General features: G+C 60.2%; 107 protein-coding genes (2 of these 107 running past the window's edge). 70 read left to right on the top strand and 37 right to left on the bottom strand.

Features of this window, described 5'->3' with window-relative positions; translation table 11 throughout:
• The 4 genes from EQV90_RS02330 to EQV90_RS02315 form a co-directional block, all read left to right on the top strand.
• Positions 1-70 carry the end of a LysR family transcriptional regulator gene (locus EQV90_RS02330; RefSeq protein ID WP_003439335.1) on the top strand. 851 nt of this gene lie to the left of the window's left edge, so 70 of the gene's 921 nt are visible here — the last part of the coding sequence; the start codon falls outside the window, past its left edge; it ends in the stop codon at positions 68-70.
• 47 nt (positions 71-117) lie between these two features.
• On the top strand, positions 118-768 hold the full coding sequence (locus EQV90_RS02325; RefSeq protein WP_161719738.1) for a TetR/AcrR family transcriptional regulator: 651 nt from the start codon (positions 118-120) through the stop codon (positions 766-768).
• Between the two features lie 13 nt (positions 769-781).
• Complete coding sequence (locus tag EQV90_RS02320; protein WP_203008912.1) at positions 782-1,384, top strand: YigZ family protein; 603 nt, start codon at positions 782-784, stop codon at positions 1,382-1,384.
• A 481-nt stretch (positions 1,385-1,865) separates the two neighbouring features.
• A complete protein-coding gene (locus EQV90_RS02315; protein ID WP_240877703.1) occupies positions 1,866-2,552 on the top strand; it encodes an SDR family oxidoreductase in 687 nt (228 codons plus the stop codon).
• 43 nt (positions 2,553-2,595) lie between these two features.
• On the opposite strand, the gene EQV90_RS02310 is transcribed toward EQV90_RS02315, so the two are convergent.
• The gene (locus EQV90_RS02310) at positions 2,596-3,681 is read right to left on the bottom strand and encodes a calcium:proton antiporter (protein WP_003439324.1); all 1,086 of its coding nucleotides are present in this window, start codon (positions 3,679-3,681) and stop codon (positions 2,596-2,598) included.
• Between the two features lie 221 nt (positions 3,682-3,902).
• Here EQV90_RS02310 and EQV90_RS02305 point away from each other — a divergent pair, with 221 nt between their 5' ends.
• Positions 3,903-4,856, top strand: a complete 954-nt coding sequence (locus EQV90_RS02305; protein WP_003439321.1) for an adenosine deaminase — start codon at positions 3,903-3,905, stop codon at positions 4,854-4,856.
• Between the two features lie 34 nt (positions 4,857-4,890).
• Here the strand turns inward: EQV90_RS02305 and EQV90_RS02300 are convergent, their stop codons facing one another.
• Complete coding sequence (locus EQV90_RS02300) at positions 4,891-5,808, bottom strand: LysR family transcriptional regulator (protein WP_003439319.1); 918 nt, start codon at positions 5,806-5,808, stop codon at positions 4,891-4,893.
• Positions 5,809-5,931: 123 nt separating this feature from the next.
• Between EQV90_RS02300 and EQV90_RS02295 the strand changes: the two genes are divergently transcribed.
• The gene (locus EQV90_RS02295; protein ID WP_003439317.1) at positions 5,932-6,945 is read left to right on the top strand and encodes a zinc-binding alcohol dehydrogenase family protein; all 1,014 of its coding nucleotides are present in this window, start codon (positions 5,932-5,934) and stop codon (positions 6,943-6,945) included.
• Positions 6,946-7,068: 123 nt separating this feature from the next.
• Positions 7,069-7,239 (top strand): hypothetical protein, encoded by a 171-nt coding sequence (locus tag EQV90_RS02290; RefSeq protein ID WP_003439315.1) that lies wholly within the window; start codon positions 7,069-7,071, stop codon positions 7,237-7,239.
• A gap of 1 nt (position 7,240) precedes the next feature.
• Here the strand turns inward: EQV90_RS02290 and EQV90_RS02285 are convergent, their stop codons facing one another.
• The gene (locus tag EQV90_RS02285) at positions 7,241-8,437 is read right to left on the bottom strand and encodes a multidrug effflux MFS transporter (protein WP_003439313.1); all 1,197 of its coding nucleotides are present in this window, start codon (positions 8,435-8,437) and stop codon (positions 7,241-7,243) included.
• Positions 8,438-8,582: 145 nt separating this feature from the next.
• On the bottom strand, positions 8,583-8,783 hold the full coding sequence (locus tag EQV90_RS02280) for a heavy-metal-associated domain-containing protein (RefSeq protein ID WP_003439311.1): 201 nt from the start codon (positions 8,781-8,783) through the stop codon (positions 8,583-8,585).
• Positions 8,784-8,928: 145 nt separating this feature from the next.
• On the opposite strand from EQV90_RS02280, the gene EQV90_RS02275 reads away from it, so the two are divergent.
• Positions 8,929-9,309, top strand: coding sequence for a hypothetical protein (locus tag EQV90_RS02275; RefSeq protein WP_003439309.1), 381 nt, complete (start codon positions 8,929-8,931; stop codon positions 9,307-9,309).
• Positions 9,310-9,352: 43 nt separating this feature from the next.
• Positions 9,353-9,757 carry a Cu(I)-responsive transcriptional regulator gene (gene cueR, locus EQV90_RS02270; protein ID WP_003439306.1) on the top strand — a complete coding sequence of 135 codons (405 nt, stop codon included), beginning with the start codon at positions 9,353-9,355 and terminating at the stop codon, positions 9,755-9,757.
• 55 nt (positions 9,758-9,812) lie between these two features.
• Here the strand turns inward: cueR and EQV90_RS02265 are convergent, their stop codons facing one another.
• The 3 genes from EQV90_RS02265 to EQV90_RS02255 are packed head-to-tail and all read right to left on the bottom strand — an operon-like array spanning position 9,813 to position 12,571.
• Positions 9,813-10,616 (bottom strand): sulfite exporter TauE/SafE family protein, encoded by an 804-nt coding sequence (locus EQV90_RS02265; RefSeq protein ID WP_003439305.1) that lies wholly within the window; start codon positions 10,614-10,616, stop codon positions 9,813-9,815.
• Positions 10,617-10,624: 8 nt separating this feature from the next.
• A complete protein-coding gene (locus EQV90_RS02260; protein ID WP_127195761.1) occupies positions 10,625-12,190 on the bottom strand; it encodes a bifunctional protein tyrosine phosphatase family protein/NAD(P)/FAD-dependent oxidoreductase in 1,566 nt (521 codons plus the stop codon).
• Between the two features lie 51 nt (positions 12,191-12,241).
• Complete coding sequence (locus tag EQV90_RS02255; RefSeq protein WP_003439303.1) at positions 12,242-12,571, bottom strand: metalloregulator ArsR/SmtB family transcription factor; 330 nt, start codon at positions 12,569-12,571, stop codon at positions 12,242-12,244.
• Positions 12,572-12,663: 92 nt separating this feature from the next.
• Between EQV90_RS02255 and EQV90_RS02250 the strand changes: the two genes are divergently transcribed.
• Positions 12,664-13,527, top strand: coding sequence for an MBL fold metallo-hydrolase (locus EQV90_RS02250; RefSeq protein WP_003439302.1), 864 nt, complete (start codon positions 12,664-12,666; stop codon positions 13,525-13,527).
• An 86-nt stretch (positions 13,528-13,613) separates the two neighbouring features.
• Here the strand turns inward: EQV90_RS02250 and EQV90_RS02245 are convergent, their stop codons facing one another.
• Complete coding sequence (locus EQV90_RS02245) at positions 13,614-14,507, bottom strand: PA4780 family RIO1-like protein kinase (protein ID WP_003439301.1); 894 nt, start codon at positions 14,505-14,507, stop codon at positions 13,614-13,616.
• Between the two features lie 270 nt (positions 14,508-14,777).
• Positions 14,778-15,569 carry a helix-turn-helix transcriptional regulator gene (locus EQV90_RS02240; RefSeq protein WP_003439300.1) on the bottom strand — a complete coding sequence of 264 codons (792 nt, stop codon included), beginning with the start codon at positions 15,567-15,569 and terminating at the stop codon, positions 14,778-14,780.
• 82 nt (positions 15,570-15,651) lie between these two features.
• Here EQV90_RS02240 and EQV90_RS02235 point away from each other — a divergent pair, with 82 nt between their 5' ends.
• Positions 15,652-16,680, top strand: a complete 1,029-nt coding sequence (locus EQV90_RS02235) for a bile acid:sodium symporter family protein (RefSeq protein WP_240877702.1) — start codon at positions 15,652-15,654, stop codon at positions 16,678-16,680.
• A 48-nt stretch (positions 16,681-16,728) separates the two neighbouring features.
• Here the strand turns inward: EQV90_RS02235 and EQV90_RS02230 are convergent, their stop codons facing one another.
• Positions 16,729-18,003 carry an acetyl-CoA C-acetyltransferase gene (locus EQV90_RS02230; RefSeq protein WP_003439295.1) on the bottom strand — a complete coding sequence of 425 codons (1,275 nt, stop codon included), beginning with the start codon at positions 18,001-18,003 and terminating at the stop codon, positions 16,729-16,731.
• Between the two features lie 122 nt (positions 18,004-18,125).
• Here EQV90_RS02230 and EQV90_RS02225 point away from each other — a divergent pair, with 122 nt between their 5' ends.
• From EQV90_RS02225 to EQV90_RS02195, 7 genes are all read left to right on the top strand, one after another.
• Complete coding sequence (locus EQV90_RS02225) at positions 18,126-19,478, top strand: 3-oxoacyl-ACP reductase (RefSeq protein ID WP_003439294.1); 1,353 nt, start codon at positions 18,126-18,128, stop codon at positions 19,476-19,478.
• A 3-nt stretch (positions 19,479-19,481) separates the two neighbouring features.
• Complete coding sequence (locus EQV90_RS02220; RefSeq protein WP_240877701.1) at positions 19,482-20,336, top strand: MaoC/PaaZ C-terminal domain-containing protein; 855 nt, start codon at positions 19,482-19,484, stop codon at positions 20,334-20,336.
• 96 nt (positions 20,337-20,432) lie between these two features.
• Positions 20,433-20,738: a MazG-like family protein gene (locus EQV90_RS02215; RefSeq protein WP_003439290.1), complete on the top strand. Its 306-nt coding sequence runs from the start codon at positions 20,433-20,435 to the stop codon at positions 20,736-20,738.
• Complete coding sequence (locus EQV90_RS02210) at positions 20,735-21,484, top strand: methyltransferase domain-containing protein (protein ID WP_003439288.1); 750 nt, start codon at positions 20,735-20,737, stop codon at positions 21,482-21,484. The genes EQV90_RS02215 and EQV90_RS02210 overlap by 4 nt, the downstream gene beginning before the upstream one ends.
• Positions 21,485-21,506: 22 nt before the next feature.
• Positions 21,507-22,121: a DUF4136 domain-containing protein gene (locus EQV90_RS02205; RefSeq protein WP_240877700.1), complete on the top strand. Its 615-nt coding sequence runs from the start codon at positions 21,507-21,509 to the stop codon at positions 22,119-22,121.
• A 28-nt stretch (positions 22,122-22,149) separates the two neighbouring features.
• Positions 22,150-22,734 (top strand): DUF4136 domain-containing protein, encoded by a 585-nt coding sequence (locus tag EQV90_RS02200; protein ID WP_003439285.1) that lies wholly within the window; start codon positions 22,150-22,152, stop codon positions 22,732-22,734.
• A gap of 241 nt (positions 22,735-22,975) precedes the next feature.
• On the top strand, positions 22,976-24,958 hold the full coding sequence (locus EQV90_RS02195; protein WP_240877699.1) for a pilus assembly protein TadG-related protein: 1,983 nt from the start codon (positions 22,976-22,978) through the stop codon (positions 24,956-24,958).
• Positions 24,959-25,053: 95 nt separating this feature from the next.
• Here EQV90_RS02195 and EQV90_RS02190 read toward each other — a convergent pair whose 3' ends face one another.
• Together EQV90_RS02190 and EQV90_RS02185 are read right to left on the bottom strand one after the other, a co-directional pair.
• Positions 25,054-27,810 (bottom strand): ATP-binding protein, encoded by a 2,757-nt coding sequence (locus tag EQV90_RS02190; protein ID WP_240877698.1) that lies wholly within the window; start codon positions 27,808-27,810, stop codon positions 25,054-25,056.
• Complete coding sequence (locus tag EQV90_RS02185) at positions 27,807-28,250, bottom strand: TadE/TadG family type IV pilus assembly protein (RefSeq protein ID WP_010656221.1); 444 nt, start codon at positions 28,248-28,250, stop codon at positions 27,807-27,809. The genes EQV90_RS02190 and EQV90_RS02185 overlap by 4 nt, the downstream gene beginning before the upstream one ends.
• A 70-nt stretch (positions 28,251-28,320) precedes the next feature.
• Between EQV90_RS02185 and EQV90_RS02180 the strand changes: the two genes are divergently transcribed.
• Together EQV90_RS02180 and EQV90_RS02175 are read left to right on the top strand one after the other, a co-directional pair.
• Positions 28,321-28,803: a prepilin peptidase gene (locus EQV90_RS02180; protein WP_127195758.1), complete on the top strand. Its 483-nt coding sequence runs from the start codon at positions 28,321-28,323 to the stop codon at positions 28,801-28,803.
• Positions 28,804-28,911: 108 nt separating this feature from the next.
• The gene (locus EQV90_RS02175) at positions 28,912-29,700 is read left to right on the top strand and encodes a response regulator transcription factor (protein ID WP_240877708.1); all 789 of its coding nucleotides are present in this window, start codon (positions 28,912-28,914) and stop codon (positions 29,698-29,700) included.
• A gap of 64 nt (positions 29,701-29,764) precedes the next feature.
• On the opposite strand, the gene EQV90_RS02170 is transcribed toward EQV90_RS02175, so the two are convergent.
• From EQV90_RS02170 to cpaB, 8 genes are read right to left on the bottom strand one after another with little or no spacing between them, the layout of a single operon-like run.
• On the bottom strand, positions 29,765-30,031 hold the full coding sequence (locus tag EQV90_RS02170) for a DUF3613 domain-containing protein (protein ID WP_003439272.1): 267 nt from the start codon (positions 30,029-30,031) through the stop codon (positions 29,765-29,767).
• A 17-nt stretch (positions 30,032-30,048) separates the two neighbouring features.
• A complete protein-coding gene (locus EQV90_RS02165) occupies positions 30,049-30,741 on the bottom strand; it encodes a tetratricopeptide repeat protein (protein ID WP_127195757.1) in 693 nt (230 codons plus the stop codon).
• A 14-nt stretch (positions 30,742-30,755) separates the two neighbouring features.
• On the bottom strand, positions 30,756-31,640 hold the full coding sequence (locus tag EQV90_RS02160; protein ID WP_003439262.1) for a type II secretion system F family protein: 885 nt from the start codon (positions 31,638-31,640) through the stop codon (positions 30,756-30,758).
• Between the two features lies 1 nt (position 31,641).
• Positions 31,642-32,526, bottom strand: a complete 885-nt coding sequence (locus EQV90_RS02155; RefSeq protein ID WP_010656223.1) for a type II secretion system F family protein — start codon at positions 32,524-32,526, stop codon at positions 31,642-31,644.
• Between the two features lie 9 nt (positions 32,527-32,535).
• Entirely contained in the window at positions 32,536-33,810 is a 1,275-nt protein-coding gene (locus EQV90_RS02150) for a CpaF family protein (protein WP_003439258.1), read from the bottom strand.
• Positions 33,807-35,006, bottom strand: coding sequence for a pilus assembly protein CpaE (locus tag EQV90_RS02145; RefSeq protein ID WP_003439255.1), 1,200 nt, complete (start codon positions 35,004-35,006; stop codon positions 33,807-33,809). Before EQV90_RS02145 ends, EQV90_RS02150 begins: the two co-directional genes overlap by 4 nt.
• A complete protein-coding gene (locus EQV90_RS02140; RefSeq protein ID WP_240877697.1) occupies positions 35,003-36,229 on the bottom strand; it encodes a type II and III secretion system protein family protein in 1,227 nt (408 codons plus the stop codon). Before EQV90_RS02140 ends, EQV90_RS02145 begins: the two co-directional genes overlap by 4 nt.
• A gap of 27 nt (positions 36,230-36,256) precedes the next feature.
• Positions 36,257-37,192 carry a Flp pilus assembly protein CpaB gene (gene cpaB / locus EQV90_RS02135; protein ID WP_010656224.1) on the bottom strand — a complete coding sequence of 312 codons (936 nt, stop codon included), beginning with the start codon at positions 37,190-37,192 and terminating at the stop codon, positions 36,257-36,259.
• 334 nt (positions 37,193-37,526) lie between these two features.
• On the opposite strand from cpaB, the gene EQV90_RS02130 reads away from it, so the two are divergent.
• Both EQV90_RS02130 and EQV90_RS02125 read left to right on the top strand, forming a co-directional pair.
• Positions 37,527-37,751, top strand: a complete 225-nt coding sequence (locus EQV90_RS02130; protein ID WP_240877696.1) for a Flp family type IVb pilin — start codon at positions 37,527-37,529, stop codon at positions 37,749-37,751.
• A 5-nt stretch (positions 37,752-37,756) separates the two neighbouring features.
• The gene (locus EQV90_RS02125; RefSeq protein WP_240877695.1) at positions 37,757-38,146 is read left to right on the top strand and encodes a response regulator; all 390 of its coding nucleotides are present in this window, start codon (positions 37,757-37,759) and stop codon (positions 38,144-38,146) included.
• A 497-nt stretch (positions 38,147-38,643) separates the two neighbouring features.
• Here EQV90_RS02125 and pbpC read toward each other — a convergent pair whose 3' ends face one another.
• Positions 38,644-40,986, bottom strand: coding sequence for a peptidoglycan glycosyltransferase PbpC (gene pbpC / locus EQV90_RS02120; protein ID WP_240877694.1), 2,343 nt, complete (start codon positions 40,984-40,986; stop codon positions 38,644-38,646).
• An 86-nt stretch (positions 40,987-41,072) separates the two neighbouring features.
• On the opposite strand from pbpC, the gene EQV90_RS02115 reads away from it, so the two are divergent.
• Entirely contained in the window at positions 41,073-41,366 is a 294-nt protein-coding gene (locus EQV90_RS02115; protein WP_003439243.1) for a hypothetical protein, read from the top strand.
• Between the two features lie 118 nt (positions 41,367-41,484).
• Here the strand turns inward: EQV90_RS02115 and EQV90_RS02110 are convergent, their stop codons facing one another.
• Positions 41,485-46,368: an alpha-2-macroglobulin gene (locus tag EQV90_RS02110; protein ID WP_240877693.1), complete on the bottom strand. Its 4,884-nt coding sequence runs from the start codon at positions 46,366-46,368 to the stop codon at positions 41,485-41,487.
• A gap of 287 nt (positions 46,369-46,655) precedes the next feature.
• Between EQV90_RS02110 and EQV90_RS02105 the strand changes: the two genes are divergently transcribed.
• Entirely contained in the window at positions 46,656-48,002 is a 1,347-nt protein-coding gene (locus tag EQV90_RS02105; RefSeq protein WP_003439240.1) for an MATE family efflux transporter, read from the top strand.
• Between the two features lie 6 nt (positions 48,003-48,008).
• On the opposite strand, the gene EQV90_RS02100 is transcribed toward EQV90_RS02105, so the two are convergent.
• From EQV90_RS02100 to EQV90_RS02080, 5 genes are all read right to left on the bottom strand, one after another.
• Entirely contained in the window at positions 48,009-48,875 is an 867-nt protein-coding gene (locus EQV90_RS02100; RefSeq protein WP_003439238.1) for an alpha/beta hydrolase, read from the bottom strand.
• 89 nt (positions 48,876-48,964) lie between these two features.
• Positions 48,965-50,881 carry an arginine decarboxylase gene (gene speA, locus EQV90_RS02095; RefSeq protein WP_003439236.1) on the bottom strand — a complete coding sequence of 639 codons (1,917 nt, stop codon included), beginning with the start codon at positions 50,879-50,881 and terminating at the stop codon, positions 48,965-48,967.
• A 195-nt stretch (positions 50,882-51,076) separates the two neighbouring features.
• Entirely contained in the window at positions 51,077-51,448 is a 372-nt protein-coding gene (locus tag EQV90_RS02090) for a translation initiation factor Sui1 (RefSeq protein WP_003439233.1), read from the bottom strand.
• Between the two features lie 258 nt (positions 51,449-51,706).
• On the bottom strand, positions 51,707-52,246 hold the full coding sequence (locus tag EQV90_RS02085; RefSeq protein ID WP_240877692.1) for an NUDIX hydrolase: 540 nt from the start codon (positions 52,244-52,246) through the stop codon (positions 51,707-51,709).
• A gap of 3 nt (positions 52,247-52,249) precedes the next feature.
• Positions 52,250-53,320: a DUF2333 family protein gene (locus EQV90_RS02080; protein ID WP_003439227.1), complete on the bottom strand. Its 1,071-nt coding sequence runs from the start codon at positions 53,318-53,320 to the stop codon at positions 52,250-52,252.
• Between the two features lie 367 nt (positions 53,321-53,687).
• Here EQV90_RS02080 and EQV90_RS02075 point away from each other — a divergent pair, with 367 nt between their 5' ends.
• From EQV90_RS02075 to EQV90_RS02015, 13 genes are all read left to right on the top strand, one after another.
• Positions 53,688-55,649: a methyl-accepting chemotaxis protein gene (locus EQV90_RS02075; protein ID WP_240877691.1), complete on the top strand. Its 1,962-nt coding sequence runs from the start codon at positions 53,688-53,690 to the stop codon at positions 55,647-55,649.
• Positions 55,650-55,722: 73 nt separating this feature from the next.
• On the top strand, positions 55,723-57,501 hold the full coding sequence (locus tag EQV90_RS02070) for a protein-disulfide reductase DsbD (RefSeq protein WP_240877690.1): 1,779 nt from the start codon (positions 55,723-55,725) through the stop codon (positions 57,499-57,501).
• A gap of 130 nt (positions 57,502-57,631) precedes the next feature.
• A complete protein-coding gene (gene aroQ / locus EQV90_RS02065) occupies positions 57,632-58,087 on the top strand; it encodes a type II 3-dehydroquinate dehydratase (protein WP_003439222.1) in 456 nt (151 codons plus the stop codon).
• Between the two features lie 25 nt (positions 58,088-58,112).
• Entirely contained in the window at positions 58,113-58,571 is a 459-nt protein-coding gene (gene accB / locus EQV90_RS02060; RefSeq protein ID WP_003439221.1) for an acetyl-CoA carboxylase biotin carboxyl carrier protein, read from the top strand.
• 17 nt (positions 58,572-58,588) lie between these two features.
• Complete coding sequence (gene accC, locus EQV90_RS02055) at positions 58,589-59,947, top strand: acetyl-CoA carboxylase biotin carboxylase subunit (protein WP_003439219.1); 1,359 nt, start codon at positions 58,589-58,591, stop codon at positions 59,945-59,947.
• 251 nt (positions 59,948-60,198) lie between these two features.
• Positions 60,199-61,077, top strand: coding sequence for a 50S ribosomal protein L11 methyltransferase (prmA, locus tag EQV90_RS02050; protein ID WP_003439217.1), 879 nt, complete (start codon positions 60,199-60,201; stop codon positions 61,075-61,077).
• 92 nt (positions 61,078-61,169) lie between these two features.
• Positions 61,170-62,414, top strand: a complete 1,245-nt coding sequence (locus EQV90_RS02045; protein WP_003439214.1) for a DUF3426 domain-containing protein — start codon at positions 61,170-61,172, stop codon at positions 62,412-62,414.
• A gap of 210 nt (positions 62,415-62,624) precedes the next feature.
• Complete coding sequence (gene dusB / locus EQV90_RS02040) at positions 62,625-63,638, top strand: tRNA dihydrouridine synthase DusB (protein WP_003439212.1); 1,014 nt, start codon at positions 62,625-62,627, stop codon at positions 63,636-63,638.
• A complete protein-coding gene (gene fis, locus EQV90_RS02035) occupies positions 63,635-63,955 on the top strand; it encodes a DNA-binding transcriptional regulator Fis (protein ID WP_003439210.1) in 321 nt (106 codons plus the stop codon). Before dusB ends, fis begins: the two co-directional genes overlap by 4 nt.
• An 81-nt stretch (positions 63,956-64,036) precedes the next feature.
• Entirely contained in the window at positions 64,037-65,644 is a 1,608-nt protein-coding gene (gene purH, locus EQV90_RS02030; RefSeq protein ID WP_003439208.1) for a bifunctional phosphoribosylaminoimidazolecarboxamide formyltransferase/IMP cyclohydrolase, read from the top strand.
• Positions 65,645-65,753: 109 nt separating this feature from the next.
• Positions 65,754-67,052 carry a phosphoribosylamine--glycine ligase gene (gene purD / locus EQV90_RS02025; RefSeq protein ID WP_240877689.1) on the top strand — a complete coding sequence of 433 codons (1,299 nt, stop codon included), beginning with the start codon at positions 65,754-65,756 and terminating at the stop codon, positions 67,050-67,052.
• Between the two features lie 98 nt (positions 67,053-67,150).
• Positions 67,151-69,928: a hybrid sensor histidine kinase/response regulator gene (locus EQV90_RS02020; protein ID WP_010656233.1), complete on the top strand. Its 2,778-nt coding sequence runs from the start codon at positions 67,151-67,153 to the stop codon at positions 69,926-69,928.
• A 74-nt stretch (positions 69,929-70,002) separates the two neighbouring features.
• On the top strand, positions 70,003-70,599 hold the full coding sequence (locus tag EQV90_RS02015; RefSeq protein ID WP_003439201.1) for a MarC family protein: 597 nt from the start codon (positions 70,003-70,005) through the stop codon (positions 70,597-70,599).
• A 59-nt stretch (positions 70,600-70,658) separates the two neighbouring features.
• On the opposite strand, the gene cobJ is transcribed toward EQV90_RS02015, so the two are convergent.
• The 4 genes from cobJ to cobG are packed head-to-tail and all read right to left on the bottom strand — an operon-like array spanning position 70,659 to position 74,977.
• Positions 70,659-72,326: a precorrin-3B C(17)-methyltransferase gene (gene cobJ / locus EQV90_RS02010; RefSeq protein ID WP_240877688.1), complete on the bottom strand. Its 1,668-nt coding sequence runs from the start codon at positions 72,324-72,326 to the stop codon at positions 70,659-70,661.
• A complete protein-coding gene (locus EQV90_RS02005) occupies positions 72,323-73,057 on the bottom strand; it encodes a precorrin-2 C(20)-methyltransferase (RefSeq protein ID WP_177412922.1) in 735 nt (244 codons plus the stop codon). The genes cobJ and EQV90_RS02005 overlap by 4 nt, the downstream gene beginning before the upstream one ends.
• Complete coding sequence (locus tag EQV90_RS02000) at positions 73,054-73,680, bottom strand: precorrin-8X methylmutase (RefSeq protein ID WP_003439197.1); 627 nt, start codon at positions 73,678-73,680, stop codon at positions 73,054-73,056. Before EQV90_RS02000 ends, EQV90_RS02005 begins: the two co-directional genes overlap by 4 nt.
• On the bottom strand, positions 73,673-74,977 hold the full coding sequence (gene cobG / locus EQV90_RS01995) for a precorrin-3B synthase (protein ID WP_276617481.1): 1,305 nt from the start codon (positions 74,975-74,977) through the stop codon (positions 73,673-73,675). The genes EQV90_RS02000 and cobG overlap by 8 nt, the downstream gene beginning before the upstream one ends.
• A gap of 280 nt (positions 74,978-75,257) precedes the next feature.
• On the opposite strand from cobG, the gene cbiE reads away from it, so the two are divergent.
• The 24 genes from cbiE (at position 75,258) to EQV90_RS01875 (ending at position 100,159) form a co-directional block, all read left to right on the top strand.
• Positions 75,258-76,469: a precorrin-6y C5,15-methyltransferase (decarboxylating) subunit CbiE gene (gene cbiE, locus EQV90_RS01990; protein WP_240877686.1), complete on the top strand. Its 1,212-nt coding sequence runs from the start codon at positions 75,258-75,260 to the stop codon at positions 76,467-76,469.
• Complete coding sequence (locus EQV90_RS01985; protein WP_240877685.1) at positions 76,462-77,559, top strand: cobalt-precorrin-5B (C(1))-methyltransferase; 1,098 nt, start codon at positions 76,462-76,464, stop codon at positions 77,557-77,559. The genes cbiE and EQV90_RS01985 overlap by 8 nt, the downstream gene beginning before the upstream one ends.
• Entirely contained in the window at positions 77,556-78,284 is a 729-nt protein-coding gene (locus tag EQV90_RS01980) for a cobalt-precorrin-6A reductase (protein WP_240877684.1), read from the top strand. Before EQV90_RS01985 ends, EQV90_RS01980 begins: the two co-directional genes overlap by 4 nt.
• 293 nt (positions 78,285-78,577) lie before the next feature.
• Entirely contained in the window at positions 78,578-78,976 is a 399-nt protein-coding gene (locus EQV90_RS01975) for a DUF2946 domain-containing protein (protein WP_003439179.1), read from the top strand.
• A gap of 47 nt (positions 78,977-79,023) precedes the next feature.
• On the top strand, positions 79,024-79,518 hold the full coding sequence (locus EQV90_RS01970; protein WP_003439177.1) for a copper chaperone PCu(A)C: 495 nt from the start codon (positions 79,024-79,026) through the stop codon (positions 79,516-79,518).
• Between the two features lie 42 nt (positions 79,519-79,560).
• On the top strand, positions 79,561-79,932 hold the full coding sequence (locus EQV90_RS01965; RefSeq protein WP_240877683.1) for a DUF2946 domain-containing protein: 372 nt from the start codon (positions 79,561-79,563) through the stop codon (positions 79,930-79,932).
• Between the two features lie 98 nt (positions 79,933-80,030).
• Positions 80,031-82,109, top strand: a complete 2,079-nt coding sequence (locus EQV90_RS01960; RefSeq protein ID WP_240877682.1) for a TonB-dependent copper receptor — start codon at positions 80,031-80,033, stop codon at positions 82,107-82,109.
• Between the two features lie 82 nt (positions 82,110-82,191).
• On the top strand, positions 82,192-83,568 hold the full coding sequence (locus EQV90_RS01955) for a PepSY domain-containing protein (protein WP_010656238.1): 1,377 nt from the start codon (positions 82,192-82,194) through the stop codon (positions 83,566-83,568).
• Between the two features lie 165 nt (positions 83,569-83,733).
• Positions 83,734-85,851, top strand: coding sequence for a TonB-dependent receptor (locus EQV90_RS01950; protein WP_240877681.1), 2,118 nt, complete (start codon positions 83,734-83,736; stop codon positions 85,849-85,851).
• Positions 85,852-85,945: 94 nt separating this feature from the next.
• Positions 85,946-86,734, top strand: a complete 789-nt coding sequence (locus EQV90_RS01945; RefSeq protein ID WP_003439163.1) for an ABC transporter ATP-binding protein — start codon at positions 85,946-85,948, stop codon at positions 86,732-86,734.
• On the top strand, positions 86,731-87,681 hold the full coding sequence (locus EQV90_RS01940) for an ABC transporter substrate-binding protein (RefSeq protein WP_010656240.1): 951 nt from the start codon (positions 86,731-86,733) through the stop codon (positions 87,679-87,681). The genes EQV90_RS01945 and EQV90_RS01940 overlap by 4 nt, the downstream gene beginning before the upstream one ends.
• Positions 87,678-88,688: an iron ABC transporter permease gene (locus tag EQV90_RS01935; RefSeq protein WP_003439158.1), complete on the top strand. Its 1,011-nt coding sequence runs from the start codon at positions 87,678-87,680 to the stop codon at positions 88,686-88,688. The genes EQV90_RS01940 and EQV90_RS01935 overlap by 4 nt, the downstream gene beginning before the upstream one ends.
• Before the next feature lie 200 nt (positions 88,689-88,888).
• Complete coding sequence (gene urtA, locus EQV90_RS01930) at positions 88,889-90,154, top strand: urea ABC transporter substrate-binding protein (RefSeq protein ID WP_003439155.1); 1,266 nt, start codon at positions 88,889-88,891, stop codon at positions 90,152-90,154.
• A 75-nt stretch (positions 90,155-90,229) separates the two neighbouring features.
• Positions 90,230-91,732 carry an urea ABC transporter permease subunit UrtB gene (urtB, locus tag EQV90_RS01925; RefSeq protein WP_240877680.1) on the top strand — a complete coding sequence of 501 codons (1,503 nt, stop codon included), beginning with the start codon at positions 90,230-90,232 and terminating at the stop codon, positions 91,730-91,732.
• Entirely contained in the window at positions 91,732-92,811 is a 1,080-nt protein-coding gene (urtC, locus tag EQV90_RS01920; protein ID WP_240877679.1) for an urea ABC transporter permease subunit UrtC, read from the top strand. The genes urtB and urtC overlap by 1 nt, the downstream gene beginning before the upstream one ends.
• Positions 92,808-93,668: an urea ABC transporter ATP-binding protein UrtD gene (gene urtD, locus EQV90_RS01915; protein WP_010656242.1), complete on the top strand. Its 861-nt coding sequence runs from the start codon at positions 92,808-92,810 to the stop codon at positions 93,666-93,668. Before urtC ends, urtD begins: the two co-directional genes overlap by 4 nt.
• Before the next feature lie 55 nt (positions 93,669-93,723).
• Entirely contained in the window at positions 93,724-94,422 is a 699-nt protein-coding gene (gene urtE, locus EQV90_RS01910) for an urea ABC transporter ATP-binding subunit UrtE (protein WP_010656243.1), read from the top strand.
• A 32-nt stretch (positions 94,423-94,454) separates the two neighbouring features.
• On the top strand, positions 94,455-95,294 hold the full coding sequence (locus EQV90_RS01905) for an urease accessory protein UreD (protein WP_003439139.1): 840 nt from the start codon (positions 94,455-94,457) through the stop codon (positions 95,292-95,294).
• Between the two features lie 98 nt (positions 95,295-95,392).
• The gene (ureA, locus tag EQV90_RS01900; RefSeq protein WP_003439136.1) at positions 95,393-95,695 is read left to right on the top strand and encodes an urease subunit gamma; all 303 of its coding nucleotides are present in this window, start codon (positions 95,393-95,395) and stop codon (positions 95,693-95,695) included.
• Between the two features lie 9 nt (positions 95,696-95,704).
• The gene (locus EQV90_RS01895) at positions 95,705-96,238 is read left to right on the top strand and encodes a GNAT family N-acetyltransferase (protein ID WP_003439134.1); all 534 of its coding nucleotides are present in this window, start codon (positions 95,705-95,707) and stop codon (positions 96,236-96,238) included.
• Positions 96,235-96,768 carry a GNAT family N-acetyltransferase gene (locus tag EQV90_RS01890; protein ID WP_003439132.1) on the top strand — a complete coding sequence of 178 codons (534 nt, stop codon included), beginning with the start codon at positions 96,235-96,237 and terminating at the stop codon, positions 96,766-96,768. The genes EQV90_RS01895 and EQV90_RS01890 overlap by 4 nt, the downstream gene beginning before the upstream one ends.
• Positions 96,765-97,073 (top strand): urease subunit beta, encoded by a 309-nt coding sequence (locus tag EQV90_RS01885; RefSeq protein WP_003439131.1) that lies wholly within the window; start codon positions 96,765-96,767, stop codon positions 97,071-97,073. Before EQV90_RS01890 ends, EQV90_RS01885 begins: the two co-directional genes overlap by 4 nt.
• 128 nt (positions 97,074-97,201) lie before the next feature.
• Complete coding sequence (gene ureC / locus EQV90_RS01880; RefSeq protein ID WP_003439130.1) at positions 97,202-98,902, top strand: urease subunit alpha; 1,701 nt, start codon at positions 97,202-97,204, stop codon at positions 98,900-98,902.
• Between the two features lie 123 nt (positions 98,903-99,025).
• A complete protein-coding gene (locus EQV90_RS01875; RefSeq protein WP_003439128.1) occupies positions 99,026-100,159 on the top strand; it encodes a HAMP domain-containing sensor histidine kinase in 1,134 nt (377 codons plus the stop codon).
• Between the two features lie 121 nt (positions 100,160-100,280).
• On the opposite strand, the gene EQV90_RS01870 is transcribed toward EQV90_RS01875, so the two are convergent.
• Positions 100,281-100,589 (bottom strand): chaperone modulator CbpM, encoded by a 309-nt coding sequence (locus tag EQV90_RS01870; protein WP_240877678.1) that lies wholly within the window; start codon positions 100,587-100,589, stop codon positions 100,281-100,283.
• A gap of 2 nt (positions 100,590-100,591) precedes the next feature.
• The gene (gene cbpA, locus EQV90_RS01865) at positions 100,592-101,503 is read right to left on the bottom strand and encodes a curved DNA-binding protein (protein ID WP_003439123.1); all 912 of its coding nucleotides are present in this window, start codon (positions 101,501-101,503) and stop codon (positions 100,592-100,594) included.
• A 281-nt stretch (positions 101,504-101,784) separates the two neighbouring features.
• Between cbpA and EQV90_RS01860 the strand changes: the two genes are divergently transcribed.
• Complete coding sequence (locus tag EQV90_RS01860) at positions 101,785-103,050, top strand: Hsp70 family protein (RefSeq protein WP_003439118.1); 1,266 nt, start codon at positions 101,785-101,787, stop codon at positions 103,048-103,050.
• A 52-nt stretch (positions 103,051-103,102) separates the two neighbouring features.
• Here EQV90_RS01860 and EQV90_RS01855 read toward each other — a convergent pair whose 3' ends face one another.
• The 3 genes from EQV90_RS01855 to EQV90_RS01845 form a co-directional block, all read right to left on the bottom strand.
• On the bottom strand, positions 103,103-104,113 hold the full coding sequence (locus EQV90_RS01855) for an AI-2E family transporter (RefSeq protein ID WP_003439115.1): 1,011 nt from the start codon (positions 104,111-104,113) through the stop codon (positions 103,103-103,105).
• A gap of 160 nt (positions 104,114-104,273) precedes the next feature.
• Positions 104,274-104,564, bottom strand: a complete 291-nt coding sequence (locus EQV90_RS01850) for a PsiF family protein (protein WP_240877677.1) — start codon at positions 104,562-104,564, stop codon at positions 104,274-104,276.
• A gap of 64 nt (positions 104,565-104,628) precedes the next feature.
• Positions 104,629-105,417, bottom strand: coding sequence for a helix-turn-helix transcriptional regulator (locus EQV90_RS01845; protein ID WP_003439109.1), 789 nt, complete (start codon positions 105,415-105,417; stop codon positions 104,629-104,631).
• Positions 105,418-105,514: 97 nt separating this feature from the next.
• On the opposite strand from EQV90_RS01845, the gene EQV90_RS01840 reads away from it, so the two are divergent.
• Both EQV90_RS01840 and EQV90_RS01835 read left to right on the top strand, forming a co-directional pair.
• Complete coding sequence (locus EQV90_RS01840; RefSeq protein WP_003439107.1) at positions 105,515-106,402, top strand: DMT family transporter; 888 nt, start codon at positions 105,515-105,517, stop codon at positions 106,400-106,402.
• Between the two features lie 86 nt (positions 106,403-106,488).
• On the top strand, positions 106,489-107,019 hold the full coding sequence (locus EQV90_RS01835; RefSeq protein ID WP_003439105.1) for a ferritin-like domain-containing protein: 531 nt from the start codon (positions 106,489-106,491) through the stop codon (positions 107,017-107,019).
• A 147-nt stretch (positions 107,020-107,166) separates the two neighbouring features.
• Here EQV90_RS01835 and EQV90_RS01830 read toward each other — a convergent pair whose 3' ends face one another.
• Entirely contained in the window at positions 107,167-109,233 is a 2,067-nt protein-coding gene (locus tag EQV90_RS01830; RefSeq protein ID WP_240877676.1) for an AsmA family protein, read from the bottom strand.
• Between the two features lie 275 nt (positions 109,234-109,508).
• Between EQV90_RS01830 and EQV90_RS01825 the strand changes: the two genes are divergently transcribed.
• From EQV90_RS01825 to EQV90_RS01800, 6 genes are all read left to right on the top strand, one after another.
• Complete coding sequence (locus tag EQV90_RS01825) at positions 109,509-109,919, top strand: hypothetical protein (protein WP_240877675.1); 411 nt, start codon at positions 109,509-109,511, stop codon at positions 109,917-109,919.
• Positions 109,920-110,085: 166 nt separating this feature from the next.
• Positions 110,086-110,718, top strand: a complete 633-nt coding sequence (locus EQV90_RS01820) for a TetR family transcriptional regulator (protein ID WP_240877674.1) — start codon at positions 110,086-110,088, stop codon at positions 110,716-110,718.
• A gap of 160 nt (positions 110,719-110,878) precedes the next feature.
• Complete coding sequence (gene ureE / locus EQV90_RS01815) at positions 110,879-111,379, top strand: urease accessory protein UreE (protein ID WP_003439091.1); 501 nt, start codon at positions 110,879-110,881, stop codon at positions 111,377-111,379.
• Positions 111,376-112,050: an urease accessory protein UreF gene (locus tag EQV90_RS01810; RefSeq protein WP_003439089.1), complete on the top strand. Its 675-nt coding sequence runs from the start codon at positions 111,376-111,378 to the stop codon at positions 112,048-112,050. The genes ureE and EQV90_RS01810 overlap by 4 nt, the downstream gene beginning before the upstream one ends.
• 9 nt (positions 112,051-112,059) lie before the next feature.
• Positions 112,060-112,671: an urease accessory protein UreG gene (gene ureG, locus EQV90_RS01805; RefSeq protein WP_003439087.1), complete on the top strand. Its 612-nt coding sequence runs from the start codon at positions 112,060-112,062 to the stop codon at positions 112,669-112,671.
• Positions 112,672-112,777: 106 nt separating this feature from the next.
• Positions 112,778-113,477, top strand: the 5' portion of a protein-coding gene (locus EQV90_RS01800; protein WP_240877673.1) for an AGE family epimerase/isomerase. Its footprint extends 431 nt past the window's final position; the window shows 700 of its 1,131 coding nt (coding positions 1-700); the start codon lies at positions 112,778-112,780; its stop codon lies beyond the right edge, outside the window.

Here is a 113,477-nt window from a genome sequence, read left to right as displayed (position 1 = left end):
CACACGTAAAGGTCGACGTCCGCATCTGGTGCTGGAAAGTTTCCTTGAGAGCCTGGAAGCGACGCGCTAACGTGAAACTGCAGCGAAAGCTCCCACAAAGATTGCTCTGGAAAACCTATGACCTTTGAAATCCCCGCCCACGATGGCAAGCCGGCTGGCCGTATTCGTCAAAAGAACGAAGAGGTCATTCTCAAGGCCGCAGAGGATGAATTTGCCCGTCATGGGTTCAAAGGCACCAGCATGAACACCATCGCGCTCAAGGCCGGCCTGCCAAAAGCCAACCTGCACTACTACTTCACCAACAAGCTGGGGCTCTATATTGCGGTATTGAGCAATATCATCGAATTGTGGGACCGCACCTTCAATACCCTGACCGCCGAAGACGATCCGGCCCAGGCACTCAGCCGTTACATCCGCGCCAAGATGGAGTTCTCACGCCAACAGCCACAGGCCTCCCGCGTATTTGCAATGGAAATCATCAGCGGTGGCGCCTGTCTGACCGAATACTTCACCCAGGACTACCGCATTTGGTTCCAGGGCCGGGCGGCCGTGTTTCAAGCCTGGATAGATGCCGGAAAAATGGACCCGGTCGACCCGGTACACCTGATTTTCCTGTTATGGGGCAGCACCCAGCATTACGCCGACTTCGCGACCCAAATCTGCCGCGTATCGGGGCGCTCGCGTTTGACCAGGCAAGACATGCAAGACGCCAGCGACAACCTGATCCGTATCATCCTCAAAGGCTGCGGCCTGACGCCTACCGTCTAAGTCTGGAACCGACATGCCTTCGACCCTCCTGGGTCTTTGCGAATATCGCGAAGAAATCCGAAAAAGCCGCTTTATCACCCTCGCCGCGCCGATCACCAATGCTCAACAGGCACAGGACTTTATCGAGCAACATAGCGACCTGAATGCCTCGCACAATTGCTGGGCCTGGAAACACGGTGATCAATATCGCAGCAGTGACGACGGCGAACCCGGCGGCACCGCTGGCCGGCCGATACTGTCAGCTATCGAGGCCCAGGACTGCGATCAGGTCGTGGTACTGGTCATTCGCTGGTATGGCGGCATCCAGCTGGGAACCGGCGGGCTGGCACGGGCTTACGGCGGCGGCGCCAACAAATGCCTGCAGGGCGCAGAAAAGCTGAGGTTGATTAGCCGTGTTGCGCTGGACTGCTCGTGCAACTTCAGCGAACTGGCACTGATTAAACTGCGGGTGGCCGAATCAGGAGGTTTGCTGATCAATGAAACCTTCACCGCCAATGGCGTTGACCTGCAACTGGCACTGGCCGAAGAACAGATCGCCCCTCTACAGCAACAACTGGCCAGTATCAGTCGCGGCAGGATTTTGCTGCACCGGCGCGAGCTCGGCACAGAGGAGTAAATACGCCATATCCTTCCCCCGGACTTGCCCACAGTCACTGTGCACCCAACTGTGGATAACCTGAGTACACAAGGCTGCAGCCCTTGTGTCACGGGCATTGCACAGGTTTGTACGTTTTTTGACCTGCTTTCTTCAAAACAAAGAAAATCTATTTAAAAACAGTCATTTAGACAAGGTTATCGCGGTTAGAACAAAGCAGCCCGGTGCTTATACCCCTCAACCGAAGTTGCACACAGTTACTGTGGAACAACCTGTGGATAACCCGTGCAAATACCCCGCGAATTCAATCTGCGTAACGCCTGCTTATCTTTGTACGTTTTTTAACCAAATCGATATTTAAACAACCATAGCCTGACGCGCCCTGAAACTCTCTCCTACCTGAACAAAGGAACAGGCCCACACCTCAAAGCTGGGCACTCGCACAGCGATGGAGTAAAAACCTTTACGGTGAATTCCCTTTAGCTCTAGAAGGACGCTACTCATGACAGCAAAACATGCACTGATTATCGGAGCTTCACGTGGATTGGGACTGGGCCTGGTCAAAGAGTTACTCAAGGACGGCTGGCAAGTCACCGCGACTGTCCGCGATCCCAATAAAGCCGACGCCTTGAAATCACTGGGCCAAGTGAGCATTGAGCAACTGGACATCGACAACCACCAGGCCATCAAGGCATTGAGCAACAGGTTGAACAACCAGGTCTTCGACCTGCTGTTCATCAATGCCGGCATCAAAGGCCCGGATGATCAATGGTCGGGCAACGCAACCCTGGCTGAGGTTGGCCAATTGTTTTATACCAACAGCGTGGCGCCAATTAATCTGGCGAAAGCGTTTGTCAGTAAAGTCCGAAAAGACAGCGGCGTGCTGGCCTTCATGAGTTCGGTGCTGGGCAGCATCACTGTGCCGGACGCGCCTGAAATGGCGCTCTATAAAGCCAGCAAGGCTGCACTCAACTCCATGACCACGACCTTTGTGCATCAGGAACTGGGGGAAAACAATCCCACCGTGCTCTCCATGCATCCGGGCTGGGTAAAAACCGACATGGGCGGCGAAGGTGCCGAGATCGATGTCGAAACCAGCACCCGGGGCCTCGTTGAACAAGTCAAAGCCTACGCAGGTAAAGGCGGCCATCACTTTATCGACTACAAAGGCCAGACAATTCCCTGGTAAGCAACCGCTGAGCCCGCTCCCGACGGACCGGGCTCAGCTGTGGTTAAAGCCCCAGCAACGACAGCATGATAAAAGTCGCAAACAGCACGAAATGGGTCATGCCCTCGATGGCATTGGTTTCACCGTCATTGAGGTTGATGGCACAGACCACCAGGGTAATCAGCACCATCACTGTCTGCACCGGGGTCATGGCCATCTGAAACGGCTGCCCGGTATACAGTGCCATTGCCTCCATCACCGGCACCGTCAGAATCACAGTGGACAATGAAGCGCCCAACGCCACGTTAACCACCGACTGCATGCGATTGGCCAATGCGGCACGCAGGGCCGTGAGGATTTCCGGCGCGGCCGAAATTGCGGCCACCACAATGGCCGTGATCACCGGCGGTGCGCCCGTGCCCTCAAGACCAAGGTCCAGGGTTTTGGACATCACCTCTGCCAGCGCACCAATCACGATAACCCCCAGTGCCAGCACGGTTACCGACAGTTTGAGGTTCGCCGGCTCTTCTTTGTGCTCACCCTTGCGGCGTTTCTTGTCCGGGTAGCTGTAACTGAAGAAGTAACTGTGCGGCCCGACCTGCATCCGCAAAAACAGGGTGTAGAGCAATACCATCGCGCCGATGGTGAAGGCCGAGTAAATTTTCCAGTCAGCCTCGGGGATAAACTCCGGCACCACCATGGACACCCCCATGGCAGTAAGAATCATCACCGTGTAGGTGCGGGCCGAATCATCGTTGTAGGACTGCTCGCCATGTTTGATCCCGCCCATCAGTGCCGCCAGGCCGAGAATGCCATTGATGTCGAGCATGACCGCAGAGTAAATCGTGTCCCGTACCAGGGTCGGTGATGCTTCGTTGCTCATCATGATGGCCAGGATCACCACCTCGACCAAAACGGCGGACAAGGTAAGGATCATCGTGCCATAGGGATCGCCGACTTTTTCTGCCAGTACCTCGGCGTGATGGGCCACGCGCATCGAGGCACACACAATCGCAGCCACAAGCACAACCCCTGCTGCCAGGGCGGTAATCTGGCCGTTGCTCAGTAGCCAATGCTCCAGCGGGTAAGCCAGCGCCACCATCACGATCGCCAGCAGCAGCAGTTTTTCGTCTTTCAATAGAGTCAGCATTGCGGGCCTTTTGCCAGTAAACAAACACAGGTTGATGGGTTACAGACTTCCACAACTTGCTAACGTTTCGTTACATGTTAGTTCACAGGCCCGCCCGTCCAGGTCTCTGTCACACCTGGCAACCGTACGCTGCGACAAATAGCTTGGTCGGGTTTTACCAAATGTGTAGCAGCACGCCTGTAGAATGCTGGGATCTGCACCTGATTTAATGAGAATTTTTTATGTACGACTGGCTCAACGCCCTGCCAAAAGCTGAACTGCACATGCATCTTGAGGGATCCCTGGAACCCGAACTGCTGTTCGCTCTGGCTGAGCGCAACAAGATTGCCCTGCCCTGGAACGACGTTGAAACCTTGCGCAAAGCGTATGCCTTCAACAACCTGCAAGAGTTCCTCGACCTGTATTACAAGGGTGCAGACGTATTGCGTACGTCCCAGGATTTCTACGACCTGACCTGGGCCTACCTGCTGCGTTGCAAGGCGCAGAATGTGATTCACACTGAACCCTTCTTCGACCCGCAAACCCACACTGACCGCGGGATTCCCTTCGAAGTGGTGCTTAACGGCATCGCCAGCGCACTCAAGGACGGCGAGCAGCAACTGGGTATCACCAGCGGTCTGATCCTGAGTTTTCTGCGTCACTTGAGTGAAGAAGAAGCGGAAAAAACCCTCGATCAGGCACTGCCATTTCGCGAAGCATTTGTCGCCGTTGGCCTCGACAGCTCAGAAATGGGCCACCCGCCGAGCAAGTTCCAGCGCGTCTTCGATCGCGCCCGTCACGAAGGCTTTCTCACCGTCGCCCACGCCGGCGAAGAGGGCCCGCCGGAGTACATCTGGGAGGCGCTCGATCTGCTCAAAATCCAGCGCATCGACCACGGTGTACGGGCGATTGAAGACGAGCGTCTGATGCAACGCATTATCGACGAGCAAATCCCGCTGACCGTGTGCCCGCTCTCGAATACCAAACTCTGCGTGTTTGATCACATGTCGCAGCACAACATTCTCGACATGCTCGAGCGCGGCGTGAAGGTGACCGTCAATTCGGATGACCCGGCCTATTTCGGTGGTTACATGACCGAAAACTTCCACGCCCTGTACACCGACCTGGGCATGACCCAGGATCAGGCCAAGCGTCTGGCGCAAAACAGCCTGGATGCACGCTTGATCAAGCCGTAAACCTGTTGTGGGAGCTGGCTGCCGGCTCCCACAGTCAGCCTTGACGGCCTCGGTCGCGGGCCAACCCCGCGCACCGCTCAACCAGCATGTCGTGTAATAACCTCACCGGCTTGCTCAGTTGCGCACGATGGCCGCACAGCAGGTTCAACGGCGCCCGCTCACAGGTCAGCTCGGGCAACAGCACCTTGAGCCGGCCCGAAGTCACATCCCCCGCTACATCCAGCCAGGATTTGTAGGCAATCCCGGCCCCGGCCAACGCCCACAAACGCACCACATCGGCATCGTCACTGAACCGGTCGCCACTGACCGTCAGCCCAAGCTCACGCTTGCCATCATTGAATTGCCAATAGTCGTGGACTCGCGTGCCGAGCATGTACAGCAGGCAATTGTGTTGCAACAGCTGTTCGAGCTGACGCGGCTCGCCCTTGCGCACCAGGTAGTCAGGGGACGCACACAGCACCCGGCGATTGTCTGCCGCCACCGGCAAGGCCACCAGGCTGGAGTCTTCAGGCTCACCGTAGCGCAAGGCGATATCTACCGGCTGACGGAACAGGTCGGCAATTCGGTCCCCCAGCAACAAACGCACCGTGAGCTTCGGGTGCTCACGCTGAAACTGATCCAGCCAGGGCAGCAGTAAATTACGCCCGAAGTCCGAGGGGGCCGACAGCTGCAGCACCCCACTGACCTGATCTTGCCCACGAGCCAGCAAGCGCCGTCCTTCATCCAGACTGCTTAATGCCGTACGCGCATATTCGAGAAAACCTTCACCTTCTGCAGTCAACCGCAAACTCCGGGTGGAGCGGGCCAGCAGCCGGGTATTCAGCTGCGCCTCGATGCGCTTGAGCGCCGCACTGGCCACCGCCGGCGACATGTCCATTACCCGTGCTGCCGCCGACAAACTGCCCAGGTCTGCGGCGCGAACAAACAGTTGCAGGTCATCGAAACGCAGCATTGAAAACACACCCGGGAATTATCAATAAAATATTGAAAGAGACTGCTGTTTTAGCCGGTTTTATCATTCCACGAAATAGCTAATCATGGTTCTACTTTCTTAATCTCCTTCAGGACTTGTCCCATGAAAGCTATCGCCTATTACCAGTCGCTACCGATTCAAGACCCCCAAGCCCTGCAAGACATCGAACTGCCAGAGCCGATTGCCGGCCCCCGCGACCTGCTGGTTGAAGTAAAAGCCATTTCCGTGAACCCGGTGGACACCAAAGTCCGGCAGAACGTACAACCGCAAGACGGCGAAGCCAAAGTGCTGGGATGGGACGTCGCCGGTGTGGTCAAGGCGGTTGGCAGTGAGGCGAGCCTGTTCAAGGTTGGCGACAAGGTGTTCTATGCAGGCTCCATTGCCCGCGCCGGCGCCAACAGCGAACGTCATGTGGTGGATGAGCGGATCGTCGGTCACATGCCCAAGAGCCTCGGTTTCGCCGAAGCCGCGGCGCTGCCACTGACCGCAATCACCGCCTGGGAACTGTTGTTTGAACGGCTTGGCATTAATGAGGGCAAGGTCGACCAGCAACAGAGCCTGTTGATTGTCGGCGCGGCCGGAGGCGTCGGCTCGATCCTGACTCAACTGGCCAGCCAGCTCACGGCACTCAAGGTAATTGGCAGCGCATCGCGCCCCGAGACCCAAGCCTGGGTACGGGAGTTGGGCGCGGACCTCATTGTCGATCATCGTCAGCCCCTGAGCGAAGCGCTCAAACACCAGGGCATCAACAGCGTTACCCACGTCGCCAGCCTGACCCAGACCGATCAGCACCTGGATCAACTGGTCGAAGCACTGGCTCCCCAGGGCAAACTGGCCCTGATCGACGACCCCAAGGCCCTCGACATTACCAAGCTCAAGCGCAAGAGCCTGTCGCTGCACTGGGAGTTCATGTACACCCGTTCGCTGTTCGAAACGCCGGACATGATCGAGCAACATCATCTGCTCAACCGGGTGGCCGAACTGATCGATGCCGGCACTTTGCGCACCACCGTCGGCGAGCACTTCGGCACCATCAACGCGGCCAACCTGCGCCGCGCCCATACGTTGCTGGAAAGCGGCAAGTCCAAAGGCAAGATTGTGCTCGAAGGGTTCTGATCTGGCATGACGCGAGGCTGAAAGCGCCAGTTTCAACCGTCAGTCAGAGACTTGATCCCTGACATATTTCACCGGGGATTCAGTAATACACTGGCCTCCTTTGCGAACCAAGGGAGGCCAGTAATGAAAATCCTGATAAAAGCGTTAGCAAGATCCCGTGACTGCCAATGGCAGGTTCAACTCGACCAGCAAGCCGTCAATTTTCGCAGCGAGGCCGAGGCTCGCGCCTTTGTCGACAAGCTGCAGTCCCGCCTGCAAGCCCCGCATGTACTGCCCGCACCTTTGGCGGGCTGATTCAGACCGGCTCTTGAGCGGCGATCCGGGCGCTATAGACACGCCGGGTCGCCATCCCGATAGCCACCGCCAGTACCCCGCACAAGGTGATCACCATCGCCATTGGCAGCGCCGTGCCGTCGTGCAACACGCCGACCAATGAAGCTGCGGCTGCGGCCACACTGAACTGCAAACAGCCGAGCATGGCCGAAGCACTGCCGGCCCGCGCGCCTTGCCCGCTCATGGCGCAGGCAGAAGCGTTGGGGATGATGCAGCCCAGGCTGGCAATACAGATAAACAACGGGATCAGCAACGGCCACAGCTGTTCTGTGTGCAAGGCACTAATGCCCAGCAACACCAGACCGGCCGCCAGATAAACCCACACCGTACGCGCCAGCAAAAAGGCCGGCCCGCGTCTGGCCAGCAACCGGGCATTGACCTGCGCCACCAAAATAAAGCCCGCGGCATTGCTGCCAAACAGCCAGCCGTAATGCTCTGCCGGTACGCCGTAGAGTTTGATAAATACGAAAGGTGAACCCGCAATGTAGGCAAACATCCCGGCCATCGCGATCCCGCCGGTGAGTGCATGCCCCAGGAATTCACGGTCCTTGAGCAGGCGGCCATATTGACGCAAGGCCCCCGACAAAGGCTGGCGCGGCACATTGGCGGGCAGGCTTTCCGGCAGACCCAGCGCCACGGCCACGGCCGCCAGAGCACTGAACACCGTCAACACGATAAAGATCGACTGCCAGCCATGCAGATTGACCAGCAGACCACCGAGCATCGGCGCCAGAATCGGTGCCAGCCCCATGACCAGCATCAGTTGCGAAAACACCTTGGCCGAACCTACCGCGTCGCATTTATCACTGACAATCGCCCGCGATAGCACCATGCCCGCGCAACCGCCCAGCGCCTGAACGAATCGGGCACCAATCAACCATTCCAGGGTGGGGGCAAATGCACAGGCCAGGGAGGCCGCAGTGAACAGGCCGACACCCACCAGCAGCGGAATGCGTCGACCAAAACGGTCTGCGATCGGCCCATAGGCCAGCTGGCCGATGGACAAGCCCAGGAAGTAAACCGCCAGCGTTAGCTGGATATGTTGTTCATCTGTTGCAAAAGCCTGTGCCATCGCCGGGAAGCCCGGCAGATAGAAGTCGATTGCCAAAGGACCGAAGGCGCTCAGGGCGCCTAAAATCAGGATTGTTCTAAAGTTCATCAGGTATCCAAATCGAGCTGCGGTTGGCGCAGCCCGATAGTCTAGCTGTGGTTACAGAACTTGAACATAACGATAGCCAGCTAGCTAATAAAGCAGACTGACCCAAGCGCTGCAGGCGCCACTGCGCGCCAGCAGAGGGCCTGCATTAATGGGCGGTACGCGCCTCGAATCCGGCATTGGTAATGGCGTCGATGATTTCCAGTGACGGCAGCACGCTCTCGACTTTTACGGTCTTGGTCTCCAGATCGACCTCAACTTTCGAATTCGGATCGATCCGCTGAATGGCGTTGGTTACCCCACGCACACAGCCACCACAGGTCATTCCGTCTACTTTGAATGTTTGCAAGATAATTGCTCCTTGGTTTGAGAGGCCTGCAGCTTTCACCTTCCCACCATGGCAAGGTCAAGCCCCGTGTTGCTATCGCGCGCTGGCAATCTGTCCCCCGCTCGGCCAAGCTGCAGCCATGGGATTTAACACAGGATACTTAGCCATGCGCTGGTCCGCTTTGAGCCTAGTCAGCCTTTTGGGTCTTGTCAGTGTGCCGCTATGGGCACATGCCGATCAGGACTACGGGGTTTTGATCATCTCCCGTGAGCGCCTTGAAGTACCGACCAGCTGCGAAGTCGGGGTGTATATAGATGACCAGTTGGCAGGGCGTTTGTTTCAGGAACAAACCCTGGCGTTCAATCTGCCGCCAGCCACTGTGGGTATCCGCCTCAAGCTTTTACCGGGCCAGGCGCCGGGCTGCTTGCCGGGCATGCTGGTACCGCCGGCCCAGCAATTCTCTTTAAAAGCCGGGGATGTGCGCAAATACCGCATAGCCCTGGGCAAGGACGGCATGTACCTCAAGCCCGCCAGGCTGGAATACTGATTGCGGTGCACACCCGGGAATCTTGAGTAATGAGGCGAGCGTCATGAATATCGGCCAGGCCGCAAGGCACAGTGGCTTGAGTGCCAAGATGATTCGTTATTACGAGTCCATCGGGCTGCTCAAACCCGCGAACCGCAGCGATAGCGGATACCGTCTTTACAGCGACGATGACCTGCACACACTGGCGTTTATCAAACGCTCCCGTGATCTGGGCTTTTCACTGGATGAGGTCGGCAAACTGCTGGCCCTCTGGCAAGACCGCCAGCGCGCCAGCGGCGATGTTAAAGCCCTGGCCCGTCAGCACATTGATGAGTTGAATCAAAAAATCCGCGAGCTGACCAGCCTGCGCGACACCTTGCATGAGCTGGTCGAAAGCTGCCAGGGTGACCACCGCCCAGACTGCCCGATCCTCAAGGATCTGGAGTCGGGCGCCTGTTGTACTCACTGAAAACACGCCGCTGTTGCTCCCGTCGCCTGTAATCCGGGCACCGAGATAGTACGGCTCAAAAAACCGTCATCAGCACTTTGCCGATCATCATGACGCTGACCAGCGCGCAGAGCACTGCAAACCCTTGCTGCATCAGGCGCTCGGAGACCTTCGGCGCAATCATCCGTCCGGCGATCATCCCGCCAAGGGTCGCACCGATAAACAGCGCCGCATCCCCCGAAAGACTGAAGCCCTGATACAACAGATGCCCCACAGTGCCCAGCGACACCAGCGCCACGACCATCAGCGACGTAGCAACAATGCCGTGCATAGGTACATCACTGAATTTCCGGAAGGCCGGGACAATCAAAAAACCGCCGCCCACCCCCAGCAATCCGGTGAGCCAGCCCGACACCGCACCAATGGCGGCCAGGGTGGTGGAGCACTTTACATCCCACTCCAGTCGCCCGGTGGAAGGGTTCACCCGACAGTTCTTGTGAGGCGCAGCCTCAGCCACGTGGGCGCAATCCGTTCTGGCCTGCATGAACATGCGCCCACTGACGAATACCATTACACAACCAAACATCGCCATCAGCGCGGTGCCCGGCAACAGCTTGGCCAGGTGCAGCCCGAACGGGGACGCCAGCCAGCCGGCACTTGCCATCAGCCCGGCCGCCTTGTAACGCACCAGCCCCTTGCGCAGACCGTCCAGCGCGCCCACTGCCGCCGCAATACCCACGGCCAGCAGCGCCACCGGAGTCGCCTCGAGCAGAGACCAGCCCAGGCCCAGCGTCAGCGCCGGGATGGCCAGAATCCCCCCACCTGCTCCTGTCAGCCCGAGCAACAAGCCCACCAGCACACCCAACACGATGATCAACATAATCTGGCTCAGTCCGCCTTGCAGTCAGTGAACCACTCGCGTCCCTTGAGCATGCCATTCCAGTAGAACCAGGGGAGCAAGGTTGCCTTCAGCAACCAGGCCGACTTGCGGGCCACGGTCGGGTCCAGCGGGAACGTCGGCAGCAGTTTGCCGCCATAACCGAACTCGGCCAGAATCACTTTGCCTTTTTCCACCGTCAGCGGGCAGGAACCGTAGCCATCGTAGCGCTTGGACAAGACGGCCCCATTGCGCAAGGCGATCAGATTGTCAGCCACTACCACCACCTGTTTGCGGGCTGCTGCGGCAGTCTTGGCATTGGATGTGCCGCACACATCGCCCAGGGCGAATATGTCTGGATAACGCGGATGCTGCAGGGTCGCCGGGTCGGTCTCAAACCAGCCGGCTTTATCCGCCAGCTCACTGCGCCGGATAACATCGGGGGCCTGTTGCGGCGGCACCACATGCAGCATGTCGAACTTCTTCTCGACCCGTGTCACGTTGCCGTCTGCGCCCGTCACATCAAACCAGGCGGTCCTGTTCGGGCCATCGACCTTGACCAGATTGGACTGAAAGGCCAATTGGGCGTTGTAGGCTTCAACGTATTTCATCAGCGCCGGGACAAACGCCGGGACGCCGAACAGCGCTGCTCCCGCCAGATTGAATTGCACCTCGATCGAATCCAGCACCCCCTGTTTACGCCAATGATCACAGGACAGGTACATGGCTTTTTGCGGAGCACCGGCACACTTGATCGGCATGCCCGGCTGGGTAAACAGCGCTTTGCCGCCACGCAGGGTGCGCACCAGTTCCCAGGTGTAAGGCGCCAGATCGTGGCGATAATTGGAGGTGACCGCGTTTTTGCCCAAAGTCTCTTCCAGGCCCTCGATGTTCTCCCAGGCCAACTGCAACCCGGGGCACACGATCAATTGCTGATAGCCAAGCTCGGAGCCATCACTGAGCAACACCACCTTGCGTTGCGGGGCAAAAGCGCTCAGTGACGCTTTAATCCATACAACCTGTTTGGGCATCACTGTCGCGGTGGGGCGAACCGTGTCCTTGACCTCGTAGGCGCCACCGCCGACCAGTGTCCACGCTGGCTGATAATAGTGTTCGGTATTGGGCTCGATCACCGCGATGCGCAGGGACGAGTCGCGCTTCAACAGGCTTGCCGACACCGAGATGCCCGCCGAGCCACCGCCGACCACAACCACGTCGTACTGCTTGATTTCCGGGGTACCCAGAGTGGCCGCTTGATAGAGCTTCGAAGAGCGGTTACCGGTGCGACAGTAGGCCAGAACAGGGGTTGCCAGTTCGCCAAGCAGATGCTGCAACTGCTGCGCTTGCTCCGGTGTTGCGCCAGTGGTCTGTACCGGCAGGTAAACAAAGCTCAGGCCCAGGGCTTCGGCGGCTTGCTGCATCGAAGTGTGCCCGGGTTGTTCTGGCCCGCCTTCATGATCCGGCCGGTTGCAGATCACACTGCGAAACCCCAGCGCGGCTAAAGTATGGAGATCAGACTGCTCGATCTGACCCGTCACAGAAAATGACTCGTCGATTCGCTTGATGCTTTGCTCCATTGAGCACTCCAGGCACAACAAAAATGAATGGAATAGGCAGGTGAGTAACCGTCACTTTTTAAGCGCTTGCCCACAGTACAAGCCTGACAGGGTTTGCATCACCGAGACCACTTCGAAGCTGGCGAGCGAGTAGAAAATATACTTCCCCATGCGACGGGTATTGACCATGCCTTCATCACGCAACACCCCGAGTTGCTGCGACAGCGTTGGCTGCCTGATGCCCGTCAGCGCCTCAAGCTCGCCGACATTGCGTTCGCCCTGGGTCAGTTGGCAAAGCAGCAGCAGCCGGTCTTCGTTGGCCAGGGCTTTGAGTAGCGTGCAGGCTTTGGACGCAGAGTCGCGCAGAAGTCCGATTTCTTCGCTGGTTAGCTGAGCAGACATGGAAAGCTCCGGGACGTGATGATCGACAGTCTACGACCCGATAATATATGTTTCAATATATTGAGTATTTACTGATCCATGGGAGGACCTTCATGCACACCGAAATTCAAGGTTTCTTCGACGCCGTAACGTCGACCGTGAGCTACGTGGTCTATGAGGCTGACGGTGGCGAGTGCGCAATCATTGACCCGGTACTCGACTACGATGCCGCTGCCGGGCGTATCAGCACGACAGGCGCCGACACGATCGCCGCCTTCGTCCAGGCCCATGACCTGAAGGTGCAGTGGTTGCTGGAGACTCACGCCCATGCCGATCATCTGTCTGCCAGCGCCTACCTCAAGCGTACCCTGGGAGGCCGGATCGGCATCGGCGCGCCGATCACCCAGGTCCAGAGTGTGTTCCGTGACATCTACAACCTTGAGCCGGCATTCAAACTGGACGGTTCGCAGTTCGACCATTTGTTCCAGCCCGATGAGGAATTCCGCATTGGCCGCCTGCACGTACGGGCACTGCACGTGCCGGGCCACACCCCCGCCGACATGGCCTATCAGGTAGAACACAGCAACCTGTTTGTGGGCGACACCCTGTTCATGCCCGATGTCGGCACCGCCCGCTGCGACTTCCCCGGGGGCGATGCGCAACAGTTGTATCAATCGATCAGGCGGTTGCTGGCCCTGGCGCCAGAGACCCGACTATTCATGTGCCATGACTACCCGCCGGCAGGACGCGAAGCCACATGGTCAACCACCGTCGGCGAACAGCGCGCCAGCAATATCCATGTCAACGACAGCGTTGATCTGGCGGGTTTCGTCGACATGCGCACCGCACGCGACGCGACGCTCGGGGTTCCGGCACTCTTGATTCCGGCCATTCAGATCAACATTCGGGCCGGTAACCTGCCGCCCGCCGATGACAGCGGTTTGTGCAGTCTGAAGATTCCCCTGAACCGGTTTTAAACCAGCCCGCCCCCTCATCCGCTCCGGCAGGGTTTGGGCCGCGCCCATAAAAAATCCGGCCTGGGCCGGATTTTTTATTCATCGAATTACTGCATCCAGGGTGGAGGCGGCTCTTCGGCTTTGCTCGGTGGCGCATCGTCCGCAGCACGTACGGCCTGACGGAACGCTTCGTCCAGACGCGCAGCTTCAATCTCGCGCATCACACCGCCAACATCGGCCAGCTCGTCCGGCTCGTCAAACTCACCGGTCAGCACGCTGCCCGGGTGCAACGTAGCCGCTTCGTAAAGCGCCCACATTTCCTTGGCGTACTTGGTGGTCTTGAGCTCCGGGGCAAAACGTCCGAAGTAGGAAGCCATGTTGCCCACGTCACGCTCCAGCATGCTGAACGCGTGGTTGTTGCCCGCAGCATCGACCGCTTGCGGCAGGTCGATGATTACCGGCCCGGTAGGCGTCAGCAATACGTTGAATTCGGACAAGTCACCGTGGACCAGACCGGTGCACAACATCAGCACTATCTGTTGAATCAGAAACCCGTGGAACTCGCGGGCCTGATCCGGCTCCAGCACCACGTCATTCAGACGCGGCGCAGCATCACCGTACTCATCGGCCACCAGCTCCATCAACAGCACGCCTTCCAGGAAGTCGTACGGCTTGGGAACCCGGACTCCGGCACCCGCCAAACGGAACAGTGCTGCCACTTCGGCATTCTGCCAGGCATCTTCGGTTTCTTTACGACCGAACTTCGAGCCCTTGGCCATCGCTCGGGCCTGACGGCTGTTGCGAACCTTGCGACCCTCCTGATATTCGGCGGCCTGGCGAAAACTACGTTTGTTAGCCTCCTTATAAACCTTGGCGCATCGCAGCTCATTGCCGCAGCGGACTACGTACACAGCTGCTTCTTTGCCACTCATGAGTGGGCGCAGCACCTCGTCGATCAGACCGTCTTCGATCAGGGGTTCTAAGCGTTTTGGAGTCTTCATCAGCTTTTATTGTGGGTCCTTTATTACCAAACACGCGAATGTCACTCGTTATACGGCAATCCACTCACCACGGGGAGAGGGGGGCCGTGTTAAGAGTCGCTTGTGTGCACTCCATGTGCCAACAAATCCGGAAAGTCGCTTCCTGCGCCAGCCGTCCCGAATGATAGACGAGCGCAAACTTTAGAGCATCGTCTAATCCAACCAGCGGTCATGCCGCCCCCGCCGGGAGCGCTTTTGCCCTTTGCAGGAGCATCCCGCATAACGGGCGAATCAATGCCTGAACAACTCCCCCGGGGTAAAACCGAACATTTTTTTGAATGCAGCAATAAAGGCCGACGTCGAGTCATAGCCACAGGACAACGCGGCGCCCGTCACACTGCCACCCTCCTCCAGCACCCTGAGCGAGGACAGCAAACGCATGCGCTGACGCCAACGGCGAAAACTCATCCCGGTTTCACGGGCAAACAAACGCATCAGGGTTTTCTGCGAAGTTCCCAGGCGCTCAGCCCACAGGCTCAGGCTGACCTCGGCATCCGGGCATGCGATCAGCTCATTGCACAGGCCCAGCAACCGCACATGCCGGGGCAATGGCAGCGAGAAGCCGACCTGATTCAAGGCCGCCAGTTGATCAAGCAACACCTGCACCAGGCGCTGCTCGGGGCTGCCGCCTTCGGGGTACTCCACCGGCAATTCGCAGAAGTGCTTGATCAACTCCCGCGCCAGCGGCGTTACCTCCAGGACCCGGCAATGCTCGGGCGCCCACAGGCAATCCTGCCGGCGTATATACAGACTGCGCATTTCAGCCCGGGTCGAGGTCACTACCTCATGCTCCAGCCCTGCCGGTATCCAGATCCCCCACTGCGGCGGGGCAAAGAAACTGCCTTCATCCGTGTGCACCCCCAGCACGCCACTGATCGCGTACGAAAACTGCACCCAGTCATGCCGGTGACGCGGCGTCCACGAACCTGCCCCCAGACTTTCGGCACGGGCATACAGCGGCCGCGGCAAAACATCGAGCACCGGAATGGCACGCTGGGCGCTAGCTTGTCCGTTTGGCGGCATTGGTTGGCCTTATATCGCAAGACGTCAGATAAATCCGACGTTAGGCTAAGTCATCATTTCTTACAATATCGCGGTGCCCGGAATGCCTGTGCTCAAACATCTCAAACGAATGTTCACCGACTGGTTTCTGTGCGGGATGCTGCTAGCGACATTTCTGGCCTATGTATTCCCCCATTTCGGCAGCACCGGCGGCGCCATGCATGCCGAGTGGGTGATCAATATCGGCGTGTTCCTGGTGTTTTTCCTGCACGGGGTCAATCTGTCCAGTGAACAGATCAGCCACGGCCTGAAAAACATTCGCCTGCACTTCATGGTGCAAGGCTTCACCTTTATTGCCTTTCCGCTGATCTGGGTGGTGGCCAACAAACTGTTGGGCGCCCATATCCCGCCCTTGCTGATGCTGGGGTTCTTCTACCTGTGCGCGTTGCCCTCGACCATTTCATCCTCCGTGGCACTCACCGGGAGCGCGGGCGGCAACGTGCCGGCAGCGATTCTCAATGCCAGCCTGTCCAGCGTTCTGGGGATATTCCTGACCCCGTTACTGGTCAGCTTTGTGGTCGGCAGCGGCGCCGGCGGGATCGATCTGGGCTCAACCTTGCTCGATCTGTGCGCCATGCTGTTATTGCCACTGGTATTGGGCCAACTACTGCGCCCGCTGATTGGACGCTTCTTCGCCCGCCACAAGCGCTATACCAACATCGCCGACAAAGTGGTGATTCTGCTGCTGGTGTACGCCGCGTTCTGCAACTCGATGGTCTCCGGCATGTGGCAACAACAGGGTACTTCGGTGATATTCAGCGCCCTGGCCGGCAGTGCGCTATTGCTCGCGGTTATCCTGTGGCTGACCACCCGCACCGCCCGCGCCCTGAAATTCAGCACTGCAGATGAAATTGCCGCCGTGTTCTGCGCCAGCAAAAAATCCCTGGCCGCCGGCGCCCCCATGGCAGCGCTGATCTTTGGAGCCAACCCGGGGCTGGGCCTGATTCTGCTGCCGATCATGATCTACCACCCGCTGCAACTGATCGTCTGCTCGGTGATGGCTGAAAGCTACGCCACCCGTAACCGAGAACAAGCCGCCGCTCAAAACCAGACCATCGCGCCCGCCCGCTAACCTGCACAATGTTCCGGGAGCTGGCTTGCCAGCTCCACTGGGTTCGGCTCAGCGCTCAATAATTGCCGTCACCCCCTGGCCGCCTGCGGCGCAAATCGAGATCAGGCCCCGGCCTTTGCCGGCGGTGGCGAGCAGCTTGGACATGTTGGTGAGGATCCGTCCGCCCGTCGCGGCAAACGGATGCCCCGCTGCCAGTGAACTGCCCTTGACGTTGAGCTTGCTGCGATCAATAGAACCCAGCGGGGCATCAAGGCCAAGCCGGGTTTTGCAATAGTCTGCGTCTTCCCAGGCCTTCAGGGTACAGAGCACCTGTGCCGCAAAGGCCTCATGAATTTCGTAGTAGTCAAAGTCCTGCAATGTCAGACCATTGCGCGCCAGCAGTCGTGGGACGGCATACACCGGGGCCATCAGCAAACCCTCCGCGCCATGCACAAAATCCACCGCTGCCGTTTCGCCGTCGCGAAAATACGCCAGAATCGGCAGACCACGTGCCCTGGCCCACTCTTCACTGGCCAATAACACCACAGAAGCGCCGTCGGTCAGCGGTGTCGAGTTGCCGGCCGTCAGCGTGCCCTTGGCGCTTCGCTCGAATACCGGTTTAAGGGCCGCCAGCTTCTCCAGGGTCAGGTCCGGACGCAGATTGTTATCGCGGCTCAAGCCCAGAAACGGCGTAATCAAATCGTCTTCCCAGCCCGCGTGATAGGCCGCCGTCAATGCCTGGTGACTGTGCAGGGCCAGCTCATCCTGCTCGATGCGGGGGATGTTCCAGGTTTGCGCCATCAGCTCGCAGTGCTGGCCCATCGACAGCCCGGTACGCGGTTCACCGTTACGCGGAAACTCGGGCTTCAAAAAGTGCGGCCGTAATTGCAGCAAGGTTTTGAACTTGTCCACAGGTGCCTTGGTGCGATTGAACTGCAGCAGCCATTTACGCAGCCCGTCATTCAGGCCGATCGGAGCGTCAGATGTGGTGTCGACGCCACCGGCAATCGCGCATTCGATCTGCCCCAAGGCAATTTTATTGGCCACCAGCAATGCAGCTTCAAGGCCCGTGCCGCAGGCCTGCTGCACGTCATAGGCCGGGGTTTGCGGCGACAGCCGGGAGCCCAGCACGCACTCGCGGGTCAGGCTGAAGTCTCGGGAATCCTTGAGCACCGCCCCGGCCACCACCTCCCCCATCCGTAGCCCGTGCAAGCTGTACCGCTCGATCAGACCTTCCAGAGCGGCGGTCAGCATGTCCTGATTACTGGCATTCGCATAAGGCCCATTGGAACGGGCAAACGGGATTCGGTTACCGCCAATAATGGCTACACGACGCAGACTCATACGATTCACCCTATTCTCTTACGGTCAATGTTCGTAACAAGCGTAGGTCTTATCGCTGATAACGAACGACCCACCCGTGTTTGTGGTCAACCCTTTGAACCCAATCTGTCGGAGAGTGTTCCATGTCAGACCGTTATATCGACTTCGTCAACTCATCCCTCGGCCAGCGTCTGGTCGGCGCGTTGGGGCTGCCGTCACCGGTGCGACTGGAACGCTGGCAGGCTGGACGGCTACGCCCCATCGAGGGGCCGCTCTTGATTGGCGGCGGTAGCCTGGCCGCAGAGGTCAACAGCTTTGCCGCCAAACTGACCGACGCTGTATTCAGTTACGGGCCTGACCCCCTGGTCGCCACACCCTGGATTCCAGGTACCGGCCCCAAACTCAAGGCGGTGGTGTTCGACGCCAGCGAGCTCTTGCACACCGACCAACTCAAACAGTTGCGCGAGTTCTTTCAGCCCTTGCTGCGCAGCCTTGAGCACAGTGCCCATCTGCTTATTTTGGGCCGGGCGCCTGAAACATTGAGCGATCCATTCGCTGCCAGTGCCCAGCGCGCCCTTGAAGGCTTCAGTCGCTCACTGGCCAAGGAGTTGCGCAACGGCGGCACCTTGCAGCTGCTGTATGTCGGCCAGGGTGCCGAAGACCAGCTTGAAGGCGCCCTGCGGTTCTTCCTGTCACCCAAAAGTGCTTATGTCAGCGGTCAGGTCATACGCCTTGGCACCTGCGCCACCCGGGTTCAGGACTGGACCCGGCCGCTGGCAGGACGCAAGGCACTGGTCACCGGCGCCGCCCGTGGCATTGGCGCGTCCATTGCCGAAACCCTGGCCAGGGACGGCGCCGAAGTGATCCTGCTGGATGTACCACCGGCCAAGACTGACCTCGACGCCTTGGCTGCACGCCTGGACGGACGCAGTATCACTCTGGATATATGTGCCGCTGACGCCGCCGCCCAACTTATCCAGCAGTTGCCGGACGGCATCGACATCGTGGTGCATAACGCCGGCATCACCCGTGACAAAACCCTGGCCAACATGACCCCCGAATTCTGGGACGCAGTGCTCGCGGTCAACCTCAACGCACCGCAAGTGCTGACCAAAGCCCTGCTCGACAGCGGCACCCTGCGCGATAACGGCCGGGTCATTTTGCTCGCCTCCATCAGCGGCATTGCCGGCAATCGCGGCCAGACCAACTACGCCGCCAGCAAAGCCGGGCTGATTGGCCTGGCGCAGGCCTGGGCGCCGCTGCTGAGTGAGCGCGGCATCAGCATCAATGCCGTGGCGCCGGGGTTTATCGAAACCCAAATGACCGCCCACATTCCGTTTGCCCTGCGCGAAGCAGGCCGGCGCATGAGCTCGCTGGGCCAGGGTGGCCTGCCCCAGGACGTTGCCGAAGCCGTAGCCTGGCTCAGCCAGCCGGGTTCGGGGGCCGTCAGCGGGCAAGCGCTGCGGGTATGCGGTCAAAGTATTCTGGGGGCATAAACCATGAGCGTGAATTGGCTGGATCTCGGTAACCCGCCGCATTTACCCGCGCTGTACGCCCATGCGGCGGCCAAACGTAAAATCACCGGCAACACCCTGCCAGAACAGGGTTTGCGCTGCTGGGTAGAGGTCCAGGCCAAACCGCTGGCCGCGTTCCGTGACATCTGCGCACTGGCGCCAGGGCCGCTGCTGCCGCCGACCTACCCCCATGTTCTGGCGTTCGGTCTGCAAATGCAGTTGCTGACCGACAAGAGCTTTCCCTTCCCCCTGCTGGGCTTGATTCACCTGACCAATCGCATTCGCGTGTTGCGCCCGATGGGCGGGGTAACGCAATTGCGCATCGGGGTATTTGTCCACAACCTGCAAAAACACGCCAAGGGCGCCACCTTCGATGTGGTCACCCAGGTTGACGACTTGATCGGGCCATTGTGGGAGGCCGACAGCACCTTGCTGTGCAAAGGCGTCGAGCTGCCGGGCGACGTAGCTCAACCCGGTGCACAGCAGCCGGTGGCGATGAACGAACTGACCCGCTGGTTCGCCCCGGCCAATATCGGCCGCCGCTATGCCAGGGTCTCGGGCGACTACAACCCCATTCACCTGAGTGCCGCCAGCGCCAGACTGTTCGGCCTTCCCAGCGCCATCGCCCATGGTTTGTGGCTCGAGGCCCGGGCCCTGGCGGCCCTCGACTCGCACCTGCCCAAGGCCAACGTCGAGATCAGCGTGGCCTTCAAAAAACCGGTACGTCTGCCCAGTGAAGTGATCCTGCTCAGTTGCGCGGCGGGCTCCAGCGGCGACTTCCAGCTCAACGGCCACGGCGATCTGCTGCACATGTCCGGCAACTGGCGGCCGATCAGCTAGCGCCCACAGGGTATAGCCACCGGCTAGTAGCGCCTTTCACTTGCGCCAACTTCTGTTCGGCCGCAAGCTTTGCGCCTTCTGGAGAGCACACCCTCGATGAACCTCGACGAACTGACCAAACGCCTGCACCGCATCCGCGATAACAATCACTGGAAACAGTTCCACAGCCCGAAAAACCTGGCCATGGCGGCCAGTGTTGAAATGGCCGAGCTGGTGGAGATTTTTCAGTGGCTGAGTGAAGACCAATCGCGCCAGCTCCCCGCCGACCAACTGGCCCACGCCGGGCAGGAGGTGGGGGACATCGTGCTGTACTTGCTGTTGCTGTGCAGCGAACTCGGACTGGACATGAACGAAGTGGTGCGCAACAAACTGGCCGACAGCGAAAGGCGTTTCAGCAAATGAGTGACCGTCACTTCGATCAACTGGCGACCCGCTTCGCCGAAAAAATCTACGGTGGCGCCAAGGGTGCCATTCGTCTGGCCGTACTTCAGGCCGATCTTACAGAGTCACTGCCCGCCCGCCCCCTGCGCGTGCTGGATATCGGCGCCGGGCTGGGCCATATGTCGCTATGGCTGGCCCAGCAGGGGCACGACGTAACCCTGGCCGAGCCGGCAGCGCCCATGCTCGAAGGTGCGCGCCAGCGCTTTGCCGACGCGGGCCAGAACGGCACGTTCATTCAGGCGCCGTGGCAAGAGCTGCTGGGCCAGCTGACCGAGCCTTACGACCTGGTGTTGTGTCATGCGGTGCTGGAATGGCTGGCCGAACCCCACGCCATTCTGCCCGTACTGCACCAGCTCACGGCCAGGGACGGCTGGCTGTCGCTGGCGTTCTACAACCGCGACGCGCTGATCTATCGCAACCTGCTCAAAGGCCACTTCCGCAAAATGCGCAAGAACGATATGGCCGGCGAAAAACAAAGCCTCACCCCGCAACAACCCCTGGACCCACGGGAACTGGCCACTGCGCTCGAAGGCTTGTGGCAGGTCGAAACCCAAAGCGGTGTGCGGGTATTTCACGACTACATGCCCGTGGAGTTCCAGGCCCGCGCCGAGCTGCAAGCGCTGGTAGAAATGGAGCTGGCCCACCGTCGCCACCCAGCCTTTGCCGGGTTGGGACGTTATCTGCATTGGGTGTGCCGCCCGGTTTGAACCGCCCGTTCGGGAGAACAACATGTATCGCCGTTTCGCCTTAGTTGTCTTGAGCCTCGGGCTGGTGGCTTGCCAGAGCCCGAACCCTTATACCCCGAGTGCACTGCCGATGCCGCCCGCTCCGGCCCAGACAGCCAACACCCTGGACTTGAGCGCCTACCCTGCGCCTCCACGGGATTACGGGCGCTATCAAAGCTGGGCCTGGCTCAATGGCCGCCTGCCGGCCGGCACGGCCTGGGCTGACCCGGCACAAATCGCCGAGGCGGTGAATAACGCCCTCGACCAGCGCGGCTTGCGCCCTACCCAGCCGGGTCGCCCGGCAGACTTGTGGGTGAGCGCTGATTTACATACAGAAAAACGTCTGCGTCAGGTGCAGGACGACTATGGTTATGGAGCCGGTTACGGCAACAGTTATGGCCGTTACGGCAATCAGTACGGGATGTACAACTCGTTCCCCGTGGTACGCACCTACGAAGTTGAAGTCATGGTGGTGCGACTCAATTTCTACGACGGCAAAACCGGTCAACCCGTATGGAGTTCAAGTGCAGAAACCAGCAGCAAAGGCAGCCTGAGCGAACGTAGTGACGCCCTGCGCGAATCACTGAAAAAGGCAGTGCAGGCTTACCCACCTCAGTAAGTTTGAATGTTGAAGCGGAGATATCATCATGCTACGTCGCATTGCACTATTGGGCCTGGCCCTGCTGCTCAGCGCCTGCGAGTCCATGCAGGTCACCAGCGACTACAACCCTTCTGTCGATTTTGCCAGGTTTCAGACCTGGGCCTGGAAAGACCCGGCGCTGCAATACCAGCCCAATAGCCTGATGCTAAAAAGCGACCTGACCGAGCAACGGATCATGCAGGCCGTGAGCAGTGGCCTCGACCAGCGTGGCCTGCGCCCTGTGACGGCGGGCAACAAGCCGGACCTGCTGGTGCAAACCTATCTGATCGTGGCCAACCGCCAGGAACAAATTGTCACCAACTACGGCTATGGCGGCCCATGGGGCGGACCTTGGGGCTATGCCGGTGGCCCGTGGGAAGGTTACTGGGGCGCACCGATGTACAACGAAACCCGTAATGTGGTTTATCAGGTGGGCACCCTGCAAATCGACTTGATCGATGCCAAAGACGGCAGACTGGTATGGCGTGGCAGCGCAGAAAAAATCGTCGACAACAGCCCGACCCCTGCCGAGCGCAGCGCTGCCATCCATGAAGCGGTGAATAAAATTCTCGGCAACTATCCGCCCAAGTAAGGTTTGAGGCGTATCATTAATAACTTGCTCGCGATGTATACAAGTAAGAATGGATTAATACTTTCGCGAGCAAGTTAGCTGCTACACGTTTTATCTCTTCAGATATCAATGACTTTTGCACAGTTGTTCACATCACTCATATAAAACTGGCAACTGGCCAGCGCTTCGTCGACTTTTTGGCTACACTCGGTAAACTTTGGAGAGTTAGCGCTGGACCATGTTCCAGTATCAGGAGTGCTCGATGTCTCCCCGTCTAAGTGGTATCCGTTTTTCTGGCCCCCGACAGCAGCGCGGCGCAATCGGCTTGATGGCCGTAGTCGTCCTCGGCATGGTGCTGATTTTCATGTTGTTGGTGGTCGACAGCGGACGGCTTTACCTGGAGCAACGCAAATTGCAACGGGTGGCGGACATGGCGGTGCTGGAGACAATCAGCCGGGGAGGCTCGTGCGTGACCGGTACCGCACTGACCTACGCCAAGGACAGTGCAACCCGCAACAGCTTTATACCCGGGCCTGTTCAGCAAGTAAGCACCACCTGCGGCACCCTGGTGACGGGAAGCGACAACCTGCGCACTTTCAAGGCAGACAACAGCCAAACCGAGGCCATCCGCGTTATCGCCACCACCACCGTCCCCACCAGTGTCGCCGGCGGGTTGTGGAGCATGTTTTCCACGGGCAAGTTTAATTTCGATACCCATTTAACTGCGAGTGCAGTGGGGGCTGCACCAAAGGGGTTACTGGCTCAACTTACGATTCGCAGCACTGCCGTTAACATTGACTCTGCAAAATCCCAGGTACTTAACGCACTATGGGGCGGGCTGCTGGGAGGCTCGCTCAATCTAAGCGCTGCGGGCTGGCAAGGTCTGGTCGACAGCAAGATCAACTTGCTGAGTTATCTGGATCAGTTAGCCATTGATTTAAACATCAATGCCGGCAGTTATACCGATGTCTTGAACACTAAAATACAACTCACAAAACTTATCGACACGGCCATTAAAGTGCTGACACTTAATGGCAATACTACCAGCGTGGCCGTTGACGGGCTCCTCGGACTTAAAGCTGCGGTGGGCAGTATTCAGGTCAAACTGGCCGATATATTGAAACTGCAAACGGGTACAAGTGGCGCGGGGCTGGACACCAACTTGAATGTCTTCCAGTTAGTGGAGGCTTTTGTCCAGCTCGCCAACATCAATAATGGCGTAGTGGCTACCGTCCCGCTGAACGTTCCGGGCGTGATCAATGGCGTGGTGAAATTAAAAGTCATCGAGCCACCTCAGCTTTCAGCCATTGGTGATCCGGCAAAGGCCAACCCTACCGATCCTGCGTCCCGGATCTACGTGCGTACTGCACAACTGCGGGCGGGGGTAAGCATCAGCCTGCCAGTGCTCGATACCCCGGCAGTCTCGTTCGTTCTCAATAACCTGGTCGGCCCCCTGACCAATACGCTGAACAGTTTACTAAGCCTCAATCTGGCTGCCACCCTTGAGTCGGTCCTGTGTCTGGTGATACTTCCTTGCAAGCAAACCGATCTCAAAGTACTCCCTGCCCCCAGGATCGACATTATCCTTGAGCTCGCCAGCGCCAACTCCTATGTCACTGATTACTCATGCCCCAGTACGACCACAAAAAGCCTGACTGTCGCGAACAATGCAGCCCTGGTAAAGGTCAAGTTCGGAAGTATTGACAACATGACCAATGCCTTGTCTTCAACCGGCGATGTCACCATCAAGCCATTGCCCATCGTTGATATTGGTTCCGTCACCTGCTCGGGGCTGGTTCTATTCAAAGTATGCGACCCTAAAACCCGGATACCTTTTTATGGTGGCGGGATTGGTCTAATGGTAGACACCAGTATTGGCAGCCTTACCGCTCCCTACCAGACCCATACTTACAATCAACCACCCGAAGTAAAACAGGAGCCGCTTTTTTTCACCGTAGAAGCAAAAGATCTGGTGGGCACGCTTAAAACCACGCTGCAAGGTATAAAGCTGGCGGTCTATAGACCCACAGGCACCAGCACCCTGGGCAATCTGCTCGAGGGTATCGGCAATATATTGAACGGTTTAATTACGGCCATCAGTAATATCATCGGTACTTTGCTTAGCCCGATTGTCGACCCGCTTTTAAACAACATCCTTAATGTGCTGGGGATAACCATCGACAAGGTCGACATTGGCGCCAACCTCTCCTGCGGCCAGGGCGGACGCGCCCAACTGGTGCTCTGACCCGCAACACCTGTAGCCGCTACGGGAAACAAAGCTGCGATGGGCAACCAAGCCCATCACATCTTCTGTCGCACCTCGTCAGCGGCGGCTGGCCTCTAGCCTTCTGACACCGGCAACTCCACGCAAAACCGGGCCCCGGTTGCGCTGTTGCTCACGCTCAACCGCCCGCCCATGCTGTCGATAATGCCGTAGCTCACCGACAAGCCCAGGCCAGTGCCAATGCCGACGGGCTTGGTGGTAAAGAACGGTTCGAAGATGCGCTCCAGCAAACGCGGGTCGATACCGTCGCCGTTATCCTGGACCCAAAGGCGTACATGGCTGCTGTCTGCTTCGGCGCTCAGGGTTATCAGGGGCTGGAAGTCGTGGTCCGTCTCGCGTTTGCTCAACAAGGCGTCACGCCCATTGACCAGCAGGTTGATCAGCACTTGCTCCAGCTGATCAGAGTGGCCGCGCACCTGCACGCTACACACCAGCTCTTCAGTGCGAACTTCGACCCCTTTGCTACGCAGGCCTTCGCCCAGCAAGGCCAAAGTGCCTTCCAGTGCCTGCACCGGGTTGAATACTTGCTGCTCGATTTCGGAGCGCCGGCCGAACACCCGCATATGGTCCACCACCCGCGCAGCACGCTGGATTTGCGAATCGATGCGGGTGAGTTTTTCCGTCAGGTAATCAATCTGCACATCGCCGTTACCCAGGCGCTTGAGCACGTTGACGATCGCCATGCGCATCACATTCAGCGGCTGGTTGATCTCATGGGCCAGGCCGGTGGCCATTTCGCCGAGGGTGGCCATCTTCGCGCCATGGGTCAGTTGCTGTTGTGAGCGCCGTACTTCGGTGTTGTCGCGACCTACCGCCTGGATTTCGAGCAACTGGCCCTGGGCATCGAACACCCCGCGATCCGACCAGACCCACCACGCGTGTTCACGCCCGGGCAGTTGCAGGCTGATTTCAGCCGTGCTGACCGGAAACTCCGGGCTCAAGCTGGCAATCCGCCGGGCAAATAACTGACGCTGCTCCGATGAGAGCCAATCCCCCAGGCTGATCCCCGGCAATTGCTCCGGGGTGCATTCCAGATAAGTGGCCAGTGGCCGGTTGCCGAAAGTCAGGGTCAGGTCCGGCAAGTAGCGGCAAATCATCGCCGGGGAATCTTCGACCAGTATCCGGTAACGCTCCTCGCTGTGCTTGACCCGATCGGCCGCTTCGGTGGTCTCGGTGATATCCAGCCATAAACCCACCGCCTCGACGGGCAGCCCCAGGTCATCGCGTAATAGTTTGGCCTCATCCAGCAACCAGTGATACTCGCCACTGCGGTCGCGCAGGCGATAGCGGCTGCGGCTGCTGCCTTGGCGCAGCAGCTGGCGGGTACGTTCAAAATACTGCTCGCGGTCGTCGGGGTGAATCTTCTCGATCAAGGCGCCGCCTGCGCAGTCGTCCAGACTCCAGCCCAGCAAAGGCTGCAAGCTGTCGCTGAAGAAAGCGGGGAGCAAGGCGCCTTCGTCGTAGCGCTGTACGTAAATCACCGCGGGCGAGCTGGCAATCAGGTTGTCCAGTCGCGCATGGGCGGCAGCGGCTTGCAGTTGCTGGTTTTTAATGTCGCTGATATCGAGCATGTAACCCACTATGCGCCGACCTGCGCCAGCCCCCAGCACCTGGCCCTGTATCCGGTACCACCGCGCAGGCTGCCCGCCCTGGGGTTGATGCACCCGCGCGCACAACAGCAATGCTTTGCCGTGCTCCAGCAGCGCATTGAAACCGCTGCTGATTTCATCCCGGTCCGCTGGGTGAAACAGCGCCAGCCACGCCTCGCGGGTCAATGCCGCAGGCTCCAGCTCGGGCAACAGACTGGCGCTCAATTGTGCTGCCAGCTGAATCTGCCGGGAAGGCTGCAACCACTCCCACCAGCCCGTACCCAGCAGCTCTTGCAGCGCGACCATGCGCTCCTGTTGCGCAGTGTGCTGCTGATCGCGCAGACGGTCCTGCAAAGGCCCGGCCATCGCCGCACACACCAGCAACCAGTCGCTGTCACTCATCAACCGGCGCTGCTGCGCCGCCGGGTAAAAACCCAGCAGCAACCAAACAGACTGCCCGCGTTGATCACGGTATGGCACCAACAAACCGTCGGCATTGCCAAACAGGCTGTTGAGCAAAGGGGTACGGCTCCTCTCAAGATCCGCATTTATGTGCCGGGGCGCTGTTGCGTCAAGATCATCGAGAACCTCGCCAACGGTCTGCCCGGACGTCCACAACAGCGGCGCATCAAAAGCGTGATAAGCACTGTAAAGACGCCAGCCGAGGGCGGTATCACTGCGCACGGCCAGCGCCACGCAGGGCACACGCCACTGCTGGGCCACACACCGCAGGGCTTCATGGATCACTTCAGGCAGGCGGGCAGCGCTGCACTGGCGCAGCTGCTGAGTGATGCTGAGGGCCAGTTGCATGCATTGTTCGCGGCTGCCGGCTTGCTGACTGTGGCGCCGTAAATCGCTGATATCCAGCAACTGCAACAGCCAGTGATCGCCCTGGGGCTGCACCCAGCCCCGGGTGTTCAGCACGTTCAGGCCCGGCCCTTGAAAGTCCAGATCAAGGCTGTGCCCGGTCCAGTCTGCCGGCACACCTTCAAGGGCCTGAGTGCTGCCCGGCACCAGATAGTCCAGCAACAGACGCGGCGTTCCTTCACCTGTAGCCAGCCCCAGGCCAAAGCGCTGCAGACCATGGGCGTCAATCACCCGCCCCTGCGGATCGAGCACCAGCTGTATGCCAGCATCGGTTCGCCACTGCAGGCCAGGGGATTCGGGCGCCTGCTCGCCGAAGCCGCCGAGCAGGCGCCCGAAGAATCGTTCACCGTGAATCAAAATTTCATACTCGATGTCACCGTCAAGGAGCTCGGCAGATCAGGTACGGTAATAGTTCCAAATTTAAGTACCGGCATGATGCTGCGCAACGCAACGGACGGCAGACTGACAGTCGCAGTCAGTACCCCTTTGGTGGCGTCATAAGTTGCAGTTTTGACCAGGCTTGTAGCCACGGTTTTAGGGACCCAGCTCAGTTTGTCGTTCAGCACGCTGGTGGCCAATGCCTCAACCGTGGATTTATAAGTCGCCGCCGTCAGCGAAGGATCGACCGCCACACTGCGGCGCACCGCCTCGGCGGTGGCGTTATTGAATGACTGCATCAGCAACAACGGCAAGCTGTAACTTAGTACGCCATAAAGCACCGCAAAAAAAACAACAAATACCAGCGCGAACTCAATGGCAGCGGCGCCTTTTTGTTTTTTAGGAAGGCCTGTTTTCATGACTGCGTCCACCCTGTCAATCTAAAGTAATATCATCATAGAATCATTGGTAAAAAGGGATGTTAATTACGTGATCCATTTATCCGTTGTGTTTGTTTGGTTCTTCGCCTGCGCCACCCAAGACCTTATCCAGCGCCAGATTGCCAATATCCTGACCTTTGGGGGTGCGGCGCTGGCGTTGTTGTATCTGCTCTGGACGGGTAGCACCTGGCTTGGCGCCAGCGCCGGTGAAGGCGGCTGGGCGCTATTGATCGCTTTGTTACTGACACTTCCCGGCTATGCCCTGAACAAGCTGGGCGCCGGTGATGTAAAGCTGCTGATTGCCCTGGCACTGGCAACCGACCGTCTGACAATTTTAGGTACCGTGATCGGCGCCAGTTTATGTACTGCCCTGTGGTGGCTGCTAGCGTCAAAAATTCTGCCTGTTGTGAATCAACGATTTAAGTCAGACGCCAATAACGACAAAACCGCACTGTCAAAAAAACTTCCGTACGCACCCTTCTTGTTAGGTGGTTTCACCCTGACAGTGATGTTACTGCCATCGTCAGTTTGAGGGATTAACACCTTGTACATAGTCGTAAAGTAGGTCTACGTTTAAACCAGACACCTCAAGCGGGTGCCCAAGATGTCGATGCAAGATGTCCATGATTGGTTTACCAGGATGGAGAACCGTGTGAAAACACCAACGTTCAAAATAAAAATACTCGTCGTCGATGATGAACCATTAATTGTCGAAGAGCTATGCGAGTTCCTGGAAAGCAGCGGCTATGGTTGCGTACCTTGCCAATCCAGTCGTGATGCCATAAGTGCTTTCACCGCCGACTCGAATATCAACCTGGTGCTGTGCGACTTGCACATGCCCGACATGGATGGAATCGAACTCACTCAACACTTGCAAAAAGTTGCCGGAAAACAGCGCGCCTTTGAAAGCATTTTATTGACTGGTCGTTCAGATAAAAAAGACGTGATCAAAGCGCTGCGTATTGGCATCGCCGATTACTATCAAAAGCCCGTCGATCTAAGTGAGTTACTTGAAGGTATTCAGCGTCAGGAAGAAATTCTTCGCGAACAGCACAAGAGTTACCAGTTGGGGCATCTGAACCAGAAGTTGCAATATCTGGCCGAGTCCATCGACGACCTCTATCAAGATATGGCAGCAGCTCGCCGCCCCTCCCAAATAACGTCTCCATCTTCGGGCGACAGTTCCGGGGTTCAGATCCCCTCCATTTTCAAACAACTGTCGCCACGCCAACTGGACGTTGCCAAGCTGGTGAGCAAAGGCCAGACCAACTACCAGATCGCCTGTGATCTGGGCATTACCGAAAACACCGTAAAACTCTACGTGTCGCAAGTGCTGCGCCTGACCCACATGAACAACCGCACCCAACTGGCCCTTGTCCTGTCCCCCAACTCCTCCGGCCAACACCATCGGCAGATGGTTGACGGCTGATCAGTTATCCAGGCTATGCCCCCCTGTCCCGCACTGGATGGAACAGGGGCCTGAACCACATTGATCAATCCGACTTGCCGCTACCGCCTTCATCCTGTTTGTAATACTCAGGAATAGGGTGGGTGTAGCTGTCCAGCCAGCGTTGCAGGCTGAGCTCGCGCTCTTGCGGGGTGGCTGTCTGGGGGATCGGTGACTGGGCACGGCCACTGACCTGAAGCTGCAGCCAGTTTTCGGTGTCCTGCTGGGCTCTGGACACAGGTCCCGGCCCGATGGCAAAGGCGCCAAGCGGCAGCACGGCCAACAACACACCGACTCGAATATAAAGACTCATGGCACACCTCCAACGCATTATTTGATCGCAGCCACTTGATTGCTGGCTGTCTTGGCTTGGGTTTTCAGGGCTTGCGCCCTGGCCTGGGCATCACCCACTTGCGCAGGGGTCAATTCGGCACGGTTCGCAAGTTCTGCGGCCTGGTTCCACTGATCCTGATAAATCAGCAAGGTCACCAGGTTCAGCGCCGCCAGCGAATCCGTCTGCTTGAGCTCCAGAGCGGTCAAAAACTCAAAGCGCGCTTCGTCTAGGCGCAGTTGATTGAGATACACCACCCCCAGGTCGTTACGCACCTTGTCATCGGTCGGTGCCATGCGTGCCGCACGCTCCAGATAAGTGGTCGCCAGCGCGTTATCACCCCGCCCTGCTGCCAGCTGACCCAGGCCATGCTCACCTTCGGCCGCCAGACAGGAGCCCAGCAACCCGCGATACAAAGGCTCGGCTTCACTGCGACCCAGTTGCCGGTAGATTCTGGCCTTGCGCAGTTGCACCTGGGCGTAACGCTCCGGCAGACCTTGCAGGTTGGCCAGGCTGGCGTGCAGCTTGCCCTCCTTGGCCATGTCGTCGGCCAGGCTCATCGACAGTTCCTGATCATCACTCAACTTGGCGCAACTGCTGCCGGTCAGACTCGACCACGGCGAATTACCCTGCCCCCCTGTCGCACAACCGCCCAACATCAGCAGCGCACACGCGGCAATGACAGCTTTCATACTCATACTCCTGATCAAGAGGTAAAGGCCCTTGCGATAGCCATCAAACTCGGCCCGGCCAATACAATCATCAGCGCCGGAAACAGAAACACCATCATGACCACCGACATCTTGGCCGACATTTTCGAGATGTATTCCTCCAGACTCGTCATGCGCCGGTCATCGAGCAGCTCTTTAAGCGCCTGCAACGATTTCATCGCCCCGCCGCCCTGTTGAATCAATTGCTGCAGGATCACGCAGGTGTCGTTGAATTCGTCCACATCCAGCAAGGCTGCGGTTTTGTTGAGCTCCTGGCTCAACTCCAGGCCCGAGTCCACCCTGGCCAGCATCACCCGCAACTCTGCAGTAAGCACCGGCAGCAACTGCCGCCCCTCCAGGCTCAACACCCGCAGCGCCTGCTCGACTGCCATGCCGGATTCAAACAGGATGCGCAGTAACGGAATGAAGGTTGAAACCTCCACCGCCACTTCTTGCTGCCGCTTTTTCGCCACGTAGGCCAACATTCGCTTGGGAATCAGATACCCCAGGGCAAGCGCAAACAGCAGTACAAGCATCAGATTTCCCGAACCGGGAAAGAACAATTCATGCCCCAGAAAGATCAGCCCGGCAAAGGCAACCGGAGTACCGATCTGGAACGCGGCAAACAATGACCGCTGACTGGCGGTGCGCCAGCCCACGCGGTTGAGCAGGACCTGGGTTTCGCTGTCCATCGAAACCGAGCGCTGGCCAAACTTGCTGCTGCCCACTGCCCGCATCCACAGGCTGAGTTTGCCGGGACCGGTCCTGTCACCCTCCAGACGCTGCATCACCCGCTGCTGGCTCAGCCGCTCCTGGATCACATGGTTAATTACCAGCCCCAGAGCGCCGATCAATAAAATCAAACAAATCAGCAAGGCCATGTCATACGCTCCGCACCATGCGCCACAGTCCCAGGCTACCGATAGCCTGCATTGCAAAGGCGGTGAGCAGCATGTGCTGACCGCTCGGATCCTGCCACACCTTGGTCAGGTAACTGGGGTTGGTGATCATGAAATAGCCCCCCACCAACAGTGGCAACACCGCCAGAACCACTGCCGTGATGCGGGTTTCACCGGTCAGGGCCTTGAGTTTCCGGGCACCTTGTTCACGCTCACGAATCAGCACAATCAGGTTTTCCAGCAACTCACTGGCGCTGCCGCCGTAGCGATGGTTGACCTTCAATCCGAGGGCAAACATGCGAAATTCATTGCGTTCATACAGCTCGGCAAAATCCTCCACCGCATCGGGCAGACTCACCCCCAGGTGCACGTTGCGCGCCACCCGGCTGATGGCGCTTTTAAGCGGATCATTCGACGCCTCAATCGCGTGCAGCACCGCATCGGACAAGGTGCGGCCCGCCTTCAGGCTGCGCACACAGTGATCAAGTAACTGCGGCAATTGTTCGACCATACGCCGCACCCGACGGTGGTATCGCCAGCTGACATAGAGTTTTAAAAGCAACGGCGGCAGCAGCAGCAACAGGAGGAAAAAACCCCAGCCGCCCATCAGCCCGGCCAACACTGCGACAGCGCCCCATATCGCCAACCACACCCCCAGACGTTCCGAAGGACGGCCCATACCGGCCTGCAAAAAGGCCCGGTCCAGCCATGCCACACTCAGAGGTGTTTCCAGCGGTCGCGGCTGGCCCTCACCCAAGCGGTCCAGCACCCTGTTGGTTGCCGGGTCTCGCAATGCGCGGTAGACCAGCGCCAATGACATCACGAACATCAAAAAGCTGATCAGAAAAAGTATCAAGGCCGGGATCATGGGCGCGCCTCAGCCGTTTGCATTCAAAATGGGGTCACGACGCAACTTGTCACCTGCCGGGTTCAAGGCTTCGCGCATAAAGCCAAAACCGGTGCGTTTATCCAGCCGGAACAGGGTGTTGGTGACATAAACATCGTCACGTACCCCGACCACTTCCAGTACCTCACTGACGCAGCGCCGGCCATCCGGCATGCGGGTCAGCTGAATGATCACGTCCAGAGCGGCACAGATCATCTGACGCAAGGTTTTTTCCGCCACCGTACGCCCTGTGAGACCCACCAGGGTTTCCAGGCGCAGCAACGCATCTTGTGCAGTGTTGGCGTGCACAGTGCTCATGGAACCGTCGTGACCGGTGTTCATCGCGGTCAGTACGTCGAGCACTTCAACACCCCGGATTTCGCCAAGGATGATGCGGTCCGGGCGCATCCGCAGGGCGTTGCGGATCAGGTCGCTGGATTTGACTTCACCGTGGCCTTCAGCATTTGGCGGCCGGGTTTCAAGACGCACCACATGGGGATGGCCGAGCTGCAATTCCGCCACGTCTTCGATGGTGACCAGACGTTCGTGGGGGTTGATCAACTGGCTCAGAATATTGAGCAGCGTGGTTTTACCGGTGCCGGTACCGCCGCTGATCAAGATGTTGCAGCGCTTGCCTACCGCTTCCTGGAAAAACTCGTAGATCGGCTGATCAATGGTCTGCATCGCCACCAGGTCGCTGCTTTTGAGCATGTCCTTGCGAAATTTCCGGATCGACAGGCAAGGACCGTCCAAAGCAATGGGCGGAATGATGGCGTTGACCCGGCTGCCGTCAGGCATGCGCGCATCGACCATCGGCGAGGACTCGTCAAGGCGCCGGCCCAGCGGCGCCAGAATGCGCTGCATCACCCGCTCGACGTGATGATCGTCGATAAAGCGCAGATCACTTTGACTGAGCAACCCCTCGCGTTCGACAAACACCCGGTGCGGTCCGTTGACCAGAATCTCGGTCACCGCCGGGTCACGCAGCAGCACTTCCAGGGGACCGAAACCGGTCAGTTCGTCGACGATTTCTTCAGCCAGGCGCTCCATCTCGTAACGGGAAATGGCCAGATGCAGGCGCAACACGTATTCAGCGACCCGCTCGGTGACAAACTGCGACAGGACCTGGCGTGAATCTTCCAGCAGGTTCTTCCCGGTCTCCTCGATGGCATCAATGATATAGCGATGCAGTACCAGCTTCAGACCGTCATGGTCCGCACGCCCGTCCTTGTACAGGCCCGAGCCGAACAACTGTTCCCCGGTCATTTCGGCCCCCACAGGCGGTTGAGCCAACTAGCGGATTTGGCCGGTGACTTCCCCGGCAGTTGCGAACGCCTGGCCAGCCGCTCACCGAGTTTTTGCAGACCCTGGCTCAGGGCTTCCCGCGGGCCCAGCTCAAACAGAGTGATGCCTTGGTTTTTCGCATTGATCCGTAATTCGGGACTCGCCGGTAATGTGGCCAGTACTGGCAAGCCAAAGCTTTTGGCCAGTGCATCGGCATCGGGAGCCACGCCACGCATATAGCGGTCGACCAGTAACCCCGCGTGTTCAAGCTTCATGCCCTTGGTGCGCCAGACACCCAGTACCTCCAGGTTACGCCGGCAATCGAGTACGTTTTGATCGGTGTAAAACAGCAACTTGTCGCAATGGCTGACAAAGGTGCGCAGTGCTTCGCTGTCAGGCTGGCCCGTCAGATTGACCACGATATGCTGGAAGTGCTGCCGCAAGGCGCTGAGCAACATATACAACTCGGCGGCGCTGGTCTGCTCCAGAGGCTCGTCGTTGTCGCTGTGCACCAGGATTCGCAAGCCTTCCGGCGTTTTGGTAAATGCACTGTCGATCAAGGTGCTGTCCAGGCGGCGTAGATGACGCAGGGCATCCCCAAAGAAAAACGAGCTCTCAAGGCTCAACTGCGTCAGGCCATCGCCACGGGGCACCCCCAGATCGAGGAACAGGGTTTTTTGATCATGCTTTTGCACCACCAGCCCCAGGTGGCAGGCGAGCAATGCACCGTCGGCATTGCATTGGGCACTGAACAGTACGGTCAGCCCCCCAAGCTCCGTGTTCGGAGTGACTGGCGGCAAGCGCTTGCTCAAGCGCCGTACCAGCCCGGCCACTTCACTGGAGCGCGAACCGTAGGCAACAAAGTCCCGCGCCCCGGCACGCATGGCATTGAGCACCAACTGGTTATCCATGCCATCGCCCAGGGCAACCACGGCCAGCATCGGCTTGGCTTCCAGCAGGCCCTCGATCAAGGCGCACTGAGACACGACTTTCTCGCGGTCCAGTCCTACAAAAACCAGGCCGGCGAAAGTGACATCAATCAATGCCAGCAACTCATCGAGACTGCTGGTGCCTGCGCCCACGACCTGGCCAAGTGGCGCCAGGGCGCCCTGCAGCCATTCAAGATCGGTATTGCTGCGCGTCAGCGCGAGAAAGGTCTGGCTCAGGCTTTGGCTCATTGTGACAACCCGCTACGGGTATTGAATTTACCGTTCTCAAGGAAATACAGGCGGTACCAGTTAGGGTCGTAATTACGCAGTTTTTCGCCGGGCATGGCTGGCAATTGCGCATTCACGGCAAGCGGCTGGACCAGATGCGGGGTCACAATCATCAACAGTTCTTTTTCTTCACTGCTGGTGTTGGAGTCGCGGAAAAATGCACCCAGGATGGGGATATCCCCCAGCCCCGGGAATTTGTTCACCTGGGCACTGTTACGCGAACTGATCAGGCCGCTGATCACAAAGCTCTCGCCATCGGCCAGGGAAATACTGGTGTCGGTACGGCGAACGTTAAGACCCGGTACTAATGTGCCGGCGATATTCACCGCATTGGTGTAGTCCAGCTCACTCACTTCGGGTGCGACTTTGAGCATGATGCGGTCACGTCCGACCACGGTCGGGGTCAGCGTCAGGCGGATACCGAATTCCTTGTACTCAATCGACACGTTGTCGCTGCCGCTGCTCGGGACCGGGATAGGCACTTCGCCACCCGCGAGGAAGGTTGCACTCTGACCGCTTAACGCCACCAGGCTCGGACGCGCCAGGGTGTAGGCAAAACCGCTGCCCTCCAGCGCGTTAATCATCGCCTTGACCCGGCCACCGCCGAAGCCGATGTTGAAATACTTGCCATTAGCCACCGGGCCGCCGGTAATGATGTTTTCCGCACTGGAGATAAACGAACCGGGAGAGCCAAACAAAAAGTCTTTACCCATGCCAAAGATCTGGGTGCTGGCTTCCTGCATTTTGGTGCGATTGACTTCGACAAAGCGAATATCGGTCTGTACCTGGCTGGGCAGGGTCGGATCTGCCGAAGGCGGCAACGAAGCGCTGGTATAGCCCGTGGCAGCTTTGCCCGTGACGAACACCATGCTCTGACGCGGCGCCTTGGAGCAGGCGGTCCAGACCATCAGGCTGGTGGTTCCCGGCGCAACACCGGTGAGCAAAAAGGCGTTGCTGCCATTGGCGAGCACATCAGCCACGGCCGGGTCACCTACCGCAATACGGGTAATACTGACCGGCGAGTCCAGCGCTTGCTGGGCCCCCTGGACCACTTCCAGTACCGAGGGTAACTGGCCGAGTGCAGCGCAATTATTTGAAGCAGCCAGTGCCATTTCAAATGGCAGGCTGCTTAAGATCAGCGTCCAGAAAGCTCGTTTGTACAGCGGAACGCAACGGTATCTCATGCTGGGCTTCCCTTGCAGATCATATTTTTATTGAGCGGGCCGTTGGGTGTTCTGACTGCCGCGAATGATTTCAATACCGCGCTCGCGCTGGGCCACGGGGTTACCTGCAACAGGTGCTCGCACCGGGCTGGCCATGGCTAACTGGTTAAACCGGTACAGGCTGCGCTTGGCGTTCTCAATATTGCTGGGCGACTCCTGCTGCCCTGCCCAGTACTTGCTCAAGCGCTTTTCCTCGGCGCTGCGTACGGCCAGACGCAAGGTACCTGCCTGAGTGGCAAGCATCAGTTGATTGATCAAGGGTTCTGGAACCGCCAGCACCGCGGTGCGCGCAGTGGCACGGCGTTGCGCTTGCTTGAGGGCTTCTTCGGCATTCAGCGGTGGACTGGCCAGTTGGCCATCGTTGGTCAGGCCCAACTCATCGCCCACGCTCAACACCCGTACGGCTGGCAGGACGATTTGCGCGGACTGTTGCGGATTGGCGGTGTCCTCACGCAAAAACAGCAGGATATCGACGTAATCACCCGGGGTTAACTGCCCTCCCGCGCCGGTCACTTCATCAATGGCCACGGCCAGTGCACGCTCATCAGGGCGAATCATGCGAGCCAGGGGCCCGCCCACTTCAAAACTCTGCTTGCTCAACCAGGTGCCCGCAGCAAGCGCTCGCCACGGGGTAAGGCCCACAGCCTGATCGATAGACGTCAGGCTGCCAACGGGTGCAGTCTGAAGTTTTTCCAGGGTCAGATCTTCGGCCGTCAAGGCCACATGGGGGGGAACATCACGGGCTAACACCACCACTGGCTGGCGGGTTGTATCCTCAACTGCGGCAACCTTCTGCTCGACCAGCTGGGTCACCGGCACTTCGGCAACCGGCTGCTGACGGGTCAATACCAGCCCCCAATAACCGGCCGCGATGGCACCGATAAACAAAATGGCCGCCAATACCAGGCTGCGTCGATTGTTCATTAATAAACTCCCTTTACAACTGCACACCGCAGGTCAAAAATAAATCATTCGCAATCAGGCAGCCCTACCCAATAACGCTGTTTGAACCATTTCGCTATTTGAACGTAGCGCAGGCAAAGCAAAATGCCATTAGCGGCTTTAAAAATCTCTATTTAATTGCGAATAGTTTGATTTACCACACATTTTCAGCGTTCTCATTTGGATTAATACTTTATGATTAGTGCTTTTTTACAGTTGCTTGAAAGTTATTTATTGCCAATGCTGTACTGGCAGATGGAAATCACGCAACTTTGAAGTTAAGCGGTGCCCGACCGGTGCACTAAGGAGATATCAGATGTTTTTAAATACTGTTCTGAAAGTGTACGTGCCGACCCAACTTTTCGTGGCGCGCCAGGTCAAATTATTTGCACAACGCACCGAGGGCGCTTCAGGTATTGAATACGCACTTATCGCGGGCATGGTCGCCGTGGCAATCATCACCATCGTCACGCCTATCAAAACGGCAGTGACATCGATCTTCCAGGCTATCTCTACTGAACTGACTTCTGTCGCCGGCTAAAGAGTGTGAGTATTTCTTCTTCCCGCCAACAGCTTCTCCTAGTGGATGACGAAGAAGATGCACTGCTGGAGTTGACCGAACTGCTAGAGGGCGAGGACTTTTGTTGCTATACCGCAACATCAGTCAAACTCGCCCTTTTGCAGTTGACCCGACATCCGGACATTGCGCTGGTCATCACCGACCTGCGCATGCCGGAAGAGAGCGGTGTTGAACTGATCAAACGTCTGCGTGAACACACTTCGCGCCAGCACTTACCGGTGATTGTCATTTCCGGACATGCCGACATGGACGACGTAAGCGACCTGTTACGTTTGCAGGTACTGGATCTGTTCCGTAAACCCATCTACCACGTGCGCCTGCTCGACACCCTCGACAACCTCTTCCCGAAGCTCTAGCCGGCTGCGGCCTGCTGTGGCTCCTTGCCCAAGAATCTGTGGTTGTCTGATTGGCCACGGTTTGTGTATGTCACTCATACTCTTTGCAGCACAGACAATGCAGCTCACTCTAGTGAACTGCATTGCCCACTGGTCAGCGGGCATTTAATGCCCATGCACCTGGACCGCCTGGATTCGAAAGCGCTCTGCTCTGATGTCAGAGATACATTTCATTGGTCTAGACATCACAACCCCACAGGATTTCATAAACAATCTGTCACTTGGTATTAACGCCTTATATAACAAACTCCACAAAACCAAACACAGGCATGAAAACAAACAAGATATATAAAATAAAAAGCCCCGCGAACAGGGTTTCTCACTAAAGTTATTACACTATTTAATATACTTTAGCTTCTTCCAGGCATTCTCCCGAATCTTGTAACCTCGGGCGTTTTGCATAAACAGCCCCGCCGCCCCTCGTATTTCCCCCATAGCCGCGGCCCTTGTTGCTCGCATCACTGCACCACGCTGAACTCAACGCGCGCGGTTTGTCCGCTTTGGTCAAGCACGCTCAGCTCATAACGGCCCACGTGTTCAAGTGTGGTGTTGAGCGCCGCCTGATGCTCGCTGTCCCCCAAGGGTGCGCCATTGAGGAACCACCAGCGCCGACCGTCGCCACCCAGGGCAGAAACGCTGAGCCGCAGCGCAGCCTGACTTGCTGCTGGACGTCGCAGCCGGTCGCCATCGCGAACCCCTGCAATCGACAGCTCTGTCACCGAGCTCAAGGGCGGCGGCGGGCATTGCGTCGAGGCCATCGGCAGCCGTGCTTCACGCCGCTCAATGCGAGGCAACCAAGGCTCAAGCGGTGCTGGCCAGAGCGCCACTTCGCGCATCTGCGCGGTGCTGCATTGCGGGCCGACCCGCAAGCCCCGGGCATCGACCCAGATTTTCTCCCGCAACCCCACGCCCAACGGCTGATCGGCGGCGAGCAACGTCGGCGGCGTGGTGTGATCCAGGGTCCAGGCAAAGCGCTGACGCCGGCAATCGGGGTCTCTTTTGCTCAATGGCTGGCCCAGCGGCCAGCAAATAGCGGCCACTGCGACTGTATCCGGCACCGGCTCCACGGGGGTAACAATGCCGCGCTGGCTGTCGCGATTGCTCAGCACATCGTGGACTTGCAACATCAACGGCGCCGCCGACGCCAGGCCAAACTGTCCGGGCACCGGCGTGCCATCCGGACGCCCGACCCATACCCCGATCAAGTAACGCGGCCCGACCCCAATGGCCAGCGCATCACGAAAGCCATAGCTGGTGCCTGTCTTCCAGGCCAGCGACGGACGCTGTACCAGTTCGGCATGGGGGTCGCGATCCGGTCGCGCTTGCCCGCTGAGAATGCGCCGGATGATCCACGCCGAACCGGGGGACAGCATGCGCCGCTCGCGCAGCTCATCCTGGGGTTGCAACCGCAGACGAGCGCTTTTGCCGCCACGGGCCAGTGCGCTATAGCCGCTCACCAGGTCCTCCAGGCGGCTCCCGGCGCCGCCCAGAATCAGCGCCAGACTGGGCTCGGCCAACGCCGGCAGGCTCAGCGGCACGCCGCCGTTGCGCATGTCTGCGGCAAAGCGTTTGGGCCCATAGGCCTCAAGCAACTGCACCGCCGGCAGGTTCAGCGACAGGGCTAACGCCGAGCTGGCCGATACCGGGCCACTGAACCCCATGGAAAAGTTGCCCGGCCGGTAATCGCCATAACGCCGGGGTACATCCTGCAACAGAGACTCGGAGTGAATCAGCCCGGCGTCCATCGCCATGCCGTACAGGAACGGCTTGAGCGTGGAGCCTGGCGAGCGCATGGCGCTGATCATGTCGACATGGCCAAAGCGTCGCGCATCGTTGATATCGACCGAGCCCAGATAGGCCCGCACGGCCATGTTGCCGGTTTCGACAACCACAATGGCGGCCGAGGTGTGCTCGGGCAAACGGGCGCGCCAGCCCAGGAGCAAGTCTTCAAGGCGACGCTGCAAACTGGCGTCAATGGTGGTACGAATCAGCGGCGGGCTATGGGGCCGGTTTAGCCGTCGCGCCAGCAGCGGGGCCAGACTCGGTTCCAGCCGCGGGGCCAACAACAGAGGTTCTTCAAGCGCCTCGTTGACCGCCGACTGTGGCCACACCTGATACTCGGCCAGACGCCGCAGTACCTTGTCCCGCGCCACTTGCGCCCGCCCCGGGTGACGGTCGGGACGCAGCCGGCTGGGCGCCTGGGGCAGCACCGCCAGCAGCGCCGCCTCGGAGCGCGTGAGCTGCTGCGGCGATTTGCCAAGGTAAGCCCAACTGGCCGCGGCCACCCCTTGCAGCGTGCCGCCGAAGGGCGCGCGGTTGAGGTACAGATTGAGGATCTGATCCTTGGACAGATGCCATTCCAGCTGTGCCGTGCGCCACAACTGCCGAGACTTGCCAAGCAAGGTGCGCTCATGGGGATCGAGCAGGCGTGCCACTTGCATCGACAGAGTGCTGCCCCCCGACAACACCCGGCCACCGCTGAGGTTTTGCCAGACGGCGCGGCCCAGGGCCAGCGGATTGACCCCAGGATGCTGATAAAACCAGCGGTCTTCGTAGGTCAGCAACGCCTCGAGGTAATACGCCGACACCTCCCCCGTCTGCACCGGGTAACGCCACACCCCATCGGCGTCGGCAAAACGCCACAGGGGCGTGCCGTCTTCGGCCAGCACCACACGGGCCAGGCCATCGTCAGGCAAGGGCAACGGCCAGATCCGGTCTGCCAGCCACAGCAACGCGCACACCAGCACCACACTGGCGATGCTCCAGCCCAGTATTTTTCCAGTTCTAGAACCCACTAACATTCACTCGCTACGCAACTTTGCATCATGACTGGTTGCCCAATGGGTATCTCTGGCACAGTTGCCATCTTATTGATCGGGACATACCCATGCACGTCGAAAGCTTTGTTGGAAACCTGGGCCTGTGGCTAGGTACTTTTGTCCGTTTTATCGTAGAGAGCCTGAACGGCCTGTTCACTGCCATCACCCAGGCTGGCAGTAACTTCATCGACGGCATGGCTCGCGCGCTGGGCATGGACACATCGATCGTGAGCATTGCCGTGCTGGTGATCGGCCTGCTGTTTTTGTACAGCGCCGTACGCGCGTTCATGCGTGCCTCGATCATTGCCGGGGTGATCTGGTTACTGCTGGGGTTGTGGGTGCTGAGCTGGATTATCAGCTAACTACCCAACCCTTGCAGGAGCAGCCGGTCGACGCTCGATGGCCTCGCGATCTTTTGATCTTGAAAAGCTCGCGAGGCAATCGAGCGTCGACCGGCTGCTCCTACAGTTCAGGTCAGGGTCAGCGGCCCTTGATCACCATCTCGCCCGGGGTCTCGCCCACGGCTTGCCAGTTGGGGCGATACATCGACTCCACTTGCGGCGGCGGTACCCGGTAGGTCCCCGGGGTCACGGCGCGGGCCAGGTACAACAGGTGCGTGGTGCCGGAACCTTCCAGCTTCAGCGCAGCCACGTAGCGATCATCCCGATACTCCTGATGTTGCACATTGGCGTTCTGCATCGACTCGCGCCATTGCTTGACCTGGGTACTGGCATTTTCAAGACTCGCGGCACTTTGCCCAAGGTTCTGGTTTTCCAGCTCCAGACCCGCAGGCAGCAAATCCACCACCAGCGCGTCCGGTACCTGCTGCCTGGCCGTCACCGCCAGATGCACCAGCACCAGATCGCCACTTGCCAGGCTGTCGATATTCAACGGCTCGCCATTCATGCCCAGGTAGTCGCGACGAATGCTCATGTTCTCGCCACCCGCCAGCGGCGCCTGCTGTGGATAACCGGAAATCGTCAGCTGTTGATAAACCGCTTCGCTACCTTCATTGCGCAGGGTCAGCGGCGTGTCCAGCAACGCCCCGTCCAGCTTGAGCCCCGGCTGGCTGTTGTTCAGCTCTCGGGTCTGGCTACCGCTAGCCAGCGTGGCCGTCCAGCTGGCTTCAGGTTTGCCCAGCAAATTACGTCCCGCCAGGAACAGGGAATTACTCTCCTGAGTCGACAACCATTGGCTGGCCGCCAGTTGATCTGACAAATCAAACAAGCGCTGTTCACGCTGGCCGCCGAGCAGATTGTTCTCTTCCAGCAGCGCCAGTATCAGCGCCTGATCACGCAGCGGACTGCCATAATCCCCCAGCCACTGATCGCCCTTACGGGTGGCCGCCAGACCGGCCAGCAACGCCTGATCGGCCCGCGGCTGATCGCCCATCTTCTGCAGGGCAATGGACAGTTGCACCAGCGGCAACCCGGATCGGGCATCGCTGCGCCGTTCAAAGATGCCGCGTAACGCCCCCAATGGCGCCTGTTGGCTGCGGGCCAGAACCAGCGCGGCATAGGCTTGCACCGCAAAGCGGGTGTGATCGAGGTTGTCGCTGTAATCCGCCTCGATCAGGTTGCGCTCCTGCACGTAACGCAGCAGGCGCTCGCTGGCTTTTTTCAAGGCTTCAGCCGGCACCGCGTAGCCCTGGTCCCGGGCACGCAGCAGGAAGTCGGTGACGTAAGCGCTCAGCCAGTACTCTTCTTCACCGTCAGCCCCCCACAAACCAAAGCTGCCGTTAAAACGCTGCATCCCCAGCAGGCGCTCGATACCGAGTTCGATCTTGCGCTTGCGATCGGCATCCGGTTCGCCTTCAAGGCCCAGCCGCTTGAGCAACGCCGCATCCGCATACAGCGCAGGGTACAGGCCGCTGGTGGTTTGCTCCGAGCAGCCATACGGGTACGCCTTGAGTGCGCGGATTTGCTCACCCAGGTTCAGCGGCGGCCGGCTCGACAAACTCAGCAAGGCTTCACGCCCCGCCGGTTCAAAGGCTTGCAGCGCATCTTCCGGCAGGCTCCAGGGCTGATCCTTGAGTACCGCGCGGTAATGCTTGAGCATCGCCGGGTACGCCGGGCGTATACCCAGGGTCCATTCGCGGGTGAACGGCGCCAGTGTTTCCCCTGGCAGTTCGAGGCCATTGACCGTGACCTTGACCGCTCCGGTGCCGAAACCGCCCAGGGCCTTGACCGGGATCTGCAAGGTGCTGCGCTGGCCGGGGCTCAAGGTGACAGGTTGCGCGGCAGTGCCCGACAGGCTCAATTGGCCCCGGGTCTCGAGTTTGACCTCAAGTGTCTGCGGCTTGTCGGTGAGGTTGGACAGGTCCAGCGCTAACCGGGTCTCATCCCGCGGGGCCAGAAAGCGTGGCGCCGCCAGCTCTGCCACCAGGGGTGCGGCGACCACGGTTTTACCTTCGGCCATGCCGTAGCTGTCATCGCTCCAGACTTGCGCCATCAGGCGCAGCTCGCCGTTAAAGTCGGGAATATTGACGCTGACTTCACCTTCACCCTGCTCATTCAGGGTCACGGGTACGCTTTGCAACGCCACGATGTTCACGCTGGTGGCTGGCCGCTTGCCGCCTTTGGCCAGCGCCGCATCACCGCCGAACGCCAGGCTGGCCAGACGGCCCTGCCCGGCTTCGATCAACTGCCCGTAAATATCCAGCTGATCCGCGCCGTAGGCCTTGCGCCCGAACAGGCTGGTGTAGGGATCAGGGGTCGGGTAGCCGGTGATATTCAGCACCCCCACGTCCACCGCTGCCAGCAGTACATGGGCCCGTTCGGGAATGCTGCCATCGGCGTTTCTGGCGGTAAATTTCACGCTCAACGGCTGCTTGGGACGCATTTTTTCGGGCGCATCAAGGGTCAGCGCCAACTTGCGCGCCGTGCGGTCGAGCGGCAGATGCAGCACGCCCACGGCCCGCTTGGGAGTGATATTGGTCTTGCGCTCGCCCGGGCGGATAACCAGCGCGCTCACGTACAGATCGTGACGGGCCCACTTCGGATCGAGTTTGATATCGAAGGTTTTGCCTTCGGCCGGCACCTCGATTTCTTCCCACCACAACGGGCCATCACTGCCTTCAAGCAGCAGGTAACCCTTACCGGCTGCGGGCGGCGTAACCGTTACCCTGGCGGTGTCACCATCGGCATAGGCGGCCTTGTCCAGCGCCAGCTTGACCTGATCGGGGCGCACGGCGCCGCCTTCGGCATTGTCCTGGGCGCGATAACCGGCCCAGAAACGCAAGCTGCTGATCAGCCCGGTTTGCGGGTCTTCAACTTCAACCCGGTATGGGCCCCACTCCACCGGGAAACTGACCTTAGCCGTTTCTCCGGCTTTAACGCTGACGGTTTCCTCGTTGAGATTGAGAAATTTCTCGTTGTAGTGATAGCTCCAGCCGTCGTTGTCCGAGTAGTTCCAGTAGTAATCGCGGCGCTCACGCACCAGCCTTACCTTGAGGTTTTCAGCGGCCAGTTTGTGCCCTTCGCTGTCAGCCACCAGTAACTCGAACTCCGCCGGGCCATCGCCATCGGTTTCAGTGCCGGCAAACAGACCGCGCACCCCCGGCAAGCGCTCGGCGGGCCACACGGGTTGCACCAGACGCCGGGTAATCGGGCGCCCGCCCGACTCCTGCAAACTGGCTTGCACTATCAACTGCAGCGGCGATTTGGCATCGCTCCACTGGCTTTCCAGGCTGATGGTTTCCTGGCCTTCAGCGTTCAGCACGCTTTCGTCCAGCTCCAGATCCTGGGTCAGTTCCGGCTCTGTCACTGAGCCGAACTGATAACCCGGCAAGGCACTGACCGCATCACGCAATGGACGCACATAAACCTGGCCGCTAAGGCGATTGCCTGACGCCGGGGCGCCGTACAAATAACGACCGCTGACTTGAATTTCTGCGGTCTGATCAGGGCGCAGCGGTGCGTCACTGCCCTTGAGTTCCAGCGCCAGGCGCTCGGGCAGGAAGTCTTCAACCTGAAAGTCATACCACAGCGGCTGGCCGTCCCCCAGATCAAAGATCAGTAGCCAGCGTCCGGTCGGCGCCTCCTCGGCCAGTTGCAACGGGTACTGATATAAACCGGAAGCATCGGGCGACCAGACAAACTTGCGGCTGACCTCATTACCCGGACGACGCACCTCGACACTCACCGGCTGCGGCTTGACCGGTCTGCCGTCGCGGTCGCGCAACAAGGCATTGAGCAGCACGGTTTCGCCGGGGCGATACAGATCACGCGGGCCAAACACAAAAAATTGTAGCGGGTGAGCCTGCGGACCGCCAATGTCGAATTCGGCCAGATCCAGCGCCGCGCTGTTCAAACGCAGCAAACTGGTCTGGTCGCCCTGACGCGCCACCAGCACTTCAGCGTCGGACGGCAACGCCAGTTCCGCGTGCCCTTGTTTATCTGTCTTGCCCTGGGCCAGCATCTTGCCCTTGCGGTCAAGCAACTCCAGCTCCACATTGGCCAGTGCGCTGCCACCTTCCAGCGCCTGGGTGAACACATCCAGACGCTTCTGATAACGATGTACGGAAAGGCCGATATCGCTGAGGGTGAACAACGTTGCAGGTGTCGAATAGTTGTAAGTGCCGGACGCCTTCATCACCGCCAGGTAAACCCCCGGCTGCTGCAAAGGCTTGACCCCGGAAATCGGCAGGATCAACGTCTCACGGGTATTGCGTGCCGGGTTCAGGTCAAAGCGAGCGCTGTAAACCAGATCGGCCATGCTCAGCAGATCCTTGGCGTCGTAGCTTTGCAGGCTGCTGTTGCCGCCCCAGCGGCTAAGAAAGTTCGGTAACGATTCGGGTTTGACCCGGAAGAACTCGACATCCACCTTGTCGACGTTCAACGCGATCACCGGCAAGCCTTCAGCCAGGCGGGTGGGTAACAGGTTGCCACGGCTGGCGAAGCCGACAGTGGGCTGCAAGTCACGGGTTTCCAGGCGGCTGACGTACTCGGCGGCGAGCCTGGTGTCGTTGACACCGCGCAGGCCGGGATCGACGGTAAGGATCAACTTGCGCTGCGGCTCCAGGTGCCGCAAACGCAGTTCCATCAGGTTGTCCGACAGCTCCCAGGCGCCATCGACCTTGCCGGATTTAGCGTCAACCAGATGCAATTTTTCGGCGAAGTTCTGCTCCGGGTCCAGAGGCACCGAAAAACTCACGGACAAGGTGCTGGCGCCGTCCAGTTGTACTTCGGAAACATCCACCACACTCAACTCGCGTCCGGCATAGCGCTCGGCCAGTACCTTGACGTCCGGTTTGGCCGCCTGGACGCTGACAGCCGGTGGCGCCCCGGGCTTGTCGGTTGACGATGAATCACAGGCGCTCAGCAGTGCCAGCGCACAAGCCAGGAACAGTCCTTTGTTAAGCATGGTGTACTCGTTGACTAGGCATTGAAGGGAATGACTATATATCAGCGCGCCATGAACTACTGACGCACCGGTCAGATTGACCGTTAAACGGGCGATTGGTTGCGCTGCCCCATGAGCAACACAAAAACGCTGGGAGCTGGCTCGCCAGCGATGCAGGCGCCCCGGTTTTCCGGGTGTTGATGCCATCGCCGGCAGCCGGCTCCCACGGTGGAACTGCCCTGAACTGAAACCCGCCTCCCACACAAATTCTGCGGCCCCGCTACAATGCACTCCCCCAAGGAGCCTGCATGTCTTCCCTATTAGCTGACTGGCGTGACCGTCCTACCCATCGCCGGGTGTGGGCGCTAGCAGCACCGATGATTTTGTCGAACATCTCGGTGCCGCTGGTGGCGCTGGTCGACAGCACTGTAATCGGCCATTTGCCCCACGCCCATCAACTGGGTGCCGTGGCCGTAGGCGCCAGCCTGTATATCTTTCTGGCCTGGATGATGGGCTTTTTGCGCATGGGCACCACCGGCTTCGCCGCGCAGGCCGCCGGGCGTGACGATGGCACCGCGCTGCGGCAAATCCTGGTGCAAGGCTTGCTGCTCAGTGTGCTGTTGTCGATGCTGCTGGGGGCGATAGCTGTCCCCTTCAGCGGCCTGGCCTTGAGCGTGATGCAACCGTCCGCCGAGTTGCATGCCCTGACCCTGGATTTCTTCCATACCCGCCTGTTTGGCCTGCCCGCAGCTTTGGCAAGCTATGCGCTGGTGGGCTGGTTTCTGGGCACGCAAAACGCACGGGCGCCGCTGGCCATTCTGCTGACCACCAACCTGGTCAACATAGCCCTTAACCTGTGGTTTGTCCTCGGTCTGGACTGGGGCGTAGTCGGGTCGGCCCGGGCCTCGGTGATTGCCGAGTGGAGCGGCGCGCTACTCGGCCTGTGGCTGACCCGCGGCGCCCTGGGCAAATTCCCGGGCACGGTCATGTGGGCCGCCTTGCGGGTATGGCACAACTGGAGGCCGCTGCTGGGGGTCAACCGCGACATTTTCATTCGCAGCCTGATGCTGCAACTGGTGTTTTTTTCCATCACCTTGCAGGGCGCCCGGCTGGGGGATGCCACCGTGGCGGCCAATGCGCTGTTGCTCAATGGCTTGCTGCTGGCCGCCCATGCGCTGGATGGCCTGGCCCATGCCGTGGAGGCACTGTGCGGGCATGCCATCGGCGCCCGTGATCGCCTTGCGCTGCGCCGTTCGATGGTGGTTGCATGCGGCTGGTCATTGATGGCCAGTACCGCGTTTGCGCTGCTGTTCCTGTTTGGCGGGCATCTGTTTGTCGAGATGCAAACCGACATTGCCAGCGTGCGGGAAACCGCCTTCCAGTACTTGCCGTATCTGGCGCTGTTGCCGCTGATTGCGGTGTGGAGCTACTTGCTCGACGGGCTGTTTATCGGCGCCACCCGCGCCCGGGAAATGCGCAATGCGATGCTGATCAGCGTCGTTATCGCCTTCCCCGCAGCCTGGGCGCTGCACGGTTATGGCAACCATGGCCTGTGGATCAGTTTTCTGCTGTTTATGGTGCTGCGCAGCCTGACCCTGGGGGTGTATGCGTGGAAGATGCAGCGCAAGGATGAGTGGTTTACTCCAAGAGCGTGATCCGGATCAGTGATCACTGACGAACTCGCCAATGTTATCCAGCACCGGGGCCAACCAACGTAACGGACGTGAAAGCGCCGCCACCAGGGTTACGTGGCTGGTGCGCGTGAAATAGAGTTCCTGAACCGGCACCCCGGCGCCCCGCAACGCAGTCGCCAGCCCCCCGGTATTGCGCGTCGGGTTGACCAGCGTGTCCGTCCTGGCGGCCATCAACAAGGTCGGCGGCGCCTGGCGGCTCACGTGCCGCACAGGCTGCGACTCGGGTGGGGAGTCCGGGTAGAAAAATACTGGCCGCACCGCTTCGTCCTTGATCGGCAAAAAGTCATAGGGCCCGGCCAGGCCAATCCATCCGCGCAAACTGGCAGGACTCATACCTACAGCCCGTAACCACTGCGGATCAAGGGCAAGCATTGCTGCGTTGTACGCCCCGGCGCTGTGGCCCATCAAAAACAGACGCTGCGGGTTGCCGCCATATTGTGCGATGTGTTGATAAGTCCAGCCTGTGGCCTGGGCGCTATCTTGCAGAAACTGCGGATAACGCACCTGTGGATAAAGTCGGTAATCGGCGATAACCGTGGTTATCCCCCGCGAAGCCAATGCTTCACCGACAAACAGGTAATCGCTGCGCGAGCCGCTGTTCCAGCTGCCGCCATAGAAAAAAATCACCACGGGGGCTCCGGGGGCGGGCTGCCTGGGGCGATAGATATCGAGGGCCTGCCGCGGGTCTGCGCCGTAGGCAATATCACGGGTCATGTCGAAGCTGGAGGTCGGGGTCAGGCCGTTGATGATGCGTACCGGCGAGCAGGCGCTGAGCACCCACCCCATCAGCCCGGCGCAAGCCAGTCCCGCTGCCCCCTTGAAGCTGATCAACATGGGGTACGACCTCCGGGCAAAAAAAAACGCTGACCTGCACACATGGCACAGATCAGCGTAGTTCAGTCACCGGAGACCTGGTCGGGCTATCAGTGGCTCGACAGGTACGACGAACGGGTCAGGCCAAGACGCAGTGCATCGAGGTACTGGGTACGCTCTTTGGCACTGATGTTGGCGCTGGCCACTTTGTCGCGGTAGTGGTTCATCAACTCTTCCGGCGACAAGTGCACGTAGCGCAGCATGTCCTCGATAGTGTCGTGGGTCTCGATCCCGGCGTGGTACACGCTGCCGTCGTCGTTCTGGTAGATGTTCACCGAGTCGGTATCACCGAACAGGTTGTGCATGTCACCCAGGATTTCCTGGTAAGCGCCCACCAGGAAGATACCCAGCAAGTAATCCTCGCCTTCATTCAGCCCGTGAACCGGCAGGCTGGTTTCGATGCTCTGCTCGTCCACGTACTGCTTGATCTTGCCGTCGGAGTCGCAGGTCAGGTCTTGCAGTACGGCGCGGCGCAGCGGCTCTTCATCAAGACGGTGCAACGGCAGAATCGGCAGTACCTGGCCAATCGCCCAGGTGTCCGGCAGGCTCTGGAAAACCGAGAAGTTGCAGATGTACTTGTCGGCCAGCTTGTCGTTGAGTTCGTCGAGCACCTGGCGATGGGAACGCTGACGCGCTTTCAACGAGTTGTGCAAACGACGGCACACGGCGAAGTAGCACTGCTCGGCCAGGGCTTTTTCAGCCAGGGTGATTTTGCCGTCGGCGTACTGGGCAGCGATGTCGCTCATGTAGTGCGTGGCGCGCCAGTAGGTTTCGGTGACCATTTCAATATCGGTCGGGCCCAGCAGGTCCACCAGCCATTGCACGGTCTCGGGCAGGATGTCCTTGTTCTCGATTACCGGTACGTCGTCGTTGTGCTTCTCGACGTCGGTCACCTGCACCACCAGCATGGCGTGGTGCGCGGTCAGGGAACGGCCGCTTTCCGAGAAAATGTTCGGGTGCGGCAGGTTTTGCGCATCGCAGAACTCTTTGAGCATGCCTACGACAACGCCGGCATAGTCGTCCATGTCGTAGTTGATCGAGCTGGCGTTGCGCGAGTGCGTGCCGTCGTAATCCACCCCCAGACCGCCGCCCACGTCGATGTGGTCAACCGGCAGGCCGAGGTTGCGCAGTTCGCCGTAGTAGCGGATCGCTTCCTTGAAACCATGCTGGTAGTCCGCCAGGTTGGCGATCTGCGAGCCCATATGGAAGTGCAACAGACGGATGCCCTGATCCAGACCGGCCACCCGGAAGCGCTCAACCACCGACAGCAACTGCGCGGCAGACAAACCGAACTTGGATTTCTCACCGCCGGTGTCAGCCCACTTGCTCGATGCCAGGGACGACAGGCGCACGCGCAGGCCAACCTGTGGCTTGACCTTGAGCGAGGCCGCTTCTTCGATCACCAGGTCTACTTCGGATTCTTTCTCGATCACGATAAACACGTTGTGACCGAGCTTCTGCCCCATAAGCGCCAGACGAATGAACTCGCGGTCCTTGTAACCGTTGCAAACGATGGTGCCACCCTTGGGGGCCAGCGCCAGCACGGCCAGCAGCTCAGGCTTGGAACCTGCTTCAAGGCCGATCGACACGTCTTTGGTGGCGATGATGTTTTCGATCACGGCTTCTTGCTGGTTAACCTTGATCGGGTACAGCGCGGTGTACTTGCTCTGGTATTCCAGACGCTCGATGTTGGCATCGAAAGCGCCGGTCAGCTGACGTACACGGTCTTGCAAAATATCGGGAAAACGCACCAGCAATGGCAAGGACAAGCCACTTTTGCGCAGTTCGTCGACTTGCTCGTACAGATCGATGGGCGAGCTGTTCGGGCCGTTCGGACGTACTTCTACGCGACCGGCTTCATTGATCGCGAAATACCCGGCCCCCCAATGGCGAATCCCGTAAACACTGCGGCTGTCCGCAACTGTCCATTGGCTGCCATCGTCTTTGCGTGTGCGTCGTACGGACATCGAAGTCCCCTATAAAGAAGTCAAATAGCCCAACCTGAAGGCAGGCTGGCGCAGTCTAAAGAGTAAATATGAAGATTAGTCTGCGCAGGGGTAGACCCTGACAACAGCGCGGAGTTTAGAAACCGGTCAGAACAGGCTCTGTGAAAACCATGGCGAGCGACAAAAAGCACTTGGCGGTGGTCTTCACAGAAGCTGCTAGCCGCCGGACTTCTTGGCTTTGAACCCGTGCTTGAGCAGTTCGGCCAACAGCAATTCGACGTGATCGCCCTGGATCTCGATGATGCCGTCTTTCAACGCACCACCGGTGCCACAGCGTTTTTTCAACGTCGTAGCCAAATCCTTGAGCGCGTCTTCCGCCAGCGGCACTCCGGTCACAGTGGTGACTGTCTTGCCGCCACGGCCCTTGCTTTCGCGACGTACGCGAGCAATGCCATCGCCATCGGGGATACGGGTTTGTTTGCAGGTACAGGCGTCCACCGGCTGACGACAGTCCGGACAGTGACGACCTGCGTCGGTGGAAAATACCAGGCCACCAAGGGCGGCGAAGGATGCGGCTTTTTTGGCCACCGGCAATCCTCATATGGAGGACAAAAAATTGGCCGGTGCCTGACACTGTTGCGCCAAGGAGTACCGACCGCGAAGCCCCACTCTGGCAGGGGCAGCGCAACTCAGGCGGGAAAACCGCTTGAGTCTGAAAAAGGTCGCGCAGTGTAACGACAAATGCGCTGCTGCCCAATAGCCAATCGGCGGCAATTTATAAACCAGTCAACCGTAACTTTGCAGGAGCGAGCTTGCTCGCAAGCTTTTAACCTCAACCGCTCGCCCCTACGGCTTGATCTGCGCCAGATAGCGCTTGAGGGCTGCCAGCGAATCCGGGCAAAAAGGCTGTTGCTGACTCAGGCCCAATGCCTCGGCCACCGACATGAAGCAGGCCTGCTGCACCTCTTCAGGCTGCACCTGCAACGGGCCATCCCACACGGCGGAAAAAACGGCGCACCACAGGTGATTTTGTTCGCCTTCGAAGTAAAAGCGTTCATGGGCCGTCAGCGATACGCCGCTCACCCCCAGCTCTTCTGCAAGTTCACGGGCTGCCGACTCGGCGTAGCTCTCATCAACCCCCACCATGCCACCCGCCGCCACATCCCAGAACCCGGGATACAGCGCTTTGCTCAGGGTGCGCTGATGCACGCACAATTCACCGGCAGAGTTGAACAGCAAAATGAAAGTGCCGCGCCCGATCAAGCCCTGCTCACGCAATTGTTGTCGGGGCAAGCCGCCCAGCAGCCGGTCTTGAGGATCAACCCAGGCCACCATTTCGAGATCAGAGGCCGCACGGTGTGCGGCCTCCAGCGCAGAAATCGGCATCACTCAGCCCTGGGACAGCAATTGTCGAAGGTCCATGACCGCCGCGTTGGCGCGGGAAATATAGTTGGCCATGACCAGCGAGTGGTTGGCCAGAACGCCGTAGCCGCTGCCATTGAGGATCATCGGGCTCCAGACCGGCTCCTGGGCCGCCTCCAGTTCTCGAATGATCTGACGCACACTGACCGTGGCATTCTTTTTCGCCAGCACGTCAGCGAAGTCGACTTCAATGGCCCGCAGCAGGTGCGACAGGGCCCATGCCTGGCCACGCGCCTCGTAGAACACGTTGTCGATTTGCATCCATGGGGTTTCTTCTATTTCTTCATCAACCACGGGTACCTGGCCGGGTTTCAGGCTTTCGGTCTTCAGTGCGCCATTGAGCTTGACCCGGCCGACGCTGGCCGACAAACGCTGCGACAGCGATCCCAGACGAGTACCCACATCGCCCAGCCAGTTGTTCAGGTTATCGGCGCGCGCATAGAACAGGGCGTTCTTCTGGTTGGGATCAGACAAGCGCGCCTGGTAGCGGCTCAGGGAATTGATCCCCTCCTGGTACTCCGACTCGCTGGACGGCAGCATCCAGCTCTTGTTGTCGAAGTTGAAACGCGGTTCGGCCTTGGCCAGATCGGCGTCTTCGGCCGACTGCGATTGCGAACGGGCAAAGTCTTTACGCAAGCCGCGGGTCAGGTCACGCACCTGTACCAGCACGCCATATTCCCAGCTCGGGATATTGTCCAGAAACACGCCCGGCGGAAAACGGTCATTGGACAGATAGCCGCCCGGTTTATTGAGCAGGGTGCCGGCCACGGTTTTAAGGGTTTCAACAGTGGTGAACCCCGGAACCATTTGCTTGCCATCCCTCTCGGCAGCCAGCTGGGCGTTTTGCTGCACCGGGAACAAGTCCGGTTCCTGGCTCCAGTACCAGCCCAGACCCAGGCACACCACGACGAAGATCCCCACCAGCACGGCGATTGAGCGGCTAAACAGAATGCTTGTGAAATAGCCACGCGACGGGGCACGGGTCTCCCTGACCGACTCACGGGCACTGCTGCCCTCACGTTTTTTCCAGTCCAGCATGGCTATATCCTTTCAAATTCCAGGTTCAATCGTTCGACCACAACCCTACCTCATAGTGCCTAGGGTCTGTTGGCGTTTCATTGGCTACAGGCTTTTTAATCACGTGCGGGCCGTGCAACTCGCAGGCGGGCCGGTCCGCCCGGCACTATAGAACAAGCACGGACGAGCCATGGTAAATATGGCTGCGCGGCTGTCAATTTCAAGCGGGACAGCCTGATTGGAAACCGGGAGACCGCCTCGGGTCGTGAATCCAGCAATCAAGGCAAATAGCCACTATTTATGCGGAATACCCCCGCCCCGTCACATCGATGTCATACAAACGCCATAACTTCAGGCGCTTCTTACTGCGTAGTAGGCAAAACCCCGCATGCGCCTGAAGCTGCTAACCAACTTGAACACCCTGTTACTGTTCGCCGTATGCCTGGCGCTGGGCGCCACTTTATGGTGGTCGCAGCGGGCGCTGGAGCGTCCGTTCCTGTTGATGGAGCGCTACCTGAGCCTGTCGCAGCTGTTTCAGAATCAAGTTTCGCGCAACATTGAAGACTACCTGGCCAGTGGCGATGCCGTGCGCCTGAGCGAGGCCAACAGCGCGCTGGACAGGCTCCAGACAGCGCTCGACTCACTGCCCCCTGCCCTGGCCCAGGCCTGGCGCCCCAGCCTTGAAGAGCTGAGCCACTTCAGCAACAACCAATTGCTGGCTGCCGGCAAACTGGCCGCAGACCCGCAAGCCCTGCTGCTGCAGGCTGAGCGCGAGCTGGCCGGCAACCTGGAACAGCTCAGCCAGTATGCCCGGCAGGCCAGCACCCCCGAAGCCCGCCTTTATTCTGCGCCGTTGCTGACTGGCGCCCTGCATCTGGCCAGACTGTCCCTGAGCCGGGACAAACTGGTGAGCAGCGCCCGCAGCGAGCTGGCAGGCGAGGTGGAACGCGAACTCGCCAGCATCCGGGCCCAGGCACAGCAGATCGACGCCATGCCCTTACTGGGAGTAAGCGCGCAAAATACTTCCGGCAACGACGATTTCGCCGCGCTGATGGGGCTGCAAACCGAACGCACGACACAGGCCGAAGATGCGGGGATCGGCCTCAAGCGAGAGCTGAACAACCTGCTGAACCGCTACCCCGCCGAACTCAAGCGCACCCAGACCCAAATAGAACAACGGGCCCTGCTCGGCAACAGCACCCACCTGAAACTCAACGCCGTGCAACAGGCAATTGCCGCGCTGGAACCGCAAGTGCGCGCCGAGCACGGGCAGATCCAGAGCGAGGTGAGGCTGATCCAGGGTCTGATGATTGGCCTGATTCTGCTGATCGCACTGCTGATCGACACTCTGCAACGTAGGCTGGCCAAGGTCCTGACCCATTTGACCGGGTCGCTGTCGACCTGGGCCGACGGCGACTTCAGCCGCGACATCCAGCTGGGCAAGACCAATCGCGAGCTGCATGACATTGAGGCTTCGCTCAATCGCCTGCGCCAGTACCTGGTGAATCTGGTGGGCACCCTGCGCCTGAATGCCCAACAGGTCGCCGGCAGCAGCCAGACCCTGGCCGAACTCAGCAACGGCCTGCACGGCGGCGCCGAACGCCAGGCTGTTGATACGGCCCAGATCCGTGACGCACTGGGCGAACTGGAGGCCACCATCACCCAGGTCGCAGGGGATGCCAGCCATGCTGCCGATGCCAGTCGCAGCGCCGGCCTGGCCGTTGCCCAGGGGCAGCGCGTAATAGACCAGAGCCTGACCGGGTTGCGCGCGCTGGTCGGGGAAGTACAAGGCAATGCACAGAGCATCGAACGCCTGGCAGAAGAGTCGGCGACCATTGGCGGGGTCTTGACCGTGATCCGCTCCATCGCCGACCAGACCAACCTGCTGGCACTCAATGCGGCCATTGAGGCCGCCCGTGCTGGAGAAATGGGCCGCGGCTTTGCCGTGGTTGCCGAAGAAGTCCGCTCCCTTGCGCAACGGACCGCAGGCGCCACCAGCGAGATCCAGACCCTGATTGGCGGGCTGCAACTGGCCGCCCGGCAATCGGTTGAGGGCATGCGCGCACAAGTGGAACATGCCCGGGCCACCGCCGAAAAAGCCCAGGACGCTGAAGGCGCGCTGGATGAGATTGTCGATGCGATTACCACTATCTCCGGCACCGCAATGCGCATCGCCGACGTCACCGCACAACAAGGCACGGCTGTGGGGGAGATTCGCAACCACAGTGAGCGCATTCACCAATTGGGCGACGACAACCTGCAACGCATCGCTGTTGCTCGGGACCAGAGCCAGCAATTACTGGAGCTGGGCGGCAAATTGAACTCAGCCGTGCACAGCTTTCGCCTGTAGAAGCGAGCTTGCTGCAGGGCATCTCAGCATTCACTCCGCTATCATGCGCCCACGTTTGATTTGCGAGATTCCTATGCGCCGCCTGTTCCTTGTTCTGTGTTTGCTGCTCGCCGTACCGGCCATGGCCGCCGGCCTGCTGGATAACCGGCCCAGCTCTACCCTGGGTGCAATCAATAACAGCAACGACTTTTTACCGGTGCGTGACGCGTTCAGGCTCAACCTGATCGACAGCACGCCCGAGACCATCAAGCTGCGTTTTGTCCCCACCGAAGGCTATTACCTGTATCGCCACAAGTTCGCCTTTAGCACCGAACCCGCCGATATCGCCCTGGCCACGCCACAGTTACCGCCCGGCGAGCAAAAGCACGATGAGTATTTCGGCGACGTCGAGGTCTATCACGGCATTCTTGATGTCGACATCCCGCGCCCGACCGATGATCAGCGTCCGTTCACCCTGGTGGTCACTTACCAGGGCTGCGCCGACAAGGGTTTGTGTTATCCACCGGAAACCGAACGCCTGAGCATCGGCGGCACCCCGGTGTCGACCGCGACCGGCGACAGTGCCGCACCAGCCATCAATAGCTGGACCTGGCGCGAGCTGGCACTGTTCTTCCTCGCCGGCCTGGGCCTGACCTTTACCCCCTGCGTGCTGCCAATGCTGCCGATTTTGTCGGGCGTGGTATTGCGTGGCCAGGTGGGCGGGCTGCGCGGCTTTAGCCTGTCACTGGCCTACGTGCTGCCAATGGCCGCCTGCTTTGCACTGCTGGGCGCGCTGATGGGGATGTTCGGCGCACAGCTCAACCTTCAGGCACGCCTGCAATCGGTGTGGGTACTGGCGCCCTTTGCCCTGTTCTTCGCGATTTTTGCCCTGGCCATGTTCGGGGTGTTCGAACTGAAGTTGCCGCAAGCCATCAGCAACCGCCTGGATCGCGTTGCCAACCGCACCCAGGGTGGCTCGCTGTGGGGCGCTGCCGTGCTGGGCGTGGTGTCCAGCCTGCTGGTATCGCCCTGCGTCTCGGCCCCGCTGGCGGGAGCATTGCTCTATATCAGTGCCAGTGGCGATGCCCTGGGCGGCGGTTTGAAACTCTTTGCCCTGGGGCTGGGCATGGGCGCGCCCCTGCTGCTGGTCGCAACCGGCGGTGCGGCCTGGTTACCAAAAAGCGGGCCATGGCTGGTCAGCGTCAAAAACGCCATTGGCGTGCTGTTGCTCGGTTTGGCCATCGCCCTGCTCAGCCGCGTGCTGCCGGGCCCCGTTACCCTGCTGTTGATTGGTCTGCTGGCGGCCGGGGTGAGTCTGTTTCTCGGCACTCTGGAGTTCGGCTACAAAGCCCCGCGCCAACGTCTGGCGCAGTTGCTTGGGCTATTTCTGCTGGTTTACGCCCTGGCCTGCTGGTACGGCGCCCTCAGCGGTCAAAGCGACCCGTTCAGGCCGCTTGGACACTGGCAGCCTGCGGCATCCGCCGCCGGCCCGGCCCAAAGCAGCAGTGAATGGCAAACCGTCAGCACCGCAGAGGAGCTGGACAAGGTGTTGACACAAGCCAGTGCCGCCGGCCAGCCGCTGTTGCTGGACTGGTACGCCGACTGGTGTATCAGCTGCAAGGTGATCGAGCACGAGGTCCTGAACAACCCGCAGGTGCTGGACCGGCTCAAAGGCTACCGGCTGGTACGGTTTGACATGACTGCCAGCAATGCCGGGCAGCGCGCCCTGCTCGACCGCTACCAATTGTTCGGCCCTCCGGCACTGATGTTCTTTGGCAAAAACGGCAGTGAAAAAAGTGACTTGCGGGTCATCGGCGAGATCAATGCAGCAGACTTCGCCGAACGTGTCGACAACGCAAATGACCGGATCTAGAGAGCTGGTCACAAACTTTTCGCGAACATCGGTCATCGTGCTGGCTATTGCAGTTAACTGGACAGCGAATCCGCTTTTCGGCATAGTCGCCCGGCATTGATAACTGCACACACATAACAAGGAACAGCAGATGGCGACTTTTCTGGTTCTGCACGGCCCCAACCTGAATTTGCTCGGCACCCGCGAGCCGGGCGTCTACGGCGCTACTACCCTGGCGCAAATCAATCAGGACCTGGAGCAGCGGGCCCGCGATGCCGGTCACCATTTGCTCTATCTGCAAAGTAATGCCGAGTATGAGTTGATCGACCGGATCCACGCTGCCCGCGATGAAGGCGTGGACTTTATCCTGATCAACCCGGCTGCTTTTACCCACACCAGCGTGGCATTACGTGACGCGCTGCTGGCGGTGAGCATCCCATTCATCGAAGTGCATTTATCAAACGTGCACAAACGCGAACCTTTCCGCCATCACTCCTACTTCTCCGACGTTGCGGTAGGTGTGATCTGCGGCCTTGGCGCCAGCGGTTATCGACTGGCCTTGGAGGCCGCCCTGGAACAGCTTGAACTACAAGCTAAACGCCCCTGACCGACCCATTGGGAGTTGACGATTCATGGATATCCGTAAAGTTAAGAAACTGATCGAACTGCTGGAAGAGTCCGGCATCGACGAGCTGGAAATCAAAGAAGGCGAAGAGTCCGTACGCATCAGCCGTCACAGCAAGACTCCTGCTCAACAGTTCTACGCACCAGCGCCAATGCAAGCTCCGGCTGCTGCTCCGGTTGCTGTTGCTCCGGTTGCCACCGTGACCGAAGCACCTGCTGCACCAAAACTGAACGGTTTTGTGGTCAAGTCGCCAATGGTCGGTACTTTCTACCGTACTCCGGCACCTACCTCGCCAGCCTTCGTTGAAGTCGGCCAGACCGTTAAGGTCGGCGACACCATTTGCATCGTTGAAGCGATGAAAATGATGAACCACATCACGGCCGAAAAAGCCGGTGTTATCGAATCCATCCTGGTAGAAAACGGTCAACCGGTTGAGTTCGATCAACCGCTGTTCACCATCGTTTGAACCACGGGGAGCCAACGATGTTGAAGCCTCAGAAGCTGGAAAAAGTCCTGATCGCCAACCGCGGTGAGATCGCCTTGCGCATCCTGCGGGCCTGTAAGGAACTGGGCATCAAGACCGTTGCGGTGTACTCCACCGCCGACAAGGAGCTGATGCACCTGGGCCTGGCAGACGAAACCGTCTGCATCGGTCCGGCACCCGCCAACCTGTCCTACCTGCACATCCCGGCCATCATCGCGGCAGCCGAAGTCACTGGCGCCACGGCGATCCACCCGGGCTACGGCTTTCTGGCTGAAAACGCCGATTTCGCCGAGCAAGTCGAGAAATCCGGCTTCGCCTTTATCGGCCCGAAAGCCGACACCATTCGCCTCATGGGCGACAAGGTATCGGCCAAGCACGCCATGATCGCTGCCGGCGTTCCGACTGTTCCGGGTTCTGACGGCCCGTTGCCGGAAGACGAAGCAACAGCCCTGCGCATCGGCCGCGAAGTCGGCTACCCGGTGATCATCAAAGCCGCTGGCGGCGGCGGTGGTCGCGGCATGCGTGTGGTGCACCGCGAAGAAGACCTGATCGAAGCAGCCAAGCAGACCCGCGAAGAAGCAGGCGCCTGGTTCAGCAACCCGATGGTCTACCTCGAAAAATACCTGACCAACCCGCGTCACGTGGAAGTTCAGGTCCTTTCCGATGGCCAGGGTCACGCGATCCATCTGGGCGACCGCGATTGCTCGCTGCAACGCCGTCACCAGAAAGTTCTGGAAGAAGCACCGGCACCGGGTATCGATGAAACTGCTCGTGCAGAGGTTCTGGCGCGCTGCGTCAAGGCCTGCATCGATATCAACTACCGTGGCGCAGGCACCTTCGAGTTCCTGTACGAGAATGGTCGCTTCTACTTCATCGAGATGAACACTCGTGTGCAAGTGGAACACCCGGTTTCCGAAATGGTCACCGGCATCGACATCCTGAAAGAGATGTTGAGCATCGCGGCAGGCAACAAGCTGTCCTTCACCCAGGATGACGTGAAAATTCACGGTCACTCCCTGGAGTGCCGGATCAACGCTGAGGACCCGGCGACATTCATGCCGAGCCCTGGTCTGGTCAAGCATTTCCACGCACCGGGCGGCAATGGCGTTCGCGTCGATTCGCACCTGTACAGCGGCTACAAGGTTCCGTCCAACTACGACTCCCTGATCGGCAAGCTGATCACCTGGGGCTCGACCCGTGACGAAGCCATGGCCCGCATGCGCAATGCGCTGGACGAAATCGTGGTCGACGGGATTAAAACCAACATCCCGCTGCACCGCGACCTGGTGAATGACGAAGGCTTCTGCAAAGGCGGCGTCAACATTCACTACCTGGAACACAAACTGGCCAAGCAGTAAGTTTGATTCCAGATCAACCAGGCCGCCTTCGGGCGGCCTGGTCGTTTCTGCAACCTACCCACGCTTTGCGGGAGCTGGCTTGCCAGCGATTGTCCCGTCGCCAGCATCGCCGGCAAGCCAGCTCCCTGTGGCGATGTACGACGAGGGCTTTTCATCGTTTTTTGATTACCCGCACCGCCCTCGCTCGCGTAAACTGGCGCGCTTCTCGCAGCCCACCGGTTGCACACTCCTATTTTTCAAAGGTGCCCGCCATGCCTTGGCTGCAAGTACGCCTCGCCATCAGCCCGGAACAAGCCGAAACCTACGAAGACGCGTTCCTCGAAGTCGGCGCCGTATCGGTAACGTTCATGGATGCCGAAGATCAGCCGATCTTCGAACCTGAACTCAACACCACCCCGTTGTGGTCCCACACCCATTTGCTGGCACTGTTCGAAGGCGGTACCGAAGCTGACCTCGTTCTGTCCCATCTGGAACTGCTGACCGGCTCGCCCCTGCCCGAGCACCATGCCGAAGTCATCGAAGACCAGGACTGGGAACGCAGCTGGATGGACAACTTCCATCCGATGCGCTTCGGTCAGCGCCTGTGGATCGTCCCTAGCTGGCACGCCGCGCCGGAACCGGACGCCGTGAACCTGCTGCTGGATCCGGGCCTGGCCTTTGGTACCGGCACCCACCCGACTACCGCACTGTGCCTGGAATGGCTCGACGGTCAGGACCTGAAGGACTGCAGCGTGCTGGACTTCGGTTGCGGCTCGGGGATTCTGGCAATCGCCGCCCTGTTGCTGGGGGCCAGACAGGCCATCGGCACCGACATCGACGTACAGGCGCTGGAAGCCTCGCGCGATAACGCCGGGCGCAACAATGTCGCCGCAGAGCTGTTCCCGCTGTACCTGCCCGAAGACCTGCCACAGGTTCAGGCCGACGTGGTGGTTGCCAACATCCTGGCCGGCCCCCTGGTCTCCCTGGCCCCGCAGCTGTCGAGCCTGGTCAAACCGGGCGGTCGCCTGGCGCTGTCGGGCATCCTCGCCGAACAGGGCGAAGAAGTCGCCGCAGCCTACGCCGCAGACTTTGATCTTGACCCGATCGCCAATCGCGATGGCTGGGTGCGCATCAGTGGCCGTCGCCGCTAGAGCCTGTTGACCTTTGGTTGCGGCCGCGACGCGGCTCGCAATCAAACGGGTACAGCCCCTACAATGCACGCCTGCCCAATCCGGATGGCCACATGAGCGATAGCTTCGTTACCCAGTGTCCACACTGCCAGACCAATTTTCGCGTCAACCACGCCCAACTGAGCGCGGCTCGCGGCGTTGTGCGCTGTGGCGCCTGCCTGCAAGTGTTCAATGCTGCACAGCAACTGCTGAACAAACGCACTGAAAATGAACAACTGCCGACAGTAACGACCCCTGATGTTGCAGAACCCGAGGTCATCGAGCCGCCTGCCGGCCCCAAGCCCGTCAGCCCGGAACACTGGCAAGCAGCCGAACTCGATCTCGACCATCTGGATCTGGATGAAGAACTGGCCCGGCTCGAAGAGCGTGAGATCCAGCCCAGCAAAAGCTTTGGCCAGCCCCACAAGGTAAAAGACAGCTCACTGAGTGCCCGGCGCGACAGCCCGGACGCCGAAGAAAGCCAATGGGCAGACAGCCTGTTCAGCGATTCGGCGGCCGAACGCGCCGAAACCTCAGCGCTCGCCAGCAAAGCCGCAGAGAAGCTCAGCGAACCCGCCTCAACGGGGCGCACCGAGCCGTCATTATCACTGGACCTCGACGAGCCGGATGAAACGCCGCCGCTCAAGCTTTCGCTGGACGATGAGCTGGAGCCGGGACTGACCGGCGAACACCTGAGCGCGAGCGATGATGACGACGACGAGCCCCCTGAGCCGTTGCCCCTGAGCAAGCGCAGGCGCAACGAACCAAGAGTGCGTGAAGACGCACTGCTGGATCTGGTCGACGACCCGCTGCAGCTGGACTGGCAAAAACGCCGTACACCATGGGGCAAACGCCTGCTTTGGGTCTTGCTGATACTGCTGGCCGGCGCGGCACTGGCCGGCCAATATATTGCCAATCATTTCGATGAACTGGCCCGACAGGATCAATACCGCCCGATCTTCCAGCAACTGTGCCCGCATCTCGGCTGCACAGTGCCGTCCAGGGTCGATATAGACCGAATCAAAAGCAGCAATCTGGTGGTACGCAGCCATCCCGAGTTCGCCGGAGCGCTGGTGGTAGACGCAATCCTCTACAACCGCGCGCCGTTCTCCCAGCCTTTCCCGCTGCTGGAGCTGCGGTTCGCCGACCTGCACGGCAAAATGATCGCCAGTCGCCGTTTCAAGCCCGGCGAATACCTGATCGGTGATCTGGCCAAGGCCGAAATGCCGCCACAGACACCTATCCACATTGCCCTGGACATTCTCGATCCAGGCCCGAAAGCCGTGAACTACAGCCTGAGCTTTCATTCCCCGGAATGAGCGCGTGGCGCTTTTAGCTGCAAGAGGCGAGTTAGAAGTGAAATGCTGATTTGCTGTGTCTTGCAGCTTGTCGCTTGAGGCTTGTGGCCAGCCTTCGGCTCCAATTGTTCAAAATTCATCCAATTGCGTCTTTATCCGGTCATCGAGAGCGGGTATCATGCCAACCCTTTTTCGAACTCCCAAGATCCGGCCCCACAACAGGGAAGTCCTATGTCGGCGGTACGCATCGGCCCATATACATTGCACAACGGTTTGATCCTCGCGCCTATGGCGGGCGTCACCGATCAACCTTTTCGTCAGCTTTGCCGACGGATGGGCGCGGGACTGGTTGTCTCGGAAATGGTCACCAGCGACATGAGTCTCTGGAATAGCCGCAAGTCACGCTTGCGCATGATTCACGACGGTGATCCCGAGCCCCGCTCGGTACAGATTGCCGGCGGTGACGCGCAAATGCTGGCAGATGCCGCCAGGGCCAATGTGGAACTGGGCGCGCAGATTATTGATATCAACATGGGATGCCCGGCAAAAAAGGTCTGCAACAAGGCCGCGGGCTCCGCGCTACTGAAAGACGAAGCATTGGTGACCGAGATCCTGCAGGCCGTCGTGGCTGCGGTTGATGTGCCGGTCACCCTGAAGATCCGCACCGGCTGGGACCGGGACAACAAAAACGGCCTGACCGTGGCGAAAATTGCCGAACAGGCCGGAATTGCTGCTCTGGCGGTGCACGGTAGAACCCGCGCCGACCTGTACACCGGTGAAGCCGAATACGACACCATCGCCGCGATCAAGCAGGCAGTGTCGATACCGGTATTTGCCAACGGCGACATAGATTCACCCCACAAGGCCCGGCACGTGCTGCAAGCGACCGGCGCTGACGGACTGTTGATTGGCAGGGCGGCCCAAGGGCGGCCCTGGATTTTCCGCGAAGTTGATCACTTTCTGCGTACCGGGCAACTCCTGCCGGCACCACAGATGAGCGAAGTGGAACGTATTCTGCTAGAGCATTTGGCTGCACTGCACACCTTCTATGGGGAGGTATTGGGGGTACGTATTGCCCGCAAGCATGTCGGCTGGTATCTCGCAACCTTGCCGGGCGCCAAGGAGTTTCGCGCCCACTTCAATCGTTTAGAAGATACGGAAGCACAATGCGCCAACGTTCAGGCGTTTTTCGCCGAACGACACAAGAGCCTGGGGACAGGGGACGAAGGATGGGTGGCCGCATGACGATGATGACCGAGACATTAGTGAGTGGAACAACGCCCGTGAGCGACAACGTCAACCTGAAACAGCACCTCAATACACCGAGCGAAGAAGGTCAGACCCTTCGTGGCAGTGTCGAAAAGGCGCTGCACAATTACTTCGCCCACCTGGAGGGCGCTGAAGTCACGGACGTGTACAACCTGGTACTTTCCGAAGTCGAGGCCCCGCTGCTCGAGTGCGTCATGAACTACGTCAAGGGCAACCAGACCAAGGCCTCAGAGCTGCTGGGACTTAATCGCGGCACCTTGCGCAAAAAACTCAAGCAGTACGATCTGCTGTAAGCATTCAATCAAACCTGAAAGGCGTCCCGGTAAAACGGGTCGCCTTTTTTGCTGACTCCTTTGCTTTTGATGGAAATCGAGATGACCGATCAGACTACCCGCCTGCCGATCCGCCGCGCTTTAATCAGCGTTTCCGATAAAACCGGAATCCTTGATTTCGCCCGTGAACTGGAAGCCCTCGGCGTCGAGATCCTCTCCACCGGCGGTACGTTCAAGCTGCTGCAAGACAACGGCGTAGCCGCTGTCGAAGTTGCGGACTACACCGGCTTTGCGGAAATGATGGACGGGCGGGTGAAAACCCTGCACCCGAAAATCCACGGCGGCATCCTGGGCCGTCGCGGCATCGATGACGACATCATGAACGAGCACGGCATCAAGCCGATCGATCTGGTAGCCGTAAACCTCTACCCCTTCGAAGCAACCATCAACAAGCCAGGCTGCGACCTGCCGACCGCCATCGAGAACATCGATATCGGCGGCCCGACCATGGTCCGTTCGGCAGCAAAAAACCACAAAGACGTAGCGATCGTGGTCAATGCCAGCGATTACGCCAACGTGCTGGAAAACCTCAAGGCCGGTGGCCTGACCTACGCCCAGCGTTTCGACCTGATGCTCAAGGCGTTCGAACACACCGCCGCCTACGACGGCATGATCGCCAACTACCTGGGCACCGTTAATCAGACAGCCGAAACCCTGAGCACCGAAGGCCGCAGTCTGTTCCCGCGCACCTTCAACAGCCAGTTCATCAAGGCCCAGGAAATGCGCTACGGCGAGAACCCGCATCAAAGCGCGGCGTTCTACGTAGAAGCCAAGCCGGCCGAAGTCAGCATCGCAACCGCCACCCAGCTGCAAGGCAAAGAGCTGTCGTTCAACAACGTGGCCGACACCGATGCCGCGCTGGAATGCGTAAAAAGCTTTGTCAAACCAGCCTGCGTGATCGTCAAGCACGCCAACCCGTGCGGCGTCGCAGTCAGCCCGGACGCCGAAGGCGGCATCCGTCAGGCCTACGAACTGGCTTACGCCACTGATACCGAGTCGGCATTCGGCGGCATCATCGCCTTCAACCGCGAACTGGACGCCGAAACGGCCAAAGCCATCGTCGAGCGTCAGTTCGTTGAAGTGATCATCGCCCCGTCCGTGAGCGAAGAAGCCCGCGCCATCGTGGCCGCCAAAGCCAACGTACGCCTGCTGGCCTGCGGCGAGTGGAGCGCAGACCGCGCACCGGCCTGGGACTTCAAGCGGGTGAATGGCGGTTTGCTGGTACAAAGCCGCGACATCCAGATGATCGGCAGCGAAGACCTGAAAGTCGTCACCAAGCGCGCACCGACCGAACAAGAGATCCACGACCTGATCTTTGCCTGGAAAGTCGCCAAGTACGTCAAATCCAACGCCATCGTCTACGCCAAGAACCGTCAGACCATCGGTGTCGGCGCTGGCCAGATGAGCCGCGTAAACTCGGCCCGCATTGCCGCGATCAAGGCCGAGCACGCCGGTTTGCAAGTGCAGGGTTCGGTCATGGCATCCGACGCGTTCTTCCCGTTCCGTGACGGTCTGGACAATGCAGCCAAGGCCGGTATCACTGCGGTGATCCAGCCGGGCGGCTCGATGCGTGACAACGAAGTGATTGCTGCAGCCGACGAAGCCGGGATTGCCATGGTGTTCACCGGTATGCGCCACTTCCGTCACTAACTAGACGTCCCTTTCTGTAGGAGCGAACTTGCTCGCGATCTTTTGACTGCTCGCTCCTACAGAGAAACAAAGCGTTTCCCAGAATTCAGCGTCATCCGAGGTTTTTGAAATGAATGTTTTGATCATTGGCAGCGGTGGCCGCGAACACGCACTGGCCTGGAAAGTAGCTCAGGACCCGCGTGTCGCCAAAGTATTCGTTGCCCCGGGCAACGCCGGCACCGCCATTGAAGCCAAGTGCGAGAACGTCGCCATCGACGTGATGGCCCTTGAGCAACTTGCAGATTTCGCCGAGAAAAATGTCTCGCTGACCATCGTTGGCCCTGAAGTTCCACTGGTAGCCGGTGTGGTCGATCTGTTCCGCGCCCGCGGCCTGGATTGCTTCGGCCCCACTGCCGGCGCTGCCCAGCTCGAAGGCTCCAAGGCTTTCACCAAGGATTTCCTGGCACGCCACAAAATCCCGACCGCCGACTATCAGAACTTCACTGAAATCGAGCCGGCGCTGGCGTACCTGCAAAAAGTCGGCGCCCCTATCGTGATCAAGGCTGACGGCCTGGCAGCAGGCAAAGGCGTAATCGTCGCCATGACCCTGACTGAAGCCGAAGATGCCGTGCGCGACATGCTCGCGGGCAACGCATTCGGCGAAGCCGGTTCGCGCGTCGTTATCGAGGAATTCCTCGATGGCGAAGAAGCCAGCTTCATCGTGATGGTCGACGGCAAGAACGTGTTGCCGATGGCCACCAGCCAGGACCACAAACGCGTCGGCGATGCCGATACCGGCCCCAACACCGGCGGTATGGGCGCTTACTCCCCGGCGCCAGTGGTCACTGCGCAAGTGCACCAGCGCGTGATGGATCTGGTTATCTGGCCAACCGTGCGCGGCATGGCCGAAGAAGGCAACGTCTACACCGGGTTCCTGTACGCAGGCCTGATGATCGACAAAGCCGGCAACCCTAAAGTCATCGAGTTCAACTGCCGCTTCGGCGATCCGGAAACCCAACCGGTGATGCTGCGCCTGCAATCGAGCCTGGTGCTGCTGGTAGAGGCTGCTCTGGCCCAGGCGCTGGACAAGGTAGAAGCACAATGGGACCCGCGCCCGAGCCTGGGCATCGTCCTGGCTGCAGGCGGCTACCCTGGCGACTACGCCAAGGGTGCAGTGATCCATGGTCTGGATGCTGCAGCCAAACTGGAAGGCAAGGTGTTCCACGCCGGCACCGCCCTCAATGCCGCTGGCGAAGTGGTGACGTCCGGTGGCCGTGTACTGTGCGCGACCGCAATGGGTGACACCGTTGCAGCAGCTCAAGAACAGGCTTATGCACTGGCCAAAACCATCGAATGGGATGGTTGCTTCTACCGCAACGACATTGGCTACCGGGCCATTGCACGCGAGCGCGGCGAAACCCAGGAATAGGTAACCCATATGGACAGGCAAGGGATCAAACCCTTGCCTAACTATTCCAGCGCCGCGCATAGTTACCATCAGGCTTCAATATACGAAGGGATTTCAGCGTGCGCTGGCTTAGGATCGCCATAGGTATTACCGTCAGTCTACTGACTGCTTTGCTCTATTTAACGCCGGTGCAGGCGGCCCAAGGCAACCTTTGGTCTGTTCTTCTGGACCATAGTGGCGACCTGCAACTGAGCGATGTCAGTTCCCCCCGCTTAAGCAATCAATTCAGCCCAATCGAGCTCGAAGAGCTGACCGCAGCCAACCCCGATGAGGCGTTATGGTTGCGATTCCGGCTGCAGCCCAACAAGCATGAACAGATTTTGCGAGTCTTCGCCCCGGATCTTGCACGTCTTGACCTGTACGTTCTCGACGGCAAAAAACTGATCAGCGAAACCAGCGCCGGCAGTACATTGCCGACGTCCGACAAACCGCTGTCCAGCAGCGACTACCTGCTGCCCTTGCCCCAAAGCTCTCAAGAGCTGGATGTGTATCTGCGCCTGGTTTCGGAGCATCAGCTGCGCCCGCACATTACTCTCGATTCCGCCGTCATACTCGCCGCTAACCAGGGCATGACCCTGCTCTACGGGCTGTTGCTCGGCTGCCTGGCAATGCTGGTGCTGCACAACCTGATCCGCTTTGCTTTCACCCGCTCAGTCAGCAGCCTGTGGCTCGCTGCCTGCGAAGCCTTGCTCCTGATCAGCTCGGCGCTGTTCTTGAATCTGCTGGGGCCCTGGTTTCCCGAGTGGCACAGCGCCCACCCACCCGGAGCCTATCTGGCGCTGATACTGACGGCGCCTTGCGGGTTGATGTTCACCTACAGTTTCTTCGGCGCCCGCAGCGCCCACAGGTTGCAGAAACTGTTGCTGCTCAACACCCTGATTATCTGTATCGGCGGCCTGCTGGTGCTGTTCTTCGACACCCTGCCGTTAAACGTGATGACCTATGGCCTGGTCGGGCTTGCAAGCCTGAGCATCCTGCTGGTCTCGGTTCACCACTTGCAGCAAGGCTACCGCCCTGCCCGCCTGTTCGTGGTGGCCATGATTGTGTTCAACATCGGCACCCTGGTCATTCTCCCGACGCTGCTGGGCCTGACCCTGATCGCACCCCAGGAGCTGATCCTGGCCTTGATGGCGGTGGTCTGTATCTGCGGCCTGCTGATGAGCATCGCCCTGAGCGAACGCGCTCGCAGCATCGCCGAGGACCAATTCAGCATCAGCCGTGACCTGGCCGCCAGTAACGCCGAAGTGAATGCCAAAGCCGAATTCCTGGCCAAGATCAGCCATGAAATTCGCACCCCGATGAACGGTGTACTGGGCATGACTGAACTGCTGCTGGGGACACCACTGTCGGTCAAACAACGTGACTACGTACAGACCATCCACAGCGCCGGCAATGAACTGCTGACGCTCATTAATGAAATTCTCGATATTTCCAGGCTCGAGTCGGGCCAGATCGAACTGGACGATGTGCAGTTCGACCTCAATGCCCTGATCGAAGACTGCCTGAATATCTTCCGCACCAAAGCCGAACAGCAAAACGTCGAACTCATCAGTTTCATTCAGCCACAGGTCCCGAGGGTCATCAGCGGTGACCCCACGCGCCTGCGCCAGACCCTGCTGAGCCTGCTCGAAAGCGCGCTGAAGAAAACCGTCGAAGGCGAGATATTGATTGTCGTGGCACTGGAAGAGCGCACTCAGCCGCCACGGTTGCGCATCGCCATCCAGGACTCCGGCCAGCCGATGGATGAACAGGAGCGCGAAGCCCTGCTCAGTGCCGAACTGCACAGCAAGAACTTCCTCGCCGCTACCCGCCTGGGCGGTCACCTGGGGCTGGTCATCGCCCGCCAGCTGATCAGCTTGATGGGCGGTGAGTTCGGCATAAAGCCGGGGCAAACCAGGGGCAGCAATCTATGGCTGACCCTGCCCCTGGACCCGCAACACCTCGAGCACCCGACCTCCGACCTGGACAGCCCGCTCAAGGGTGCACGGGTACTGGTGGTCGATGACAACGACACCTGCCGCAAAGTGCTGGTACAGCAATGCTCGGCCTGGGGTTTGAGTGTCAGCGCGGCGGCCTCGGGCAAAGAAGCCCTGGCCCTGTTACGCACCAAGGCGCATCTGCGCGACTACTTCGACATTGTGCTGCTGGACCAGAACATGCCGGGCATGACGGGCATGCAACTGGCGGCCAAGATCAAAGAAGACCCGAGCCTGAACCACGACATCCTGCTGGTGATGCTGACCGGCATCAGCAACGCCCCGAGCAAGATCATTGCGCGCAACTGCGGGATCAAGCGCATTCTGGCCAAACCGGTGGCGGGCTATACCCTGAAAACCACCCTGGCCGATGAGCTGACCCAGCGCAACAAAGGCCAGGTCTCGGCGCAGCTCCCGGCCAATGGCCCGCCAACAGCGGTGACGGTGCCTGGCGACTTCCGCATCCTGGTTGCCGAAGACAACAGTATTTCCACCAAGGTCATTCGCGGCATGCTGGGCAAGCTCAATTTGCAGCCCGACACGGCCTGTAACGGCGAAGAGGCCTTGAAGGCCATGAAAGCGCAGCGTTATGACCTGGTATTGATGGATTGCGAAATGCCGGTAATGGACGGCTTCTCGGCCACTGAGCAATTACGCGCCTGGGAAGTCAGCCATCAGCGTATTCGCACCCCGGTGGTGGCGTTAACCGCACACATACTGGAGGAGCACAAAGAACGGGCGCGCCAGGCCGGCATGGACGGACACATGGCCAAGCCGGTCGAGTTGTCGCAACTGCGCGAGCTGGTGGAATATTGGGTGGCGCAACGGGAGTTGCGTGAATCCCAGGCGCAGCATTCCTAGGGCCCTACGCTGGCCGACAGACTGCCGGCGGCCTGATAGACTTTCGTCGCCTTTCTTCGGTGTGAGCTCAGACCATGCTCCATGTATTGTTCAGTGTGTATTTGAAGATGCTGGTGCTCTACAGCCCGTTCTTCGTGCTCTCATGCTTTATCAGCCTGACCCGGGGCTACTCCAACAAAGAGCGCCGTCGTCTCGCCTGGAAAGTGGCGCTGGCCACCTTGATATCCAGCGTCTTGCTCTACCTGTTCGGGCGGGCGATCTTCAGTGTTTTCGGGATTACCGTCGACGCCTTCCGCATCGGCGCCGGCAGCGTGCTGTTCATCTCGGCACTGGGCATGGCCCAGGGCAAATCGGCCGTGCAAACCGACAACGTGCAGCAGGATGTCACCATAGTGCCGCTGACCATTCCGTTGACGGTCGGACCGGGCACCATCGGTGCCCTGCTGGTCATGGGGGTCAGCCAGCCGCACTGGGATGACAAGCTGATGGCGATAGTCAGCATTACCCTGGCCAGCCTGACCGTCGGCGTAGTGTTGTACCTGTCCAACAGGATCGAGCGGATTCTGGGTGACCAGGGCCTGCAGATCGTCAGCCGCCTGATGGGCCTGTTCGTTTGTGCGCTAGCGGCGCAGATCATCTTCACCGGAATCCGCGGGTATCTAGTGCCCTGACCTCCCGCGCCCCGTCAGCGATTACAGAGCATGGCCCCATTGCGGGGCCATGCTGCCCGTCAGGGCTTTTCGCCGTACCAGCGTGGCGTGTACACCCACTCTGTGCCGTCGGCACGCGGGAAGGTGCAGGTGGTAGACGATCCAATCAGCACCATAGTACGCATATCCACCTGATCCGCAGTCAACGCGCCCAAAGTGATAGTCCGCAATGTCTGGCCCGGGCGGCCAATGTCGCGCCCCAGCACCACCGGCGTCTGTGGGCTGCGGTGCCGGGCCACGATTTCCAGCGCAACCCCCAGCTGCCAGGGCCGTGAGCGGGAAATCGGGTTGTAGAACGCCAGCGCCAGATCCGCCTCGCAAGCAAGGTCCAGACGCTTTTCGATGATGCTCCACGGCTTGAGGTTGTCCGACAGCGACATCACGCAGAAGTCATGCCCCAATGGCGCACCGGCCTGCGCGGCGGTAGCCAGCGATGCCGAAACCCCGGGCAGGATTTCCAGGTCGACGTTGTGCCACTGCGCATCACCAGACTCATGCAAGGCTTCAAGCACGGCGGCGGCCATGGCAAAAACCCCCGGATCACCCGAAGACACCACCACCACCGAGCGACCACTGGCCGCCAGTTCAAAGGCATGCCGCGCGCGCTGCATTTCTTCACGATTATCGGTGCAGTGCAGCACTTGATCGTCGCGAAACGGTCCGGCCATCCGCACATAGGTTTCGTAACCCAGCACGTCATCGGCCCGCGCCAGTTCGGCCTTGACCGCAGGCACCATCAATTCCGCAGCGCCGGGGCCAAGGCCGATGACTGCCAACCGCCCCCGGGCCCTGCCGATCTGTTGCGGGTCCAGAGGAACCGAAGCGACACCCAGGGCCAAACCACTGCCCGACTCGTGCCAGGCCACAGGTAGCGCCTGCTCCTCGGCACTCACAAAGCGTAGCGGCACAGCCAGCTCAGCCGCCGCCTCACGCAGTTGCGGGCTCGCCATCAAGGTGTCGTCGGCAACGATGCAGGCCAGCGACTGCCAGGCCAGCTTCACTGCATGCAACGCCTCACGGATCCCCTGCGCTGCAACAACGGAGCTGACCCGGACTACAACATTGCGCGGGTAGATCAGCAGTTCATTGGCCGCGGGTTCACGCTCGGCACTGCTGACGCAGATCGCCAGCCGCGCCTGCGGGTTTTCAGGCAGTTGTGCACCGGCCAGCCAGGGCGCATCGCCTTCGATACGCACCGACTCGCCCGCGAGCAAATCCGAGACAAAGCGTTTGCCCACCTCCAGGTCGCCCAGGGCATAGCCCCTCGGCGGGTTCAGCAGGCAGGTGCCAAAACGCAATTCGCCGCTGGTGGTGATGGCCGGGGCAACCTGCAGACCGGCAGCGATTTCCCGCGCCATGTCATTCACCCCCCCCAGACCTCCCAGCAGCGGAACCACCGCGCTAGCGTCTTCGGCCACGGCCAGCACCGGCGGCTCGGCGCCTTTCTCCAGCAGCAGCGGAGCCAGGGTGCGAATCACAATCCCGGCGGCGCACAGCGCAATAATCGGCGTGTCTTGCTGATACAGCTGGCGCAGGGTCGCGCCAAAATCGCTGTAGCTGCGGTCTGGCGCGTCAACCCGCCCGGCCAGGCCGTAAATCAACGCCTGAGGGGAAAGCTGCTGGATGCGCCGGGCCGTTGCCAGGCTGCCATTGCCCAGAATCACAATGGCCGGGGCCGGGCGACTCAACCTTGCCACCGTTCGCCGGGCACGATGATCAACGAGAAATAAGGCGACGACATCGGCTCCACTTCATTGAGCGGGACGATTTTCTGGTTGCTCATGGTCGCGCGCTCGACGTACAGCGCACGCTCGGCCAGCCCCAGCTCCCCCAGAACCTCGCGCACTTTATGAAAGTTGCGCCCCAGCTTCATGATCACGGCAGCGTCGGCATCGGCCAGACGCCGCTTGAGCTCATCGTGGGGCAGCACCCCCGACAGCACCGACAGGCTCTGATTGCGATACACCAGCGGCACGCCGAGCACCGAAGCGCCGCCCAGCATCGAGCACACCCCCGGCACCACTTGCGCTTCAAAGCGCTCGGCCAGACGGTCATGCAAGTACATGTAGGAGCCATAGAAGAACGGATCGCCTTCGCAGATCACTGCCACATCACGGCCGGCCTGCAAATGCACGGCAACCTCTACGGCCGCCTGATCGTAGAAGTCGCTGATGATTTGTTCATACGACAGCGGTTCGGGCAACACCTCGGTGGTCACCGGGTACACCAGTGGCATCAAGGTTTGCGCGTCTTGCAGGTGCGCTTCGATGATGCCGAACGCGTTGCCTTTTTTGCCTTTGGCCACGAAGTACGCCACCACCGGCGATTCGCGCAGCAGGCGCAAGGCTTTAACGGTAATCAGCTCCGGATCGCCGGGACCGACGCCCAGACCGAGCAAACGTCCAGGTTGAGTCATCATTCGATCTCCGTGGCCAGTGCGTTGACCGCTGCCGCAGCCATCGCGCTACCGCCGCGGCGGCCCTGCATGATCACAAACGGCACGCCACGGCTGTCTGCCGCCAGCATCGCCTTGGATTCTGCGGCCCCGACAAAACCTACCGGGAAGCCCAGAATCAGGGCCGGTTTCGGTGCCCCGGCGTCAATCATCTCCAGCAGGTAAAACAGCGCGGTCGGTGCATTGCCAATCACCACCACGCTGCCTTCCAGATACGGGCGCCACAGTTCCAGGGCCACCGCCGAGCGGGTGTTGCCCTGCTCCAGCGCCATCTCGGCCACGCCTTCTTCCTTGAGCGTGCAAATCACCTGGTTATTGGCAGGTAAACGCGTACGCGTCACACCTTCAAGCACCATGCGTGCATCGCACAGAATCGGCGCGCCGGCGGCCAGCGCATCGCGCCCGGCCTTGCCTGCACCGGGGGAAAAACGCAGGTCTTCGATGGCGTCGACCATGCCGCAGGCGTGAATCACCCGCACTGCGAGTTTTTCCAGGTCTGCCGGGATGCTCTCGAGGTTGGCTTCGGCCCGGATAATGGCGAAGGAGTTGCGATAGATCTCTTGACCATCGCGGATGTAATCAATCATCGGTGTTGCTCCGTTGGCGGGCCTCAAGCCAGGCGCCTGCCGCTTCAATAGTAAGATTGCGCCCATGCAGAACACCGAAACCCGGCTGTTCTGAAGCACGTAAATAGAGGTCGTAATGACCGGGCGCCACGGCCAGCAGAGTGACCGGCGCAATATGGGCTGCCGCACATGAACGCCGGCAACCGGTCAGATGCACATTCAGCGGTTGGCGCAGACCCGCAGCGAGCTGGCGGGCATCCTGTTTGGTGTCCGCCAAGCCTTTCGCGCACGCCTCGGAGCCAGTGCAGGCCACCAGATGTGCCAGCGGCTGCGCCGCCTCACACAACAAACCCAGCGCCTCTAACTGGAGGGTCACAGCTGGCGCATCGCTGGTCTTGATCCCAGGCAGCAACACACTTTGCCAGGGGCTGAACCGCAGGGTGCCGTCACCAGATTCGTCAGCCAGTTGCGCCAGCCCCCGGAGCATGGCGGCATCCAGACGCCCCAGGCCGGGAACCGCGCCGATATACACCCGGCCCTGCTGGCGCTGGGCAAAAGTACCGATATGCCTCACCCCGGGCGCGACACCCCGTGGCCCCACGGCCAGCGGGATCAACCCCACGCTGAGCCGTTGCTGCAACTGCTCGATGAAGTGCTCGACGGCAACTTCCTCAAGCAGATGCCGCATTCTGGTTTGCTCAGGCCGGGCCAGATCGAGAAACAGCAACAGTACCGCCATCACCAATTCATGGGCCTGTGCCAGCGGCACCGCAGCCAATGCCGGGTTGTGCGCCGGGCAGCCGGCCAGACCGAAGGCCATCACCAACTGACCGTCCAGCTCAATCACCGATAGCCACAGATCGTGCGGGTGCTCCAGCATCACCAGGGCTTCGCCAGCGTCCAGTTGCAGCGCGAACTTGGCTGACAACTCGGCCAGTCGCGGGGTGTTTTGCAGACTGGCAAGCAGCTCTGCGGCCAGCGGCCGGGTATCGATGCGCATCTGCGGGTCGATACCCGCAGCCGGGCTCAGCATCAGGTTGCGCACATCGTCACCCGCTGCCGTCGCAGGCCCCAGACCTGCCGCCAGCAAGGGTTCAACCAGAGCCCGATGTTGCGCCCCGACCCCGCGAATCTGCAGGTTGCCACGGTTGGTCGCTTCAATGACGCCACTGGCATAGCGCTGCGCCACATCCGCCACGGCACGGGCCTGCATCGAGGTGATGCAGCCACCATCGAGCTTGACCCGGCAAATCCCGCCGTCCAGCGCCTGCACGATACGTAGCAACCCCGGGCAAGCCGTAGGGCGCACGGGCGTCATGACAGGGAGTTGAGGTGGCAAGGTCAAAGGTCGATCCAGGCAGGCAATGGGCTGTTGCAGGTGGCGCATTATGCCTGCTTTGGGCGACCGCATGAAAAGCTTGCCGGACGGAATACCCGCTGCGGGCAACCTTAAGCAGCATTACCTGCAACAGAGCCCGCCCGCCCGCTTTATGGGCGAGGCGCCGAGAGCCCAAGGCGCGCTATCATGGGCGCCCTGCCGGCGCGTCTTGCAACAGTGCTGGCGGATGGAAAAATCAGCGTTTACCAAGAGGATCGGCATGTCGCCCTGGCTAACAATTGTGGGAATCGGTGAAGACGGCTTCAGCGGCCTGGGCAAAAACGCCCGGCGCGCCCTGCTCAGTGCCGGCAACGTGTTTGGCGGTCCGCGCCAGCTGGACTTGCTGCCCGCCTGCATCCGCGCCGAACGCCAGGCGTGGCCGAGCCCGTTCTCACTGGCACCGGTCCTGGCCTTGCGCGGTACACCGGTGTGCGTGCTGGCCAGCGGCGACCCCATGTGGTTCGGTGTGGGGGCCAGTCTTGCCCGGGTGGTAGCCAGCGATGAAATGCAGGTGCTGTCTGCCCCGTCATCTTTCTCGCAGGCCGCCGCCCGACTGGGCTGGGCCTTGCAGGATGTACTGACGCTGTCGGTGGTGGCGCGGCCTGTCGCCGCGCTCAATGCTCATCTGCACAGCGGCGTGCGCCTGCTGGTGCTGAGCAACGACGCCAGCAGCCCGGCGGCCGTTGCTGCCCTGCTGCGTGAACGCGGCTTTGGCCCGAGCCGCCTGAGGGTACTTGAGCACCTGGGCGGCCCGGCCGAGCGGCGAGTCGAGGCCAGTGCCGATGACTGGAGCGACCCGCCCGTGGCGGCGCTCAACCTGATCGCCATCGACTGCCTGGCCGATACCGACACCCGGCCGCTGTCACGAAGCGGCGGGCTGCCCGACAGCGCGTTCCGCCATGACGGCCAACTGACCAAACGCGATGTACGGGCCATTACCCTGGCCCGCCTGGCGCCGTTGCCGGGGCAGTTGTTGTGGGACGTGGGCGCCGGCAGCGGTTCGATCGGAATCGAATGGATGCGCACTTACCCCAGCTGCCGCACCCTGGCCATCGAAGCCGATGCCGGGCGCCAGCAATTGATCGAACACAACCGCGATGCTCTGGGCGTCCCCGGCCTGCAACTGATCCGCGGCAAGGCTCCGCAAGCCCTTGAAGGGCTGGAGCGCCCGGACGCGGTCTTTATCGGCGGCGGCGTGACCCGCGAAGGGGTGCTCGACACCTGCTGGCAACAGCTCAAACCCGGCGGGCGCCTGGTGGCCAATGCCGTCACCCTGCAAAGCGAAATGCTGCTGATGAGCTGGCGCGAGCGTCACGGTGGCGAACTGACCCGAATCCATATCGCCCAGGCGCAACCGCTGGGGGAATTCGATACCTGGCGTCAGGCCTTGCCGATAACCCTCTTAGACGTGACCAAACCTCTCGATGCGTGACGAAACCGCCGAACAACCCGCGCCGCTGCGCAGCGGCCTGACCACCGGCAGCTGCGCCACAGCCACCAGTCTGGCCGCCGCGCGCCTGCTGCTCAGCGGGGTCAGCCATGACGCCGTCGCCATCACCTTGCCCAAAGGCAAGATCGTCACCATGCGCCTGGAGTTCTGCCGCCTGTGCGATCAGGGGGCCGAAGCCGGCACCATCAAGGATGCCGGGGATGACCCGGATGTAACCCACGGCGCGCTGCTTTACTCCCAAGTGGGTCTCAGGCCGGAACCGGGTATCGGCTTTGTCGCCGGTCTCGGAGTGGGCACCGTGACCCGCCCGGGTCTGGTACTGGCCGTGGGGGAACCGGCGATCAACCCGGTGCCGCGCAAAATGATCACCGAACACCTGCTGCTGCTGGCAGCCGAACTGGGCTACAGCGGCGGCTTTACCGTCACCGTCAACGTCCAGGACGGCGCGGCCCTGGCGTTGAAAACCATGAATCCGCGACTGGGGATCCTGGGTGGTCTGTCGATATTGGGCACCAGCGGCATCGTCCGCCCGTTCTCCTGCGCGGCTTACATCGCCTCGATCCATCAAGGCATCGATGTGGCCAAGACCAACGGCTACCTGCACATCGCCGCCTGCACCGGCAATGCCAGCGAAGACACCATGCGCCGGGTCTACAACCTGCCGGAAATTGCCCTGATCGAAATGGGCGACTTTGTCGGTGCCGTACTCAAGCATCTGCGCAAAGTACCTGTGGGTAAGTTGAGCCTCTGCGGCGGCTTCGGAAAAATCAGCAAGCTGGCGGCCGGGCATATGGATTTGCACAGCCGACACTCCAGTATCGACCTGCCGCAGCTGGCCGAATGGGCCGCCGCCAGCGGTGCCGACAGCGAACTGCAAGAGGCGATCCGCCAGGCCAATACCAGCCAGCAAGCCCTGGCAATGGCCAGTGCTGCGGGCATCGCCCTGGGTGATACGGTGTGCCAGCACGCCCTCGACTTCGCCCGTAGCGTGGTGCCGGCACAGGTGCAGGTCGAAGTGTTTGCCATCGACCGCCAGGGCGGGATAGTCGGTCACGCCGGAGCCTTTGCATGAAACGAATCCTGTTGCTGGGCGGCGTCACTGAAGCGCTGGCCATGGCCCGCCGCCTGGGGCCGCAACACATTTACAGCCTGGCCGGCGTCGGCCGCGTGCCCGCGGACTTGCCCTGTGAAGTGCGGGTTGGCGGTTATGGCGGCGCCGAAGGGCTGGCGCAGTACATCCGCCAGCAGCGCATTGATTTGCTGCTCGACGCCACTCACCCCTACGCCGCACAAATCAGCCACAACGCAGTCAGCGCTGCCGCCCTCGCCGGTATCCCGTGCTGGGCCTTGCGCCGCCCGGCCTGGCAGCCCCAGGCCGGAGATAACTGGCGCGAAGTGGCGGACTGGGCCGAACTGGTCGAGGCGCTAAAACCGTTTCAGCGCCCGCTGTTCACCCTGGGCCGCGAGCCGCTTGAGCATTTGCATGAAATCCCCGAAGGACAGTTCTGGACTTTGCGCGCCCTGGACACTTACCCCGGCAATGCCCGTTGCGAAGTGATCGGCGCCCGGGGGCCATTTGTGATCGAAGATGAGCGCACCCTGTTCGCCCAACGCCGCATCGACGTACTGATCAGCAAAAACAGCGGCAGCAGCGCCACTGAGCCCAAGCTCGAAGTCGCCCGCGAACGCGGGACTCCGGTGTTGATTCTCAAACGCCCGCAGTTGCCAGAGGTTGACCGTGCATTTTTGACCGGCGATGAAGTGCTGCAGGCGCTGAGGCGGGAGAGTTATTTGTGAATATGGACCAATGCAGTGCTGTAAAAGCCGCATGTTTGCAGCGCTGAAAAAGCTCGCGAGCAAGCTCGCTCCTACAGGGTTTACTGCGCCATTGTGGGAGCCGGCTTGCCGGCGCGCGGCACCTGCATCGCTGGCAAGCCAGCTCCCACAGCGAACGGGTAAGTTTTCAACCCCAGAACCAAGACAGCCTGAACTACACTGACGCGACATTTCGCCACACAGCCTGTGTTTTTACTTACGTCGGTCATTCAGGCTAAATAGCCGCCTTGATGCCATCACTCATGGAATTGTTCATGTCCCGACAACGCTTTGCATTTGCCTGGATCGCCTGCTTCGCAGTGCTGTTCAACATGCTCGCCATGTCGACGGCCGGAGCCATGGGCGGGGCAAGGCAAGAAGCGGGCGAACAGTTCATGTGGAGCAGCTTTTGCACCTCCACCGGCACCAAGATGGTTGCCGTGTCACTGGGCAAGCTTGACGCCGGCGACAGCCGCAAAGACGATCACTCGAACATGCAGCATTGCTGGTGCTGCTCGGGCGCGGCACCGCTGGTGGCTTTGCCGGCGCATATCCCGACTCTGTATTTCGCCGCCATCGAACATGGCCACAGCCAAGTCCCCGACCACCTCAAACGCCCCACCCCGCGCCAGCAATGGCCGAGCCTCAACCCCCGCGCTTCCCCTCTGGCCTGATTCATCCTCGCAACCATTTTGCGTTTGAATCGTTCCGGAGAATTGCCATGTTGAACCTGTCACTGGTCAAAAATGCCCTGATCGCGGCGGCTTTGCTGCTGCCTGCCTGTTTCGCCAACGCCCATGAATACCAAAGCGGCACGCTGCAAATCGCTCATCCGTGGTCCCAGCAGTTACCGCCCAATGCGCCGACCGTGGCCGCGTATTTCGTGATTCACAACACCGGCACCAGCGCCGACCGCCTGGTCAGTGTCGACACCCCCATTGCCGATAAAGCCGAGCTGCATCAGCACGTGATGCAGGGCGACTTGATGAAGATGCAACCGGTGCCCAGCGTCGAGGTTGCCCCCGGCGGCACCGTCACGTTCGCGCCCATGGCGTACCACGTGATGCTGCTCGGCCTCAAAGACCGCAGTCTGCTGCAGGACGGCAAACACTTCCCCATGACCCTGCACTTTGAAAAGGCCGGTGCCATCACGGTTGATGTGAACGTGCAGAAACAGGCGCCGCCCGCCAGCACGGAAGCCATGCACACCCACTAACGGTCACTGATCCCCGTGGGCGCCCCTCGCGCCAGGCACGCCATGTCGCAGATTCGCGGCAACTGGCTGAGCCTGTTTGCCATGCTGATGATTTTTATCGGCCCGCTGATTTCCCAAGCGGTGCCGATGGATCATCACGCCTCCATGAACATGACGATGCCGATGTCGGCCGGCATGTCGATGCAAGACCACGGCGAGCACGGCAAACCGTCCGCCGATCACCACGCGATTTGGGAAAAGTGCGGCTATTGCACCCTGCTGTTCAGTTGCCCGGCACTGCCCAACGCCCCGACCCTGACCCTCCATACAGCCCCCCCTCCGGGCAACTATCTGGCGGCGACCACCCTGCTGGGCCATGCCCGGCAACCGGTCTTCCCCGGCGCCCGCTCCCGCGCCCCGCCAGCATTCCTTTAAGCACCGACCCCACAAACTCACAGGCCCGCCTGCCAGTGCTGCTTTAGACAGCCGCAGGCCCCTGGCCGTGTTGTATTCGCTTGAATATTGGAATGTTTATGTCCCGCTTTACTGTTGCCGCCCGTTTGCCCCACGCCCAAACGGTATTCCCTTTCGCCCTGAGCGCACTGTGCTGCGCATTGTTCGCGCCTGCGGTCATGGCCGACGAACACGCAGAGCACGCCAACGAAATCAGCCCGCTGGTGATCACGGCCATCGCCCCCAGCTCGCCACTGACCATAGTCACCAACCCCAAGGACCCGCGCCAGCCGGTGCCGGCCAGTGACGGTGGCGACTACCTCAAGACCATTCCCGGCTTCGCCCTGGTCCGCAACGGTGGCACCAACGGCGACCCGGTATTGCGCGGCATGTTCGGTTCACGCCTGAACATTCTCACCAACGGCGGCATGATGCTCGGCGCCTGCCCCGGCCGCATGGACGCCCCCACTTCCTACATCTCGCCGGAAACCTACGACCAGCTGACCGTGATCAAGGGCCCGCAAACCGTACTCTGGGGCCCGGGGGCATCGGCCGGCACCATCCTGTTCGAGCGCGAACCGGAGCATTTCGGCGAACTGGGCACCCGGGTCAATGCCAGTGTCCTGGCCGGTTCCAACGGCCGCTTCGACAAGACCGTCGACGCCGCCGCCGGCGGCCCGCTGGGCTACGTGCGGGTGATCGGCAACACCGCGCACGCTGATGACTACAAGGACGGCAACGGCGACACCGTGCCGTCGCGCTATGACAAGTGGAACGGCGATGTAGCACTGGGCTGGACCCCGGACCCGGACACCCTGCTGGAGCTCACTGCCGGCAAGGGCGATGGTCAAGCCCGCTCTGCCGGGCGCGGCATGGACGGCAGCCAGTACCAGCGCGAAAGCCTGGGCCTGCGCTTCGAAAAATCAAATATCGGCGATGTTCTCGACAAGATCGAAGCACAGGTCTACTACAACTATGCCGACCACGTCATGGACAACTACAGCCTGCGCACCCCGTCGGGCACCGGCATGATGAGCGGCCCCATGGCCTCCAACGTCGACCGCCGCACCCTCGGCGCACGGATCAAGGCCACCTGGCACTGGGCCGACTACCAGTTGATCAGCGGTATCGATGCGCAGACCAACGAACACCGCAAACGCTCCGGCATGGGCATCGATACCTATAAGGATCAGAACTGGAGCAAGGACGCCGACTTCCATAACTACGGTGCTTTTGGCGAACTGACCTGGTACGCCGCCGAGCGTGACCGGGTCATTACCGGAGCCCGCCTGGACCACGCTGCAGCCAAGGATTACCGCGCCCGGATCGGCTCCGGGATGATGAGCAAAGCCAACCCGACCCTGGATAAAACCCGCGCCGACACACTGCCCAGCGGCTTTGTGCGTTACGAACATGATCTGGCCGACAGCCCGGCCACGGTCTATGCCGGCCTGGGTCACGCCGAACGTTTCCCGGATTACTGGGAGCTGTTCTCCCCGACCTCAGGCCCGGCCGGCTCGGTTAACGCTTTCGATGCAATCAAGCCGGAAAAAACCACTCAGCTCGATGTGGGCCTGCAATACAAAATCCGCGATCTCGAAGCCTGGGTCTCGGCCTATGCCGGGGTCGTTCACGATTACATCCTGTTCGACTACGACTCGGGTTCGTCCCGGGCGCAAAACATCAACGCCCGGATCATGGGCGGCGAACTGGGTGCTGCGTATCAGCTGACTGCACACTGGAAAGCCGACGCCACCCTGGCCTACGCCTGGGGCAAGAACACCACAGACGGCAAGGCACTGCCGCAAATGCCACCGCTGGACAGCCGCCTGGGCCTCACTTACAGCCAGGACGACTGGAGTGCCGGGGCCTTGTGGCGACTGGTGGCACCGCAAGACCGCATCGACCGTAATGCCGGCAATGTGGTCGGCAAGGACTACGACAAGAGTGCCGGTTTTGGCGTGTTCTCGTTGAACGGCGCGTACCGCATCAACAAAAACCTCAAGGTCAGTGCCGGCGTCGACAACCTGCTGGATAAAAACTACAGCGAGCACCTGAACATGGCGGGCAACGCCGGCTACGGCTACCCGGCAAACGACCCGACCCCGATCAACGAGCCGGGGCGCACCTTGTGGACCAAGGTTGACGTGAGCTTCTGACAACAACGGATTGCCCTGTGGGAGCTGGCTTGCCAGCTCCCACAGGGCTCAAGAGAATAATGACCTTGCGGAGCCGCTCCCGATGAGCCGACCAACCCCCTCTTTCTACAACCTGGCCTGGCGCTGGCATTTCTATGCCGGGCTGTTTGTCGCCCCCTTCATGATTCTGCTGGCGCTGACCGGGATCATTTACCTGTTCAAGCCCCAGCTCGATCCCTTGATGTATGACCACCTGCTCAATGTCACCCCCGGCCACCACCGCCTCAGTGCCGACGAGCAACTGCAGCGGGTGCGCCTCGATTATCCACAGGGCCGCATCAGCCAGTACCTGCCTGCGGTCAACCCCGAGCGCAGCGCCCAGTTCGTGGTCAGCAATGACGGGCGCCAGCTCAACGTGTTCATCAACCCGTACAGCGGTGAAGTGCTGGGCGAGCAGGATGCCAGGTTCAACCTGCAAGCCGTGGCCCGGGCGCTACACGGGGAGTTGATGATCGGCACTGTGGGTGACCGGCTGGTGGAACTCGCCGCCGGCTGGGGCGTGGTGCTGGTGGTTTCCGGCCTGTACCTGTGGTGGCCGCGCGGGCAATCGGCCGCCGGAATCTTATGGCCGCGCCTGAGCCGCCGCGGCCGCGTGTTGTGGCGCGACCTGCATGCTGTCACCGGTTTCTGGGGCGCAGCCCTGTTGTTGTTCATGCTGCTCAGCGGCATGACCTGGACCGGCTTGTGGGGCAAGCAATACGCCGACCTGTGGAACCGCTTCCCGGTGGCGATGTGGAATAACGTGCCGCAGTCAGATATCGAGGCCCGCAGCCTCAACACCCCTGCCCGCCAGACCGTACCCTGGGCGATGGAAAACACCCCGCTGCCGGTCTCCGGGGCCCACGCTGAACACATGGCCCATGCCGCCCACGCAAGCGGCCCGGCGGCCCCCGGCATCAGCCTGCAACAGGTGGTTGAAACGGCCACTGCACGCAAGGTCGAACCCGGCTACAGCATCACCTTGCCCACCACCGCCACCGGCGTATTCACCATCGCCGTGTTCGCTGACGACCCGCGCAACGACGCCACCCTGCATATCGATCAATACACCGGCCAGGTGCTGGCCGATGTGCGCTGGGAGCAATACGGCAACGTCGCCCGCGCCACCGAAATGAGCGTGATGCTGCATGAAGGCAAGCTGTTCGGCACCTTCAACCAGATCGTGATTTTGCTGGTGTGCCTGATGATCCTGCTGAGTTCGGTCAGCGCTCTGGTGATCTGGTGGAAACGCCGTCCCCAGGGCCGTCTGGGGGTCCCGCCGCTGCGCCACGATTTGCCGACCTGGAAAACCGGGGTGCTGATTATCCTGGCACTGGCCATTGCCTTTCCGTTGGTGGGCGCTTCGCTGATCGCGGTGTGGTTGCTGGATCGCCTGCTGATGATTTTTCGCAAAACGCCACCACTTGAGCTGCGCTCATAATCAACATGAAGCATCCGAGATGCGCGATCTAGAGCCCTGGCTATACTGGCAAGCCAGTATCAAGCAGAAAACCATTGTTACTGTATAACAAAGGCCTTTAAGCTCCATCACCCGCCGCCAGGAGGCAGCGGGGACACCTCTTGAAATAAGCGACTCACTGCCCCGATGAACAAGTACCTTTTTTCCAGCCTCTGTCTGCTGGCGATCAACAGCGCCCACGCGGATGACTCCGCCCCGTCCCTGATGCTGCCGGCCGCGAACATTACCGCGCCGCAAGTCGATGCCGAACACATCGACCTCAAGACTGCCACCAGCGCCGGCTCACGCCTGAACCTCAACAGCCTTGAAACCCCGGCCAGCGTCGAAAGCCTGAGCGGCGAACGGATTCGTGCCCGCGGCGACCGCAGTGTCCAGGACGCGGTGACTCGTACCACCGGTATCACCAACACGGCTACCCCGGGCAACGGCGGCTCGTCGTACTCGGCCCGGGGTTTTGTCGGCCAGGGCTCGGTGATGCAGTTGTATGACGGGATTCGCATGTACAGCGGCGCCGGCACCGTGACCTTCCCGGTGGACGACTGGTCGGTGGAGCGCATCGATGTGCTGCGCGGCCCGGCATCAGTGCTGTACGGCGAAGGCGCGACCGGCGCGGTGATCAACGTGATCCCGAAAAAACCGTTCAGCGGCGAAATCGAAAATCATCTGCGGGTTGGCTACGGCTCCTACGACAGCCAGCAGCAAGCCCTGGACAGCGGCGGCTCGCTGACCGATACCCTGAGCTATCGGTTGAACCTCAACCACATCCAAAGCAATGGCTGGATCGACCACGGTGACTCCGAAAGCACCTTTATCAGTGCCGCCCTGCGCTGGCAGGCCCGGGATGATCTGGCATTTACCCTGAGCCACGACTACGGCGACCAGGAGCCGCAGAACGACTTCGGCGTCCCCCTGATCAATGGCCGTTATCACAAGAGCCTGCGGGACAAGAACTACAACGTGCGCGACGCCAAGCTGCATTACAACGATCAGTGGACGCGCCTGAACAGCGAGTGGCAGATCAACGACGATCTGGTTGCCAGCAACGAACTGTATTACCTCAAGGCCCAGCGTCGCTGGCAAAACGCTGAAAACCATGCCTGGGACCAGGACCGACAAACCTTGATGCGCAGTGGCTACTACAGCATCAAGCACCAGCAGGAACAGGTCGGTGACCGTCAGACGTTCACCCTCGACCACGATCTGTTCGGCCTTGAAAGCAAAACCCTGGTGGGCGCGGACTACAACCGTATCCACTTTGACCTGCACAGCAATGCGCCTTACAAGGATGTAGTGACTGTCGGTACACCGATTGACATGAACCACCCGGATCGCGGCGAGTTCACAAGCAATTCGCCCTACCGCGACCAGTTCAAGACCACCACCCAGCAAGTGTCGCTGTTTGCCGAAAACCGCACGCAACTGAGCGAGCAGCTGTCGCTGGTCACTGGCGTGCGGCGCGACATCGTGCACCTGGACCGCGACGACTTGATCGAAGACACCCGCAGTGATCGCAGCCTCTCGGCCAACAGCTGGAAAGTCGGCCTGGTGTATGAACTGACGCCGGACATGTCGGTGTATGCGCAACAGGCCACCAGCGTCGATGGCGTAGCCGGGCTGATCAGCCTGTACCCCTCCGAGCAAGGCTTTGACATGGCCCGCGCCCGCCAGACCGAAGTCGGTTTCAAGCAAATGTTCTGGGACCAGCGCGGTGAGTGGACCCTGGCCGCGTATCACATCGTCAAAAAGGACTTGCTGACGCCTGATCCGAACAACCCGGGCAACTCGCTGCAAGTCGGTCAGCAATCATCCAACGGCCTTGAAGCCAGCCTCGATCTGCAACTGCCGGACCGCTGGCAGCTGCAGGCCAATGCCGCGTTCGTGCGGGCCGAATACGACAAGTTCGATGACGAAGGCGTGTCCCGCAAAGGCAACCGCCCCACCGACGTACCGCGGCGCACCGCCAACCTGTGGTTGAGCAAAACCATTAGCGATGACCTTAATGCCGGGGCCGGGGTGCGTTATGTGGACTCCCGTTACGCCGACCTTGCCAACACCGTCGTACTGCCGAGTTATACCGTGGTGGACGCCACTGTCAGCTGGAAAGCGCTGCCAAAAACCACCCTGGGCCTGCGCCTGAATAATTTGTTCAACCGCCAGTACGCTGTAAGCCAATACAATGGCGGCCAGCAATGGATCATGGGCGAACCGCGCTCGTTCTTCGTCACGGCGGATTACACCTTTTAAAGCCCCAACCCCTGCAGGAGCGCGCTTGCTCGCGAGCCGTGAAAAGCTCGCGAGCAACTCGCTCCTGCAGAGATCAGATCAACACCGGAATTTTATGACCCGCCTCACCCTCACTCAACTTGCCTGGACCCCGCTGGGCCACGGCCACTGTCATCACCAGTTCCAGCTGCGTGATGCCAATCTGCACGTGGCCGCAGGCGAGTTCGTGGGGCTGATCGGGCCCAACGGCAGCGGTAAAACCAGCCTGCTGCGTTGCGCTTATCGCTTCAGCAAACCCGAGTCGGGCCAGGTTCACCTCGGTGCGCACAACCTCTGGCAGCAATCGCCACGCTGGTGCGCCCAACGCGTCGCCGTGGTGTTGCAGGAATTTCCGGACGCCTTTGGCCTGACCGTCGATGAAGTGGTCGCCATGGGCCGTACCCCCCATAAAGGCCTGTTCGACGGCGATACCGAGGCCGACCGCGAGCTGGCGAAAAAAGCCCTCGAATCCGTTGGCCTGCAGGGCTTCGAAGACCACGCATTCGCCACCCTGTCCGGCGGTGAAAAACAGCGGGTGATTCTGGCCCGGGCCCTGGCCCAGCAACCCGAACTGCTGATCCTCGACGAGCCGACCAATCATCTCGATCCACGCTACCAGCTGGAGCTGCTGCAACTGGTCAAACGCCTGAACATCGGAACCCTGGCCAGCATCCACGACCTCAATCTGGCCGCGGCCTTTTGCGACCGGCTATACGTGATCGACCACGGCAGGATCATCGCCAGCGGCACCCCGCGCGAGGTGCTGACCGTCGACCTGTTGCGCGACGTGTTTGGCGTCGACGCGCTGATCGACGACCATCCGCTGTCCGGCTACCCGCGCATTACCTGGATAACCCAAGCATGAAACTGATCCGCCTCGCCCTCTGCCTGTGCGCATTGTCCGCTGCCCCATGGGCCCGGGCCGAAGCCAGCAAATACCCGCTGACCATTACCAGCTGCAACCGTGAGGTGACCTTCAACCAGGCACCCGAACACGCAGTCAGCCATGACATCAACATGACGCAAATGATGCTCGCCCTCGGCCTCAAGCCGCGCATGGTCGGCTACAGCGGCATCAGTGGCTGGAAAGCGGTGACGCCCGGGATGAAGGTGATTCTCGATGGCCTGCCGGAGCTGGCGAGCAAGTACCCCTCGGTGGAAACCCTGCTCAACGCCAACGTCGACTTCTTCTTTGCCGGCTGGGATTACGGCATGCGCGTCGGCGGCGACCTCACGCCGCAAACCCTGACCCCGCTGGGCATTAACGTGTACGAGCTGACCGAGTCCTGCGCCTTCGTGATGAAGCGCCCGCCCGCCAGCATGGAGGACACTTACAACGACCTGCGCAACCTGGGCAAAATTTTTGACGTGCAAGACCGCGCCAACACGCTGATCGCTCAGATGCAGGAAAAAATCGCCACCGTGCAAAAGAACCTGCCCGGGGCAAAGCCACGGGTGTTCCTGTACGACAGCGGTGAAGACCGTGCCATGACCTCGGGCAAGCTGGGCATTCCCCACGCACTGATCGAAGCCGCAGGCGGCAACGACATCCTCAGTGATATCGACGCCAGCTGGACCCGTATCAACTGGGAGACCGTGGTCGAGCGCAACCCTGAAGTGATCGTCATCGTCGATTACAGCGAAGTCAGCGCCGAACAAAAACAGCGCTTCCTCGAAACCAGCCCGGCCCTGCAATCGGTCGACGCGATTCGCAACAAACGCTTCATCGTCATCCCTTACGTGCAAGCCACCCCCGGCATCGACAACGTGCTGGCCATCGAAACCCTGGCCAAAGGTTTCCACCCCCAATGATGACTCGCCGCTACGCCCTGCTGCTGGCCTGTCTCGGCGCCCTGCTGCTGGTGTCGTGCGTGATTTCCCTGGGCTTCGGCCCGGCGCGGGTGCCGGTGGACGTGGTGTGGCACATATTGCTCAACAAACTGTTCGGTATCGGTGAGGTCAGCTGGAGCGCCGGGCAGGAACATATCGTATGGCTGATCCGCGTGCCGCGCATGCTGCTTGGGGCGCTGGTGGGTGCCGGGCTGGCATTGATCGGCGCGGTGCTGCAAGCCGTGACCCGTAACCCGCTGGCTGACCCGCACCTGCTGGGCGTGACCAGCGGTGCCACACTGGGGGCGGTGATTGTGGTGCTGCACGTGGGCCAGATCGTCGGCCTGCTGACCTTGCCCATCGCGGCCTTTATCGGTGCGTTGCTGAGCATGGTTCTGGTGCTGGCCATCGCCAGCCGCCAGGGCCGCCTGGACAGTGACCGGTTGCTGCTGTGCGGGGTGGCCGTGTCGTTCGTGATGATGGCCATCGCCAATACCCTGCTGTTTCTGGGCGACCATCGCGCCAGCTCCGCCGTACTGTTCTGGATGCTCGGCGGGCTGGGGCTGGCGCGCTGGGAACTGCTACTGGTGCCCAGCACTGTGGTGCTGCTGGGGCTGGTACTGCTGCTGGGCATGGCCCGCCCGCTCAACGCCTTGATGGCGGGCGAGCAAACCGCCGTCACCCTGGGCCTGAACGCACGCAATGTGCGGCTCAAGGTGTTTTTGATCGCCTCCCTGATGACCGGAGTGCTGGTGGCTATCAGCGGCTCGATCGGCTTTGTCGGGCTGATGATTCCGCACATTGCCCGGCGTCTGGTGGGGGCCGAGCACCGGCGTTTGCTGCCGGTGTCAGCACTGCTGGGCAGCGTGTTCCTGGTTTGGGTGGACGTTGCCGCGCGCACCCTGATCGCCCCTGAAGACCTGCCCATCGGCGTGGCCACTGCGGCGATTGGCGGCCTGTTCTTTATAGGGCTGATGCGCAAGCGCTAACCCCCCTCCCGTAGCACCAACACGGCGCAGGCCGCGCACCAAAACCGCCTTCAGGCGCCGCACTGGTGCGCCGACACCTCAAAATTCGCCCTTGAGCCCCGTTCCAGAGCCTGCGCACCACTTCGGCACAGCCCTTGCTATAGACCTTCCCAGTGTCCCCGTCGACCCATTAGAAAAATCAGACATCTGGAGATCGCCCCATGAAGCGTCGCAGCTTGCTCAAAGCTTTCACCCTCACGGCATCCATTGCCGCCATGGGCATGACCTGGACGGTGCAAGCCGCCGAGACCATCAAGGTGGGGATTTTGCATTCGTTGTCCGGAACCATGGCGATTTCCGAAACGTCGCTCAAGGACATGGCGCTGATGACCATCGACGAGATCAACGCCAAAGGCGGCGTGAACGGCAAGCTGCTCGAAGCGGTGGTGGTCGACCCGGCGTCCAACTGGCCGCTGTTTGCAGAAAAGGGTCGCCAGTTGCTGACCCAGGACAAGGTCGCCGTGGTCTTCGGCTGCTGGACCTCGGTGTCGCGCAAATCGGTGTTGCCGGTATTTGAAGAGCTCAACGGCCTGCTGTTTTACCCGGTGCAATACGAAGGCGAAGAGATGTCGCCCAACGTCTTCTACACCGGCGCCGCACCTAACCAGCAAGCCATTCCGGCGGTCGAGTATTTGATGAGCGAGGACGGCGGCAGCGCCAGGCGCTTCGTGTTGCTGGGCACCGACTACGTGTACCCGCGCACCACCAACAAGATCCTGCGTGCCTTCCTGCATTCCAAAGGTGTGGCCGACAAGGACATCGAAGAGGTCTACACCCCGTTTGGCCACAGCGATTACCAGACCATAGTGTCCAACATCAAAAAATTCTCCGCCGGGGGCAAGACGGCGGTGATCTCCACGGTCAACGGCGACTCCAACGTGCCGTTCTATAAAGAGCTGGCCAACCAGGGCCTGAAGGCCACCGACGTGCCGGTGATTGCATTCTCGGTGGGCGAAGAAGAACTGCGCGGCATCGATACCAAACCGCTGGTGGGCAACCTCGCGGCCTGGAACTACTTTGAGTCGGTGCACAACCCGGTGAACCAGAAGTTCGTCGCCGACTGGAAAGCCTACGCCAAAGCCCACAACCTGCCGGGTGCGGACAAGGCCGTGACCAACGACCCGATGGAAGCCACCTACGTCGGTATCCACATGTGGGCGCAGGCGGCAGAGCAAGCCAAGTCCACCGATGTCGATAAAGTCCGGGAAGCCATGGCCGGCCAGACATTCGCCGCGCCGTCGGGCTACACCCTGACCATGGACAAGACCAACCACCACCTGCACAAGCCGGTGATGATCGGCGAGATCGAAGATAACGGTCAGTTCAACGTGGTGTGGCAGACCAAGGAGCCGATCCGCGCCCAGCCCTGGAGTCCGTATATCCCGGGCAATGACAAAAAGCCGGATTACGCAGTGAAGAGCAACTAAAGCCAATAACACAACCTCTGCAGGAGCGAGCTTGCTCGCGAGCAAGCCCGCTCCTGCAGGAAAAAGGCCCTGTCTATGCCAACTGCCCTTTACCGTTTTATCTTCGCCTGCCTGCTGTTGCTGCCCCCGGGGGCGTACGCCGACGATGCCGGCGACTTCGCAGCGGCCGACAATTCCCGCCAGGCCCAACTGCTGGAAAGCTGGGCGGCACAACCGACAGCTGAACGCGCGGCGCTGATCAACGACCTGCAACAAGGTCAGATCAGCGTCGACGGGCAAAGCAAAACCCTGCGCCTGAATAACCGTTTGCGCGGTTTGATTGAGACCGCCCAGGCCAGTCAGCAATTGCTCGCTCCAGACCCGAAACTGCGTCTGGCGGCCGCCCTGCAACTGCAAAAATCCGCCAAACCGGCACAACTGGCCTTCCTCGGCCGGCAACTGGCCGGCGAAACCGACAGTACTGCACATAGCGCCCTGAGCCTGGCACTGGCCAACCTGCAACTGGTGGACCCCGACCCGGCAGTGCGTCTGGCAGCCGTGCGCCTGCTGGGTGAAACCGGCGAACCCCTGGCCCGCACCCGCCTCGAAACCCTGCTGCAGGCCGGGGTCGAAACCGACGCCAAGGTACGCATCGCTGCCGAAACCGGCCTGGCCCAGGTCAAACGCAAACTGCTGATCGGTGACTTGCTGGGCCAGGCCTTCAGCGGCTTGTCCCTGGGCTCGATTCTGTTGCTGGCAGCCCTGGGGCTGGCCATCACCTTCGGCCTGCTCGGGGTGATCAACATGGCCCATGGCGAGATGCTGATGCTCGGCGCCTACTCGACCTACTGCGTGCAGTTGCTGTTTCAGCGCTTCGCCCCCGGCGCCATCGAGTTCTACCCGCTGCTGGCGCTGCCCGTGGCGTTCTTTGTCACGGCCTGCGTGGGCATGCTTGTGGAGCGCACCATCATTCGCCACCTCTATGGCCGGCCGCTGGAAACCCTGCTCGCCACCTGGGGCATCAGCCTGATCCTGATTCAATTGGTGCGGGTGCTGTTCGGCGCGCAAAACGTCGAAGTGGCCAACCCGGCCTGGCTCTCGGGCGGGCTGCAAGTGCTGCCCAACCTGGTGCTGCCGTACAACCGCCTGGTGATTATCGTCTTCGCCCTGGCCGTGGTGTTGCTGACCTGGTTGCTGCTGAACAAAACCCGGCTGGGCCTGAACGTGCGTGCGGTCACCCAGAACCGCAACATGGCGGCTTGCTGCGGCGTACCCACCGGCAGGGTCGATATGCTCGCCTTTGGCCTCGGCTCGGGGATTGCCGGGCTCGGCGGGGTGGCCTTGAGTCAGGTTGGCAACGTCGGCCCTGACCTGGGCCAGGGCTACATCATCGACTCGTTCCTGGTGGTGGTGCTGGGCGGTGTCGGCCAACTGGCGGGCACGGTGTACGCGGCCTTCGGCCTGGGCATCGCAAACAAGATTCTTGAACCGCAGATCGGCGCCGTGCTGGGCAAAATCCTGATCCTGGGGCTGATCATTCTGTTTATCCAGAAGCGTCCGCAAGGTCTCTTCGCGCTCAAAGGACGGGTGATCGACTGATGAATCAGCCTCTGCTGCTTACTGCCACGCAAAAGGCCGGACCGGCCGTGACCGCCACTGTCGGCGGCCTGGTATTACTGGTGCTGCTGGCCCTGCCGCTGCTGTCGCTGCTGCCTGCCGACAGCCCGTTCCAGATCTCGGCCTATACCCTGACGCTGACGGGCAAGATCCTCTGTTACGCCATCGTTGCCCTGGCGCTGGATCTGGTCTGGGGCTACGCCGGCCTGCTGTCGCTGGGCCACGGCCTGTTCTTCGCCCTGGGCGGTTACGCCATGGGCATGTACCTGATGCGCCAGGCTTCGGGCGATGAGTTACCGGCCTTTATGACCTTTCTGTCCTGGACCGAATTGCCCTGGTACTGGACCGGCACCGAGCATTTCTGGTGGGCCATGTGCCTGGTGGTGCTGGCCCCCGGTTTGCTGGCGCTGGTGTTCGGCTTTTTTGCCTTCCGTTCGCGGATCAAGGGCGTGTATTTCTCGATCATGACCCAGGCCCTGACCTTCGCCGGGATGCTGCTGTTTTTCCGCAACGAAACCGGTTTTGGCGGCAACAACGGCTTCACCAACTTCCGCAGCATTCTGGGGTTTGGCATCACCGAGCCCGGCACCCGCGCGGCACTGTTCTTCGCCACCGTGATGTTGCTGGTGGCCAGCCTGTTTCTCGGCTGGCGCCTGGCGCGCAGTAAATTCGGGCGGGTGCTGACCGCATTGCGCGACGCCGAAAACCGCCTGATGTTTTGCGGCTATGACCCCCGCGGTTTCAAGCTGTTCGTCTGGGTACTCAGTGCTGTTTTATGCGGCCTGGCCGGGGCGTTGTATGTACCGCAAGTGGGCATTATCAACCCTGGGGAAATGTCGCCCACCAACTCCATAGAAGCTGCCGTGTGGGTAGCCCTCGGCGGGCGTGGCACCCTGATCGGCCCGTTGCTGGGCGCGGGTGTGGTCAACGGCATGAAGAGCTGGTTCACCGTAGCCTTCCCCGAGTACTGGCTGTTCTTCCTCGGCGCGCTGTTTATCGTCGTGACCCTGTACCTGCCCAAAGGCGTGATCGGCCTGCTGAAGAAAAGGGGCGAACAATGAGAATCACTGCAACGGCGGAATTTATGCTCGAACCCGCATTCGATCCAAACAAGGATGCCGGCAGCAGCCGCGACGCCATAGGTCTGGGCCAGGCTGCGGGAACCGGCCTCAATACCCGCCACGGCACCATTCTGACGCTGGAAGACATCAGCGTCAGCTTTGACGGTTTCAAGGCCCTGAACAACCTCAACCTGTACATAGGCGTCGGCGAGTTGCGCTGCATCATCGGCCCCAATGGCGCAGGCAAGACCACCATGATGGACGTGATCACCGGCAAGACCCGCCCCAGCGAAGGTCAGGCCTGGTTCGGTGAAACCCTGGACCTGCAGCAGATGAGCGAAGTACAGATCGCCCAGTCCGGGATCGGCCGCAAGTTCCAGAAACCCACGGTGTTTGAAGCCCTGAGCGTGTTCGAAAACCTGGAGCTGGCGCAAAAAACCGACAAGTCGGTGTGGGCCAGCCTGCGCGCCAGACTTACGGGTGAGCAAAGGGACCGCATCGCCGAAGTACTGGAGACCATTCGCCTGAGCACCTCGGCCCGGCGCCCGGCGGGATTGCTGTCCCATGGCCAGAAACAGTTTCTGGAGATCGGCATGCTGCTGGTGCAAGACCCGCAACTGTTACTGCTGGATGAACCGGTGGCGGGCATGACCGATGCCGAAACCGAATTCACCGCCGAGCTGTTCAAAAGCCTGGCCGGCAAACACTCGCTGATGGTGGTGGAACACGACATGGGATTTGTCGGCTCGATTGCCGACCACGTCACCGTGTTGCACCAGGGCAGCGTTCTGGCGCAAGGCTCGCTGGCACAGGTGCAGGCGGATGAACGGGTGATCGAGGTTTATCTGGGCCGCTAACGCCCCGCTGCAATCGCTGGCAAGCCAGCTCCCACAGGGTATTAGGGGATTCACGATGCTACGAATACAAAATCTGCATCAGTTCTACGGCGGCAGCCACATTCTTCGCGGCCTGTCGTTTGAGGTCAAAGTCGGCGAAGTCACTTGCCTGCTGGGCCGTAACGGCGTGGGCAAGACCACATTGCTCAAGTGCCTGATGGGTTTGCTGGCCGTCAGGGAAGGCAGCGTGACCTGGGAGGACAAGCCCATTACCACGCTCAAGCCCCACCAGCGGGTTCACGCCGGGATCGCTTATGTGCCCCAGGGCCGGGAGATCTTCGGGCGCCTGACGGTGGAGGAAAACCTGTTGATGGGCCTGTCCCGTTTCCCCGGTTCCCAGGCCCGGGAAGTGCCCGGATTTATCTATGAACTGTTCCCGGTGTTGCTGCAAATGAAGCATCGGCGCGGCGGCGATTTGTCCGGCGGCCAGCAGCAACAACTGGCGATCGGCCGCGCGCTTGCCAGCCGCCCGCGCCTGCTGATCCTCGATGAGCCGACCGAAGGGATTCAACCATCGGTGATCAAGGAGATCGGCGCGGTGATCAAGATGCTCGCTGCCCGGGGCGATATGGCCATCCTGCTGGTGGAGCAGTTCTACGACTTTGCCGAAGAACTGGCGGACCAGTATCTGGTGATGTCCAGAGGCGAAATCGTGCAACAGGGCCGTGGTGAAAATATGCAAACAGAGGGTGTGCGTGGACTGGTGACGATTTAGTCTGTAACTCTTTTTGATGAAAAAGCCGACCTATGAACCTGCCTGCCAACCCCGCATTGTTCACCCCCAGCTGGCACGCCGAGCTGGAGCTGGGCTATGGCCGTTTTGGCGACAGTACGCGCCCTACCCAGCGCCGCCATGTCGGTCCGTTGCGGGTGCAGAAGCACCTGTATGCCGAAGGCCCCGAGGTGTGCCAGCACATCATTGTTCACCCACCCGGCGGCATTGCCGGCGGCGACCGGTTGAACATCTGCGCCAGTGTCGGCCCGGATGCCTGGGCGCAACTCACCAGCCCCGGTGCCGCCAAGTGGTATCGCGCGGCCGGCCCGGCGTACCAGAGCCTGACCCTGAACGTGGCCGCCGGTGCGACCCTGGAATGGCTGCCGCAAGAAACCATAGTGTTCAGCGACGCCCGGGCCGAACTGACGACGCGCATTGAGCTTGAAGGCGACGGGCGCCTGTTTTACTGGGACATGGTGGCGCTGGGACGACTGGCCAGTGGTGAGCGTTTTGAGCACGGGCATTTTCAATCACAGCTGGATATTCGCCGTGACGGCCAGTTGCTCTGGCATGAGCGCCAGCGGGTTATCGGCGGCGACGGCTTGCTGGATTCGCCAATCGGACTGGACGGCAACCCGGTGTTCGCGACATTGCTGGTGACCGGGGAAATCAGTGCCGAGCTGCTGCAAACCTGTCGCGACCTGCCCAACCCGGTACGCGGTGACCTGACCCAGCTGCCGGGGTTAGTGGTCGCACGCTGCCTGGCGGTAGAAGCCTTGCAGGCCCGCGCCTGGCTGATCGAGCTGTGGCGCCTGCTGCGCCCGGCATTGTTGGGCCGTGAGGCACTGGCCCCGAGGATCTGGAGTACCTGAGAACCGTCGCGATTTTTTGAGGACCTCTGTGGGAGCTGGCTTGCCAGCTCCCACAGAGGTCCTCGACCCATAATCCTTAATTTAACAACGGACCCACCATGGACCTGACCTCACGCGAAAAAGACAAGATGCTTATCTTTACCGCCGGACTGCTGGCCGAGCGACGGCTGGCACGCGGGGTGATGCTTAACTACCCGGAAACCATCGCCTATATATCCGCCGCCCTGCTCGAAGGCGCCCGCGACGGCCGTACCGTCGCCGAGCTGATGCACTACGGCACCACCCTGCTGACCCGCGAACAAGTGATGCAAGGCATTCCGGAGATGATCCCCGACATCCAGATCGAAGCCACTTTCCCGGATGGCACCAAGCTGGTCACCGTCCACCAACCCATCGCCTGAGGCTGCTGCATGTCTTACCTAATTCGTGATGCCGTCGCGGCTGACCTGCCAGCGATTCTCGATATCTACAACGATGCGGTGCTCAACACCCTAGCAATCTGGAACGAGCAAACCGTCGACCTGGCCAATCGTCAGCAATGGCTCGCTGCCCGCCAGGCCCAGGGCTATCCGGTGCTGGTGATAGTCGATGAGCGCAATCTGACTCTGGGTTACGCCTCGTTTGGCGACTGGCGCCCCTTTGAAGGGTTCCGCCATACCGTCGAACATTCGGTGTACGTGCATCCCGAACAACGGGGCAAACGCCTCGGACCGCAATTGCTGGCAGCGCTGATTGAACGTGCCAGAGCGTGCGGCAAGCACGTGATGGTGGCGGCCATCGAGAGCGGCAATGCGGCCTCGATCCATGTGCATAAACAGCTGGGTTTTGTCACCGGCGGGCGCATGCCCCAAGTCGGGATCAAGTTTGGCCGCTGGCTGGACCTGACCTTTATGCAACTGATGCTCAACCCCGGCGCGCTGCCGCCACAGGAGTGCGGCAAATGAATAATGAACAAGTGCTGCAGCTAACCGCCCGCAGCTTTGCCGAATATCGCGACGGGCTGATTACCTTGCTGCTGGATGCTGTGCGCTACGGCGCGTCCGTGGGATTCATGGACGATCTGGACCTGCCCCAGGCCAGCCACTATTTCAACGAAGTACAGGCCCAGCTGGAGCAAGGCACTCTGCTCCTGTGGGTGTTGATTGAAGACGGCCGGGTGCTGGCCAGCGTGCAACTTGCCCTGTGCCAGAAGCGCAACGGGCTCAACCGTGCCGAGGTCCAGAAACTGCTGGTGCTCAACGAAGCCCGGCGCCGTGGTCTGGGCCAGATAATGATCCACGCCCTGGAGCAAGGGGCGCGGGCACAAAAGCGCGGCTTGCTGCACCTGGACACCGAGGCCGGCTCGCCCGCAGAAAACTTCTACAGTGCCCTGGGTTACACCCGGGTCGGCGAGCTACCCAACTATTGCCGCAGCCCCGACGGTCACTACAGCCCTACGGCCATCTACTACAAAACCTTGAGTGAGCCGCAATGATTCCCGGCCAATACCGCATTGCAGCCGGTGACATCGAGCTGAATGTCGGCCGTCGGACCCTGAGCCTCAGCGTGTCCAATCGTGGCGACCGCCCGATCCAGGTGGGTTCGCACTATCACTTTTTCGAAACCAACGATGCCCTGATGTTTAACCGTGCTGACAGCCGTGGCATGCGCCTGAATATCCCGGCGGGCACCGCCGTGCGTTTCGAGCCGGGGCAGACCCGCGAAGTGGAACTGGTGGAACTGGCCGGGCTGCGCCGGGTGTTCGGCTTTGCCGGCCGGGTCATGGGCAATCTGGATTAACCCCAATCCCCTAATCCCCTGTAGGAGCGAGCTTGCTCGCGAGCCCTTAAGCGCTCTTGAGAAAAAGCTCGCGAGCAAGCTCGCTCCTACAGGGATTGGGGGATGGTTTATATATTTAGGAACTCACTATGAAAATTTCCCGCCAGGCCTACGCCGACATGTTCGGCCCTACCGTTGGCGACAAGATCCGCTTGGCCGACACCGAGCTGTGGATCGAGGTCGAGCAGGACTTCACCATCTACGGCGAAGAAGTGAAGTTCGGCGGCGGCAAGGTGATCCGCGACGGCATGGGCCAAAGCCAGTTGCTCGCCAGCGAGGTGGTGGACACGCTGATTACCAACGCCCTGATCATCGATCACTGGGGCATCGTCAAAGCCGACGTGGGCCTGAAAAACGGCCGGATCCACGCCATCGGCAAAGCCGGCAACCCGGATATCCAGCCCGGCGTGACCATCGCCATCGGCGCCAGTACCGAAGTGATCGCCGGCGAAGGCATGATCCTCACGGCCGGCGGTATCGACACCCATATCCACTTCATCTGCCCACAACAGATCGAAGAGGCATTGAACAGCGGGGTCACCACCATGATCGGCGGTGGCACCGGCCCGGCCACCGGGACCAATGCCACCACCTGCACCTCGGGGCCGTGGCACATGGCGCGCATGCTGCAGGCCGCCGATGCATTCCCGATGAACATGGGCTTTACCGGCAAGGGCAACGCCAGCCTGCCGCAACCGCTGATCGAGCAGGTCGAAGCCGGGGCCATCGGTCTCAAGCTGCACGAGGACTGGGGCACTACGCCCGCGGCCATCGACAACTGCCTGAACGTGGCCGATCTGTATGACGTGCAAGTGGCAATTCACAGCGACACGCTGAACGAGTCGGGCTTTGTCGAAACCACCCTGGCCGCATTCAAGGGCCGCACCATCCACACCTATCACACCGAAGGCGCGGGTGGCGGCCATGCCCCGGATATCATCAAGGCCTGCGGCCTGAGCAATGTATTGCCCAGCTCGACCAATCCGACCCGGCCGTTTACCCGCAATACCATCGACGAGCACCTCGACATGCTGATGGTCTGCCATCACCTCGACCCGAGCATCGCCGAGGATGTGGCCTTCGCTGAAAGCCGTATCCGTCGTGAAACCATCGCCGCCGAGGACATCCTGCACGACCTCGGCGCGTTTTCGATGATCAGCTCCGACAGCCAGGCCATGGGCCGGGTCGGCGAGGTCATCACCCGTACCTGGCAAACCGCCGACAAGATGAAGAAACAGCGCGGCCCGCTGCCCGAAGACGCACCGGGCAATGACAATTTTCGCGCCAAACGCTACATCGCCAAATACACCATCAACCCGGCGATCACCCACGGTGTCAGCCATGAAGTGGGCTCGATCGAGGTGGGCAAGTGGGCCGACCTGGTGCTCTGGCGACCGGCGTTCTTCGGGGTCAAGCCGACCCTGATTCTCAAGGGCGGGGCGATTGCCTCGAGCCTGATGGGTGATCCGAATGCGTCGATCCCTACCCCGCAGCCGGTGCACTACCGCCCGATGTTTGCCAGCTACGGCGGCTCGCGGCATGCCACCTGCCTGACCTTTATCAGCCAGGCGGCGGCGGATGCCGGGGTACCCGCGGCACTGGGGCTGAAGAAGCAAATCGCGGTGGTCAAAGGCTGTCGCGAAGTGCAGAAAACCGACCTGATTCACAACGGTTACCTGCCCGAAATCGAAGTCGATCCGCAGACCTATCAAGTCAAGGCCGACGGGGTGCTGCTGTGGTGCGAACCCGCTGATGTATTGCCGATGGCACAGCGCTATTTTCTGTTTTGAGGACTGCGGGCAGTTCCCCTGGCTGGCAGGGGACTGTACCGGCAAGCGGTTGTATAGAAAGCTGTCGTTAGGGGCTAAGATGCGACACCTTAATTACTATCGCTCTTGCAGCAGGGTCTGGCTATGCGCCTATCTGAATTCATCGTGCACAACGCTGATCGTATCGTCGATGAATGGGAGCAGTTCGCCGAAACCATCACCCCGGCTGCCGAATCAATGGACAGCGTGGCCCTGCGCGATCATGCCAAGGCCATTCTGCTGGCCGCTGCGCGGGACATGAACACCGCGCAAACCGCCAGCGAACAACAGGCCAAGGCCGAGGGCGAAGGGCCGGAAAAAACCCCGAGCCTGGACGTTGCCGCCGCCAGCCATGGCGAACTGCGCCATACCGTGGGCTTTGATCTGGTGCAGATGACCTCCGAGTTCCGGCACTTGCGCGCCTGCGTGATCCGCTTGTGGGTCGCCAGCCTCGAAACTCTGGAGCTGAGCTACTTGCAGGACATGATCCGGTTCAATGAGGCCATTGATGAGGCGCTGGCCGAATCCACCGAGGCCTACGCCGAGCAGGTCAACCGCTCGCGGGATATCTTCCTGGCGATTCTGGGCCATGACCTGCGCGCGCCGTTGCAAGCGGTGAGCATGTCCACCGAAATGCTGGAACGCAAAATTACCCTGGATGCCAACGCCCTGAATTACGTCAAGGCGATCAAGACCGGGGCGCGCCACATGCAGGCGATGGTCAGTGATCTGCTGGAGTTTGTGCGCAGCCGCCTGGGTACGCAGTTGCCTGTGGAACCCTGCGCCATGAACCTGGCCCAGGCTTGTCAGACCGCACTGGACCAGGCCGGCGCCGGACACCCCAAGTGTGAGCAGAGCTTGCAGGTTAACGGCAATGTTGAAGGCCACTGGGACCCTCGACGCCTCGACCAGCTGCTGCAGAACCTGATCGGCAATGCGTTGCAGCATGGCGCCAGCGAAGGCGCGGTGACCCTGATCCTGAACGGAACTGACGACCACGTGACCCTGCGGGTGCACAACAACGGCACCCCGATTGCAGAGGAGGCGCTGGCCACCCTGTTCGACCCGTTGGTACGCAGCCCGAGCGAAGACATTGGCCACCCGGGCGCGTCCACCAGCCTTGGCCTGGGCTTGTTCATCGTCAAGGAAGTGGTAGACGCGCACCATGGCAGCATCGAAGTGTCCTCGACCGAAGCCGAGGGCACGACGTTTACCGTGGTGTTGCCCAAACAGATCTGACAAATAAAAAACCCGTAGGAGCGAGCTTGCCTCGCGAGCTGTATCTGGCGTGCTGCACGCTACTGTGAACAGCTATCTGAAAAGCTCGCGAGGCTAGCTCGCTCCTACAGTACGGTCGCGGCTACAGGTCGCAGACAAAGCGGCCCAGTTGCTGCTTGAGCCGCTGGTTCTCGGCCCGCAATTGCTGCACTTCCTCGATCAGGTCCAGCGCCAGGGCGACGCCTTCCCACTCCATCTCCAGGTCGTGGTGCAGCTTGGTCGCACGCTGTGCGATGGCCAGTTCGTAGTCTTCAAAACGCCACACGTCCGGCGTGCGGCCCTGAGGTTCGATAATTCCGTGTTCGACAATCTCTATCACGTAAGTGGCCGGGATGCCGGCCTCTTCGCAGAACCTTTCCATGTCCAGCTGAACGATCAGGGTGCTGCTCATGATCAGTTACTCCATTGGGCTCTCGGATCGAATGCCGATTTGTCGGCCAAGTCTTGCCACAGGGCTTTTGTGGCCTCGTCGCTCTGTTTCGGCATGACCACTTTCAATTGGGCATACAAATCACCACGCTCGCCTTGCTTGTTCGCCAGGCCATGGCCTTTGATGCGCAAGCGTTGACCGCTCTGGCTGTCCGGACGGATGGTCAGGTTGATTTTGCTGGTCAGGGTCGGCACGGCCACTTTGGCCCCCAGAGCAGCTTCCCACGGCGCCACTGGCACCGTGATCACCAGATCATGACCTTCAACATCGAACTTCGGATGCGGAGCAAAGCGGATGATCAGGTATAGATCGCCATTGGCACCGCCACCCACGCCCGGACCGCCCTGCCCTTTAAGGCGGATGCGCTCACCGTCGGTGACACCGGCCGGGATTTTCACGTTAAGGGTCTTGTTGGCGCCGCCAATCTGGAAGCTGATCTGCTTCGATTCGCCGGACAGGGTTTCTTCAAGGAAAATCGGCAGTTCCATTTCTACATCCTGTCCACGACGTCCCGCACTGCGGCCGCTCTGGCCGCCGAAGCCATTACCGCGCGAACCGAAGATCGAGCTGAAAAAGTCTGAAAAATCGCCCTGATCCTCGAAACCACCGCTCGAGTGCCCTTGCCAGCCCGGCGGCCCCTGGAATGGCTGCCCATGTTGACCGTACTTGCGCATTTCATCGTATTCGGCGCGCTTGTCGGCACTTTTCAGGGCTTCATACGCTTCGTTGACGTCCTTGAATTTCTCCTCGGCGTCCTTTTCCTTGCTCACATCCGGGTGATACTTGCGCGCGAGCTTGCGATAAGCGGTCTTGATCGCCTTATCGTCAGCCGTGGGCTCGACACCCAGGATTTTGTAATAGTCTTTGAAGTCCATGTAAGGATCACCATCCGTTATCAATATCGCGCAGCTCGAAGCCACCCAGAATGCTCTGGTTAACCGGCCCGGGGGTTGACCGATCTCAATCCTGTGACTGACCAGCGCTGCAAAAGTTTATCGGCAGCCTTAAGACCGCCAAACCAATGTCTGGAAGTTTGGGGGTGAAGGATAGTCTTTCAAGGGGATTAAAACCTGCGATTTAAAGAATCGTCGCGCTTCGATTCTGCGAGCGTCTGGCATACACTGCGCGGCCGTTTTTTAACCGGAACTCGAAAGACATGAAAAGCGCCACTCCAGCACGTGCCTGCGGCATCGACTTTGGCACGTCCAACTCCACCGTCGGCTGGCTGCGCCCAGGCGTGGAAACCCTCATCGCGCTGGAGGACGACAAGATCACCCTGCCCTCCGTAGTGTTCTTCAACATTGAAGAGCGCCGCCCGGTGTATGGCCGTCTGGCGCTGCATGAGTATCTGGAAGGCTACGAAGGCCGCCTGATGCGCTCGCTCAAGAGCCTGCTGGGTTCCAAGCTGATCAAGCACGACACCAGCGTTTTGGGCACGGCCATGCCGTTCAAGGACCTGTTGGGGCTGTTTATCGCCCAGCTTAAAAAGCGCGCCGAAGCGACCGCGGGCCGTGAATTTGAAGAAGTGGTGCTGGGCCGCCCGGTGTATTTCGTCGATGACGATCCGCTGGCCGACCAGGAAGCCGAAAACACCCTGACCGACGTGGCCCGCGCCATCGGCTTCAAGGAAGTCTCGTTCCAGTACGAGCCCATTGCCGCAGCGTTCGACTATGAGTCGACCATCCAGCGCGAAGAGCTGGTGCTGATTGTCGATATCGGCGGTGGTACCTCCGACTTCTCGCTGGTGCGCCTGTCCCCTGAGCGCCGTGGCATGGACCACCGCCAGGACGACATCCTGGCCACGGGCGGCGTGCACGTGGGCGGTACCGACTTCGACAAGCAACTGAGCCTGCAAGGGGTCATGCCGCTGTTCGGCTACGGTAGCCGGATGAAAAGCGGGGCCTACATGCCCACCAGTCATCACATGAACCTGGCGACCTGGCACACCATCAACTCGGTGTATGCACAGAAAACCCAGATCGCGCTGAACAGCATGCGCTACGACATCGTCGATACCGGCGGGATTGACCGCTTGTTCAAGTTGATCGAACAGCGCGCCGGTCACTGGCTGGCGATGGAAATCGAAGAAACCAAAATCGAACTGACCCACGCCCAGAGCCGTCATGTGCCGCTGGACCGGGTAGAACCGGGGCTAAGTGTCGAACTGAGCCGGGCGCTGTTTGAAGCCTCCATCGACAACCAGCTGGAGCGCATCCGCAACAGCGTGACTGACTTGCTCAGCAGTGCGGGCGTGGGTGTCGAGCAGGTGGATACGGTGTTCTTCACCGGCGGCTCGAGCGGTATTCCGGCGCTGCGCCAGAGCGTCGCGGCCATGCTGCCCAACGCCCATCACGTCGAAGGCAACATCTTCGGCAGCATCGGCAGCGGTTTGGCGATTGAAGCCAAAAAGCGTTACGGCTAAAACCACACCCTTATCGCTGCCGCAGCCTGCGGCAGCGACTAGGGATTGCGGGTTAGACCAGCTCCATCTGCTTGAGCTCACTCTTCAGATACGCATAGTAAATCGGCCCGGCCACCACCCCCGGCAGGCCGAAGGCTGCCTCGAATACCAGCATCGCCAGCAGTAGCTCCCAGGATTTGGCACTGATCTGGCCGCCAACGATCTTGGCATTGAGGAAGTATTCCAGCTTGTGGATAACGATCAGATAGCCCAGAGCCCCTACCGCGACCCAGATCGACAGGGACAAGCCGACGATGGTGATCAGGGTGTTGGAGATCAGGTTACCTATCACTGGCAGCAGCCCCAGCAGGAAGGTCAGCACAATCAGGGTTTTGGTCAGCGGCAAATGTACGCCGAACAGCGGCAGGATCACCGCCAGAAACACCCCGGTGAACACGGTATTGAGCAGCGCGATTTTGATCTGCGCAAACACGATGTTGCGAAACGCCTGCACCAGCAGGTGCAAACGGTCGAACAGCGCGGCTGACAGGGGCTTGCGACGGCTGACATCCGGGATGCGCTGCAACGCGATGATGGCGCCCAGCACCATGCCAATCAGCAACGTCACGAACATGTGCGCGGCGTCTTTGCCCACCAGTTGCAGATCGCTGAGGTGTTTGTTGCCCCATTCGCCGATCGCCACCCGGAACTCGGCCGCGCTGGCCGGCAGATAGCTGTCCAGAAACGGCGGCAATTGACCCCGCGCCCGGTCGACCACGACCATGAATTTATTCAGCGATGCCCCGGGGTTTTCTGCTTCGTGCAGCAAGAAGCTGATGGCGCCGGCAAAAATCAACGCCAGCACGCTGACCACCAGAGTGCCCAGCAATGCCACCGCCAGCCAGCGCGCCCGGCGCCCGGCGATCAGCCGCTGCAGTTGTGGCGTGAGCATGTTGACCAGTTCGTAAACCAGCAACCCGGCCAGCAGGCTGGGCAACAGGCGCAACGGAAAAACCAGCAACAAGCCGCCAGCGATGATGAGGTAACTGGCGAACAAAATGTGACGCTGAGAAAACGATGGCATACAGCCTCAAAACAAGCAGCGCGAAAGGACAGGCAGTCTGCCAGCCTTCAGCGGGCAGCACTAGAAGTTGTGACGTTGCCCTGCTACCTGCAGGCGCGGCTTGCCCGCGATTGCAGCGGATCTGCAGGCGTCGCGAGCAAGCCCGTTGCTGCCGGGGGCTTTATTTCTTCTTCAGGCAGTCGCTCATAAAAGCTTTGCGTGCATCGCCTTTGAGGTCCTGGGTGCCGGCAGTGGCGTTACAGGTTTTCATTTTTTCCTGCTGAGTCGCAGGGGCCGCCGGGGCGGCTTTAAGGCAAGTGCTCATAAACGCTTTGCGCTCATCGCCCTTGAGGGCCTTGGCACTCGCATCGGCATTGCAGGTGGTCATTTTGTTTTGCTGGGCCGTGGCCGCAAAACCCTGGGAGCACAGCAACAAGCCCATCATCAGCAGAGGAATACGCAGCTTCGTCATGGAGTTTTCTCCTTATGGCCGCACCGAGTGGCAGCGGACTGCTCTGGAGTGTAGACAAACTCTGTTACATCACGCCCCGGGCCTGACGCCGATATTGCTCCGGCGTGCAGCCGGCCTGACGGGCGAACATGGCGATAAACGCCGATGAGGTGCTGTAGCCCAGATCAAAACCCACGTCCTGCACGCTGCGCGCAGACTCCAGCGCTTCAATCGCCGCCAGAAACCGCAGGCGTTGCCGCCACTCGCCGAAGCTCATGCCCAGTTCCCGGACAAACAGTCGCGCCAGGGTCCGCTCGCTGACATGCACCTGAGCGGCCCACTGCCCAAGCGGCCGATTGTCGCCGGGCTGGCTCTGCAGGGCCTCAAGGACCACCTGCAGGCCTGGATGACGGGCGTAAGGCAAATAGCACTGATGCACAGGTGCCTGGCGCAACTGATCGACCAGAACCTGGGCCAGTCTCTTGTCGGACTCGCTTTGGGGAATGTTGATGTCGCGCCGGGCAAAGTCGCTGAGGATGGCTTTGAGAATGTCGCTGATGGCCAGCGTTACCGGAGTCTTGGGCAGGTGCCGGCAATGGACGACATCCAGGTAGACCGAACGATAGACAATCGCCTGCGGGTTATAGGCGCTGTGCTCGGTATGGGGCGGGACCCAGACCGCGTACTGCGGCGGTGACATGAAGCGCTGGCCGTTGACCTCGTAGCGCATCACCCCGTGGGCCACATAGTCCAGCGAGCCCCAGGCATGGACATGGGGCGCAGCATGGCTGTCGGCATCAAATTCGGCATAACGGAAGTACACCGGGGCCGGCAAGCCGTCGAATTCGGGAACGTTGATCAGATTCTTGCGCATGCTGTCTGGATTCAGGGGGAGATTGGCCGGATCGAAGTATAGGCTTGCAGACAGACAGGCGGATAATCGCTGCTCATTAACCCTGTGGTTGTTCCTGATGCAATACGCTTACCCGCTACTGGCCATTTTTATCTGGGCCGGCAATACCGTAATCAACAAACTCGCGGTCGGCGCCATCTTCCCGTCCGAGATCGGCTTCTATCGCTGGCTGCTGGCCGGCCTGCTGTTCACCCCGTTCATGCTCAAACCGGTGATCGCCAACTGGTCGGTGATCCGGCCCAATCTGGGCAAGATCTTTGTCCTCGGCGTGCTGGGCATGGCGATTTATCAAAGCCTGGCCTACTACGCCGCAGCCCGGACTTCGGCCACCAACATGGGGATCATCCTGTCGTTGATGCCGTTGATGGTGCTGGCCATGTCGATCATCAGCCTGGGGCAGCGTCTTACCGCCGGAGCCCTGGTCGGCGCGATCCTATCCTTTGTCGGCGTGCTGGTGGTGGTATCGAGCGGCAGCTTCAGTGCCCTGCTTGACCACGGCCTCAACCTGGGCGACGCGATGATGCTGATTGCCACCCTGGCCTATGCGATCTACAGCACCTTGCTGAAAAAATGGCAGTTGCGCCTGCCGCCCCTGCAGATGCTGTACATGCAGATCCTGGTGGCGATCGTGGTGTTGCTGCCGTTGTACCTGATGTCACCCAAGACCGGCCTTACGGTGCACAACATCGGGCTGGTGCTGTATGCCTGTATTCTGGCCTCCATGCTGGCACCTTTGGCCTGGATGAAAGCCGTCACCGTGCTGGGCCCGAGCCGCACCACGCTGTTCTTCAACCTGTTGCCGCTGATCACGGCGCTGATTGCCGCGGTGGTGCTCAAAGAGCAACTGCATGCTTACCACCTGATTGGTGGCGCACTGACCCTGGCCGGGGTAATCCTCTCGGAACGCTGGACCACGCCCCTGAGAAAGACACCAAAAATCGGATAAAACTTTCTCCTCGCGCTGAACTCACAACTTGTGAACCGATCTTGCCAGCAGAGCAAGGCGGCAACCTGATGAGTAAGGAGATTGAAATGAGCGACATGCAATTAACCGATAAAAAGACCCTGCGTGAACGTGCCCGCAAGAACGTCGAAGAAGGTGCTGTCACTGAAGGCTACAGCGCCAACCGCGAAGAGATCCTTCGCCTGCTCAACGAATCCCTGGCCACCGAGTGGGTGTGCGTGCTGCGCTACAAGCGCCACTACTTCATGGCTACCGGGATCAAGGCCCACGTTGCCGCGCAAGAGTTCCTGGAGCACGCCACCCAGGAGATGGAGCACGCCGACAAACTGGCCGAGCGCATTGTGCAACTGGGTGGCGAACCTGAATTCAACCCCGACCTGCTGTCGAAAAATTCCCACGCCCAGTACGTCGCGGGCAAAAACCTGAAGGAAATGGTTTACGAAGATTTGGTGGCCGAGCGCATTGCGGTCGACAGCTATCGCGAAATCATTCAGTACATCGGCGACAAGGATCCGACCACACGCCGGATTTTCGAAGAAATCCTCGCCCAAGAGGAAGAGCATGCCGATGACATGGCGGATCTGCTCAAAGGGCTGTAAACAGACCCGCAAATGCAAATGCCCGCCCCCATGTGATGAGGGGCGGGCATTTTTTTGTCTGGATCAAGCCGCCAGCACTGGCCTGCAGGAGCGAGCTTGCTGGCGATCTTTTGATCTTAAAAGCTCGCTCCTACAGGGTTTGTGGGGCTACTTCACCGTTTTCGGTACCTTGCCCTGCTGCATCTGTTGCAGCAGCGGTGCGCACTGGTTGGGTTCGCCGCCGCTGGGGGCGATCAACGCCAGCAGACCGGCCGCCGGGCCGGCAATCACGCCCAGTGCCACCATGCCTGCACCGCGCAGCAGCAGCGGTACCGCTTCCACACCCGCCGAAGGGTTGCCAAAGGTGCCTTTTACGTACAGCGGTGAGCGCAGCGAAAACAAACGCAGCCCCTTGGACTCGGGGGTGATTTTCAGGTCGAGCTGTTCGGTGGCAAAGTTGGCGGTGCCGTCGATGTAGATGATCGCGTTCTCGGTATCAAACACAAACAACTGCGAAGTGGCCAGACCATCCTTGATCCCGAAGTCCGCCGCCGCACAGTTGATCTTCACGTCTTCGTCGCCGAATATTTTGCCCACCACATAGTTACCGACGTTCAGGCCGGCAATTTCCATAAGGCTGCGGCTGATGGCGCCATCGTTGATGATCATCTTCAAGCCGCCATTGGCCGTGCCCAGTAACTTGGCCACCGAGTTGCCGGTGCCCGACAGCGTGGCATCGCCATTGAGCTCACCAAAGCTGGTTTTCATCGGTTCAAAGGTCGGGAACAGCTGCTTGAGCTTGAAGTTGCGCGCGGTCAATTTGGCCCGCCCCAGCATCGGCGTACTGCGGCCGTTGAGGTTGATTTGCGCATCCAGCTTGCCGCCCGCAACGCCAAAACGCAGTGGTTCGAGTTTCAGCTCGCCATTGTCCAGCACCACATGGGTGTACAGGTCAGTGAACGGCAGCTCGGCACTCTGGACGATGCGCTTGCCGGTGAATTCCACATCGGCATCCATATCGCGCCAGCGTTCAGTGCGGAACTCTTCAACCGGCAACACTTTGCCCGCCGGTTGTTTGCTGTCGCCGCCACGGGCTTTTTGCTTGGCGTTGGAGTCCGCGCCAATCAACGGGGCCAGGTCAGCCATCAGCAATTGATTGGACACCAGTGCGCCGCTCAGCTTGGGCCGTGGCTGGCTGGCGACGTATTTCAGGTTGCCATGAATATCGCTGCTACCGATTTTGCCGTTGAAGTTTTCGTAAGTGAAAACTGCGCCGTGCGGCTCATGCAGTTTGGCAATCAGGTGGCCATCGGTTGAGTAAGGCGGCGAGTCAGGCAGGGTTACGCCGGTCAGTGGATAAAGGTTGGCCAGGCTGCTGCCTGCCAATTTCAGGCGCAGGTCCAGCGCCCCCAGGTTGAGCGGGTCGGTCAGGGTCCCGGCCAGCGCGACTTTGGTGTCGGCAATGCTGACTTGCGCCTGCAACGGGAAGGGTTTGGCCGCGTCCTGCAAGGCCAGCAGGCCGCCAATTTTGCCGGTGCCGTCGAGGTTCTGGCCGTGGTACTGACCTTTGACCTTCAGCGCGAATGCGTAGTCTTGTGGCGCAGAACCTTTCTCCAGCGCTTTTTTCGCCGCGCTCTGGCCGACGATGTCGCTGAACGGGATGGGTTTGCCCAGCGGATCGATCACTACATCCAGACGGGTTTTGAGGGTCTGGTCATTGAGCGTCACATGGCCCTTGTCGAAACCTATGGCGCCAATGTCCACCTTCCAGTCCGAGGGTTTTTCGTTCGGGTCTTTGGGGTCTAACTTGAATGTCCAGTTCGCCCGGCCATCGGCCAGACGCTCCAGGCTGGCCGATGGCTCGGTCAGGTCGATACGCGGGATATCCACGGTCTGCGTCAGCAGCGCCAGCGGTGACAGACGCAACTCCACCTTCTTCAGGCCGAGCATTTGCGGTTCTTTTGACCACTCGGGATTGCCCAGGCTCAGGTCTTCGGCAATCACATGGGGCCAAGGCACCCAGGCACGCCAGCCACCCTCGTCCGCTTCGCGCTGCCAGCGCACGGCCAGGTTGCCGTTAATGGCAAATGGGCGATGGAGGATGTCAGACACTTTGGTATTGATTGTGGGCTTGATCCGGTTCCAGTCGAAGGTAGCGAGGATCACCACCAGGACCACCACCAGCAGAAGCAAAATACCGCCAATCCAGGCAAGGACTTTACGGGTGCGTGTCATTTAACGGCTCCTTATTACGGCTGAACGTCCCAACTGCGGCGTTTTACAATGGCTGCGACGCTAATAAAAGTACGACTGTCAAAGACTGCCCAAGGTTTAACCGGAGGCCGACTTTCATGAAAAAAACACCCGAAAGCCGCAAGCCAGAGCACTCGCGCCTGAACAATCAATTGTGTTGATTATCACCATTGGCCGTATGAACTTTGATATCGAAGATCCAAGCGTAGCATTGCTTACCTGACTAACTAATTGCCCTGCTACGGAGCACCGATATCATGAAACGCCCATTACTGCTTGGTCTTGGCCTCTCACTGTTGGCCATCAACGCCTTTGCGATGCCCGCCGACGACGAGCAAACCCCCATGGTGCAGCCTGCTTCCAGCAGCTTGAGCCAACCGCTGAATCCTGTGGCTGAAGACGGTGCCCAACGCACCCTGAACCAGCAGAACCGCGTGGCTGAGGACGGTGCACAACGCACTCTGAACCAGCAGAACCCCGTGGCTGAGGACGGCGCACAACGCACTCTCAACCAGCAGAACCCTGTGGCTGAGGACGGCGCACAACGCACTCTGAACCAGCAGAACCCCGTGGCTGAAGATGGCTACGACCGCACTCAACGCCAGAGCAACCTGGTGGCGGAAGGCGGCGCGGATCGTCTTGCCGAAAGGAATCAACGTGCCAGCTAATCAAGTGATTGCAGGAGCCCGACGGCAACTGATTGCTCGCGATCTGTTTACGCAGTAATAGAGCTCGCGAGCAAGCTCGCTCCTGCAGAGTCTCCATTGCAGTTCGACGTCATCAAAGCCGATTTGCTAGAGTGCGCCGTTGTACTTGTCTGGAATACCAGCTCCGATGCTGCCTCGCGCCGAACAGAAGCAACAAACCCGCCTTGCGCTGATGGATGCCGCCCGCCACTTGATGGAATCGGGTCGCGGCTTTGGCAGCCTGAGCCTGCGCGAAGTCGCAAAAACCGCAGGCATAGTGCCCACCGGCTTTTATCGGCACTTCAGCGACATGGACCAACTGGGCCTGGCGCTGGTCAGTGAAGTCGGTCAGACCTTTCGCGAAACCATTCGTCTGGTGCGACACAACGAACTGTTTATGGGCGGTGTGATCAACGCGTCGGTACGGATCTTTCTCGATGTGGTGCAGGCCAACCGCTCGCAGTTTCTGTTTCTGGCCCGCGAGCAATACGGCGGCTCACAGCCAGTGCGCCAGGCTGTCGGGGCGCTGCGCGAAGACATCACCTCGGATCTGGCCGCCGACCTCGGGTCCAAGCCCAAGCTGCAGCACTTGAACCACGCAGGCCTTACGGTAATTGCCGATCTGGTGGTTAAAAGTGTATTCGCGGCCTTGCCCGATGTCATCGATCCGCCCGCCGAGGCGCTTCCCGACTACCTGCAACCCCAGGCAAAAATCAGCCAGCAGCTGCGTTTTATCTTTATCGGGCTCAAGCACTGGCAAGGCCTGGGCAGTACCGAGTAAAGGCGCGCACCTTGTTGGTGCGAAATAAAACTCATAGCGCACCATTATCGCTCGCCGCAGCCCCTTTCCCTTCCCCGGATCACTCGCCTTTGTTGTGCAACCCAAGGTTGGCAAGCCCCTTGCTCTGATCAAGGCATTGTCAATTGCAGGAAGCCTACCGATGTTGGTGATTCATCGCAGAGTTCAGCCCCACCCCGTGTGGAGCGCTGAGTTACACCTCAACTTCGAAGCCCGGAGCAAAAGCCGTTTGCGTTGCTTTAGCAGTGACGCCGAGGACGTCGGCCTGTTCCTTGAACGCGGACAACCGCCCCTGCATGACGGCGAATTTCTGCAAGCCCAGGACGGGCGCATCGTGCGGGTGTGTGCCAGCCCCGAAAAGTTGCTGCACGTGACCTGTCTCAATGCCTTTGAGTTGACCCGCGCGGCCTATCATCTGGGCAACCGCCATGTCGCCCTGCAAGTCGGCGATGGCTGGCTGCGCCTGCTCGATGACTACGTACTCAAAGCCATGCTGGAACAATTGGGCGCGCAGACCGAAGCCATTGAGGCGCCGTTCCAACCGGAGCACGGCGCCTACGGCGGCGGTCATCATCATTCCCGCGCAGGCGAAGAAGACTTCAACTACGCCCCGCGCCTGCATCAGTTTGGTGTGCGTTTGTGAGTCCGGCATGGGCGCTGTTGCGCCTGGCCAGCCCACAGCTGCCGATTGGCGGCTACAGCTATTCCCAGGGCCTGGAAATGGCCGTCGAAAATGGCCGGGTATCCAGCCCGGCAACTGCCAGCCGCTGGATCAGCGATCAATTGCTGCTCAATCTGGCGCGCTTCGAGGCTCCGTTGCTGCTCGCCCATTGCCGGGCGGCGGCCGACGAAGACTGGAGTGCCTTGCAGCAATTTTGCGACGAACACCGCGCCAGTCGTGAAACCCGCGAATTGCATCAGGAAAGCCGGCAAATGGGCTACTCCCTGCAGCAACTTCTGATGGGGTTGCCCGAGCTGGATGAGCCTGCACGGCTATTTCTCACCCAACAAGCCGAGCCGCACCTGGCACTCGGCTGGGCACTGGCTGCCCGGGCCTGGGGCATCAGTGCGTCAGACGCGCTGGCAGCCTGGCTGTGGAGCTGGCTGGAAAACCAATTGGCGGTGCTGATGAAAACCCTGCCGCTGGGCCAGCAGGCCGCTCAACGCATGACCAGCGAGTTATCCCCGGCGCTGCAGCAGGCGCAACAACACGCCAGCAACCTCGACTTATCCCGTTTGGGCAGTGCCGCTTTCGGCCTGTCATTGGCGAGCATGGCCCACGAGCGCCAGTACAGCCGTCTGTTTCGTTCCTAGGAGAATGCAATGAACACACAACCTTTGCGGGTCGGCATCGGGGGCCCGGTGGGCTCCGGCAAAACTGCCCTGACCCTGGCCCTGTGCCTGGCACTGCGTGACAAATACAACCTGGCGGTGGTCACCAACGATATTTATACCCGCGAAGATGCCGATTTTCTGGTGCGTAACCAGGCGCTGGCACCGGAGCGGATCATCGGTGTAGAAACCGGCGGCTGCCCGCACACCGCCATTCGTGAAGATGCATCGATCAACCTCGAAGCCGTGGACCAGCTGAACCGGCGCTTCCCCGGGCTGGACCTGATTCTGGTGGAATCGGGTGGGGATAACTTGTCGGCCACCTTCAGCCCGGAACTGTCCGACCTGACGATCTACGTGATCGATGTATCCGCAGGGGACAAGTTGCCGCGCAAGGGTGGACCGGGGATTTGCAAATCCGACTTGCTGGTGATCAATAAAATCGACCTCGCACCGCTGGTGGGCGCATCGCTGGAGCTGATGGACAGTGACACCCGGCGCATGCGCGGGGCAAAGCCCTTTGTGTTCAGCAATCAAAAAACCGGCCACGGCCTGGATACCATCGTGAGGTTTATTGAACGGCAGGGACTGTTGATCTCATAACCCGCGATCTTTTGTGGGCCTGAAGCTTTAAAAGCTCGCGCCTACAGAGTTGGACGTCACGGTGTATCATGTCGCGCAAACGCCCCAGCCGTGACGACGCCAGCCAATGCCCCATGTAGCCAGCTCCGCCTTCCCGCTCGAACTGACCGCCCTGTTTGCGGCGGTACAGCAGCATTTTCGCCAGGTCATTGTGCCGCTCTGGCAAGGCCCCGGCTGGAATGCCGAACTGGAACTGCCCTATGAGGCACTCAGCCCCGAGCACCGGCCACTGACGCCCCAGCGCTATCGCGCCATGGCCTGCGCCCGTCAGCTATATCTATTCGCCAGCTTGATCGATGACCCTGCCTTCCCCGGCGCTGCCGAGCGCGCAGGCAGGTTGTTCCGCTCGCTGCAAAAGCACTTTTACGACGCCGTACACGGCGGCTGGTTTTACAGCATCGACCCCGACGGCGCGCCGCTGGATCAGCGTAAAGACCTGTATACCCATGCCTTTATCATCTTTGCCTGCGCCCATTACTGGGGCAAGGTGCGCGAGCCGGCGGTGGAGTCAGTGCTCAATGCCGCGCTGAAAGTCGTCGCCGAGCGCTTCAGCGATGGTAATGGCCTGTACGAAGCCAGCCTCGAGCGGGACTGGTCAACGCTGGACACCGGCCCGCTGCAAAACCCGTTGATGCATCTGGCCGAGGCGTTTCTGGCGACTTTGTCGGTGCGCGACGATGCGCCGGTACACAGCGCATTGCTGGCGCTGGCCGATGGCATGCAACAGCGCTTTATCGAGCCTGTGCATAACGCCTTGCTCGAAAAAC

The sequence above is a fragment of the Pseudomonas sp. TMW22089 genome (assembly GCF_022496645.1).
Lineage (GTDB): Bacteria > Pseudomonadota > Gammaproteobacteria > Pseudomonadales > Pseudomonadaceae > Aquipseudomonas > Aquipseudomonas paraversuta.
Note: the sequence above shows the minus strand (reverse complement) of the source record. Positions and strands in the feature narration are given on the sequence as shown.

Excerpts from the sequence above, each read along its gene's own strand:
- EQV90_RS01905 (WP_003439139.1), top strand. The coding sequence starts at position 94,455 with ATGAACCTGCCTGCCAACCCCGCATTGTTCACCCCCAGCTGGCACGCC.
- urtD (WP_010656242.1), top strand. The coding sequence starts at position 92,808 with ATGAGAATCACTGCAACGGCGGAATTTATGCTCGAACCCGCATTCGAT.
- EQV90_RS02140 (WP_240877697.1), bottom strand. The coding sequence starts at position 36,229 with ATGAGATACCGTTGCGTTCCGCTGTACAAACGAGCTTTCTGGACGCTG.
- EQV90_RS02080 (WP_003439227.1), bottom strand. The coding sequence starts at position 53,320 with ATGCTGGACTGGAAAAAACGTGAGGGCAGCAGTGCCCGTGAGTCGGTC.
- EQV90_RS01860 (WP_003439118.1), top strand. The coding sequence starts at position 101,785 with ATGAAAAGCGCCACTCCAGCACGTGCCTGCGGCATCGACTTTGGCACG.
- EQV90_RS02155 (WP_010656223.1), bottom strand. The coding sequence starts at position 32,526 with ATGATCCCGGCCTTGATACTTTTTCTGATCAGCTTTTTGATGTTCGTG.
- EQV90_RS01970 (WP_003439177.1), top strand. The coding sequence starts at position 79,024 with ATGTTGAACCTGTCACTGGTCAAAAATGCCCTGATCGCGGCGGCTTTG.
- EQV90_RS01845 (WP_003439109.1), bottom strand. The coding sequence starts at position 105,417 with ATGCGCAAGAATCTGATCAACGTTCCCGAATTCGACGGCTTGCCGGCC.
- EQV90_RS02290 (WP_003439315.1), top strand. The coding sequence starts at position 7,069 with ATGAAAATCCTGATAAAAGCGTTAGCAAGATCCCGTGACTGCCAATGG.
- EQV90_RS01965 (WP_240877683.1), top strand. The coding sequence starts at position 79,561 with ATGTCGCAGATTCGCGGCAACTGGCTGAGCCTGTTTGCCATGCTGATG.
- EQV90_RS01825 (WP_240877675.1), top strand. The coding sequence starts at position 109,509 with ATGAAACGCCCATTACTGCTTGGTCTTGGCCTCTCACTGTTGGCCATC.
- EQV90_RS01875 (WP_003439128.1), top strand. The coding sequence starts at position 99,026 with ATGCGCCTATCTGAATTCATCGTGCACAACGCTGATCGTATCGTCGAT.
- EQV90_RS02085 (WP_240877692.1), bottom strand. The coding sequence starts at position 52,246 with ATGCCGATTTCTGCGCTGGAGGCCGCACACCGTGCGGCCTCTGATCTC.
- EQV90_RS02310 (WP_003439324.1), bottom strand. The coding sequence starts at position 3,681 with ATGCTGACTCTATTGAAAGACGAAAAACTGCTGCTGCTGGCGATCGTG.
- pbpC (WP_240877694.1), bottom strand. The coding sequence starts at position 40,986 with ATGTTAGTGGGTTCTAGAACTGGAAAAATACTGGGCTGGAGCATCGCC.
- EQV90_RS02265 (WP_003439305.1), bottom strand. The coding sequence starts at position 10,616 with ATGTTGATCATCGTGTTGGGTGTGCTGGTGGGCTTGTTGCTCGGGCTG.
- EQV90_RS02315 (WP_240877703.1), top strand. The coding sequence starts at position 1,866 with ATGACAGCAAAACATGCACTGATTATCGGAGCTTCACGTGGATTGGGA.
- EQV90_RS02240 (WP_003439300.1), bottom strand. The coding sequence starts at position 15,569 with ATGCCGCCAAACGGACAAGCTAGCGCCCAGCGTGCCATTCCGGTGCTC.
- EQV90_RS02205 (WP_240877700.1), top strand. The coding sequence starts at position 21,507 with ATGTATCGCCGTTTCGCCTTAGTTGTCTTGAGCCTCGGGCTGGTGGCT.
- EQV90_RS02325 (WP_161719738.1), top strand. The coding sequence starts at position 118 with ATGACCTTTGAAATCCCCGCCCACGATGGCAAGCCGGCTGGCCGTATT.
- accB (WP_003439221.1), top strand. The coding sequence starts at position 58,113 with ATGGATATCCGTAAAGTTAAGAAACTGATCGAACTGCTGGAAGAGTCC.
- EQV90_RS02150 (WP_003439258.1), bottom strand. The coding sequence starts at position 33,810 with ATGACCGGGGAACAGTTGTTCGGCTCGGGCCTGTACAAGGACGGGCGT.
- ureG (WP_003439087.1), top strand. The coding sequence starts at position 112,060 with ATGAACACACAACCTTTGCGGGTCGGCATCGGGGGCCCGGTGGGCTCC.
- EQV90_RS02105 (WP_003439240.1), top strand. The coding sequence starts at position 46,656 with ATGTCTTCCCTATTAGCTGACTGGCGTGACCGTCCTACCCATCGCCGG.
- ureE (WP_003439091.1), top strand. The coding sequence starts at position 110,879 with ATGTTGGTGATTCATCGCAGAGTTCAGCCCCACCCCGTGTGGAGCGCT.
- EQV90_RS01980 (WP_240877684.1), top strand. The coding sequence starts at position 77,556 with ATGAAACGAATCCTGTTGCTGGGCGGCGTCACTGAAGCGCTGGCCATG.
- EQV90_RS02170 (WP_003439272.1), bottom strand. The coding sequence starts at position 30,031 with ATGAGTCTTTATATTCGAGTCGGTGTGTTGTTGGCCGTGCTGCCGCTT.
- EQV90_RS01890 (WP_003439132.1), top strand. The coding sequence starts at position 96,235 with ATGAATAATGAACAAGTGCTGCAGCTAACCGCCCGCAGCTTTGCCGAA.
- EQV90_RS01945 (WP_003439163.1), top strand. The coding sequence starts at position 85,946 with ATGACCCGCCTCACCCTCACTCAACTTGCCTGGACCCCGCTGGGCCAC.
- urtA (WP_003439155.1), top strand. The coding sequence starts at position 88,889 with ATGAAGCGTCGCAGCTTGCTCAAAGCTTTCACCCTCACGGCATCCATT.
- EQV90_RS02005 (WP_177412922.1), bottom strand. The coding sequence starts at position 73,057 with ATGATGACTCAACCTGGACGTTTGCTCGGTCTGGGCGTCGGTCCCGGC.
- EQV90_RS02235 (WP_240877702.1), top strand. The coding sequence starts at position 15,652 with ATGCCTGTGCTCAAACATCTCAAACGAATGTTCACCGACTGGTTTCTG.
- EQV90_RS02245 (WP_003439301.1), bottom strand. The coding sequence starts at position 14,507 with ATGAAGACTCCAAAACGCTTAGAACCCCTGATCGAAGACGGTCTGATC.
- EQV90_RS01985 (WP_240877685.1), top strand. The coding sequence starts at position 76,462 with ATGCGTGACGAAACCGCCGAACAACCCGCGCCGCTGCGCAGCGGCCTG.
- EQV90_RS02000 (WP_003439197.1), bottom strand. The coding sequence starts at position 73,680 with ATGATTGATTACATCCGCGATGGTCAAGAGATCTATCGCAACTCCTTC.
- cbpA (WP_003439123.1), bottom strand. The coding sequence starts at position 101,503 with ATGGACTTCAAAGACTATTACAAAATCCTGGGTGTCGAGCCCACGGCT.
- EQV90_RS01975 (WP_003439179.1), top strand. The coding sequence starts at position 78,578 with ATGTCCCGACAACGCTTTGCATTTGCCTGGATCGCCTGCTTCGCAGTG.
- EQV90_RS02015 (WP_003439201.1), top strand. The coding sequence starts at position 70,003 with ATGCTCCATGTATTGTTCAGTGTGTATTTGAAGATGCTGGTGCTCTAC.
- EQV90_RS02200 (WP_003439285.1), top strand. The coding sequence starts at position 22,150 with ATGCTACGTCGCATTGCACTATTGGGCCTGGCCCTGCTGCTCAGCGCC.
- EQV90_RS02260 (WP_127195761.1), bottom strand. The coding sequence starts at position 12,190 with ATGGAGCAAAGCATCAAGCGAATCGACGAGTCATTTTCTGTGACGGGT.
- EQV90_RS02250 (WP_003439302.1), top strand. The coding sequence starts at position 12,664 with ATGCACACCGAAATTCAAGGTTTCTTCGACGCCGTAACGTCGACCGTG.
- EQV90_RS02275 (WP_003439309.1), top strand. The coding sequence starts at position 8,929 with ATGCGCTGGTCCGCTTTGAGCCTAGTCAGCCTTTTGGGTCTTGTCAGT.
- EQV90_RS02115 (WP_003439243.1), top strand. The coding sequence starts at position 41,073 with ATGCACGTCGAAAGCTTTGTTGGAAACCTGGGCCTGTGGCTAGGTACT.
- purD (WP_240877689.1), top strand. The coding sequence starts at position 65,754 with ATGAATGTTTTGATCATTGGCAGCGGTGGCCGCGAACACGCACTGGCC.
- EQV90_RS02285 (WP_003439313.1), bottom strand. The coding sequence starts at position 8,437 with ATGAACTTTAGAACAATCCTGATTTTAGGCGCCCTGAGCGCCTTCGGT.
- ureC (WP_003439130.1), top strand. The coding sequence starts at position 97,202 with ATGAAAATTTCCCGCCAGGCCTACGCCGACATGTTCGGCCCTACCGTT.
- prmA (WP_003439217.1), top strand. The coding sequence starts at position 60,199 with ATGCCTTGGCTGCAAGTACGCCTCGCCATCAGCCCGGAACAAGCCGAA.
- EQV90_RS02160 (WP_003439262.1), bottom strand. The coding sequence starts at position 31,640 with ATGGCCTTGCTGATTTGTTTGATTTTATTGATCGGCGCTCTGGGGCTG.
- urtE (WP_010656243.1), top strand. The coding sequence starts at position 93,724 with ATGCTACGAATACAAAATCTGCATCAGTTCTACGGCGGCAGCCACATT.
- cpaB (WP_010656224.1), bottom strand. The coding sequence starts at position 37,192 with ATGAACAATCGACGCAGCCTGGTATTGGCGGCCATTTTGTTTATCGGT.
- EQV90_RS01960 (WP_240877682.1), top strand. The coding sequence starts at position 80,031 with ATGTCCCGCTTTACTGTTGCCGCCCGTTTGCCCCACGCCCAAACGGTA.
- EQV90_RS02045 (WP_003439214.1), top strand. The coding sequence starts at position 61,170 with ATGAGCGATAGCTTCGTTACCCAGTGTCCACACTGCCAGACCAATTTT.
- EQV90_RS01935 (WP_003439158.1), top strand. The coding sequence starts at position 87,678 with ATGATGACTCGCCGCTACGCCCTGCTGCTGGCCTGTCTCGGCGCCCTG.
- urtC (WP_240877679.1), top strand. The coding sequence starts at position 91,732 with ATGAATCAGCCTCTGCTGCTTACTGCCACGCAAAAGGCCGGACCGGCC.
- cbiE (WP_240877686.1), top strand. The coding sequence starts at position 75,258 with ATGTCGCCCTGGCTAACAATTGTGGGAATCGGTGAAGACGGCTTCAGC.
- EQV90_RS02165 (WP_127195757.1), bottom strand. The coding sequence starts at position 30,741 with ATGAAAGCTGTCATTGCCGCGTGTGCGCTGCTGATGTTGGGCGGTTGT.
- EQV90_RS01885 (WP_003439131.1), top strand. The coding sequence starts at position 96,765 with ATGATTCCCGGCCAATACCGCATTGCAGCCGGTGACATCGAGCTGAAT.
- EQV90_RS02220 (WP_240877701.1), top strand. The coding sequence starts at position 19,482 with ATGAGCGTGAATTGGCTGGATCTCGGTAACCCGCCGCATTTACCCGCG.
- EQV90_RS02130 (WP_240877696.1), top strand. The coding sequence starts at position 37,527 with ATGTTTTTAAATACTGTTCTGAAAGTGTACGTGCCGACCCAACTTTTC.
- ureA (WP_003439136.1), top strand. The coding sequence starts at position 95,393 with ATGGACCTGACCTCACGCGAAAAAGACAAGATGCTTATCTTTACCGCC.
- EQV90_RS02185 (WP_010656221.1), bottom strand. The coding sequence starts at position 28,250 with ATGAAAACAGGCCTTCCTAAAAAACAAAAAGGCGCCGCTGCCATTGAG.
- EQV90_RS02110 (WP_240877693.1), bottom strand. The coding sequence starts at position 46,368 with ATGCTTAACAAAGGACTGTTCCTGGCTTGTGCGCTGGCACTGCTGAGC.
- EQV90_RS02230 (WP_003439295.1), bottom strand. The coding sequence starts at position 18,003 with ATGAGTCTGCGTCGTGTAGCCATTATTGGCGGTAACCGAATCCCGTTT.
- EQV90_RS01895 (WP_003439134.1), top strand. The coding sequence starts at position 95,705 with ATGTCTTACCTAATTCGTGATGCCGTCGCGGCTGACCTGCCAGCGATT.
- EQV90_RS01820 (WP_240877674.1), top strand. The coding sequence starts at position 110,086 with ATGCTGCCTCGCGCCGAACAGAAGCAACAAACCCGCCTTGCGCTGATG.
- accC (WP_003439219.1), top strand. The coding sequence starts at position 58,589 with ATGTTGAAGCCTCAGAAGCTGGAAAAAGTCCTGATCGCCAACCGCGGT.
- EQV90_RS01830 (WP_240877676.1), bottom strand. The coding sequence starts at position 109,233 with ATGACACGCACCCGTAAAGTCCTTGCCTGGATTGGCGGTATTTTGCTT.
- EQV90_RS01855 (WP_003439115.1), bottom strand. The coding sequence starts at position 104,113 with ATGCCATCGTTTTCTCAGCGTCACATTTTGTTCGCCAGTTACCTCATC.
- EQV90_RS02295 (WP_003439317.1), top strand. The coding sequence starts at position 5,932 with ATGAAAGCTATCGCCTATTACCAGTCGCTACCGATTCAAGACCCCCAA.
- EQV90_RS02215 (WP_003439290.1), top strand. The coding sequence starts at position 20,433 with ATGAACCTCGACGAACTGACCAAACGCCTGCACCGCATCCGCGATAAC.
- EQV90_RS01940 (WP_010656240.1), top strand. The coding sequence starts at position 86,731 with ATGAAACTGATCCGCCTCGCCCTCTGCCTGTGCGCATTGTCCGCTGCC.
- EQV90_RS02175 (WP_240877708.1), top strand. The coding sequence starts at position 28,912 with ATGGAGAACCGTGTGAAAACACCAACGTTCAAAATAAAAATACTCGTC.
- EQV90_RS02305 (WP_003439321.1), top strand. The coding sequence starts at position 3,903 with ATGTACGACTGGCTCAACGCCCTGCCAAAAGCTGAACTGCACATGCAT.
- aroQ (WP_003439222.1), top strand. The coding sequence starts at position 57,632 with ATGGCGACTTTTCTGGTTCTGCACGGCCCCAACCTGAATTTGCTCGGC.
- EQV90_RS02145 (WP_003439255.1), bottom strand. The coding sequence starts at position 35,006 with ATGAGCCAAAGCCTGAGCCAGACCTTTCTCGCGCTGACGCGCAGCAAT.
- EQV90_RS02195 (WP_240877699.1), top strand. The coding sequence starts at position 22,976 with ATGTCTCCCCGTCTAAGTGGTATCCGTTTTTCTGGCCCCCGACAGCAG.
- EQV90_RS02210 (WP_003439288.1), top strand. The coding sequence starts at position 20,735 with ATGAGTGACCGTCACTTCGATCAACTGGCGACCCGCTTCGCCGAAAAA.
- EQV90_RS02320 (WP_203008912.1), top strand. The coding sequence starts at position 782 with ATGCCTTCGACCCTCCTGGGTCTTTGCGAATATCGCGAAGAAATCCGA.
- EQV90_RS02300 (WP_003439319.1), bottom strand. The coding sequence starts at position 5,808 with ATGCTGCGTTTCGATGACCTGCAACTGTTTGTTCGCGCCGCAGACCTG.
- EQV90_RS01850 (WP_240877677.1), bottom strand. The coding sequence starts at position 104,564 with ATGACGAAGCTGCGTATTCCTCTGCTGATGATGGGCTTGTTGCTGTGC.
- dusB (WP_003439212.1), top strand. The coding sequence starts at position 62,625 with ATGTCGGCGGTACGCATCGGCCCATATACATTGCACAACGGTTTGATC.
- fis (WP_003439210.1), top strand. The coding sequence starts at position 63,635 with ATGACGATGATGACCGAGACATTAGTGAGTGGAACAACGCCCGTGAGC.
- EQV90_RS01840 (WP_003439107.1), top strand. The coding sequence starts at position 105,515 with ATGCAATACGCTTACCCGCTACTGGCCATTTTTATCTGGGCCGGCAAT.
- purH (WP_003439208.1), top strand. The coding sequence starts at position 64,037 with ATGACCGATCAGACTACCCGCCTGCCGATCCGCCGCGCTTTAATCAGC.
- EQV90_RS02255 (WP_003439303.1), bottom strand. The coding sequence starts at position 12,571 with ATGTCTGCTCAGCTAACCAGCGAAGAAATCGGACTTCTGCGCGACTCT.
- EQV90_RS02225 (WP_003439294.1), top strand. The coding sequence starts at position 18,126 with ATGTCAGACCGTTATATCGACTTCGTCAACTCATCCCTCGGCCAGCGT.
- EQV90_RS02100 (WP_003439238.1), bottom strand. The coding sequence starts at position 48,875 with ATGTTGATCAGCTTCAAGGGGGCAGCGGGACTGGCTTGCGCCGGGCTG.
- urtB (WP_240877680.1), top strand. The coding sequence starts at position 90,230 with ATGCCAACTGCCCTTTACCGTTTTATCTTCGCCTGCCTGCTGTTGCTG.
- cueR (WP_003439306.1), top strand. The coding sequence starts at position 9,353 with ATGAATATCGGCCAGGCCGCAAGGCACAGTGGCTTGAGTGCCAAGATG.
- EQV90_RS01955 (WP_010656238.1), top strand. The coding sequence starts at position 82,192 with ATGAGCCGACCAACCCCCTCTTTCTACAACCTGGCCTGGCGCTGGCAT.
- cobG (WP_276617481.1), bottom strand. The coding sequence starts at position 74,977 with ATGACGCCCGTGCGCCCTACGGCTTGCCCGGGGTTGCTACGTATCGTG.
- EQV90_RS01835 (WP_003439105.1), top strand. The coding sequence starts at position 106,489 with ATGAGCGACATGCAATTAACCGATAAAAAGACCCTGCGTGAACGTGCC.
- EQV90_RS01950 (WP_240877681.1), top strand. The coding sequence starts at position 83,734 with ATGAACAAGTACCTTTTTTCCAGCCTCTGTCTGCTGGCGATCAACAGC.
- EQV90_RS01870 (WP_240877678.1), bottom strand. The coding sequence starts at position 100,589 with ATGAGCAGCACCCTGATCGTTCAGCTGGACATGGAAAGGTTCTGCGAA.
- EQV90_RS02075 (WP_240877691.1), top strand. The coding sequence starts at position 53,688 with ATGCGCCTGAAGCTGCTAACCAACTTGAACACCCTGTTACTGTTCGCC.
- speA (WP_003439236.1), bottom strand. The coding sequence starts at position 50,881 with ATGTCCGTACGACGCACACGCAAAGACGATGGCAGCCAATGGACAGTT.
- EQV90_RS02070 (WP_240877690.1), top strand. The coding sequence starts at position 55,723 with ATGCGCCGCCTGTTCCTTGTTCTGTGTTTGCTGCTCGCCGTACCGGCC.